The 115,343-nt window shown below is 40.7% G+C and carries 110 protein-coding genes, 1 tRNA gene and 2 pseudogenes (2 of these 113 cut by a window edge); 58 read left to right on the forward strand and 55 right to left on the reverse strand.

Going from position 1 to position 115,343, the window contains the following annotated elements; translation table 11 throughout:
• On the reverse strand, window positions 1–1,005 hold the beginning of the coding sequence (metH, locus tag P255_RS04155; RefSeq protein ID WP_004903836.1) for a methionine synthase. It extends 2,682 nt beyond the left edge of the window; only the first 1,005 of its 3,687 coding nucleotides appear in the window; it begins with the start codon at window positions 1,003–1,005; its stop codon lies beyond the left edge, outside the window.
• 427 nt (window positions 1,006–1,432) lie between these two features.
• Between metH and P255_RS04160 the strand changes: the two genes are divergently transcribed.
• Window positions 1,433–3,052, forward strand: coding sequence for an inorganic phosphate transporter (locus P255_RS04160; RefSeq protein ID WP_004903839.1), 1,620 nt, complete (start codon window positions 1,433–1,435; stop codon window positions 3,050–3,052).
• A 100-nt stretch (window positions 3,053–3,152) separates the two neighbouring features.
• Here P255_RS04160 and P255_RS04165 read toward each other — a convergent pair whose 3' ends face one another.
• Complete coding sequence (locus tag P255_RS04165; RefSeq protein ID WP_004903840.1) at window positions 3,153–4,682, reverse strand: hypothetical protein; 1,530 nt, start codon at window positions 4,680–4,682, stop codon at window positions 3,153–3,155.
• Between the two features lie 106 nt (window positions 4,683–4,788).
• Complete coding sequence (locus P255_RS04170) at window positions 4,789–5,409, reverse strand: rhomboid family intramembrane serine protease (RefSeq protein WP_004903841.1); 621 nt, start codon at window positions 5,407–5,409, stop codon at window positions 4,789–4,791.
• A gap of 139 nt (window positions 5,410–5,548) precedes the next feature.
• On the opposite strand from P255_RS04170, the gene nfuA reads away from it, so the two are divergent.
• Window positions 5,549–6,193 carry a Fe-S biogenesis protein NfuA gene (gene nfuA / locus P255_RS04175; RefSeq protein ID WP_004903842.1) on the forward strand — a complete coding sequence of 215 codons (645 nt, stop codon included), beginning with the start codon at window positions 5,549–5,551 and terminating at the stop codon, window positions 6,191–6,193.
• Between the two features lie 205 nt (window positions 6,194–6,398).
• Here the strand turns inward: nfuA and P255_RS04180 are convergent, their stop codons facing one another.
• Window positions 6,399–7,421, reverse strand: coding sequence for a hypothetical protein (locus P255_RS04180; protein WP_004903843.1), 1,023 nt, complete (start codon window positions 7,419–7,421; stop codon window positions 6,399–6,401).
• Between the two features lie 223 nt (window positions 7,422–7,644).
• Here P255_RS04180 and P255_RS04185 point away from each other — a divergent pair, with 223 nt between their 5' ends.
• Window positions 7,645–8,259: a carbonic anhydrase gene (locus P255_RS04185; RefSeq protein ID WP_004903844.1), complete on the forward strand. Its 615-nt coding sequence runs from the start codon at window positions 7,645–7,647 to the stop codon at window positions 8,257–8,259.
• A 315-nt stretch (window positions 8,260–8,574) separates the two neighbouring features.
• Here P255_RS04185 and P255_RS04190 read toward each other — a convergent pair whose 3' ends face one another.
• Window positions 8,575–9,789, reverse strand: coding sequence for an aspartate aminotransferase family protein (locus P255_RS04190; protein WP_004903845.1), 1,215 nt, complete (start codon window positions 9,787–9,789; stop codon window positions 8,575–8,577).
• Between the two features lie 160 nt (window positions 9,790–9,949).
• Between P255_RS04190 and grxD the strand changes: the two genes are divergently transcribed.
• The 3 genes from grxD to P255_RS04205 all read left to right on the forward strand — a co-directional run bounded on the left by grxD (window position 9,950) and on the right by P255_RS04205 (window position 11,939).
• A complete protein-coding gene (gene grxD / locus P255_RS04195; protein ID WP_004903846.1) occupies window positions 9,950–10,291 on the forward strand; it encodes a Grx4 family monothiol glutaredoxin in 342 nt (113 codons plus the stop codon).
• Window positions 10,292–10,358: 67 nt separating this feature from the next.
• Entirely contained in the window at window positions 10,359–11,141 is a 783-nt protein-coding gene (locus tag P255_RS04200; protein ID WP_004903847.1) for a Rossmann-like and DUF2520 domain-containing protein, read from the forward strand.
• Between the two features lie 132 nt (window positions 11,142–11,273).
• Entirely contained in the window at window positions 11,274–11,939 is a 666-nt protein-coding gene (locus tag P255_RS04205) for a class I SAM-dependent methyltransferase (RefSeq protein ID WP_004903849.1), read from the forward strand.
• A 181-nt stretch (window positions 11,940–12,120) separates the two neighbouring features.
• On the opposite strand, the gene trmB is transcribed toward P255_RS04205, so the two are convergent.
• Window positions 12,121–12,837: a tRNA (guanosine(46)-N7)-methyltransferase TrmB gene (trmB, locus tag P255_RS04210; protein WP_004903851.1), complete on the reverse strand. Its 717-nt coding sequence runs from the start codon at window positions 12,835–12,837 to the stop codon at window positions 12,121–12,123.
• A 227-nt stretch (window positions 12,838–13,064) separates the two neighbouring features.
• On the opposite strand from trmB, the gene P255_RS04215 reads away from it, so the two are divergent.
• Window positions 13,065–13,676 carry a glutathione S-transferase family protein gene (locus P255_RS04215; protein ID WP_004903853.1) on the forward strand — a complete coding sequence of 204 codons (612 nt, stop codon included), beginning with the start codon at window positions 13,065–13,067 and terminating at the stop codon, window positions 13,674–13,676.
• A 65-nt stretch (window positions 13,677–13,741) separates the two neighbouring features.
• Here the strand turns inward: P255_RS04215 and P255_RS04220 are convergent, their stop codons facing one another.
• The 3 genes and pseudogenes from P255_RS04220 to P255_RS04230 form a co-directional block, all read right to left on the reverse strand.
• Window positions 13,742–14,158, reverse strand: a complete 417-nt coding sequence (locus tag P255_RS04220) for an HIT family protein (protein WP_004903856.1) — start codon at window positions 14,156–14,158, stop codon at window positions 13,742–13,744.
• Between the two features lie 24 nt (window positions 14,159–14,182).
• Complete coding sequence (locus tag P255_RS04225; RefSeq protein ID WP_004903858.1) at window positions 14,183–14,449, reverse strand: YARHG domain-containing protein; 267 nt, start codon at window positions 14,447–14,449, stop codon at window positions 14,183–14,185.
• Between the two features lie 85 nt (window positions 14,450–14,534).
• Window positions 14,535–15,413 (reverse strand): annotated as a pseudogene (locus P255_RS04230) (NAD(P)-dependent oxidoreductase); the annotation flags it as partial.
• A gap of 328 nt (window positions 15,414–15,741) precedes the next feature.
• Here P255_RS04230 and P255_RS04235 point away from each other — a divergent pair.
• The 9 genes from P255_RS04235 to trpB all read left to right on the forward strand — a co-directional run bounded on the left by P255_RS04235 (window position 15,742) and on the right by trpB (window position 23,310).
• Window positions 15,742–16,929, forward strand: a complete 1,188-nt coding sequence (locus P255_RS04235) for an O-succinylhomoserine sulfhydrylase (RefSeq protein ID WP_004903863.1) — start codon at window positions 15,742–15,744, stop codon at window positions 16,927–16,929.
• Between the two features lie 13 nt (window positions 16,930–16,942).
• Entirely contained in the window at window positions 16,943–17,275 is a 333-nt protein-coding gene (locus tag P255_RS04240) for a YbaB/EbfC family nucleoid-associated protein (protein WP_303620873.1), read from the forward strand.
• Between the two features lie 11 nt (window positions 17,276–17,286).
• Window positions 17,287–17,883: a recombination mediator RecR gene (gene recR, locus P255_RS04245; RefSeq protein ID WP_004903866.1), complete on the forward strand. Its 597-nt coding sequence runs from the start codon at window positions 17,287–17,289 to the stop codon at window positions 17,881–17,883.
• A 255-nt stretch (window positions 17,884–18,138) separates the two neighbouring features.
• Entirely contained in the window at window positions 18,139–19,281 is a 1,143-nt protein-coding gene (locus P255_RS04250; protein WP_004903867.1) for a ribonuclease D, read from the forward strand.
• A 109-nt stretch (window positions 19,282–19,390) separates the two neighbouring features.
• Window positions 19,391–19,690 (forward strand): YcgL domain-containing protein, encoded by a 300-nt coding sequence (locus P255_RS04255; protein WP_035365270.1) that lies wholly within the window; start codon window positions 19,391–19,393, stop codon window positions 19,688–19,690.
• Window positions 19,691–19,692: 2 nt separating this feature from the next.
• Window positions 19,693–20,082 (forward strand): hypothetical protein, encoded by a 390-nt coding sequence (locus P255_RS04260; RefSeq protein ID WP_004903869.1) that lies wholly within the window; start codon window positions 19,693–19,695, stop codon window positions 20,080–20,082.
• 15 nt (window positions 20,083–20,097) lie between these two features.
• A complete protein-coding gene (locus tag P255_RS04265; RefSeq protein ID WP_004903870.1) occupies window positions 20,098–20,943 on the forward strand; it encodes an AAA family ATPase in 846 nt (281 codons plus the stop codon).
• Between the two features lie 12 nt (window positions 20,944–20,955).
• Window positions 20,956–22,083, forward strand: a complete 1,128-nt coding sequence (locus P255_RS04270; protein ID WP_004903871.1) for a vWA domain-containing protein — start codon at window positions 20,956–20,958, stop codon at window positions 22,081–22,083.
• Between the two features lie 24 nt (window positions 22,084–22,107).
• Window positions 22,108–23,310, forward strand: a complete 1,203-nt coding sequence (trpB, locus tag P255_RS04275) for a tryptophan synthase subunit beta (RefSeq protein ID WP_004903872.1) — start codon at window positions 22,108–22,110, stop codon at window positions 23,308–23,310.
• Window positions 23,311–23,460: 150 nt separating this feature from the next.
• On the opposite strand, the pseudogene P255_RS04280 reads toward trpB, so the two are convergent.
• The 3 genes and pseudogenes from P255_RS04280 to P255_RS04290 all read right to left on the reverse strand — a co-directional run.
• A pseudogene (locus P255_RS04280) lies at window positions 23,461–23,883 on the reverse strand (CBS domain-containing protein); the annotation flags it as partial.
• A 112-nt stretch (window positions 23,884–23,995) separates the two neighbouring features.
• Window positions 23,996–24,427 (reverse strand): CBS domain-containing protein, encoded by a 432-nt coding sequence (locus P255_RS04285; protein ID WP_004903874.1) that lies wholly within the window; start codon window positions 24,425–24,427, stop codon window positions 23,996–23,998.
• A 155-nt stretch (window positions 24,428–24,582) separates the two neighbouring features.
• Complete coding sequence (locus P255_RS04290; protein ID WP_004903875.1) at window positions 24,583–24,816, reverse strand: hypothetical protein; 234 nt, start codon at window positions 24,814–24,816, stop codon at window positions 24,583–24,585.
• Window positions 24,817–25,032: 216 nt separating this feature from the next.
• Between P255_RS04290 and P255_RS04295 the strand changes: the two genes are divergently transcribed.
• The 4 genes from P255_RS04295 to P255_RS04305 all read left to right on the forward strand — a co-directional run bounded on the left by P255_RS04295 (window position 25,033) and on the right by P255_RS04305 (window position 28,100).
• A complete protein-coding gene (locus P255_RS04295) occupies window positions 25,033–25,395 on the forward strand; it encodes a hypothetical protein (protein ID WP_004903876.1) in 363 nt (120 codons plus the stop codon).
• A 276-nt stretch (window positions 25,396–25,671) separates the two neighbouring features.
• Entirely contained in the window at window positions 25,672–25,914 is a 243-nt protein-coding gene (locus tag P255_RS15195) for a hypothetical protein (RefSeq protein WP_228127524.1), read from the forward strand.
• Window positions 25,915–25,991: 77 nt separating this feature from the next.
• Window positions 25,992–27,107 (forward strand): signal recognition particle-docking protein FtsY, encoded by a 1,116-nt coding sequence (gene ftsY, locus P255_RS04300; protein WP_004903878.1) that lies wholly within the window; start codon window positions 25,992–25,994, stop codon window positions 27,105–27,107.
• Window positions 27,108–27,506: 399 nt separating this feature from the next.
• Window positions 27,507–28,100: a nitroreductase family protein gene (locus tag P255_RS04305; protein WP_004903880.1), complete on the forward strand. Its 594-nt coding sequence runs from the start codon at window positions 27,507–27,509 to the stop codon at window positions 28,098–28,100.
• A gap of 61 nt (window positions 28,101–28,161) precedes the next feature.
• Here P255_RS04305 and P255_RS04310 read toward each other — a convergent pair whose 3' ends face one another.
• From P255_RS04310 to P255_RS04330, 6 genes are all read right to left on the reverse strand, one after another.
• A complete protein-coding gene (locus P255_RS04310; RefSeq protein ID WP_004903881.1) occupies window positions 28,162–28,455 on the reverse strand; it encodes a cyd operon YbgE family protein in 294 nt (97 codons plus the stop codon).
• A gap of 4 nt (window positions 28,456–28,459) precedes the next feature.
• A complete protein-coding gene (gene cydX, locus P255_RS15200) occupies window positions 28,460–28,561 on the reverse strand; it encodes a cytochrome bd-I oxidase subunit CydX (protein ID WP_004753106.1) in 102 nt (33 codons plus the stop codon).
• A gap of 14 nt (window positions 28,562–28,575) precedes the next feature.
• Window positions 28,576–29,721, reverse strand: coding sequence for a cytochrome d ubiquinol oxidase subunit II (gene cydB / locus P255_RS04315; protein ID WP_004903883.1), 1,146 nt, complete (start codon window positions 29,719–29,721; stop codon window positions 28,576–28,578).
• The gene (locus P255_RS04320; protein WP_004903885.1) at window positions 29,718–31,307 is read right to left on the reverse strand and encodes a cytochrome ubiquinol oxidase subunit I; all 1,590 of its coding nucleotides are present in this window, start codon (window positions 31,305–31,307) and stop codon (window positions 29,718–29,720) included. The genes cydB and P255_RS04320 overlap by 4 nt, the downstream gene beginning before the upstream one ends.
• Complete coding sequence (gene cydP / locus P255_RS04325; protein ID WP_004753102.1) at window positions 31,307–31,498, reverse strand: cytochrome oxidase putative small subunit CydP; 192 nt, start codon at window positions 31,496–31,498, stop codon at window positions 31,307–31,309. The genes P255_RS04320 and cydP overlap by 1 nt, the downstream gene beginning before the upstream one ends.
• Before the next feature lie 604 nt (window positions 31,499–32,102).
• On the reverse strand, window positions 32,103–32,456 hold the full coding sequence (locus P255_RS04330; protein WP_004903888.1) for a hypothetical protein: 354 nt from the start codon (window positions 32,454–32,456) through the stop codon (window positions 32,103–32,105).
• A 261-nt stretch (window positions 32,457–32,717) separates the two neighbouring features.
• Here P255_RS04330 and mnmG point away from each other — a divergent pair, with 261 nt between their 5' ends.
• The gene (gene mnmG / locus P255_RS04335; protein WP_004903889.1) at window positions 32,718–34,598 is read left to right on the forward strand and encodes a tRNA uridine-5-carboxymethylaminomethyl(34) synthesis enzyme MnmG; all 1,881 of its coding nucleotides are present in this window, start codon (window positions 32,718–32,720) and stop codon (window positions 34,596–34,598) included.
• Between the two features lie 697 nt (window positions 34,599–35,295).
• Complete coding sequence (locus tag P255_RS04340) at window positions 35,296–35,808, forward strand: hypothetical protein (protein WP_004903890.1); 513 nt, start codon at window positions 35,296–35,298, stop codon at window positions 35,806–35,808.
• On the opposite strand, the gene P255_RS04345 is transcribed toward P255_RS04340, so the two are convergent.
• On the reverse strand, window positions 35,792–36,781 hold the full coding sequence (locus P255_RS04345) for a helix-turn-helix transcriptional regulator (RefSeq protein WP_004903893.1): 990 nt from the start codon (window positions 36,779–36,781) through the stop codon (window positions 35,792–35,794). The genes P255_RS04340 and P255_RS04345 overlap by 17 nt on opposite strands.
• Before the next feature lie 225 nt (window positions 36,782–37,006).
• Here P255_RS04345 and P255_RS04350 point away from each other — a divergent pair, with 225 nt between their 5' ends.
• The 4 genes from P255_RS04350 to P255_RS04365 are packed head-to-tail and all read left to right on the forward strand — an operon-like array spanning window position 37,007 to window position 40,709.
• Window positions 37,007–38,554: a circularly permuted type 2 ATP-grasp protein gene (locus P255_RS04350; protein ID WP_004903894.1), complete on the forward strand. Its 1,548-nt coding sequence runs from the start codon at window positions 37,007–37,009 to the stop codon at window positions 38,552–38,554.
• 10 nt (window positions 38,555–38,564) lie between these two features.
• Window positions 38,565–39,167 (forward strand): alpha-E domain-containing protein, encoded by a 603-nt coding sequence (locus P255_RS04355; protein WP_004903896.1) that lies wholly within the window; start codon window positions 38,565–38,567, stop codon window positions 39,165–39,167.
• On the forward strand, window positions 39,164–39,952 hold the full coding sequence (locus tag P255_RS04360; protein WP_004903897.1) for a transglutaminase family protein: 789 nt from the start codon (window positions 39,164–39,166) through the stop codon (window positions 39,950–39,952). Before P255_RS04355 ends, P255_RS04360 begins: the two co-directional genes overlap by 4 nt.
• Window positions 39,953–39,974: 22 nt before the next feature.
• Entirely contained in the window at window positions 39,975–40,709 is a 735-nt protein-coding gene (locus P255_RS04365; protein WP_004903900.1) for a proteasome-type protease, read from the forward strand.
• 198 nt (window positions 40,710–40,907) lie between these two features.
• On the opposite strand, the gene alr is transcribed toward P255_RS04365, so the two are convergent.
• From alr to ppsA, 14 genes are all read right to left on the reverse strand, one after another.
• On the reverse strand, window positions 40,908–41,981 hold the full coding sequence (gene alr, locus P255_RS04370) for an alanine racemase (protein WP_004903902.1): 1,074 nt from the start codon (window positions 41,979–41,981) through the stop codon (window positions 40,908–40,910).
• A gap of 18 nt (window positions 41,982–41,999) precedes the next feature.
• Window positions 42,000–43,448, reverse strand: a complete 1,449-nt coding sequence (gene dnaB / locus P255_RS04375; RefSeq protein WP_004903904.1) for a replicative DNA helicase — start codon at window positions 43,446–43,448, stop codon at window positions 42,000–42,002.
• A gap of 183 nt (window positions 43,449–43,631) precedes the next feature.
• A complete protein-coding gene (gene rplI, locus P255_RS04380; RefSeq protein ID WP_004753079.1) occupies window positions 43,632–44,078 on the reverse strand; it encodes a 50S ribosomal protein L9 in 447 nt (148 codons plus the stop codon).
• An 8-nt stretch (window positions 44,079–44,086) separates the two neighbouring features.
• Window positions 44,087–44,314, reverse strand: coding sequence for a 30S ribosomal protein S18 (rpsR, locus tag P255_RS04385; RefSeq protein ID WP_000090661.1), 228 nt, complete (start codon window positions 44,312–44,314; stop codon window positions 44,087–44,089).
• Between the two features lie 11 nt (window positions 44,315–44,325).
• Entirely contained in the window at window positions 44,326–44,712 is a 387-nt protein-coding gene (gene rpsF / locus P255_RS04390; protein ID WP_004753077.1) for a 30S ribosomal protein S6, read from the reverse strand.
• A gap of 135 nt (window positions 44,713–44,847) precedes the next feature.
• Window positions 44,848–45,552 (reverse strand): DUF3142 domain-containing protein, encoded by a 705-nt coding sequence (locus tag P255_RS04395; RefSeq protein ID WP_004903905.1) that lies wholly within the window; start codon window positions 45,550–45,552, stop codon window positions 44,848–44,850.
• A 33-nt stretch (window positions 45,553–45,585) separates the two neighbouring features.
• Complete coding sequence (locus P255_RS04400) at window positions 45,586–47,709, reverse strand: PA5441 family protein (RefSeq protein WP_004903906.1); 2,124 nt, start codon at window positions 47,707–47,709, stop codon at window positions 45,586–45,588.
• A gap of 117 nt (window positions 47,710–47,826) precedes the next feature.
• Window positions 47,827–48,705: a heme o synthase gene (cyoE, locus tag P255_RS04405; RefSeq protein ID WP_004903908.1), complete on the reverse strand. Its 879-nt coding sequence runs from the start codon at window positions 48,703–48,705 to the stop codon at window positions 47,827–47,829.
• 10 nt (window positions 48,706–48,715) lie between these two features.
• Window positions 48,716–49,042 carry a cytochrome o ubiquinol oxidase subunit IV gene (gene cyoD, locus P255_RS04410; RefSeq protein WP_004903909.1) on the reverse strand — a complete coding sequence of 109 codons (327 nt, stop codon included), beginning with the start codon at window positions 49,040–49,042 and terminating at the stop codon, window positions 48,716–48,718.
• Entirely contained in the window at window positions 49,039–49,662 is a 624-nt protein-coding gene (gene cyoC / locus P255_RS04415; protein ID WP_004903910.1) for a cytochrome o ubiquinol oxidase subunit III, read from the reverse strand. The genes cyoD and cyoC overlap by 4 nt, the downstream gene beginning before the upstream one ends.
• A 4-nt stretch (window positions 49,663–49,666) precedes the next feature.
• Complete coding sequence (gene cyoB, locus P255_RS04420; RefSeq protein ID WP_004903911.1) at window positions 49,667–51,658, reverse strand: cytochrome o ubiquinol oxidase subunit I; 1,992 nt, start codon at window positions 51,656–51,658, stop codon at window positions 49,667–49,669.
• Between the two features lie 2 nt (window positions 51,659–51,660).
• Window positions 51,661–52,689, reverse strand: a complete 1,029-nt coding sequence (gene cyoA / locus P255_RS04425) for a ubiquinol oxidase subunit II (RefSeq protein WP_004903912.1) — start codon at window positions 52,687–52,689, stop codon at window positions 51,661–51,663.
• A 265-nt stretch (window positions 52,690–52,954) separates the two neighbouring features.
• Window positions 52,955–53,704, reverse strand: a complete 750-nt coding sequence (locus tag P255_RS04430; RefSeq protein WP_004903913.1) for an RDD family protein — start codon at window positions 53,702–53,704, stop codon at window positions 52,955–52,957.
• Between the two features lie 71 nt (window positions 53,705–53,775).
• Window positions 53,776–56,154 carry a phosphoenolpyruvate synthase gene (ppsA, locus tag P255_RS04435; RefSeq protein ID WP_004903914.1) on the reverse strand — a complete coding sequence of 793 codons (2,379 nt, stop codon included), beginning with the start codon at window positions 56,152–56,154 and terminating at the stop codon, window positions 53,776–53,778.
• A gap of 155 nt (window positions 56,155–56,309) precedes the next feature.
• On the opposite strand from ppsA, the gene ppsR reads away from it, so the two are divergent.
• Window positions 56,310–57,146, forward strand: a complete 837-nt coding sequence (gene ppsR / locus P255_RS04440; protein ID WP_004903915.1) for a posphoenolpyruvate synthetase regulatory kinase/phosphorylase PpsR — start codon at window positions 56,310–56,312, stop codon at window positions 57,144–57,146.
• A gap of 75 nt (window positions 57,147–57,221) precedes the next feature.
• Here ppsR and P255_RS04445 read toward each other — a convergent pair whose 3' ends face one another.
• The gene (locus P255_RS04445) at window positions 57,222–58,475 is read right to left on the reverse strand and encodes a D-amino acid dehydrogenase (RefSeq protein WP_004903916.1); all 1,254 of its coding nucleotides are present in this window, start codon (window positions 58,473–58,475) and stop codon (window positions 57,222–57,224) included.
• Between the two features lie 142 nt (window positions 58,476–58,617).
• On the opposite strand from P255_RS04445, the gene P255_RS04450 reads away from it, so the two are divergent.
• Window positions 58,618–59,082 (forward strand): Lrp/AsnC ligand binding domain-containing protein, encoded by a 465-nt coding sequence (locus P255_RS04450; protein WP_004903917.1) that lies wholly within the window; start codon window positions 58,618–58,620, stop codon window positions 59,080–59,082.
• Here the strand turns inward: P255_RS04450 and folE2 are convergent.
• Together folE2 and zigA are read right to left on the reverse strand one after the other, a co-directional pair.
• Window positions 59,068–59,976: a GTP cyclohydrolase FolE2 gene (gene folE2 / locus P255_RS04455; RefSeq protein WP_004903918.1), complete on the reverse strand. Its 909-nt coding sequence runs from the start codon at window positions 59,974–59,976 to the stop codon at window positions 59,068–59,070. The genes P255_RS04450 and folE2 overlap by 15 nt on opposite strands.
• Window positions 59,976–61,208 (reverse strand): zinc metallochaperone GTPase ZigA, encoded by a 1,233-nt coding sequence (zigA, locus tag P255_RS04460; RefSeq protein ID WP_044450224.1) that lies wholly within the window; start codon window positions 61,206–61,208, stop codon window positions 59,976–59,978. Before zigA ends, folE2 begins: the two co-directional genes overlap by 1 nt.
• A gap of 156 nt (window positions 61,209–61,364) precedes the next feature.
• On the opposite strand from zigA, the gene cybC reads away from it, so the two are divergent.
• Entirely contained in the window at window positions 61,365–61,745 is a 381-nt protein-coding gene (gene cybC / locus P255_RS04465) for a cytochrome b562 (protein ID WP_228127525.1), read from the forward strand.
• A 63-nt stretch (window positions 61,746–61,808) separates the two neighbouring features.
• Here the strand turns inward: cybC and P255_RS04470 are convergent, their stop codons facing one another.
• The 3 genes from P255_RS04470 to P255_RS04480 all read right to left on the reverse strand — a co-directional run bounded on the left by P255_RS04470 (window position 61,809) and on the right by P255_RS04480 (window position 64,193).
• Complete coding sequence (locus P255_RS04470) at window positions 61,809–62,507, reverse strand: YcbK family protein (protein WP_004903921.1); 699 nt, start codon at window positions 62,505–62,507, stop codon at window positions 61,809–61,811.
• Window positions 62,508–62,607: 100 nt separating this feature from the next.
• Entirely contained in the window at window positions 62,608–63,603 is a 996-nt protein-coding gene (locus P255_RS04475; RefSeq protein WP_004903923.1) for an LLM class flavin-dependent oxidoreductase, read from the reverse strand.
• A gap of 71 nt (window positions 63,604–63,674) precedes the next feature.
• Window positions 63,675–64,193, reverse strand: a complete 519-nt coding sequence (locus P255_RS04480; RefSeq protein WP_004903924.1) for a glycine zipper domain-containing protein — start codon at window positions 64,191–64,193, stop codon at window positions 63,675–63,677.
• Window positions 64,194–64,457: 264 nt separating this feature from the next.
• On the opposite strand from P255_RS04480, the gene prfA reads away from it, so the two are divergent.
• The 4 genes from prfA (at window position 64,458) to P255_RS04500 (ending at window position 69,014) form a co-directional block, all read left to right on the forward strand.
• Entirely contained in the window at window positions 64,458–65,546 is a 1,089-nt protein-coding gene (prfA, locus tag P255_RS04485; RefSeq protein WP_004903925.1) for a peptide chain release factor 1, read from the forward strand.
• Window positions 65,546–66,373, forward strand: coding sequence for a peptide chain release factor N(5)-glutamine methyltransferase (gene prmC, locus P255_RS04490; protein WP_004903926.1), 828 nt, complete (start codon window positions 65,546–65,548; stop codon window positions 66,371–66,373). Before prfA ends, prmC begins: the two co-directional genes overlap by 1 nt.
• Window positions 66,374–66,633: 260 nt before the next feature.
• The gene (locus P255_RS04495) at window positions 66,634–67,953 is read left to right on the forward strand and encodes an NCS2 family permease (RefSeq protein ID WP_004903927.1); all 1,320 of its coding nucleotides are present in this window, start codon (window positions 66,634–66,636) and stop codon (window positions 67,951–67,953) included.
• A gap of 62 nt (window positions 67,954–68,015) precedes the next feature.
• Window positions 68,016–69,014, forward strand: a complete 999-nt coding sequence (locus P255_RS04500) for an adenosine deaminase (RefSeq protein WP_004903928.1) — start codon at window positions 68,016–68,018, stop codon at window positions 69,012–69,014.
• Window positions 69,015–69,049: 35 nt separating this feature from the next.
• Here P255_RS04500 and P255_RS04505 read toward each other — a convergent pair whose 3' ends face one another.
• Complete coding sequence (locus P255_RS04505) at window positions 69,050–69,607, reverse strand: cytochrome b (RefSeq protein ID WP_004903929.1); 558 nt, start codon at window positions 69,605–69,607, stop codon at window positions 69,050–69,052.
• A 218-nt stretch (window positions 69,608–69,825) separates the two neighbouring features.
• Between P255_RS04505 and P255_RS04510 the strand changes: the two genes are divergently transcribed.
• A complete protein-coding gene (locus tag P255_RS04510) occupies window positions 69,826–70,209 on the forward strand; it encodes a hypothetical protein (RefSeq protein ID WP_004903930.1) in 384 nt (127 codons plus the stop codon).
• 16 nt (window positions 70,210–70,225) lie between these two features.
• Complete coding sequence (rnhB, locus tag P255_RS04515; RefSeq protein WP_004903931.1) at window positions 70,226–70,795, forward strand: ribonuclease HII; 570 nt, start codon at window positions 70,226–70,228, stop codon at window positions 70,793–70,795.
• An 83-nt stretch (window positions 70,796–70,878) separates the two neighbouring features.
• On the opposite strand, the gene csrA is transcribed toward rnhB, so the two are convergent.
• The 3 genes from csrA to alaS form a co-directional block, all read right to left on the reverse strand.
• Complete coding sequence (gene csrA / locus P255_RS04520; protein ID WP_004753025.1) at window positions 70,879–71,133, reverse strand: carbon storage regulator CsrA; 255 nt, start codon at window positions 71,131–71,133, stop codon at window positions 70,879–70,881.
• 240 nt (window positions 71,134–71,373) lie between these two features.
• Window positions 71,374–72,654 carry an aspartate kinase gene (locus P255_RS04525; RefSeq protein ID WP_004903932.1) on the reverse strand — a complete coding sequence of 427 codons (1,281 nt, stop codon included), beginning with the start codon at window positions 72,652–72,654 and terminating at the stop codon, window positions 71,374–71,376.
• Between the two features lie 60 nt (window positions 72,655–72,714).
• Window positions 72,715–75,351 (reverse strand): alanine--tRNA ligase, encoded by a 2,637-nt coding sequence (gene alaS, locus P255_RS04530; RefSeq protein ID WP_004903933.1) that lies wholly within the window; start codon window positions 75,349–75,351, stop codon window positions 72,715–72,717.
• 755 nt (window positions 75,352–76,106) lie between these two features.
• On the opposite strand from alaS, the gene P255_RS04535 reads away from it, so the two are divergent.
• Complete coding sequence (locus P255_RS04535) at window positions 76,107–77,129, forward strand: type I glyceraldehyde-3-phosphate dehydrogenase (RefSeq protein WP_004903936.1); 1,023 nt, start codon at window positions 76,107–76,109, stop codon at window positions 77,127–77,129.
• A 24-nt stretch (window positions 77,130–77,153) separates the two neighbouring features.
• Window positions 77,154–77,465 (forward strand): hypothetical protein, encoded by a 312-nt coding sequence (locus tag P255_RS04540; protein ID WP_004903937.1) that lies wholly within the window; start codon window positions 77,154–77,156, stop codon window positions 77,463–77,465.
• Window positions 77,466–77,485: 20 nt separating this feature from the next.
• Here P255_RS04540 and P255_RS04545 read toward each other — a convergent pair whose 3' ends face one another.
• Both P255_RS04545 and P255_RS04550 read right to left on the reverse strand, forming a co-directional pair.
• Window positions 77,486–77,788: an AzlD family protein gene (locus P255_RS04545; protein ID WP_004903938.1), complete on the reverse strand. Its 303-nt coding sequence runs from the start codon at window positions 77,786–77,788 to the stop codon at window positions 77,486–77,488.
• Window positions 77,785–78,528: an AzlC family ABC transporter permease gene (locus P255_RS04550; RefSeq protein ID WP_004903939.1), complete on the reverse strand. Its 744-nt coding sequence runs from the start codon at window positions 78,526–78,528 to the stop codon at window positions 77,785–77,787. The genes P255_RS04545 and P255_RS04550 overlap by 4 nt, the downstream gene beginning before the upstream one ends.
• A gap of 155 nt (window positions 78,529–78,683) precedes the next feature.
• Between P255_RS04550 and P255_RS04555 the strand changes: the two genes are divergently transcribed.
• The 5 genes from P255_RS04555 to P255_RS04575 all read left to right on the forward strand — a co-directional run bounded on the left by P255_RS04555 (window position 78,684) and on the right by P255_RS04575 (window position 83,487).
• Complete coding sequence (locus P255_RS04555; RefSeq protein WP_004753010.1) at window positions 78,684–79,139, forward strand: Lrp/AsnC family transcriptional regulator; 456 nt, start codon at window positions 78,684–78,686, stop codon at window positions 79,137–79,139.
• 428 nt (window positions 79,140–79,567) lie between these two features.
• Window positions 79,568–80,734: an ATP phosphoribosyltransferase regulatory subunit gene (locus tag P255_RS04560; protein ID WP_004903940.1), complete on the forward strand. Its 1,167-nt coding sequence runs from the start codon at window positions 79,568–79,570 to the stop codon at window positions 80,732–80,734.
• Window positions 80,735–80,804: 70 nt separating this feature from the next.
• Window positions 80,805–82,124, forward strand: a complete 1,320-nt coding sequence (locus tag P255_RS04565; RefSeq protein ID WP_004903941.1) for an adenylosuccinate synthase — start codon at window positions 80,805–80,807, stop codon at window positions 82,122–82,124.
• A gap of 146 nt (window positions 82,125–82,270) precedes the next feature.
• Window positions 82,271–82,582, forward strand: a complete 312-nt coding sequence (locus tag P255_RS04570; protein WP_004903943.1) for a hypothetical protein — start codon at window positions 82,271–82,273, stop codon at window positions 82,580–82,582.
• A gap of 125 nt (window positions 82,583–82,707) precedes the next feature.
• Window positions 82,708–83,487: a M48 family metallopeptidase gene (locus P255_RS04575; protein ID WP_004903944.1), complete on the forward strand. Its 780-nt coding sequence runs from the start codon at window positions 82,708–82,710 to the stop codon at window positions 83,485–83,487.
• Between the two features lie 48 nt (window positions 83,488–83,535).
• Here the strand turns inward: P255_RS04575 and P255_RS04580 are convergent, their stop codons facing one another.
• The gene (locus P255_RS04580; protein ID WP_004903945.1) at window positions 83,536–84,588 is read right to left on the reverse strand and encodes an NADP(H)-dependent aldo-keto reductase; all 1,053 of its coding nucleotides are present in this window, start codon (window positions 84,586–84,588) and stop codon (window positions 83,536–83,538) included.
• 75 nt (window positions 84,589–84,663) lie between these two features.
• On the reverse strand, window positions 84,664–85,359 hold the full coding sequence (crp, locus tag P255_RS04585; protein WP_004903946.1) for a cAMP-activated global transcriptional regulator CRP: 696 nt from the start codon (window positions 85,357–85,359) through the stop codon (window positions 84,664–84,666).
• Window positions 85,360–85,497: 138 nt separating this feature from the next.
• Here crp and P255_RS04590 point away from each other — a divergent pair, with 138 nt between their 5' ends.
• From P255_RS04590 to P255_RS04600, 3 genes are all read left to right on the forward strand, one after another.
• Window positions 85,498–85,920, forward strand: coding sequence for an OsmC family protein (locus P255_RS04590; RefSeq protein ID WP_004903947.1), 423 nt, complete (start codon window positions 85,498–85,500; stop codon window positions 85,918–85,920).
• A 228-nt stretch (window positions 85,921–86,148) separates the two neighbouring features.
• Window positions 86,149–88,728, forward strand: coding sequence for an ATP-dependent chaperone ClpB (clpB, locus tag P255_RS04595; RefSeq protein WP_004903948.1), 2,580 nt, complete (start codon window positions 86,149–86,151; stop codon window positions 88,726–88,728).
• A 195-nt stretch (window positions 88,729–88,923) separates the two neighbouring features.
• Window positions 88,924–90,222 (forward strand): DUF945 family protein, encoded by a 1,299-nt coding sequence (locus tag P255_RS04600; protein ID WP_004903949.1) that lies wholly within the window; start codon window positions 88,924–88,926, stop codon window positions 90,220–90,222.
• Between the two features lie 71 nt (window positions 90,223–90,293).
• Here the strand turns inward: P255_RS04600 and rlmKL are convergent, their stop codons facing one another.
• Window positions 90,294–92,495 (reverse strand): bifunctional 23S rRNA (guanine(2069)-N(7))-methyltransferase RlmK/23S rRNA (guanine(2445)-N(2))-methyltransferase RlmL, encoded by a 2,202-nt coding sequence (gene rlmKL, locus P255_RS04605; protein ID WP_004903951.1) that lies wholly within the window; start codon window positions 92,493–92,495, stop codon window positions 90,294–90,296.
• 243 nt (window positions 92,496–92,738) lie between these two features.
• Here rlmKL and P255_RS04610 point away from each other — a divergent pair, with 243 nt between their 5' ends.
• Both P255_RS04610 and P255_RS04615 read left to right on the forward strand, forming a co-directional pair.
• Window positions 92,739–93,755, forward strand: a complete 1,017-nt coding sequence (locus P255_RS04610; protein ID WP_004752983.1) for an aspartate carbamoyltransferase catalytic subunit — start codon at window positions 92,739–92,741, stop codon at window positions 93,753–93,755.
• A gap of 11 nt (window positions 93,756–93,766) precedes the next feature.
• Window positions 93,767–95,005, forward strand: a complete 1,239-nt coding sequence (locus P255_RS04615) for a dihydroorotase (RefSeq protein WP_004903952.1) — start codon at window positions 93,767–93,769, stop codon at window positions 95,003–95,005.
• A gap of 66 nt (window positions 95,006–95,071) precedes the next feature.
• On the opposite strand, the gene P255_RS04620 is transcribed toward P255_RS04615, so the two are convergent.
• Window positions 95,072–97,702, reverse strand: coding sequence for a Lon protease family protein (locus P255_RS04620; protein ID WP_004903953.1), 2,631 nt, complete (start codon window positions 97,700–97,702; stop codon window positions 95,072–95,074).
• A gap of 181 nt (window positions 97,703–97,883) precedes the next feature.
• On the opposite strand from P255_RS04620, the gene P255_RS04625 reads away from it, so the two are divergent.
• The 3 genes from P255_RS04625 to rpmE all read left to right on the forward strand — a co-directional run bounded on the left by P255_RS04625 (window position 97,884) and on the right by rpmE (window position 100,884).
• Complete coding sequence (locus P255_RS04625; protein ID WP_171063653.1) at window positions 97,884–100,046, forward strand: AmpG family muropeptide MFS transporter; 2,163 nt, start codon at window positions 97,884–97,886, stop codon at window positions 100,044–100,046.
• Between the two features lie 4 nt (window positions 100,047–100,050).
• A complete protein-coding gene (gene gloA, locus P255_RS04630; protein WP_004903955.1) occupies window positions 100,051–100,452 on the forward strand; it encodes a lactoylglutathione lyase in 402 nt (133 codons plus the stop codon).
• 204 nt (window positions 100,453–100,656) lie between these two features.
• Window positions 100,657–100,884 carry a 50S ribosomal protein L31 gene (gene rpmE, locus P255_RS04635; RefSeq protein ID WP_004903956.1) on the forward strand — a complete coding sequence of 76 codons (228 nt, stop codon included), beginning with the start codon at window positions 100,657–100,659 and terminating at the stop codon, window positions 100,882–100,884.
• Window positions 100,885–100,960: 76 nt separating this feature from the next.
• Here the strand turns inward: rpmE and P255_RS04640 are convergent, their stop codons facing one another.
• Genes P255_RS04640 through epmB form a run of 3 tightly spaced genes read right to left on the reverse strand, consistent with a single transcriptional unit; the run spans window position 100,961 to window position 105,837 of the window.
• Window positions 100,961–103,057 carry an EAL domain-containing protein gene (locus P255_RS04640; protein WP_004903957.1) on the reverse strand — a complete coding sequence of 699 codons (2,097 nt, stop codon included), beginning with the start codon at window positions 103,055–103,057 and terminating at the stop codon, window positions 100,961–100,963.
• A complete protein-coding gene (locus P255_RS04645) occupies window positions 103,054–104,811 on the reverse strand; it encodes a cyclic-di-GMP receptor FimW-related protein (RefSeq protein ID WP_004903958.1) in 1,758 nt (585 codons plus the stop codon). The genes P255_RS04640 and P255_RS04645 overlap by 4 nt, the downstream gene beginning before the upstream one ends.
• Window positions 104,812–104,820: 9 nt before the next feature.
• On the reverse strand, window positions 104,821–105,837 hold the full coding sequence (epmB, locus tag P255_RS04650; RefSeq protein WP_004903960.1) for an EF-P beta-lysylation protein EpmB: 1,017 nt from the start codon (window positions 105,835–105,837) through the stop codon (window positions 104,821–104,823).
• Between the two features lie 70 nt (window positions 105,838–105,907).
• Here epmB and efp point away from each other — a divergent pair, with 70 nt between their 5' ends.
• The 8 genes from efp to P255_RS04690 all read left to right on the forward strand — a co-directional run bounded on the left by efp (window position 105,908) and on the right by P255_RS04690 (window position 114,371).
• Window positions 105,908–106,477: an elongation factor P gene (efp, locus tag P255_RS04655; RefSeq protein WP_004903961.1), complete on the forward strand. Its 570-nt coding sequence runs from the start codon at window positions 105,908–105,910 to the stop codon at window positions 106,475–106,477.
• 159 nt (window positions 106,478–106,636) lie between these two features.
• Window positions 106,637–108,760 (forward strand): carbon starvation CstA family protein, encoded by a 2,124-nt coding sequence (locus P255_RS04660; protein WP_004903962.1) that lies wholly within the window; start codon window positions 106,637–106,639, stop codon window positions 108,758–108,760.
• Window positions 108,754–109,059: a YbdD/YjiX family protein gene (locus P255_RS04665; protein WP_171063655.1), complete on the forward strand. Its 306-nt coding sequence runs from the start codon at window positions 108,754–108,756 to the stop codon at window positions 109,057–109,059. The genes P255_RS04660 and P255_RS04665 overlap by 7 nt, the downstream gene beginning before the upstream one ends.
• Before the next feature lie 83 nt (window positions 109,060–109,142).
• Complete coding sequence (locus tag P255_RS04670) at window positions 109,143–110,096, forward strand: AAA family ATPase (protein ID WP_004903965.1); 954 nt, start codon at window positions 109,143–109,145, stop codon at window positions 110,094–110,096.
• A gap of 25 nt (window positions 110,097–110,121) precedes the next feature.
• Complete coding sequence (locus P255_RS04675) at window positions 110,122–111,030, forward strand: DUF58 domain-containing protein (protein WP_004903966.1); 909 nt, start codon at window positions 110,122–110,124, stop codon at window positions 111,028–111,030.
• Between the two features lie 3 nt (window positions 111,031–111,033).
• Window positions 111,034–113,046 carry a transglutaminase TgpA family protein gene (locus P255_RS04680; protein ID WP_004903967.1) on the forward strand — a complete coding sequence of 671 codons (2,013 nt, stop codon included), beginning with the start codon at window positions 111,034–111,036 and terminating at the stop codon, window positions 113,044–113,046.
• Window positions 113,047–113,071: 25 nt separating this feature from the next.
• Window positions 113,072–113,148, forward strand: a tRNA-Val gene (locus tag P255_RS04685).
• A gap of 203 nt (window positions 113,149–113,351) precedes the next feature.
• Window positions 113,352–114,371 (forward strand): tyrosine-type recombinase/integrase, encoded by a 1,020-nt coding sequence (locus tag P255_RS04690; protein WP_004903968.1) that lies wholly within the window; start codon window positions 113,352–113,354, stop codon window positions 114,369–114,371.
• 2 nt (window positions 114,372–114,373) lie between these two features.
• Here the strand turns inward: P255_RS04690 and P255_RS04695 are convergent, their stop codons facing one another.
• From P255_RS04695 to P255_RS04705, 3 genes are all read right to left on the reverse strand, one after another.
• Complete coding sequence (locus P255_RS04695; RefSeq protein ID WP_004903969.1) at window positions 114,374–114,664, reverse strand: helix-turn-helix domain-containing protein; 291 nt, start codon at window positions 114,662–114,664, stop codon at window positions 114,374–114,376.
• A gap of 82 nt (window positions 114,665–114,746) precedes the next feature.
• Entirely contained in the window at window positions 114,747–115,166 is a 420-nt protein-coding gene (locus P255_RS04700; RefSeq protein ID WP_004900927.1) for a hypothetical protein, read from the reverse strand.
• Window positions 115,150–115,343: the final stretch of a hypothetical protein gene (locus P255_RS04705; RefSeq protein WP_004903970.1), read on the reverse strand. It continues 205 nt past the right edge of the window; only the last 194 of its 399 coding nucleotides appear in the window; its start codon lies off the right edge, out of view — the gene reads right to left on this strand; the stop codon is at window positions 115,150–115,152. Before P255_RS04705 ends, P255_RS04700 begins: the two co-directional genes overlap by 17 nt.

The raw sequence follows: 115,343 nt of genomic DNA on the forward strand, positions 1-115,343 counted from the left end.
TGGAATTGTTTCAGGTACTTGGCGCGGTGGTAAATCTTTAATCGCTTCATAAATAGCGCGAATATGTGCAGGTGTGGTACCACAGCAACCACCTGCAATATTGATAATGCCACTTTCTGCAAACTCGCGAATAAAGGCTGCGGTTTGATCAGCAGTTTCATCATAAGAACCAAAAGCATTTGGCAAGCCAGCATTTGGATGCGCAGAAATATACACATCAGCAACATCACTAATGGTTTTGACGTGTGGACGCATGGCATCTGCACCCAGCGCACAGTTAAAACCTACCGACAAGACATTGGCGTGACGAACCGAGTTCCAGAATGCCTCAGCAGTTTGACCTGTTAAAGTACGACCAGAAGCATCGGTAATTGTACCCGAAATCATAATCGGTAAGCTGCGACCTAACTGCTGGAAAGCTTCTTCCACTGCAAAAATGGCTGCTTTACAGTTCAGCGTATCAAATACCGTTTCAATCAGGATAATGTCTGCACCACCTTCAATTAAGGCGAGTGTAGATTCAATATAGTTTTCTTTAAGCGCATCGAAAGTAATGTTACGAAATGCAGGGTTGTTCACGTCAGGCGAAATCGAACAGGTACGTGATGTTGGCCCAAGCACACCTGCTACAAAACGTGGCTTCTCTGGAGTAGAGTATTTTTCACATGCAGCTTTAGCCAGACGTGCTGCTTCACGGTTAATTTCAGGAACCAGATCTTCCATGTGATAATCTGACATGGAAACCCGTGTTCCGTTGAAACTGTTGGTTTCAATAATATCGGCGCCAGCTTCGAGATAGGCTTCATGAATACCCTGAATAATATCAGGCTGGGTCAAGACCAGTAAGTCATTGTTACCCTTTAAGTCATGTGCCCAGTCGGCAAAGCGCTCACCTCGATAATCTTGTTCCTGTAATTTATGTTGCTGGATCATGGTACCCATCGCACCATCGAGCATCATAATACGTTGAGAAAGGATTTGTTTTAAAGTGTTGAGTGTCGACATACACAGCCTTATATAGCCAAGGGCAACAGCGAGAAAATGCGCTTATTATACGCAAGATTGATGTTTTTTGAGCAAAAATAGCGATTTTAATCATATTGGTTTCTTATAAGCTTTATTGATTACACTTTTATGCTGTGCAAAAAAGCGTTAACTGGGTCGCTGTTGGCCCATTTTTTTCGAAAAAAATTCATACAAGCTAAAAATTTCATTAATTTGCAATATTTGTATGGCAATTTAGTCTGCAGTCAAGTGATGTGTTCATGCAAAGTTAAGGTGTCGTTGAATCAAAATAGATCAGATTTCTACCAACTCGTTCAAAATATGCTAAAAAATAAAAAATTCATTTTTCTGTGAAAGGGAATGTCATATAATTGTCATAATTTAAATGAAGAATAAGGGGACTTTTTGATCCTCTTTACATGACTGCATGAATTCGAATATTCCCTCTGCGCCAAAGTCAGTACAATTTGATTCAACGAAATCAAAAAATGTACATGCACCAACTCCTAAGTTTTTTGTGCCTGTATTGTTAACGGTCATTATTGCGACCTTAATTTACATCGGTTTTCAAGTCAGTGCTGATCTGGCACATGTTCCGCCATTAAATTTATATTCAGTAATTTTACTTTCAACCGCTTTGCTCATTGCATTGGGGTTTGAATTTGTCAATGGTTTCCACGATACCGCCAATGCTGTCGCGACAGTCATCTATACCAATGCATTACCTGCACCTGTTGCAGTGATGTGGTCAGGATTCTGTAACTTCCTTGGTGTGATGTTAGCAAGTGGTGCGGTTGCCTACGGTATTATTGCCTTGCTACCTGTTGAGTTGATTGTCAATGTCAACAGCGGTGCAGGTTTTGCCATGGTGTTTGCTTTGCTGATTGCTGCAATTATCTGGAACTTGGGTACGTGGTTTTTGGGGGTTCCTGCTTCAAGTTCACATTCCCTGATTGGCTCCATTCTTGGTGTGGGGTTAATGAATCATTTGTTGAATGCTTCTACAGGAAGCAGCGGCATTGACATGACACAACTTCTCAAAGTTGGGAAAGCCTTGTTATTTTCACCATTGATCGGTTTTGCATTTGCAGCGATTGTTTTTGTCTTGGTGAAATTTGTTTTTAAACGTCAGCTAAGTTTGTTTGATGCACCAAATGGTCATACACCACCTCCACCGATTGTTCGTGCTTTATTGATTTTCACCTGTACCGGTGTAAGTTTTGCGCATGGCTCGAACGATGGTCAAAAAGGTATGGGCTTGATTATGCTGATTTTGGTTGGATTAGTGCCATTAGCATATTCACTCAACAAAAATTTGGATAATAATCAGGTTACTCAGTTTATTACGTTATCTCAGCAAACAGCGCCTGCGATTTCGACAGATTATGCACATATTGAGGATGATAAAGCCCGCGTTATTTTGACCCAGTACATTCAAAATAAAAAGGTGACACCTGATGTACTACCAGCTTTGGCAAGTACAACACATCATTTAGGGCAAGAGTTGTCACAATACAAATCATTAAAAGATATTCCTGAGCAGCAAATCAGCCAAATTCGCAATGAAATGTATTTAAGTACCAGTGCTTTGAAAACTTTGGATAAAGCTGAAGCCTTGCCAAAGTGGGATGCAGCACAGCAAAAAACCGTGAAAGCTTATCAAAAGAGTCTGGATGGTTTCTTACAATACATTCCAACATGGGTGAAAGTGGCTGTTGCTCTAGCATTGGGCTTGGGGACTATGGTTGGCTGGAAACGTATTGTGGTTACAGTGGGCGAGCGTATTGGTAAAAACCATATGACTTATGCTCAAGGTATGTCGGCTGAACTGGTTGCGATGAGTACGATTGCTGCGGCAGACAGTTTTGGTTTACCTGTATCAACTACACATGTTTTAAATAGTGCGGTTGCAGGAACGATGGTTGCCAATAAATCTGGCTTACAGTGGATCACCATCCGTAATATTATTTCGGCTTGGGTACTGACCTTACCTGCAACCATCTGTTTATCTGGTGGCTTATACTGGTTGTTTTTACGCTTTGTTTAATTAACTTCCAAAACAGATTCATAAAAAAAGCTTTGCCTCGGCAAAGCTTTTTTTATCTCTGGTTCTTTAATGATTTTGTTGAACAGTCAAAGATAACGGCTTATTTTTTATTTAATGGGAATTTATCGGCTACTAATCCATAAATTGCCGCGAATGGTAATGCACTTCGAACCAGATAAGCTGCATTCCACATACCGCCATGATTGGCACCATTCATGAGCAACTCCAGTGGATGATCCAACTGATTGTTTGGATTGGCAAGGGCTTTAGGATTGCGTAGGTCATGAATCCACATTGCTGCCATGAGTGCATTGGTGGTTTCTGGTTGGAAAGCTTCTACATTAAACAAATGTGCACCATTAAATGCAGCTCTAAGTAATGGGTTTTTAGTCACAGAGTGGGTGGTGGTCGATGGGGCGATATTGATACAGACATGCTGACCTTGTTCTCGTGCCATAATAGCTCGCCACTGCTGAATTCGTTTAGCAAGAGCATAGTTAGGGCCTTGTTCAATCACCAGACAATCGGAAATCGCATAATCTTTACCATTGTTAGAATGATAGAGTTCACGCGAATGCGGTTTTAGGAAATGACGAATACTCAGCTGTGAAACACCTTTGGCAAGCAATTTCTCAATCGTAGAGCGCTCTCTGGATTTTTGTTTGCAATTCTCAACGATATGTTTAGGAACCGCATAGATGTCAGTAGGGGTACACATAAACATCAGGCTGGAGTCAGGTTTTTGCTCACTGACATATTGCATGATTGCATCCATTGCCATCGCAACGCGGACATGCTTTTCACCATCCAAATAAGCGATTGCGGCCATATGTAGGCGCTGAGGCATTTGAGCTAGCCAACCTGCAATTTCAGGTGTCTGGGTGAGCAAATTCGCCCCCAGTTTATGGCTTAACTCACTGATCGAAGAATCATGTGCAAGAGGTTCCTGACTGGGTGCAATCAGTGTGGCATTGCCTTGTTCTATTGTATTTAAAATACGTGACCAAACTTTTTCATTAGGTAGATCAATCGCCACAATATTGGCTTTCCATTTGCAAAGCCAAGTCAGAGGGCCTGCTTCTGAACCTGCTCCAAACAGTACCATGTGGTAGTCTGACAAATCGAGCCATTCTGGATGTGCCTGAACCTCACGTAAGGCATCCGCATGACTAGGTTCAATAATACCTTGCTCTTCCCAAGCTTTAATCTGATTAAGTAAGGCTTGACCTCTAAGCTCCTGACCATGGTAGGGAATATACCACTCTGGCGCGCGCTGACCTTTTCCTTTGATTGTAATACTGTGCAAATTCTGAATATGGGGTACCCGCATAAAATCTTTAAGCGAGTGGTGTTGATTGTCGCGGTAAAATTCAAATAATTGATGTGCCTTATGCAAGCCCTGACTGGCAATCTTGAAAGGGTTATCCTGATATAAAATACCTTGATACACCATTGCCTTAAAATAATGTGGATAACGCTTGCGCCAGTTTTTTTCCTTGAGCACTTGCTGGGACAATTTGTTGTCAACTAAAGCCAGTGCTTCAGAAATAATCTGTTTGCCTGTGTGCGAGGTACTGGCACGATGGGTTTCTGGGTCAATTGGAAATTGTAATCCTTCAGGAGCAGACATTGATCTTCCTTATTTTCATTTACTGCGATCATGATTCATTATGTATCCCAATCCAGCAAAAGGCATAACATAAATGATCAAATTTGCTAAAAAATGTAGCTTTTTATTAGAAGAATGGCACATGCTGAATTTGATTAAAGAAGTAACCAATAACTGCAGGGTTAACGACAATCGTGACCACAACGCCATAGAGTGCTCCCCAGAGATGCGCGCTGTGATTAATGTGACTACCTTGGCGTTTACTTGACCAAATGCTGTAGCCTACATATAAAATTGCAAAAACAATCGCGGGCATGGGAATGAAAAAGACCAGAATTAGACTCCAGGGTTTAAACAAAATATAAGAAAACAGCACAGCAGAAACGGCACCTGAAGCCCCTAAGCTTGCCCACTGATAATCATTTTTATGTTTTAGATAACTTGGCAAAATACTAAAAATTAATGCACCAAAATAAAACAGCACGAAACCCATATTGTCTAAGTATTGGCGATAGAACTGTTCAATGACACTACCAAAGAAAAACAGGGTAATCATGTTAAACAGCAAATGAGTACCATCGGCGTGAACAAAGCCATGTGCAAAGAAACGATCATATTGACCTTGTTGAACGGCGGGTGGCCAAAAAATGAGTCGGTTCATGACTTGCTGCTTGGAAAATGCCAGCAATGAGATTGCAACAGTGATAATAATTAAGGTAATGGTGTGGTTAAAAGGTAAATGTAACATAAGATTTTCGCTTAGTTCCGATCAGGTTTCATAGAGGCGATATGAGGGCAATAAAAGAATTCCGACAATTTTAGTTGATTTTTCTCAATTCCCCCATATCTTCAGTTAAAATACAATCTTCATATTGAGGAAAAACGTTATGTCGACTGAGAACATCAGCACTAAAGTGACAGACGCAGAGGAAATTCCAAATTTATTGATTACTCCCTCTGCACAAGAGTATTTAAGTGATTTATTGGAAAAACAAAATACTCCAGGCATTGGTGTTCGTGTTTTTGTAGAAAATGCAGGAACCCCACGTGCTGAATGCTGCATGGCCTATAGTGCGCCAGATGAAGTAATTCCAACAGACTATAAACAAGATTACCCAGATTTTCCTGCTTTTGTTGATCGTCCATCGATTCCATATTTGCGTGATGCTGTAATCGACTATAACAAAGATCGCTTTGGTGGTCAGCTGACTTTCCGTGCACCAAACTCGAAAGTGCCGCGTGTTGGTCCAGATGCTTCGATTGAAGAGCGTATCATCTATGTGTTGCAAGCTGAAATTAACCCAGGTCTTGCAGGGCATGGCGGTAGCTGTTCGTTAGTTGAAGTACAAGATGATGCCGAGAATGGTTTAACCGCAGTGCTAAAATTTGGTGGTGGTTGTCAGGGTTGTTCAGCAATCGATGTGACCTTGAAACAAGGTGTCGAAACGACTTTGCGCGAACATATTCCTGAGCTGCAACGTGTAGTTGACCAAACTGACCACAGTCAGGCTGAAGGCGCTTATTTTAAATAATAACGAAAGCGTTTGCTGTAAAGCCAAAACCTCCATAAATAATGGAGGTTTTTTTATGATCTGAAAAATCTAGCTTATACACTACAGTCAAAATGCTGCATAAAGTTTTGACTTTATTTATTTGCATGAAGGGCTGCTGCTACAGCCCGATCTATCGTTGATCAATCTGAACTTAAACGAAATAAAACCTAGCTGTAATCAGACCCTATTCTGGGTTGTTGTCGAAGGCCAAAATTTGCCGTGTTGTTTCAGCATAATAAAAACGTTCTAGAAAACCACGTGCGCGTTGTCTTAAATAGCCTGAGCGAATTGCCTGTTGCATAACAGCTGCAAATAATGGCTGTAACTGCTGCATGAGTAAGCCTTCATCTATATTTAAATCACGTAGTAATTGTCGGAAGTTACGTTCCTGATTGCGTACATACCACGTATATAAACCGTCATGTAGCTGCTGTTTTAAATAGTCCGTTTGACGCAGATGATTCCAAACCTCATGTGCAAGCCCAACGGTATGTGGCAAGTCTTCTAGGACGATATAATTTTTAAACACGCTGAGTGGTGAGGCTTTGATTTTATGCCAAAGATTCGCCTGAAAATAATAGAGCTTGTCATTGTCAAAATGCTGATTCAGCACTTGTTCGCTCAGTTGACTCAATTTTACGATATTTTTTTGTAGATAATGTGCCACTGTCTGTTCAAAGCGCGAGTCTGTAACACTCTCAAACACCGATTTGCCCATTTTCATAAAACGCCCAACGGTCGGGACGCGTTTGCCCATGCTATGTTCGAAATAATCTTCTAAAGCTTGCTGAATCAGTTGGGAAATCATGGCAGAAAAAGCAGGATGATTCACAACCCGATGAATTAATTTGTGACGATGTTCAGTTTTGCTCGCAACATATTGAGCAATTTTGTCAATGGTCATGACATCGAAGATATCTGCAATTTTTGTATGGTCATTGAGGTCATGTACCAAGGCAAAACGAATATGCTCAACACATTGTTCAACAAAAAATGCGCTTAACTGGTTTTTTAAGACTTGTTGTTCCAGCAAATTAAACAGACTTTGAAAGTCCCACAAATCCTGCAAGTTTTGTTCTGTAAACCAATGAAAAAACGCCTGAACTTCATCATGCAGATTTTTAGGTTGCGAGAATTCCTGCTCTAAAAAATCGAGATGAGCATCAATCAATTGCTCTATACGAGGATGTGCAGCAGTGGCAGTCATAGACGATCAAAATCAACATGGAAAGCTTTCAGTATACCTTGTCTAAAAAAATAGATGCTAGAGATAGATTTTATACAGGTTAAAAAACTTGGAAGAAAAGCGCTTTGAATTGTGAAATTCAGACGAATAAGTTCGATAAAGAGGATGTTTTAGTCAGTGACAAGTGTGCTATGCAGTTTTAGAATGTTGTTGATTTTTCAATTTAAAGCGAATGGGAAATAACATGTTAACGGCACAAGAAGCCCTAGAGCGTTTAAAACAAGGTAACGAGCGTTTTGTAAATGGGAAATCCTCAATTCCTGACCTCGTTTCACAAGAACACCGTGAACTACTCACGACAGATCAAAATCCGTTTGCAATTATTTTAGGTTGTTCGGATTCTCGAGTTCCTGCTGAAATCGTATTTGATCAGGGCTTGGGTGATTTATTTGTAATTCGTGTTGCAGGTAATATTGTTGCACCTTCTCAAGTGGGAAGTGTGGAATTTGCGGCAGAACGCTATGATTGTGCTGTTGTGGTTGTTTTAGGTCATAGTCACTGTGGCGCGATTCAGGCAACCATCGATACTTTGATGAATCCTGACAGCCCACCATCAAGCAACTTGATGTCAATTGTCAATCGTGTGCGTCCATCGGTTGAGATTTTGATGCAGACTGAACTCAAACACGATCTTTGCAAACTTTCAGAACATGCAGTACGTTCAAACGTCTTTGCATCAGTCAATCAGTTACGTCATGGCTCAGCAGTATTAGAAAGTTTGATTGCTAAAGGTAAAATGATTGTTGTGGGTGCTGAATACTCACTCCAAACGGGTAAAGTTGACTTTTTTGATTTCTAAGCATTTAAAAAACAGTTTTATTCTGAAATAGAATGATATTTTGTTTTGAACAAACGCCTGATGAATTTTCATTGGGCGTTTTTATTTTTAAAGATAAATGTCGTTAGTGCTGGAACTGTACTGCCTGATTGTTGAAAATCTCACTGTTACTGACTATATGTGAGCGTAAATCTGCTTACACCTAACCCGACATATAAAAAACCGAGCTAATGACTTAACTCGGTTTTGAATCAAATACTGGGCTTCTTTCCCTAATTCGTCGGATTTTTCCCTATGCAATAAATGCAGCAAGAGGGTAAACCATGACGATACAGATTAGTTGTGCAAGAAGTCTTTAATCAGTGGTACAAGACGTTGAATCAGGTCATCTGCCTGTTCTTGCGTCATGTTCAGCGCAGGTAATAAACGTACAACATTGCCCGCAGTCACATTAATGATTAATTGCTTTTGTTCACGAGCGATGTTGACCAATGCACCACAGGCTTTCGGCAATTCGATCCCGATCATCATACCAAAACCACGCACAGTCACATTTAACCCGCTAAGTTGGCTACGTAACTGATCAACAATGTATTGACCAATTTTTCCAGCATTCTCAACAATATTTTCTTTTTGAAGTATATCAAGCACGGTATATACCACACGCGAACCCAAAGCTGTACCGCCATAAGTTGAACCATGGTTACCTGCTTGTAACACGCCTACAGCACGACCTTGAGTCATTACAGCACCAATCGGGAAGCCATTTCCTAAGCCTTTCGCCGTAGTTAATACATCAGGAACAATGTTGGTGTGCTGGTAAGCAAAGAATTTACCCGTACGACCATTACCTGTTTGTACTTCATCAAGCATCATCAACCATTGGTGCTGGTTGCAGATCTGACGAATTTCTTCTAAATAACTAAATCCTTGAGGTGCAGTATTGACACCACCTTCACCTTGAATTGGCTCGACCAGTATTGCCACAATATCAGGATGTGCTAAAGCAAGCTCTTGGATGGCTTCAATATCGCCAAATGGAACGCGTAGAAAACCTTCTACTAAAGGTGCAAAACCTTCTTGAACCTTCGTGTTGCCTGTTGCCGAAAGTGTTGCCAAAGTACGCCCGTGGAACGAATGTTCAGCGACAATAATTTTTGGCAATTGAATGCCTTGCTGATGGCCATATTTACGTGCAATTTTGATTGCACCTTCATTGGATTCTGCGCCACTGTTAGAAAAGAAGATTTCTTCCATACCAGACACTTCTGCCAGTTTTTGTGCCGCAGCAGTTTGCCAAGGAATCTCAAACAGATTGCTGGTATGAACAAGAGTTTGAGCCTGTTCAGCAATGGCTTGTGCGATGACAGGATGTGCATGTCCCAAACCACAAACAGCGATCCCTGTTAGTGCATCGAGGTAAGCTGTGCCATCTTCAGTATATAAATACGAACCTTGTCCTCGCACAAAACTGATCGGTTGGCGACCGTAAGTTGCCATTAAATGAGAAGGCTGATCAGTTTGTACCGGAGCAAGGGTAATATTACTCATGATAATCTCGTATTGGTTTTAGATTAAAAAAGGTTTATATAAACAAAATCTGCCACAGATGGAAAGTCATAATAAGAGAAAAACAGAAAAATTCTCGACATACCCACCTTATTCTTAAGTTTTAGGTATAATACCGCCTAGAATAGTTGAGGATTTATCTATGACTGAACAAGCTCGCGATACTGAAGCGTTAATTCGTGATCAAATTGCTAAACATGCTGTACTTCTATATATGAAAGGCACACCACAATTCCCACAATGTGGTTTTTCTGCACGTGCAGTAGAAGCACTCAGTCAGATTGGTCGTCCGTTTGCTTATGTTAATATCTTGGAAAATCCAGATATTCGTGCAACTTTACCAAAAATTGCAAACTGGCCAACATTTCCACAGCTTTGGATTAATGGCGAGCTAATTGGTGGTAGCGACATCATGTTAGACATGTTCCAAAAAGGTGAATTACAGCCTTTAGTTGAACAATACAGCCCAGCACCAGAAGCATAATCTGTTGCCGATCTGAAAAGCGCCATATCTGGCGCTTTTTTATTGTGGCGAGTTCGAGAAAATCATCATGAAAATTAGTTTTATTGGTTCTGGGCGTGTAGCTACCCATTTGGCAATCGCCTTACAACAATCTGGACATCAGATTCAGCAGATCTACAGTCCGAATTTGACTCATGCTCAGCAGCTTGCGATACAGGTTCATGCTGGTGCGGTAGATCAGTTACAGCAATTAGATCATCAGATTGATCTGATAATTATCGCTGTCAAAGATCAGGCAATTGCACAAGTTGCTCAGCAGCTACCCAAACATTTATCAAATACATTGGTGTTGCATACTTCAGGTAGTACAGACCTTCAAGTGTTACAACAGCATCATCTACGCTGTGGGGTGTTGTATCCATTACAAACTTTTAGTTTTGAAAAATCAGTGGATTGGCAGCAAGTGCCACTACTACTGGAAACCAGTCAACCACAAGATTTGACCTTATTACAAGATTTAGCACAGCAGTTAAGCTCGCGGGTGTATGTCTATTCATCCGCACAGCGTTTGAGTTTGCATTTGGCTGCGGTGTTTGCCTGTAACTTTAGCAATTATTGTTACGATATTGCAAAACAGGTAGTAGATGGTGCCGCAGTTGATTTTAGCTTGCTCTATCCTTTAATTTTAGAAACTGCGCAAAAAGCCACAGAGTTTAATCCGAAAGATGTGCAAACAGGCCCCGCGGTACGTCAAGATCAACAGATTTTGAAGATGCATCAAGATATCTTGCAGCAACAACAACGAACTGATTTGGCTGAGATTTATCAACAATTGAGTCATGCAATCCAGCGCAGACATACAGCAACATAAAATAACTCACAGACCTTGATGTTTTCCTGATGATGAACTTCCAGGTCAATAAACTAGAGTAATATTCTAGATTCCTTTATATTGATGCCCATGATTTAGGATGATGAAAAATAACAAAATCAAGAGGATAAAATGGCAAAAAATTTTCATAGCCCGCAAGTGGTTGCCAGTTATGATCAACACATCGTCAAGCTCATACCGGGTTATGAGCTGATCCATCAGCAGATCGCGGCAATTTTACAGCACTATTTACCAGAGTCTGCACGAGTTTTGGTGGTGGGCTGTGGCACAGGTTATGAGCTGGCTTATTTGAGTCAACAGCATCCTGACTGGCAATTGACAGGATTAGACTTGTCTGCCGCCATGCTGGAAACAGCGCAGCAGCGTTTGGCAGGAGTGACCCAAATTGAGTGGGTTGAAGGGGATTTAGACTGCTTGGATTCGACTGCGCAGTACGATGCCGTTTTAAGCATACTGGTTGCTCATTTTATTGAGCCCTCCAAAAAACAGGATTTTTTCCAGTCCATTTATCGGCATTTAAAGCCAGAAGGTATATTGCTTAATGTTGATTTGACTCAAGCTGAGCAGGAGAGTGATCTTGCCATTTTGCAACAGGTGTGTGAGCAAACAGGTTTAACACTTGAGCAAAGTCAGAAAATGCGTCAGCGATTACAACAAGATTTTCATTTATTGAGTCCTGAACAGAATATTCAGTTATTGCACCATGCGGGGTTCGCTCGCGTCACAGGTTTTTGGCAAATGCTGCAATATCGCGGTGTGATGGCATTTCCTGTTTAAACAGACCTGTGATGAACAGACTTGGAATTCTGTATATGAAAATAAATTATTCTGGTGTGAGACTGCCTAATAATATGATTTTGATTAATTTTCGGTGTATATAATTGATTTAATTTTTAATTGCTTGTTTTCTTGGAGAAAGCATAATGCCAAACGACGTTAGCATTATGCTAAAAATCAATTATTTAATTTTTTTAAAAATAAAGTCATTAATCTTGTGACCTGATTCTAAACCACGGCGTTCAAACTTAGTGAGCGGACGCCATTCTGGGCGAGGGTAGCTGTTGCCTTTACCTGCAAGGTTTTCTAAATTTTCTCGGTTATCTAGCACGTCAAGCATCCATTCTGCATATGGTTCCCAGTCTGTTGCTGCATGGAAAGTTCCGCCAAGTTCCAGTTTTTGTTCAACGAGAGCCATACGTTCATCGACCACAAAGCGGCGTTTGAAATGGCGTTTTTTCTGCCATGGATCTGGGAAATACAATTGTACACAGTTAATACTGGCATCTGGCATTTCACGCAAAACCTGAATCGCATCGGCATCTAGCACTTTGAGATTGTCTAAACCTGCTTGGCCTGCTTCATAAACACATTGGGCAATACCAGGAATATGTACTTCAATCCCGACATAGTTTCGTTCAGGGTTGGCTTGTGCCATGAGTACGAGTGAACGCCCCATTCCAAAACCAATTTCAACAGTCAATGGACGTTCAGGATGTGAAAAATGCTGACGTAAATCACCGACTGGATATTCCAAAATAAAGTCACGATGTTGTTCCAGCGCAGTACGTTGTGAAGTATTTAGCGGGGACGAGCGACGCATAAATGTCACAATTTCACGGTGCTCGTGCAAATTGTCTAACTCAACAATTTGTGGTTCAAGTTGCTCGTTACTCATAAGAATGGAATTCAATGGATTAAAAAACCGATATTTTAAGTCGCGATTTAAGCAAGTCAAATAAAAAATCTCTCATCCACACGATGGTGCTATAGCTTTAGACAACAGAAAATAAGTTTTATGGTTTTTTTGCAATTTTCGTGATTCAGCACTTGCAAGTTGTATCGTGGCGTTTTAAAACATCTAAGTCAGAGTAAAAAACATAGAAAAAGGACGAGAGACAAGCTATGAAGCTGTATTATTCGCCAGGGGCTTGCTCACTTGCAGCCCATATTATATTAAATGAAATTAATGTTGATTTTGACTTGGAAAAAGTCAACTTAAAAACCCATACCACAGAAAAAGGGAGTGATTATTATCAAATTAACCCAAAAGGCTATGTGCCTGCTTTAGAAATTAACCCAGGCTTGATTTTAACCGAAATGGTTGCGATTTTACCGTTTTTGGCACAGCATGACCCGCATCAGGACTTGATTCCACCCTCAGGTTTGGGGCGTGCTAAAGTGCTGGAATGGCTAGGTTACTTAAATTCGGAATTGCATGATGCGTATGCTGTATTTTTTGGTAAACCACTGACAGATGAAGAAAAATCTAGAGCCTATCAGGAGATTGACCGGTTACTGAATTATATTGATCAGGCGATTGCCAACTCGGATACTGAATACTTGGTTGGTGATAATTTTGGTCCGGCTGATGCTTATTTGTTTGTGCTGACTAACTGGTCACCGCTCATTAAGCATGAGCTTAACCCATATAAGCATATTATTGAGTTGCGTAACAAAGTAGCTGTGCGCCAGTCTGTACAGATCGCAATGCGTGATGAAGGTTTAATTAGTTAATTACTGTTTTTTTATCAAACTATTTTTAAAGTTAAATAAGAAAAAAGGAGCAATAGCTCCTTTTTTTATGCAAGTGCAGCTTTAATTTTTTCTGCAAAGCCTTTGATTTTCTCTTGATCACCCATTTCTGTCGCATGTCGTCCGAGTTTATGTACTGAACTTGGAATCAGATGAAAATGCACATGGGGTACAGTTTGTCCTGCAGCTTCGCCTGAAAGTTGCATTAGCACAATGCCTTTTGAACTCAGTGCAGTTTCAATGGCACGTGCTACTTTTTGCACAATTTGAATGGTGTAGGCTGCATCTTCTGCAGGCAAGTCCAGTAAAGTCTCTGCTTGAGCTTTTGGAATCACCAAAGTATGACCATCGGCTTGCGGCATAATGTCCATAAATGCAAGTACGCGGTCATCTTCATAGACTTTAATTGCTGGAATTTCGCCACGTAAAATTTTTGCAAAAATATTTTGGTCATTATATGCCATAACGTATTTCCTTAAATTGCTGAATTATTTACAGCTTAATTCTTTCTGACGAGCCTTGATTTGGTCAAGCTTTTGTTGCTCTTTATCAGAAAATTTAGGTTTGGTGGTATGGCAGTTGTCGTTACCATATTTTGCTTTAGCTTCAGGGTCGCTAAAACAATAACCTTTTGATGCATAAATCAGATTATAGTCGTCTTTGAGTTTTTGACATTCCTGCTCAGAGGCTGCAAGCGCATTAATGCTGAACAATCCTGTCAACATTGCAATAAGCGCAACTGAAAACTTCTTCATGAGCTGTTCCTTCATTTGTAACGATATGTGTTTATACACAAGGTTTAATATGGATACAGTTGCACCAAATTGCAATGTTTAAAGATTACTCAATTGTAATCTTGCTCCATGATTCGTACATTTTTGCCACAGTAGAGAAGTCACTGTTTTCTTCAGCTAAAGCATTGGCAGCTTGAATCAGGCTTTGTGACAAACCAATCACAGGTGCAGCAAGCTTGGCTTCACGTACCAGATCAACCGCAATGCCTGTATCTTTTGCCAGAAGTGGCAAAGCAAAAGTCAGTGGGAAACTACGGTTAAAGATACGGTTGGGTACAATATTACTGGTCACGGTGCTTTGCCCACTTGACGCATTAATACATTCAAAGGCTTCTGTCAGGTTTACGCCGTGTGCTTTTAGTGTGGTTGCACCTTCGCAAGCTGCACATAAATGCACTGCCATGAGCATATTATTGACCGCTTTGACTGCAAAACCTGCACCAGACTCCCCAACATGTTTGATCAGTTTTCCAACCGCCTGCATGGCAGGTAAAGCGCGTTCAAAGGCTGCTGTATCTCCACCAACCATAACAGTTAATGTCGCATTTTCAGCGCCAACAGTTTGTCCGCTCACAGGTGCATCCAAATAGTCAACACCTTGCTGTTTCAGTTGCGCTGCGAGTTGCTGTGCACTCGCAGGGACACCACTGGTACAGTCGACCCAGATTGCGCCTGATTTGATTTTGACACTGTTAATCAGGTTTTCAACATCTTGGCTGGTCGGTAAGCAAGAAAAAATGATATCGGCTTGTACAGCTTGTTCTAAAGAAACTGCTTGTGTTGCATACGTTTGAGCATGTTGTTTGGCTTTTTCTTCTGTGCGATTCCAAACGAAAACTTGCTCAAAGTGTTTAGGTAAATGTGCTGCCATACGGTAGCCCATAGCACCTAAACCGAGGAATGCAACAGATGAGATGGTCATGGTAAGTCCTTGATAATATGGATTGGGAGCTTTAAAGCAATCACTATGCCAAAATCACTACATACTGAAATGGCAATCTTCAGCTATTGATATAACCAATTTTGATAAGATCGGCAATGTAAAATGGCGTTATTAATTTAAACGCTTGTTGAAAATCGATGCAAATCGCAAATTTGTGAACTGAAACTTGGCTGTGAAAACTATAATTGCTCAAAAAATGCATAGCGACAGCATAATCATGAAATATTTTACCTTGACCGATTGGCTATAAGGCGCTCAAAATGTTGGCAGTTTTGATTCTATGCATAGCGTTATATAAAGAGTAGAGCTCATGAGCCAGCACGACGATTCCCAATATCAACTAGATACTTTAGCCATCCGTACAGGGCACACTCGCAGTTTTGAGGGTGAACATAGTGAACCGATTTTCCTGACTTCGTCTTTTGTCTATGCCAACGCTGCTGAAGCTGCAGCAAAATTCTCAGGCAAAGAGCCAGGAAACATCTATTCACGTTTCACCAATCCAACAGTTGCCATGTTTGAAAAACGTCTTGCAGCCTTAGATGGTGCAGAACGTGCAGTGGCAACAGGCTCAGGTATGGGTGCGATTTTGGCAATTGCGATGGCATACTTAAAAGCTGGCGATCATGTGATTTGTTCGCGCGCTGTGTTTGGTTCTACTGTTAGTCTGTTTGAAAAATATATTGGTAAATTTGGCGTTGCAGTTGATTTTGTAGATTTAACCAACTTGCAAGCTTGGCAAGATGCGATTCGTCCAGAAACCAAACTATTCTTTGTTGAATCTCCATCAAACCCGTTGGCTGAAATTGCGGATATTCAGGCACTTTCTGATCTGGCACATGCGCATGGTGCGTTGTTGGCAATCGATAACAGCTTCTGTACGCCTGCTTTACAGCAGCCCGTCAAGTTCGGTGCTGACCTTGTAATTTACTCAGCAACTAAATATATCGATGGGCAAGGTCGTGCTTTAGGTGGTGCTGTGGTCGGTAAACATCAATTACTTGAAGAAGTTTTTGGTGTGGTGCGTACACTTGGCCCATCTATGAGTCCATTCAACGCTTGGGTCTTCTTAAAAGGCTTAGAAACTTTGCGCTTGCGTATGAATGCACATTGTGAAGGTGCACAAAAACTGGCGGAGTGGCTCAATCAGCACGATAAAGTTGAGAAAGTTTACTATGCGGGCTTACCTGAACATGTCGGACACGAATTGGCAGCAAAACAGCAATCTGGCTTTGGCGGGATTGTATCCTTTGAAGTGAAAGGTGGCCGTGAAGCAGCTTGGAAAGTGATTGATAATACCCAGTTTATTTCAATTACAGGTAACTTGGGTGATGTAAAATCGACCATTACTCACCCAGCGACCACGACACATGGTAAATTATCTGATGCGGCTAAAGCTGCAGCAGGAATTCGTGAAGGTCTTATTCGTGTATCGGTTGGTTTGGAAGATATTCATGATATTATTGCCGACCTTTCTCGTGGTCTCGATCTGATTTAATTTTGGAGTCAATCTGATGAATATTAATATGCTGATGCAGCAAGCCCAGCGCATGCAAAAAGACATGGAAAGCAATATTAAAAAAGCCAAAGAAGAGTTGGCACAAACTGAAGTACATGCTGAAGCGGGTGGTGGTCTTGTAAAAGTCACTATGACTTGCCGTCATGTGGTAAAACGTATTGAAATTAACCCAGAGTTGCTACAAGACGAAGCAGACATGATTGAAGACTTGATCGCAGCGGCAATGAACGATGCAGCACGTCAGGCAGAAGCAATTTCAGAAGAAAAAATGAAAGCTGCAAATGCTGGCACAGGTTTACCTCCTGGTTTATCTGGTTTGTTCTAAGGGATTATTTGGTGTTTAGTCCCCGTTTTGAACAGCTTGTTCAAGCATTACGCACCTTGCCAAGCGTTGGGCCGAAGTCGGCCCAGCGTATGGCACTGCATCTAGTGATGAAAAACCGTGAAGGTGCTTTTCAACTTGCCCATGCTTTGCATGAAGCGGCAACCTATATTCAGAGCTGTCATGTTTGTCATTCACTGAGTGAAGATGAAATTTGCGAAATCTGTGCATCACCACGTCGAGATGACACCGTACTGTGTGTCGTTGAATCGCCTGCCGATGTTATGGCAATTGAGCAAAGTGCTGGATTTAATGGAAAATATTATGTATTGGGTGGGCATTTGTCACCCTTAGATGGTATTGGGCCTGAAGAAATTGGTATTCCCGCATTGATTCAACGCTTAAAACAGGGGCAGGTTCAGGAAGTGATTCTGGCAACCAATGCGACGATTGAAGGTCAGGCAACAGCGCATTACATTTTGGAAGCGTGTAAGACTCTGCCTGTCAGCATGACGCGAATTGCTCAAGGTGTGCCACAAGGTGGGGAGCTTGAGTATGTCGATAGTCATACGTTAAGCCAAGCCTTGCATCATCGTATGCAGTTAAAATAACCCAGTTCGCCATTCAAACATCCATCATTTGAGTGGTTTTTTAGTTTTAAATTAAAATTGTTTAAAATATAAAGTCTATAACAACAATAAAATGGCTTTTATTGCTTGGTCAAAAATATAACAATAGGCGTGATTTTTTTAAATTGTTGACAATTATCGCAATCGACAGGTTTCTGATTCATCGGTTAATATGTAAAAAGGTTTAGCGTTATTTTTCTCACCTCTGAGGTAATGCATCACGCATTTTGCAAGAACATGTATCATTTTATTCAGCATCAACCCGAACTCGAGATGGTCTTAGCTGCCATGGACCAAAGTGCCGTTTACGCACTCGATAGTGAATTTATCAAGGTTGATACGCTGTGGCCAAAATTAGGTGTATTCCAGATCAATGTTTCTGAGCAAACTTATTTGCTAGACGGTGTAAATTTAGATTTGACTGAGTTCTGGAAAAAATTGGCAACAGCTCGGCAAAATATTTTCCATGCCTGTGGTGAAGACATTGATTTAATTTATCATTATGCTCAAGTTCGCCAGTTAAATAATGTATTTGATACACAGGTTGCCATGTCATTTTTAGGGCATGGTTTACAGGTCAGTTATCAAAATGCGTTGAAGCAGATGATTGACATTGATATTGAAAAAGATCAGACGCGTTCAGACTGGCTGGCTCGCCCATTGTCAGATAAACAGCTCTGTTATGCGGCCAACGATGTTATTTATCTGAATCATTTGGCACAGCGATTAAAGTCACAACTCCAAGATAAAGGTTTGCTTGAATTTGTGTTGGAAGATTGTCAACACTTGACTCAAGAAATTGCACAGCAAACGCCAATAGAGTTGTTATATACCGATATTGGAAATTATCGCCACTCACGCCGCCAACTGATGCAATTACAGCAGTTGAGTATCTGGCGAGAACAATTTGCAAAAAGCTTAAATATCCCACGGAGTTTTTTGTTGAAAAATTCAACCATGATTGATTTGGTTGAAAAAAATCCGCGTAACCATTTTCAGCTCTCGCATATTAAGCATATTCGTCCAAATGTGATCCGTGAGTACGGTAAGCTTATTCTGGACTTATTGAAATATTTACCAGAGAAAGAGCTTTGGCCTGCCAGCATTCCACGACCAGTCAAGCATATTTCCAAGCCAGTAGCAGAGCAGATCGATCGTATGATTGCAGGGGTGGTTGAGCAGACCAGTATTCCACATGCGGTACTTATGCGGAAGAAGTGGCTCAATGAGCTCTATCAATATATTGTTATGCCGCAAGCAACACAAAAATTGTCCAGTTACCTCACAGGTTGGCGTTATGAATTACTCACCCAGCCATTGCTTGAAATCTTGCAGCAAGATCAGGAAAATCTGGCAGAGCAGATGAAAGTTCGCCAATAACTCAAAAAATCCTATAGAATATTGCTGACTCTAGCGTCAATAATGATGCTAGATTCAGTTATTTTGTATATTGTTATTTCTGTATTATAAGAGTGCCGTGGTTATGGTTGTGCATTGTGATATTTATCGCTCTAGCAAAAAAGATGAAATGTATTTGTATGTTGCACGTCAAAATGCAGAGCAGGCGCATGAAGATCCATTTGCGAATGTTCCAGAAATGTTAAGCGTTGCTTTTGGGCGAGCAACATTTGTCATGCATCTTGAGTTAACCGAAACACGCAAGCTGGCGCGTGTCAATGTGTTGCATGTGATGGACTCTTTGCAAACCAAGGGTTTCTTTATTCAGGTTCCACCAGAAGGCCTCATCAATGCAAATGCAGTCGAACCTGAAGGATTGCGAGGCGCTTAACGATGAATACAAGCATCGTGCATCAAACGATGGCATCTCTCACCGTGATTCCTGAAAATATTATTGCAGTGAGTGTGTATGTTGCAGGTGCAATTCTTGTGTTGCTGCTGTGGTATTTGATGACTAGGCCGTATCCAAAATTTTGTGCAATGTCGACGTGGATTGTGTTTGCATTTATGGTGACGCCGAGCATTTCAGACGGGAGTAATGCTGCAATTGCTCCTGCTGTATTTGGACTCATGTTTGGTATTGTTACTCATGATCATAATTTGATGTGGGTAAATCTGGCTACAATTTTATTTGTGATCGGTTTAGGCAGTGTGGTGGGTTTCTTTTGGTTAAAATTTTTACAATATAAATCTCAACAAACCAAGAATACTGCTCCACTTTAGCAAAAGGAAGGCTTTATGGTTGCCAAAGCGACAGCGCAGTTTCAAGGGACATCGCAGTATATTGCGTCAGATGGACTCAAACTTGCAGTTAATGCTGCCTGTACTTTGGAAAAACCATTATTGGTTAAAGGTGAGCCAGGAACAGGGAAAACCTTACTTGCAGAGCAAGTCGCTGCCAGTTTGGGTTTGAAGCTGATTACATGGCATATCAAGTCGACCACTAAAGCTCAACAAGGGCTGTATGAGTATGATGCAGTGTCGCGCTTACGCGATAGTCAACTTGGTGACAGCCGCGTTTATGATATCCAGCATTATATTAAGCCTGGCAAATTATGGGAGGCTTTTACCAGCACTGAACGCTGTGTATTGTTGATTGATGAAATTGATAAAGCAGACATTGAGTTTCCAAATGATCTGCTGCATGAATTAGACAAAATGTCATTTTATGTTTATGAAACCAATCAGACCATTCATGCCAAACAACGCCCTATCGTGATTATTACTTCAAATAATGAAAAAGAATTACCGACTGCTTTCTTGCGCCGCTGCTTTTTTCATTATATTGAATTTCCAGATGAAGCCATGATGCGGAAAATTGTTGCGGTACATTTTCCGCAGATCTCACAGAATTTGCTCAGTCAGGCATTGCAGGTCTTTTATAAACTTCGAGATATTCCAAACTTAAAAAAAGCACCATCAACCTCTGAACTCATTGACTGGTTAGCGCTTATTTTAGCGGATGATTTGCCTGAGCAGGTGCTACAACAACAATCAGCTTTGCCGCCGATGTATGGCGCACTGATAAAAAACGAGCAAGATTTGCAGTTGCTCGAACGCCTTGCCCAGATGTCACGGCGCTAACGGGCAGCACTTATGTTTATACGTCTATTTTATACTTTAAGAAAATACGGCGTTCCTGTTACAACCCAAGAATTACTCGATTTAAATCAGGCAATTGAAAAGAATTTGGTATTTGCTGATCTTGAGCAATTTTATTGGCTTGTGCGTATGCTCATGGTAAAAGACGAGCGCTATTTCGATAAATTTGATCGTGCCTTTAAAGCCTATATGGACGGGGTTGAACATCTGACCCAAGAAGAAATTTTAAATCAATTGCAACACTTACCTAAAGCATGGTTTGATCTAGAACTTATTGAAAAAAAACTGACTGAACAGCGATTGCATGAGCAGCAGAAGAAGCATCAGGGTGGTAATAAAATGATTGGCACAGGCGGAACATCACCGTTTGGTGCTTATGGCGATCACCCTGAAGGGATTAGAATTGGTGGGCCGAGCCGCAAACGTTCGGCCGTCAAGGTCTGGGAGCAACGTCAATATAAAAATCTAGATGATGAACAAGTGCTGAGTTCACGCCAGATGCAACTGGCACTGCGTTATTTACGCCGTTTCGCTCGTCAGGGCGTGGCTCAAGAACTCGATATTCATGCCACGATTCAGGCAACAGCCAAACAGGGCATTTTAGATGTGCAGCTTGTCCCAGAACGCCGTAATGGTGTCAAAGTCCTCATGCTGTTTGATGTCGGCGGGTCTATGGATGGCTATGTCCAGCAGTGTGAAGCCTTGTTCAGTGCTGCAAAAAATGAGTTTAAGCATCTGGATTATTTTTATTTTCATAACTGTCTGTATGACTATGTCTGGAAAGACAATACTCGCCGTAATACAACACGCTTGTCGACTTGGGATTTGCTCCATACATATAGCTCAGACTATCGGGTAATTTTCGTTGGTGATGCCAGTATGGCACCCTATGAGTTACAGAGTGTCGGTGGTTCAGTTGAATACATGAACGATGAGTCAGGGCAAATCTGGTTACAACGCATCCGACAGCATTTTCAGAAAACGGCATGGTTGAACCCAGAAGACCAGCGTTATTGGACATATACCAAAACCATTGGCCTGATTCAGCAGATTTTTGAACAGCAGATGTACCCAATGACCTTAAAAGGCATTGAGGAAATGACGAAGTATTTATCACGTTAACAATAAATGAAGTGGGATAATATAATGCAGCAATTACAAGGTTTTGCTTTACCAACTCAAGATGGTTTTTTTGGGGAATATGGCGGTCAGTTTATTCCGCCGCACTTAAAAGCGGCGATGGATGAAATCAATACTGCATATGAACAGATTCGCCATACAGCAGAATTTCAGCAAGAACTGAGTGATTTATTTCAGCATTATGTTGGTCGCCCAAGTCCATTGTTTTATGCGAAGCGTTTATCCGAACAGCTCGGCGGTGCACAAATTTATTTAAAACGCGAAGATTTAAACCACACTGGTGCGCACAAGATCAATCACTGTTTGGGTGAAGCCTTGCTCGCTAAATACATGGGCAAAACTAAAGTGATTGCAGAAACAGGAGCAGGGCAACATGGTGTTGCACTTGCAACAGCCTGCGCTTTGGTGGGCATTCCGTGTGAAATTCATATGGGGCAGGTGGATATTGAAAAAGAACACCCTAATGTCGTCAAAATGAAAATTTTAGGGGCAACATTAATTTCTGTGACCCGTGGGACAGCAACTTTAAAAGATGCGGTTGACAATGCCTTTAAAGAATATTTGAAAGATCCTGAAAACTATATCTATGCGATTGGTTCGGTTGTTGGACCTCATCCATTTCCAAAAATGGTGCGTGATTTTCAGGCCATTATTGGCGATGAGATTAAGCAACAAAGTCAGGCACAATTCCAGCAACTCCCAGATTATGTAGTTGCTTGTGTCGGTGGAGGGTCCAACGCAATCGGTGCGTTTACCGCATTTTTAAATGAAGATAGTGTCAAGTTGGTGGGGGTTGAACCTGCGGGTTATGGTCTGGATACGACACAACATTCTGCAACTCTAACATTGGGCAAACCAAGTCAAATTCATGGTATGGCATGTTATGTGCTGGAAGATGAACAGGGGCAGCCACTGCCTGTACACTCTATTGCATCAGGCTTGGATTATCCTGGGGTGGGACCACAGCACAGCTTCTTAAAAGATTTGGGTCGGGTGGAATATACCACAGCAACTGATCAGGAGTGTCTGGATGCATTTATGACCTTATCTCGCGTGGAAGGTATTGTTCCTGCGCTAGAAAGCTCACACGCGGTTGCATGGGCACTGCGTGAAGCACCACATTTGCCAAAAGAAACAAAAATTGTCGTGAACCTGTCTGGTCGTGGCGATAAAGATGCTGATTATGTTGCTCAAAAGCTAGGTTTATAAGTTCTATATAGAATAAAAGAGCTACCTTTGGGTAGCTCTTTTGATTAAAGATGAACAGTGCTGAAGTTATTGCCGATCATAGGATTGTAATTGCTGAATTAAATTTTGCTGATCCTTGATGGTTGCATCAGCTAGATCCCCAAAATTTTCAATATAATTCTCCAATTGTTGAATCAGGTCATGTTGATCTTCAATAATGGCTTTCACCAAATCTCCGACTGCAACCATTCCTACAAGCTGTTCTTGCTCTAGAACTGGTAAATGCCGTAAATGATGATCGGTCATTAATTTCAGACTGTCCTTCACAGTATGCTCTAGCTGAATGGTAATCACTTCGGCAGTCATTAACTCACGAACTTGAGTTTCTTCGGTGAGAAACTGGTGTTTGAGCATTTTACGCGCACAATCCCGCTCTGATAAAATTCCAACTACACGCTGTTCTTGAGTGACAATCAAAGCCCCTATATCTTTGTTTGTCATTAAAGAAATTGCTTCATGAATAGAAGCATCTGGTGAAATTGTATGAACAGAAGGATCAATTTTATTTTGTATCACATATTTAATATTAGTCATGATTTTCCTAGATTTTTCGTTGTTCTAGTCTGACTAAAATGAAACAAATCGATCATTTTATCAACAATTAATCCCATATAAAATGTAAGGAATAATTACATCTAAAATTTATTTAGTGCGAAATATAGTGCTGTAGCTGTTGAATCAAATCATGTTGATCTTCAATGGTTGCCTTGACTAAATCACCAATTGCCACAAGACCAACCAGTAAGTCATTTTCCAAGACGGGTAAGTGCCGTAAATGTCGATCAGTCATTAATTTTAAGCATTCTTCAACGGTATTATTTAAACGTACACTAATGACTGCTGAGGTCATGAGTTCAGAAACTTGTGTACTATCTGCGGATAAATCACGCATGATAATTTTTCGGGCACAGTCGCGCTCCGACAAAATACCAACGACTTGATTACCTTCGGTAACAACTAGCGCACCAATATCTTTGTTTGCCATCAGCGTGACTGCTTCGGTAATTGATGCATCTGGAGCAATGGTATAAATCGATGAATTCTGTTTTTTTTGAATTACGTGGGCTACATTTGTCATATTATGCTTATCCTTCGCGGTTTTTTTAGTTGTAACTTAAGATGGAATAAATGATGAAATTTTGCAAGAGTGCAAAAATGAATAAATGTATATAAAAATTTATGTATAAGTTACAAATAGCAGGCATAAAAAAACGCCACCTAAGTGACGTTTTTTTATGCTTTCATCGTTGCCAGTTTTTGCCAGTATAAAGCTTTCAGGCTATCGCGTTCTACGCGGAATCCTTGGGTGTAAAGTTCTGCCAAGAATAATGCAGCTTTGCCATGACCTGCGTGTGCAACTTTTTCTAGATCTGTAACAGCATCACAAAAATTCATTTGTGATTGGATTGTGTTAACTGCATTTGCGTACACATGCTCTAGGTCTTGTTGAGAGAGTTGTTTAATCATATATAGCTCCTTATTTTAATTATGATTACATCGACTTATTTACTGAAGTCTAATTTAAATTAACATATCTACATTTAACTAATATTACAGTTCATATATTAAGTCAATCTAGTTATGAGGGCAATTCCTATTCTTTCAAGGTTACATGATTAAACATTAAACAGAAATATTTTTTATTAATATAGAAATATAAAAGTATAACAAGGAGAGTAAATAATGACCCTAACAATAATAGATGGTTTAGAATTTGACGTGCCTTTAGACCAGACGAAAATTAAAGCACTTGCTTTACTACATCACGATCAGCTAGGTGAGGCCATTTATCACGAAGATCAGCATATTGGTGAGTTAGGAATTGCGCATCGTGTCAAAATAGCGGACTTTACTCGTCAATTGCCTGCTGAACAACGTCTCGAATTTTATAGAATATATAATCATGAATTGCGTCGTTTGGCGGTTGATGATCCATTGCATCCTCCACATGCTGAAGAGGGCGTCAATGTATTTTTATTAATTGTGATTATGTTGATGATTGCAGTGATTTTATATTTTGCTTTTGTGCGCCATGTAACAGGTTAATACATAGTTCATTCAATGTTTAATATAAAATAAACCTCAATGATAAGACTTCTTTCATGATGATTTATATCATTTTATATTTTTTCCATAGAGGAAAGGAAAATGGATTAATGAAAGAAGTCTATTGTACTCTAAGGATGATCAACTTAAACTAATAATTCATAGAGGTTGGTCATGCTTAAATCTATAGATACTATTGCAATATTATTTAGAAGCAGAGTTAAAATATCTGTTCAATATTTTTCGCATTTTTTACTCAGTTGCATCGTACTGTCGGTGATTGTTTTTGTATATTTTATTTCAATTTGCCCAATTCAGAGTCATCAATATGATGTAGTTGAAAACTTGGCTCGTTCAGCGCAGTATCCCAAAACTCAGCATTTTGCGATTCAGTTGCTACAACAACCCAATTTGACTCAATGGCAGTACTTTCAAGTGATGCGTGCTTATCAATACGAGAAAACCATAACAATGCGTTATCCTGCACTCAATACAAATGATACTCTGCCGAGATTTTAAGCGGGCTCAAGCGGTAGAATAGCAGTAACTTATGTTAAACTTATTCTTTTTAATGCAATGTTTTTCAAGGGATCAGCATGCAAGAACAAACACATGGGCAAAACAAATTTTTGATTGATGCAGAGATTGGTGATGATGATGTCACTTTGCCAAGTTTACCTGCTGTTGAAGTTCCAATTGTAGAAAAAAAAGCTGAGCAAGTTGTAAATTTAACTCAAAGTTCAGCACCCGAAGTGACTGAAACTGACGTACAAGAAAAGCCTAAAACAGGTGGTTTCTTTAGTCGTATGAAAGAAGGCTTAACCAAAACTCGGAAAAATTTTACCGATGGTATGGTGAATATTCTGATTGGCGGTAAAGAAATTGATGATGAACTTTTAGAAGAAGTTGAAGAGCAATTATTGATTGCGGATATTGGTGTTGAAGCAACTAAAACCATTATTGCAAATTTAACTGAACGTACTGCACGTGGTGACCTCATTTATTCTCACGCTTTATATAAGGCGCTTCAGGAAGAGCTGGTTGCACTTTTAGCACCGCGTGTAAAACCGTTGCATATCGATACCAATAAGCGCCCGTTTGTCATTCTAATGGTTGGGGTAAATGGTGTAGGAAAAACCACCACCATTGGAAAATTAGCCAAGCGGTTACAAGGCGAAGGTAAAAAAGTCATGTTGGCTGCAGGTGATACATTCCGTGCGGCTGCAACTGAACAATTGCAAATTTGGGGTGAGCGTAACAATATTTCTGTGGTTGCTCAGGGGCATGGTGCAGATAGTGCATCGGTTATTTTTGATGCTTTTGAAAGTGCGCGTGCTAAAGGGATTGATGTATTGATTGCTGATACGGCAGGGCGTTTACACAATAAAAGCAACTTGATGGAAGAGCTGAAAAAAGTTAAACGTGTCATGCAAAAAATTGACGCGACTGCACCACATGAAATTATGCTGGTTGTTGATGCAGGTACTGGACAAAATGCCATTAATCAGGTGCAAGAATTTGATCAGGCAGTTGGGTTAACAGGAATTACCATTACAAAACTTGATGGTACAGCCAAAGGCGGGGTGCTATTTAATATTGCAAGCCGTACTCATGTGCCAATTCGATTTATTGGTGTTGGTGAAAAAATTGATGATTTACGCCCATTTTCGGCTAAATCATTTGTTGCTGCACTCTTTGAAACAGAAAAATAAAAGCTATACGGAGCGACTCTGTTTGACGCTTTATTTATGATTTGCGTTATCAGCGAAGTGACTTCAGCACAGTAGAAATCAGGCAATGACAACCGCATTGCCTGATTTTAATGAATTTAAGCCATCATCTTTTTCAATTCGGTTATTTTGAATATTTTCCCGTTCATAACGATGAACGAAAATCACTAAATTTTATCTTCTTGTCTTGAAATACTTAAACATGGTTCATGTTGCAGGAATCCACAACGTATAAAAAAATCTCTAATAGCTTGAGATATTCTTCATTTTATTCTAAAAATAGGACACAGTGTTTAGATAAGCCTGCTTTTCCCGCAGATATAAAACATTAAAATTACAGTCATTGCATTTTATAAAATTCTGAGAATCAGGAGTTACAGCATGTCTTTTATCGATCAAATTGAAAAACGCCGTACAATTTATGCAATTGGTAATCAGGTTGCTTTATCAAATACCGAACTTGAAGCATTAATTAAAAAAGCAATTTGTCTTAGCCCATCTGCATTTAATTCACAAACATCTCGTGCAGTGATTTTGTTTGATGCGTCACATGTTAAATTCTGGGAAATTGTGCGTGAAACTCTACGTAAAATTGTGCCAGAAGCAGCATTTGAAGCAACAAATAATAAAATCAGCAGCTTTGCAGCAGGCAAAGGTACGGTTTTGTTTTATGAAGATCAAGATGTGGTGAAAGGTCTACAAGAACAGTTTGCTGCTTATGCAGACAATTTCCCTGTTTGGTCTGAACATTCTTCTGGTATTGCTCAATTTGCTGTATGGACTGCATTGGCTGAACAAGGTGTTGGTGCATCGCTACAGCACTACAACCCAATTATTGATGCTGAAACAGCAGAAACTTTTGCTGTACCTGCGAACTGGAAACTTCGTGCTCAGTTAGTATTTGGTTCAATTGAAGCACCTGCCGGTGACAAAACTTTTATGGATGACGCAGCACGTTTTAAAGCTTTTAACTAAGTTTTAATCTGCGCCAATAAAAAAACCAGCAAATGCTGGTTTTTTTATTTGGCGCAGATTTTTAACCAAGCCAGAGGTAATAACCAATGGCCATCAGTGGCCATGCGACTACAGGGCTAAATAACCATTTCCATAACCACCAACGTGGTATAAAACCCACACCATAAATGAATCCACCTGAAATGCCTAACATGACGAGCATGAGCACACTGTGATTATAGTGTCCATTTGCATCAAGCATTAAAGAAGGGTAGACCAATAAGATTCCAGCCAAAGGCAATGCCAGCGTAAAAGAAACAATCATCATGAAAATCTCTGCTGCACTTTTCTTTGGTGTTGTCATTGCTTCAGCCATTGTCTTATTCCTCGTCTAGATTTTGATGATGTTCAGTGTATAGCGCACTAAGTACACTTGCGAAACATGCCATTAAAATTCCGAGAATCCACGCAAAATACCACATATTCTATTCTCCTATTAGTACAGACTATGTGAGTGAGTTTCAATGTGTTTATTGGTAATCACGCCCCACATTTTGTAATAACACCATGTGGTATATATTAGGATGATTGGAACGAAAATACACGCTGCAACAGTCATTACACCTAGTGTTTTATGACTTGAAACTGCATCCCACATGGTTAAGCTTGAAGTTGGATCAATACTAGATGGAAGCAAGAATGGGAACAAGGCAAAACCTGCAGTTAAAATTGCACCGACAATGCTTAAACTTGTACCTGTAAAGCTTAGACCTGCTTTATTTGAACCACCACCAACAATCGTTAATAGGCCGCCCAAAATTGCAATAACAGGTGCAACCATAGTGATTGGATAAGTTGAATAGTTATTCATCCAGCCAGGGTTTGTATTGGTTACAACATGTTTGGTTAGAGGGTTAATTGCAGCATTGGTGTTCAGTGGAGTTGCTAAGCTATACCCAGGCATGTGACCGAAATACAACCAAGCACCTGCTGCCAAGAAGCATACCAAGAATACGATGCCCATGATTTGAGTTGCTTTTGCAGAGCGTTGACGTAATACGCCATCGGTACGAAGCATTAACCATGCACCGCCATGCGCTGAAAGCATTGACAAGCTGACAATACCGCACACTAAAGCAAATGGGTTGAGCAAGGCAAAGAAGCTACCTGTGTATTCAGAACGAAGCGTGTCATCGAAGTGAAATGGTACGCCTTGGAATAAGTTACCAAATGCAACGCCAAACACTAATGCTGGAACCGCACCACCCACACATAAACCCCAGTCCCATGAAGTACGCCATTTGGTATTTTCTAGCTTAGAGCGGTAGTCAAATCCAACAGGGCGAAGGAAGAGGGCGAATAGAACTAACAATAGCGCCCAGTACATTCCAGAGAAGGCAACGGCATACACCATTGGCCATGCAGCAAATAGAGCACCACCTGCAGTGATAAACCAAACTTGGTTACCGTCCCAGTGCGGTGCAATCGTATTAATTGCAGCACGGCGTTCGTTATCGGTTTTACCAACAAAAGGCATGATTGCCATGGAACCCATGTCAAAACCGTCGGTTAAAGCAAAGCCAATTAATAAGACACCAACAAGAACCCACCAAATGATTTTGAGTAATTCATATTCAATCATGATTGAGCCTCCCCAACAGCAGATTGGTGATGTGTGTCTGATTTTTCAAAATGATATTTGCCAGTATGCAACGAGCTTGGACCAAGGCGAGCAAATTTGATCATCAGGTACATTTCTATAATTAATAGAACAGTATAGAAAGCAACCAGTGCAAAGATAGAACCAGCTAGATCTCCTGTACTTAAACTAGAAGCAGACAAGTGAGTTGGTAATACTTCACCAATTGTCCATGGTTGACGACCACCTTCTGCAACATACCAGCCAGTTTGAGTCGCAATCCAAGGTAATGGCAATGAATATAGCGCGAATTTAAGTAACCATGGTTTTTGCTCAAAGTTACGTTGTGCTACAGACCATGCTGAAAGAAGGAATAACAGTAGCATTAATGCACCTGATGCAACCATCGCACGGAAAGTAAAGAATAAAGCTTTTACATTTGGAATACTGTCTTTTACTGCAGACTTGATTTGGTCATCAGTCGCATTAGTAACATTTGGTGTATATTTTTTAAGAAGTAGGCCATAACCTAAATCTTTTTGGCTGTCTTTAAATGCGCTAAGTAACGCAGGTGTACGATCACCAGCACGAAGTTTTTCAAGCTGACCGTATGCGACCATACCATTACGAATACGAGCTTCATGTTCAGTCATGAGATCTTTAATCCCTGTGACTTGTCCTGTCGTAGAACGTGTTGCAATCAGACCCAATACATATGGGATTTTGATGGCATAGTCAGTACGCATTTCTTGCTGATTTGGAATACCAAACAGAGTAAAGCTTGCTGGAGCAGGTTCTGTGTTCCATTCAGCTTCGATAGCAGCGAGTTTGGTTTTTTGAACGTCACCAATTTCATAGCCTGATTCATCACCAAGTAAGATAACGCAGAATGTTGACGCTAAACCAAAGATTGCAGCGATTGCGAAAGAACGACGAGCAAATGCTAAATCACGTTTTTTTAGTAAGTAATAGCTTGAAATGGCTAATACAAAGATAGAACCTGTGACATAACCAGAAGAAACGGTATGAACAAATTTCACTTGGGCAACAGGGTTAAACAGTAATGCACCAAAATCAGTCAATTCCATACGCATGGTTTCAAAATTGAATGCTGCACCAACAGGGTTTTGCATCCAGCCATTCGCAATCAGAATCCAAAGCGCAGATAAGTTAGAGCCAAGAGCAACTAACCAAGTTACACTCAAGTGTTGAACACGAGAAAGACGTTCCCATCCAAAGAAGAATAAACCAATAAATGTTGATTCGAGGAAGAATGCCATTAAGCCTTCGATCGCCAGTGGTGCACCAAAAATGTCACCTACATAGTGCGAATAATATGCCCAGTTTGTACCAAACTGGAACTCCATGGTTAGACCTGTAGTGACGCCTAACGCAAAGTTAATACCGAAGAGCTTGCCCCAAAACTTGGTCATATCTTTATAGATTTCTTTGCCAGAAACAACATAAGCTGTTTCCATAATGGCAAGAAGAAAAGACATACCTAAAGTTAATGGAACAAATAAAAAGTGATATAACGCGGTCATTGCAAATTGCAACCGCGAAAGATCGACCACGCTTTCAGAAATCATCAACGTGTCTCCTTAATTGGGGGTGGACTGCCAGCAATACGCTCGGCAACTTGATTGTCAAAGTTTTTGGGAAAAGTCGGGGAATCAAACCAAATATTTTTGATTAGCATCAGAAGAGCAAATTTAATCACCAAAATAATGATGATTTCTTTTACTAGCCGTTTATCGAATTTATTCGTTTCTAAGCTCATGTTAATAAGCCTATTAAAATCTCTATATTGATTATTATTGAATAAAAAAAATAAAAAATAAACAATAAAAAACAAATATTGATTTGTTTTTATTTAATTGATTAAAATCAATAACTTAAAATGTTGTTTTGGTATAAATTAGTTTATTTTTTAAACTAATAAAATCTGACTAAATTGCTCGTAATTTTACAATTTAAATGTGAGTAAAATAGTCGGGAATAGCAAATGAATCTGATTGTTTTAATTGGAATTAAGTTTTTTTAAATTAATTTTTGTATTTTTACATGCATAAAACTTGCCAAATTTATTCATTTTAAGATAATTCGATATTAATCTAACTTAATAATATTCTAATTATTTATTGGCATAAAAAATTTACTACACTACATTGTAGTGGCTATTTTAAAGTTTTATTTAAATAATAGGCTTCTTTCATCAGTTTATTGTATTTCTTTTAGGTTACATTGAAATTACTTCAATGCTGAATTTCTCTGTATATATGAGAAATTCAACAAAGATATAAATAATCATAAAAAAGAAGCCTAACCTGAATCGCGATAAATTTTTCTAAACCGTGTGGTATCTATAACCTCAAAAAATTGAATTACTGTTTTGGTCGAGGTGGGGTGAAAGCGAGGGCACATTTTCCTTTCACTTCGTGGTCATTGATTGTCACCATTTTGGTATGTGGATCACTTTGGCAAGCATCATACAGCTCATTTTCATTGCCCTGAATCATCTTGCTGTGCATTGGAATAAATTGGGTTTCGCAAGTCCCATTCCATAAAATTCCTCTTGCTGCAAATGAAACAGCATCACCTGCATGTTTGCCTTTACAGACGTGTTGTATGGTTTGTGTGTTATAGATTTTTTGAACTTTGTCATTGGCTTGAGCGAGAGACATATAGCCCAATGACAAGCCTAAACACACTGCGGTTGCGAAGACATTTTTATTCATATGTTGATCTTCCTTCGATAATTGATATTGTTTTAAAGCCGATTATTAGTATAAAAAATAATCAATTTTTGTCTTTGTTTATTTCGTAACAAGATGCATAAGTTTGTGAACATTTCTGATAAATGTACAAGCATTACAACCCTTGTGTATGCCTATTGCTATATAGCATTGTGATCGTGGGTAAAAGCATAAGTTTTTGGTATTTTTTTCCTGTTTTTTGCTATAATGTTCTGTCTTTTTTTTAGTTCTGACACAAAGATTATGCATTATCCTAAAGTTTACGATGTCATCGTTATTGGTGGTGGTCATGCTGGTACAGAGGCAGCGCTTGCTGCTGCACGTATGGGGAGACAGACATTACTATTAACTCATAATATTGAGACTTTAGGGCAGATGAGCTGTAATCCTGCAATTGGTGGGATCGGTAAGTCGCATTTAGTGCGCGAAATTGATGCACTTGGTGGTGCAATGGCACTGGCTGCCGATAAGGGTGGTATTCAATTTCGTATCCTGAATTCACGTAAAGGGGCTGCTGTTCGTGCTACCCGTGCGCAAGCTGACCGTGTTCGCTATAAAGCTGCGATTCGTGAAACGTTGGAAAATCAAGCCAATTTGGATATTTTTCAGCAAGCTGCTGATGACCTGATTGTCGATGGCGATACCGTCAAAGGCGTTGTGACCCAAATGGGCATTCGTTTTGATGCAAAAACCGTTGTATTAACCACAGGTACATTCTTGGGTGGTGTGATCCACGTTGGATTAGAAAAATCGAGTGGTGGTCGTGCAGGTGATCCACCATCTATTGCACTGGCACATCGTTTACGTGAATTAAAATTACCCGTTGGACGTTTAAAAACAGGCACACCGCCTCGTATTGATGCACGCAGTGTCGATTTTTCTGTGATGACGCCACAGCCAGGTGATTTTCCATCGCCAGTGATGTCATTTATGGGTGATGCCTCCATGCACCCAGAGCAAGTGAATTGTTATATTACGCATACCAATGAAAAAACCCATGACATTATTCGGGGTGGTCTAGACCGTTCACCTATGTATACAGGTGTGATTGAAGGCGTAGGTCCACGTTATTGTCCATCGATTGAAGATAAGATTCATCGCTTTGCCGATAAAGATTCGCATCAGGTCTTTTTAGAGCCTGAAGGCTTGGATACCCATGAGCTCTATCCAAACGGAATTTCGACTTCTCTACCATTTGATGTGCAGTTTGCGTTAGTACGTTCTATTCGTGGTATGGAAAATGCGCACATTTTGCGCCCTGGTTATGCGATTGAATATGATTACTTCAATCCGCAAGGTTTGAAATTTACCCTTGAAACGAAAGCGATTAATGGTCTGTATTTCGCAGGTCAAATCAATGGTACGACAGGTTATGAGGAAGCGGGTGCTCAAGGTTTACTTGCAGGCTTAAATGCTGCTCGTCGTGCATGGGAACAAGAAGAGTGGACACCAAAACGTGATCAAGCATATATGGGCGTATTGGTTGACGATTTAATTACGTTAGGAACCAAAGAACCCTACCGCATGTTTACCTCTCGTGCCGAATATCGCTTGATGTTACGTGAAGACAATGCCGACCAGCGTTTAACTGCTATTGGTCGTGAGCTTGGCTTGGTGGATGACACACGTTGGGCTGCTTACTGTGAAAAAATGGAAGCAGTTGAGCAAGAAACCTCACGCTTACAACATTTGTGGGCTGCACCAAATAACCTGATGGGTAAAAAATTCGTTGAAATGACAGGTGCAGATCTAAGTAAAGAATGTAGCGCGATTGATCTGTTGAAACGTCCGAATATCAGCTTTGAGCAAATTGCAGAATTAACGGGTTCTGAAGTATCGCAACAAGTTGGTGAGCAAATTGAAATTGCAGTGAAATATGAAGGTTATATCAACCGTCAGCACGAAGATGTCGCTCAGCTAAAACGTTTGGAAGAAACCAAAATTCCAGTCGATTTCGACTATGATGTGGTGTCTGGTTTGTCGCGTGAAATTACCCAGAAGCTAAAAACTGTTCGCCCAGATACTTTGGCACAAGCAAGTCGTATTCCAGGTGTCACACCTGCTGCGGTTCAGCTAGTGATGATTACTATCCGTAAAAATAATGCGATGCGTAAATCAGCTTAATTGAACAAAAATCTAAAGCCCAATAGTTGTCCAAAGCTATTGGGCTTTTTTATGTCCAATAAAAAACTTAGCGTAAAAAGAATTAAGCATTTTCTCTTAGAAGCTCATGCAATCTATTTATTTCTCATGCTGAATAAATCTTCGTATAGTAAGTACATGGAGTTAACAATGAGAAAAAGCCATGACCTTCAAACATATCCGATACAACCGTGGTGAATTAGCGTGCTTAAATTTATGTAGTGAGTATTGTCCTTCCTAGATAAAAATAAAGAAAAATAACAATAAGATATATACCAGATCAGACGAGCCTATTCTTAGAAATGAGAAATAGGCTTATTTTTTTAAATTTATTTTAAATAACCCATTTATTTTTTATGGTATTGAGCATTTTTTAGAGCCAGCACCAATATTGGATGCTTATTTTGATTTTGCAAACAGCTATGTTTAGATGTAGCAAGATTCCAATTGTTATCTGCCCCCGATATTGTGTAGCATATTAGACTTCTGTCATCAGTTCATTTGACTTCTTTAAGGCTGCATTGATTTGCTCAGTGAGAAAAATAAAGCGGGTGTATACGATGATGAAATGAGCCTATTTTATTGATAATTCAATTATTATTAGTGGACAAAATAGTGATCTTTTCAAAAATAAAGTATGCTTACGATATTAATTTATAAAAATTTTTAAGGTGATTTTATGGGAATGAATATTGCGGGATGCATTGTCAAAAAAGTCATTACCTCTCAAGATGATTTAGAAGAATTATTTGGAGCCGAGCTAGAATTTCAGGGCGATATTAGTTTTGCTGAAGCCTGTGATTTAGAACGTGATGAAAATACGATTGATGTCTATTGTAATGCTGTGGGTTGCCTGATTATTTATCATGCAGGTCAGTCTTATGATGTATCGGATGTGAAAGAGGATATTATTCAGTTTGTTTTATTTTCTTTGGCGAATAGCTATTTTTTTGAGCAATATCATCAAGGTAAATTACAGCGCCGTTATATGATTGTAAATGGTGAAGTACATGAAGACGAAGGCACAGGCGTCTTGCAAGAAGGTGATGATGTTGAAGTCATTGTGAAACAGCTACTGGATGATTTTTTAGAAGCGCCCATTTCTAAACAGTTAGATAAATTAGAACTGCAACGTTACGCCTTTATAGAACAAGATGATGAAGCTGATGTATCAACTAAATTACCTCATTAACATAAGCTGAAACTTCAGCGGGTTCAATATGCCGAATTTTTTTCCCAAAGCTGCGTAACCACCAGATGAGTTGTGAAGTTAATGGAACAGTTGCCTGAATCAAGACCAGTTGATGATCTAAATGCTGAATTTTCTGATCTTTACTGAGTTGTGATTCATAAAATGTTTTTGCATCTGTTTCATGCATGGTGAGTTCTAATTGCACTAATTCGGTAGGTTTGTTCAGATCTATTCGGAATCCCAAAGCGCCAGACTCAATATATTGATCAATATTGAAATCGACAGGATGCATCGCACGGTGATTGGATAAGCTGGCTGACTTAAAACGGTGCAAAGCAAAAGTCTGAATATCCTGCCGATCGTGTCGAGTACAAATCAGGTAAATAATCGCACCTTTTTGTACCAGACCTAATGGATTGAGCAAATAGCTTTTTTCTTCGCGTTCGCGCCCTTGATACACACATTCGATTTGTTTGTCTTGCAATAAGCCTTCATAAATAATCTGTTGGGCTTGTTGATCAATCAAAGGTGGAATGAGTGGCTGGCTTGCAGGCACAATTCGCACCCGATTAATCCACTGTCGGACATTGTTTTGAGTTGATAGGCTGCGCCGTGCCAGATCAAACCATGGCATCATTTCATTGATTAAACTGGGTGGAAGCAGGTGCTTTAAGTGCTCTTCAACCATCATAAATGTCACAGCTTGTGAACTGGTCATATGTGGCAGACTTTGAATAGGGGCATCGGAACGCCAGCGCCAGCCTTGTGGCACTTCTTTATTACTTTCAATAGGAAAGCGTTGGGCTAACTGGTTGAGATCACGTTGAATGGTACGTAAGCTAATATCAATCCCTTCACGCTGCAAAATTTCTTGTAATTGACGTGTACCTGTCCATTTCCCTGTGGTCAGACACGATAAAATTTGCCATTGTCGATGCAGGCTATTTGAGGTTTCTTTTTCTTGTGCAGACATGGGTGAGTTAAAGTACTGAATGATTAAATGAATGAGATGGTTTTAAGTTGTAAATAATTTAAAAAACAACTCGAAACGAAAACTTACTATACACTAGCTTTTTGTTGGTGAGATATCAATAATAAATCTTAAACGATACAAAAAATTGAACTAAAAAGCTGTTATGTTGACATGGCACCAATTTTGCTAGTCTAAATATAAGCCTTATAAAGATGAGAGGTTGATATGCTAAAAGATAATAAAGAGCCTTTAAATATGATAGAAAACGTTGTTACAGGAGTAGGCTATAGTCACTTAGAACCACAGCATGTTCAGCCGAGAAACCAGCAAGATAAAAATTTGTTTCAGCAGCTTCATTCGAAGTTCTTTAATGAAATGCTTGATGATCGTCACATGTCAGCAGAAGCTTGTCAGAATATTGAAAAATGGTTATTTGAACGTAGTCTTACGGATTTGAAAATTTTAAATCAGGAAGCAAAAGAATTTTTTCTTTATCATGGGATTACTTTTACCGTATATGGCGATGCAGAAGGGACAGAGCGTACAATCCCCTACGATTTGATTCCAAGAGTGATTGCAAAAAAACAATGGGATAAAATTTCTACAGGCTGTTTGCAGCGTGTTAATGCTTTAAATCATTTTCTTGATGATATTTATAATCGTCAGGAAATTTTAAAGGCGGGCATTATTCCTGAAGCTCAAATCTTGAGTCATGAAGCATTTCAGCCACAAATGATGAATTTTAAACTTAAAGGGAAGATCTATTCACAAATTAGCGGGATCGATATTATTCGGGATCATTCGGGCGAATTTTTTGTTTTAGAAGATAATTTACGTACACCATCGGGTGTGTCTTACATGCTGGAAAGTCGCAAAATCAGTAAAGAGCTTATGCCTGATTTGTGCCAGAAAAGTAAATTGTATGAAATTGAGCAATACCCACAACTTTTGCGCGCTATTTTAGAAGAAAATGCTTTAGTTGATCGACCAACCGTCGTGGTTCTTACTCCAGGGCGTTTTAATAGTGCTTATTATGAGCATGCATTTTTAGCTCGTGAAATGGATGTACCTTTGGTCACTGGGCAAGATTTATTTGTTGAAAATGATATGGTCTATGCCAAAACCATTCGTGGGAAGCAGCGAGTAGATGTGATTTATCGCCGTCTGGATGATGCCTTTTTAGATCCATTGAGTTTCCGCCCAGACAGTTGTCTTGGTGTCCCGGGGTTAATGTCGGCCTATTTAAAACAAAACGTGATTATTGCCAATGCGCCAGGCACAGGTGTTGCTGATGACAAATCAGTTTATCCGTATGTTGATAAAATGATTGAATATTATTTAAATGAACAACCTATTTTAAAAAATGTACCAACTTATCAATGTCGGGATCGTCATGATTTGAACTATGTGATTGAAAATATGCATAACCTTGTTGTGAAAGAAGCGCAAGGCTCAGGTGGTTATGGCATGTTGATTGGTCCACAGGCAACAGAAAAGCAAATTGCTGAGTTTAAACAAAAAGTGATTGCATATCCGCATTTATATATTGCTCAACCGACTCTAGATTTATCAGTTGCGCCAACATTAACCGACAGTGGCATTGCGGAGCGCCATATTGACTTGCGTCCGTTCATTTTGAGTTCACCACAGCGTACCGAAATTGTGCCAGGAGGCTTAACCCGTGTTGCTATGAAAGAGGGCTCACTGGTGGTGAATTCTTCACAAGGTGGTGGTATTAAAGATACTTGGGTTATTGAAACATTGCATGCATAAGGAGAATGATATGTTGTTGCTGACTTCAAATGCATACAATATTTTTTGGCTAGGTCGTTATCTGACGCGGATTCATTTTCTGTGTCAGCATTTGCCTTTACAAGATGATGAACACGCCAAACAGTTAATTTCTGCTTTGTACTTACCAGCCTATGATGCTGCATCATTAACAGCATTGTTATTTGATTCTGAACAGAGTTATTCATTTAGCCAGCAGTTCAGTATTGCCTATGACAATGTGCAGGCACTGAGAGGTATTTTATCCGTACAAAGCTACGCTGAACTTAATGCGATGTTTAAATCTGCTAAAAGCAATGCGGTTGCGATTTGTCAGGTGATCAGTGATGTTGAGGCAGTTTTGGAAGCTGAGTCGCAAGATATTTTCTTGTTTTTTAGCCTAGGCAAATATATTGAGAAACTCGATCAGGCGTTGCGTACACAGCAGGAGTGTCATGACAGCCTTGAAAAGTTGGATATTCTTGCAAATGCCTTGAGTGATTATGGTTGGGAGGATTATGTTCAAGTCTGGCAGAAATTTAAAGTTCAGCCTGATTTGAGTACATTTAACCGATTAAATGCTCACTTACAGCAGATGTTTGGAGTTGTCACATGAGATTAATGGTGAATCATCAAACGCATTATCAGTATTCAGAGGCAGCATGTAATAGCATTCAATATATTAAAATGATGCCACAAAGCGGAGGGCATCAACAGGTACATTCATGGGATTTAAGCATTCCTGGGCAATATAGCACTCAAAAGGATGCTTTTAGTAATCTGTGGGTGACCAGTACTCAGCGTTATGATTACCAGCAGCTCACCATTATGGCGCAGGGGATCGTAGAAATTGACCCAAAATGTGAAGTTGCATTACAAGGTTGTGCTATTCATCCGAGTATTTTTTTGCAGTCAACCAGTATGACCGAATGCAATCGTGAGATGTTGGCATTTGCTCATGAATATGTCACATATAAAACTCGTAAGGAATTGCAGTTGTTGGCAGCTGCAATTTTGCAGTACATTCCATACTGCTCGCAGGTCACAGAAGTTCATACCCCTGCAACAGAAGTTTTTAACGCGCATCAGCAAGGTGGTGTTTGTCAGGATCATAGCCATGTATTTATTGCTATGTGTCGTGCTTTAGGTATCCCTGCACGTTATGTTTCGGGTTATTTATATGCGCCAGATATGCTGCACTTGGCAAGTCATGCTTGGGCTGAGGTGTATGTAGATCAAACATGGTATTGTTTTGATATTAGTAATCAAATCTTTACCCCACATTCGCATATTTATGTTGCAATTGGTCGAGATTATTATGATGTTGCTCCTATACGGGGGGTGCGTGAGCGTGGCGGCGTAGAAACAATGCGTTCAATCGTACAAGTTTTGCCATGCTAGTTTAAAACGAAGGGAAGTGTTGATGACCTATTGTTGTGCTTTACGTTTAAAGGATGGGCTGGTATTTATTAGCGATACTCGTACCAATGCTGGTGTTGATCAGATTTCGGTGTTCCGTAAGTTATATACATTTGGCGTGCATCAGGAGCGTTTTATTGCAATCCAAACTGCGGGTAATCTTGCGACTACTCAGGCAGTCATTGGCTATTTACGCAACCAGATTGCCTTAAAACAAGAACCCAATTTATATACCGTTAACACCATGTTTGAAGTCGCACAGTTGGTTGGGCGCACCTTGCGTAAAGTGATTCAGGATGTGACTGAAGATACACAAGAGCAAAGTAATTATTATTGTAGTTTACTGGTGGGTGGTCAAATTGAGGATGCTGAACTACAACTTTATAATATTTACCCCCAAGGCAATTTTATTTGTGCCACCAAAGACACGCCATTTTTTCAAATTGGTGAAAGCAAATATGGTAAGCCGATTTTAGATCGAGCGTTGACTTATGATATGCCACTGGATGAAGCAATACGTTGCAGCCTAATTTCTTTTGATTCAACCTTACGTTCCAATGTTTCGGTTGGCATGCCACTCGATTTATTGGTCTATCGGGTGGATAGTCTTAAAATCCCACAGGGTAAACGCATTACAAGCGAAGATGCTTATTTTCATCAAATTAGCACACAATGGTCGGAAACCTTGCGTCGCGGCTTGCATGAGATACCAAAACCAAGTGATGATTATTTGCTTTAAGATTTATTTGAGTAATCAGCTGGTTTTTTAGTGAGATCTGATATCACAGCAATTAGTTCTGTGTTGGACATGCTGAAGAATTTAAGTGATGGCTGAATAGTAATGATGTGCCAGTAATTTAAATAGACTCAGTATGATTGATACTAAAATCAATACGAATAAAAGAAAGCCAAGTTGAACTTGGCTTTCTTTTATTGATTAAATCACTTGACGTGTAGGACGTTTACTTAAGCGGCAAAGTAATTCATAACCAATAGTTCCATTTGCTTTGGCAACATCATCGACTAGGCGCTGTGTCCCCCAAAGTTCAACTGGAGTATCAATTGTGACATTTAAACCAGTCACATCAATTGCCATCATGTCCATGCTGACACGACCAACTAAAGGAACTGTCTGACCATTTACAACAACATAGTTCTGCTCAATGTATGCACGTGGATAACCATCACCATAACCAATTGATACAATGGCAATTTCCATATCTTTTTGTGCAACGAAAGTTGAGCCGTATCCCACTTTTTCGCCTGTATGAATTTTATTTAAAGCCATAATGCCTGCGCTAAAAGTCATGACTGGCTGAAGTCCAAGTTCCGCGACAGGGCGGTGATCAAATGGAGTTGCACCGTATAACATGATGCCTGGGCGGACATAATCAAAGTGTAGCTCTGGCCATTTCATGATCGCAGCTGAGTTACAGCAAGAACTTAAGACAGGCGCACAGGCTTCGCGTACTTGTAGGAATTGTTGTTTTTGCTGTTCATTCATTGGGTGGTCATCGGCATCGGCATTAGCGAAATGCATTGCCAAAACACATTCAAAACCTTCAGCTTTCAATGTATTGATGATGTCAATAATTTCAGGAACTTTAAAGCCTAAACGGTTCATACCACTATTGAGTTTGACCCAGACTTTTAAGCCTTTTGCCTGATATTGGTTTTTATATTTACGAACCCAGTCGAGTTGTTGCTGATGGTGCAGCATGCATTCGAATTTATTATCGATGGCAATTTGCATTTCATCTTCGCTAAAAACACCTTCAATTAAGGTAACTAACTGGTTAAAACCCAATTGACGAATTTCAATGGCTTCATCTAAGCAAGCAACCCCAAAAGCATCTGATTGCGTCAGTGCAGATAAGCAGTTTTCTAATCCGTGACCATAGGCATTTGCCTTTACCATGCTGACAATCTTTGAATCTGGCGCGAGTTGTTTGACGCGATTCAAGTTATGTTGTAGAGCTTCGCGACTGATGGTAACGGTAGCTTGACGCACTTTGGACTCCTTAAGACGTTATTCGTCGTCATCAAATTGGTTGTAGTACTCAGGAGAGAGATTACTAAAACGCGTGTATTGTCCTTCAAAAGCCAGTCGTACTGTTCCAATTGGGCCATTACGTTGCTTGCCGATAATAATTTCGGCAGTTCCAGCTTCCTTGGATTCTTTGTTGTAAACTTCATCGCGGTAAATAAACATGATTAAATCCGCATCTTGCTCAATCGCACCCGATTCACGCAAGTCTGACATTACTGGGCGTTTGTTTGGTCGGTTTTCCAAACTTCGGTTGAGCTGTGATAGTGCAATAACAGGGCAGTTCATTTCCTTTGCTAAAGCTTTTAGGCTTCGGGAAATCTCACCAATCTCACCCACACGGTTATCACCCATACCTGGTACTTTCATCAATTGTAAATAGTCGACCATGATACAACCGAGTTTGCCTCCATGTTGCTTGGCAACACGACGAGCACGGGCGCGTAATTCTGTAGGTGGAAGTGCAGAGGAATCATCAATATAAAGATGTTTTTCTTGAAGTTGTAGAATTGTGCCTGTAACTTTGGACCATTCATCACTATCAAGTTTGCCTGAACGCAAATGCCCTTGATGGACTTTACCAAACGATGAGATTAAACGCATGGCAATCGAATCTGCAGGCATTTCCATTGAAAAAACCAGTGCTGGCAGATCACAGTTAAACAGCACACTTTCAACCAGATTCATGGCAAAAGTGGTTTTCCCCATGGATGGACGTGCTGCAACAATAATCATGTCACCACCTTGCATCCCTGAGGTCTTGTTGTCTAGCTCAACAAATCCTGTCGTCAAACCTGTGATATTACCTTCAAGTTGTGATAATTCACTGAGTTTATTGAATACATCAGAGACCACTGCCGTAATCGGTTGAGGGCCTGAATTTTTCTTATTATTGTTGTGCTGTTCAGCAATCGAAAAAATATTGGTTTCAGCTAAATCAAGAATTTCAGAAACGCTACGTCCGTTGGTGTTGTACGCATTCAGCAAAATTTCATTGCTGGCTTTAATCATACTGCGCAGGGTAGCAAACTCACGAATCTTAATGGCATAGGTTTCTAAGTTATAGAAACTTGCAGGTGAGTCTGACATGAGTTGCATGAGGTAGTCTTCACCACCAATTGCATCAATCAGATTTTGTTTCAATAACCAGTCATTGACTAACACGGCATCGTAAGGTGAATTTTCCTGTGCTAGTTTTTCAATGGCACGAAAAATATACTTATGCCGAGTTGCATAAAAGTCATTTTCATTGAGTACATCGCTGACTTGTTCAAAAGATTCGGCAACAGTCATTAATGCGGCTAAAACAGCCTGTTCAATTGCCAAGTTATGTGGAGGTGTACGAAATTCTTTGAGTTGACCTGACGACTCCGTATTTTTATTTTCAGAAGAAACAGAGTGTTGTGCAACTGTGGCATTCGCCTGAGACATAGATAACCTTAAATTGAATAAAGCAGGGGAAAAACAAAAAGATTAGCGAATCTATCTTAAAACAAAAGTGACAAACTACATAATCTTAATAACAATATAAATGAACAGATGAATCAGAAAAAACTATGATGAAAAAAAAGAGCATGCAGAAGCATGCTCTTTTTTTTGGGAATGGTACTGAAATTACTCAGAAACGATAGTAACAAGTACTTCAGCAGCAACATCATGATGCAATTGGATTGCGATGTTGAATTCACCAGTATGACGAAGCGCACCATTTGGTAAGCGAACTTCAGCACGATCCACTACAAGACCAGCATTTGTTAATGCGTCTGCAATGTCACGAGTACCAATTGAACCGAATAGTTTACCTTCATCGCCTGCTTTCGCAGTGATAACGATATTTACTTCGTTCAATTGATCAGCACGTGCTTGAGCTGCGCCCAATACTTCAGCTTCTTGTTTTTCAAGCTCAGCGCGGCGAGCTTCAAAAGCAGTTGTGTTTGCTTCAGTCGCAGCAACTGCTTTACCTTGGGGGATAAGGAAGTTACGGCCGTAACCAGCTTTCACAGAAACTTTATCGCCTAATTTACCAAGGTTTTTAATGCGTTGTAATAAGATAACGTCCACAGATCACCTCACTTATGGTTGTCAGTGTACGGAATCAAAGACAAATAGCGAGCTTGTTTGATTGCAAGCGCTAACTGACGTTGATAACGAGCTTTAGTACCAGTGATACGGCTAGGAACAATCTTGCCGTTTTCAGTGATGTACTGTTTCAAAGTGTCGATATCTTTGTAATCGATGTACGCAACATTCTCAGCTGTAAAGCGGCAGAACTTGCGACGACGGTAAAAACGTGCCATTGATGTTCTCCTTATTCAGCAGCTTCTTGAGAAACTTGCTGTGCTTCTTCACGTTGAGCTTTACGCGCACGTTTTTCTTCAGCACTTTTAGCAAGCAAAGACTCTTCAGTAATTGCGTGTTCACGACGAATGATCAAGTTACGAATGATTGCATCGTTATAACGGAACAATTCTTCTAATTCATCAAGAGTCGTTTGACCACATTCAACATTCATTAAAATGTAGTGTGCTTTATGAATTTTGTTAATTGGGTAAGCCAATTGGCGACGGCCCCAATCTTCTAAGCGGTGAATTTGACCTTCAGCATCTTTGATGTGAGAGATATAGCGTTCTACCATACCAACCACTTGATCGCTTTGATCAGGGTGTACTAAAAGTACGATTTCGTAATGACGCATTGTCAGCTCCTTACGGTTTAGACAGCCCCTAAATAAATTTTTAGAAGCAAGGAGTCTCAACTTTAAAAGTTGAGTCGCAAATTGCGAAGGCTGAATTTTATAAGATCAGCCCGTTTAACTCAAGAAAAAATGCCATTATTTACCAAACTTTTTCGGTAAAAGAAAAACCACATAGCCTAAGAAATTAGGATTTGACTCTAAACCCGAAGGTGGCTGCCATGTACCATGTTCCACCAGCCCGAGCTTAAAAGGAATAGATAGAATTTTTAGACGTTGAATATATTGAGCATAATTTTCAATGGTATGTCGACCCTGATAGCTTTGAAGCACGATTTCATCGACACTTTGCTGTAGCTTAGTTAAGGTTAGTGGATCTTGATGATTGGTCCAGTCCAATAAGCCTGTGATACTTAACCGATAGGATTTGGGTAATTGCTGACGAAGTTGAACCAGAAAGTTTGCGTATTGTCCGAGGTTACGTGTACCACTGTCGAAATCAATTTGTAGACCAATTATCTGATTTCCTGCATTTTTCCATTGTTGTAAACGCTGAATAACCTGTTGGGTCGTATCTGTTTGCCAATTTAAGCTAGTTGTACGAAATACGAGCCAGACTTTTTGCTGATGGGGGAAAGAGCGTAAGCCAATGCCTTGCGGAATGAGTTGGCTATGTTGCTCAGATCGGAGGAATTTAACTTCACCCTGTAAAATATACAGTTCAGTTGCATTGGATAAATAGGTGCGAGTTTGAATATTGCCCCACAACCAAAATTGTCGATAATGCTGTGCTTCTACATGACCGTTCGCCAGTGAACAACTGGCGAAACTGAGTAAAATCATCCAAGCAGTTTTAAAAAAGCCTTGCACTGTGCATCACCAATAATATTTTAAAGACTTTGCCCAAGTACTATTCGGATACTCAGTTTTGAGCTTTTGAAACCACTGTTTACGAGTCTCTTTATTGACTGCTTTGTCGCCACATTCATTGGTGCCAGTTGGTGCATAACATTGAATGGCACGATACAGTGCATAGGCTTGTAGTTCGCTCGGCTGAGGTTCTTTAATAATGTTCTGGTAAGTTGCACCGCGGTAAAAAATTTTACCTTTTAGTGGTTTTTTAACCTGACCCAGAATATCAGGATGATTTTCAGTTGTGAACGTATCTAGAAAATGACCTGTTTCACGAATTGCTTCGCCTAAACAAACACTCGCTAATCGGTCATTTGGGTTTTTGGATAGCTGTGTAACTGTATTCAGTAAAGAATTACACTGAATTTGAGTACTAATCTTTTTACCTTGCCACACAAAAACCGAAAGTGGCGGCTGAGCTTTATAGGCTTCATTGGTGCTAGAACTGCTTTGATATGCCGCTGCATTTTTAGGTACATATTTGAAATTTTGAATAAAGGTGTTGTAGTCCTGCTGCACAATCGCTTCTTCAAGGAGGGTATTGAGTGCAATATTACGCTCATCAGGATTGGTCTCTTTCGATGCAAGCATTTGCTCTAAACTAGCTTGATCAGCAATCTTTTCAATAAAGATCTTGCGTAAATTTCTCTGCTTAATTTTACTATCCTTTGCTAAAAAACCTGCATAGTTTTTATTTTTCTGCAAGTTAATCGCTAAAGCCACTTCTAGAGTTGCATATTGATAACTGTTGCTAGTGCGCTCTAGCATGGTGTTCCAATATGTGTAAGCGACTTTAGGTGTTTGACTTTCTAAAATACGCCCTTTTAAAACAACCTGACTGAGCTGGAAGTAATTGTTGATCTTGCTTGGATCATTTTTAGGTAAATAGTTCAGTGCCTGAGCAGGTTGTTTTTGAATAAAAAATAAATGTAATGCTTGTAAATACTGGAACAGTTCAGGCTGCTGCTTAAAATAACTTTGTTGCTGCTGTAATTGCGCCCATGAAATTGGATGCTGATTTTCTCCAGTTGGCTCACGCATTTGCATGAGATCATAAATCGTTAAAAAGAAAGGATCTTTTAAGTTGTTTGGATTGAGTTTTTCATTTGAAAAAACTTGGTTGTCTAATTCATTCGGTAAAATCAAAATATCAAGATTGTAATTTGGATCTTTAGGGTGGTGCAGTTGCCAAGCCAGTTCTTGTATAAGCTTGTCATTTTGTCCTGAGAACCAATAGCCACGACGTAGTAAACCCTGCGCGCTGGCACGATATAAGCCATGAGGGTAAGCTTTTAAGTAGTCGTTTACGCGTTTAGTAATCGCTTTGCTGAATACAGGATTGATTTTATTGATGTCAAAGTCACCATAAGTATCCGTTCCGCTTTGATAAGCCTGATTAATCGCGACACGAATCAGCATATATTGTGATGTTTCTTTAATCCAGGGTTCATCAATTTGACTAAGCACAGTGTAGATTTTTCCTGCGGTCTTATAGTCACTATTGTAAAAGGCAATTGAAGCATTGAGATAAGAAGCAAACTGTTGTGCTAGTTGTGACCATTTGGGATCCATCACAACGAATGCTAAGACAGCTTCAGGATTGGCTTGAATAGCTTGACGGGCTGCGGTTAGTTGTTGTTTTTCTGTGGCTGAAAGTTGTTTAGATGTTTGAACTTGTTGAATAAATTGTGTTTCACCTAAAGCCATTGAATGTTGTTTTTCATCATAAATGGTTTTGTCTTGCTTTGGTGTTGTTTGTCTCTGATTAGAAATTTTGCTACTGATCTGTTCTGTAAAAGTTTCAACATCGAAAGGCACCGTACCATATTCACTATCCCATATCTTTTCTTTATTGAGAATCGGCTTTATTTGTGCAAACCCCATATCACTCAACATTAAATACATATTGGTTTTATTGTCGTTGGCAGGGTCTAAAATAGGTAGATTCCTACATGAATCATAAGAATTTGAATTGATTTGAATACTTGGAGAAAAACAACCTTCATCGAAACTGGCATATGCTGAAATGCTAAAAGTTGCTGTTAAACTCAATAAAGTCAGTGGGAAAAAATGTTTAGACAAACCCATATTATAATCCGTATTTCATTCATTATTAGAATGCTGGGTATTGTATAAGAAACTTCTGGGAAAGCAATTTATTGAGATCGATAAAAGATAGAGTGGAAAAAACCACTCTAACTGATATCAAAATATTGGCAAATGTGGGGCAGGAGATTGATAGCTAAAACTAAAGCTAATGCTGAGTGCAGTAATTAAGATTACTGAATACAGGAAATAACGTTTTGCCCAAACTTGATCATTTTCGGCTTTGAATCCAATAATCGATAAATATAACCAGTAAGCACATAAGGCATTAAAGGTAATTAGAAAAAAGACATTGGTATAGCCAAAACAATATAAGCCATTCAGTACCGCTGCAAATAAAACCACATAAATCAAAGATTCAACTTTGGTTCGAAAAATTGAGCGGGCAACAGGCAAAATTGGAATTCCTGCGCGTTTATAGTCATCAAAGCGATAAATTGCAATTCCCCAAGAATGAGGCATTTGCCAAATTGCATACGCTAAGAATACCAGTAAAGCAGCAACATCAAACTCATGTGCAACGGCTGTATAGCCAATCACGGGAGGACAGGCACCCGAAATACTACCAATCACAGTTTGGTGAATGGAAGTTCGTTTTGACCATAAACTGTATAAACACACATAAACAATAAAGCCAAGAACTGCAAAGCCCGTTGCATACGCATTGACAAAAAACCATAAAAGGCTCAAACCTGAAATACCTAAAATTGTTGCAAAAATTAGGGCAGCTTGTGGTTCGATAGTTTTTTTCACGAGAGCACGGTTTTGTGTGCGCTCCATTTTGTCATCGATGTCTTGGTCAATGAAGTTATTGACAACACAACCTGAGGCAACAACTAGCGTCGTACCTAAAAGCGTGAGGAGAAGTAATAGGATATCTACAGAGCCTTGGGCGGCTAAGAAGAAGCCGCCCAAGGTAGTAACGAAGTTACCGAAGAGTATCCCTGGCTTGGTCAGGAATATATATTTTTTCAGCATGACAACCAGTTTAGATCATCATGTTGAAATGTAGATAGTTCATTACCCAAACAGAACCGATCAACAAGATTGCGATGGTTAGAATGGTATAAATAAAAGCAATCACGTTCCAGCGTTGTTCTTCAGATGAGTTCATGTGTAAGAAGAAAATCAACTGCACAAGAACCTGAACAATCGCAGTAATGCCAACAACTGCAAGCAACAAGCCACGACCAAAGCCACCAGTCATCACCATCCCGAACGGGATGATGGTGAGAATGATAGACAAAATAAAGCCAATGGTATATTGCTTCATGTTGCCATGAGACGCATCGGATGAATGATGATCATGACTCATGAGATAACTCCCATCAAGTAAACAACACTAAATACACAGATCCAGACGATGTCAAGGAAGTGCCAGAACAAGCTTAGGCAAGCAAGGCGACGTGTATTCGGTAAAGTTAAACCATTCTTTTTGATTTGGAACATCAAAACGATCATCCAAACCAGACCAGAAGTCACGTGGATACCATGTGTACCAACCAAAGTAAAGAATGCAGATAAGAATGCACTGTGACTTGGACCGTGACCTTCAACTACAAGGTGATGGAATTCATTGATTTCCATACCGATGAAGGTTGCACCAAATAACCATGTGATAATTAACCAGGTAATTACCCCATTCGCGTTATTTTTGTAACGTGCAAGTACAGCAAAACCAAAAGTTACTGAAGAAATCAAAAGCGCAAATGTTTCAATTAAAACGTAACCTAGTGATTCACTGAATAACTCTTTTGGACTTGGTGTGCCAGCAGGAACATGAGTATGTAAAACTACATAGGCAATGAAGAGTGTCCCGAACAGGATCAAGTCACTCATCAAATAAGTCCAGAAACCAAAGGTAGTCAGATCAGTGTCATCGTGGTGATGATGATCGTCATGCCCGTGGCTATCGTGATGAAGTACGTCAGCCATTGTCTTAGTCCTTCTTCAAGTGTTTTTCAAGGATTGCAAAGCGTTCGTTTTCAATACGTTCAACTTCAGCTGCTGGTACGTAGTAGTCTACTTTTTCAGTATTCGAGCTTCTGATGAATGTAATGATAATTGAAACAAACGAAACAATAACCAACCACCAGATATGCCAGATTAAGGCAAATGACATGACTGTGAGCAGGATTGCTAAAGCAAAACCAGCAACACGGTCTGTTGGCATATGAATGTCTTCATATTTCGTTGGCTTAACGTACGCAACACCATTTTCTTTATCTAACCAGAAACGGTCAATGTGCTCACCTTGTGGCAAGTAAGCAAAGTTGTAGAACGGAGCAGGTGAAGAAGTTGCCCATTCAAATGTACGGCCATCCCATACGTCGCCTGTATAATCGACAGTTTTATTGCGTTGTAGGAAACCAACAACAACTTGCATAACGAAACAGAAAATACCAATCGCAACCAAGATTGCACCGATCATAGCGACCGATAGGTAAGGTGTCCATTCTGGGTTGTCATATGTATTCAAACGACGAGTCATGCCCATGAAACCAAGAACATAAAGCGGCATGAATGCGAAATAGAAACCGATGAACCAGAACCAGAAAGATGCTTTACCCCATGCTTCATTTAACTGCCAGCCAAACATTTTTGGCCACCAGAAAGTAATACCAGCAAACATCGCAAATACAACACCACCAATAATAACGTTATGGAAGTGGGCGATCAGGAATAAAGAGTTGTGTACAAGGAAGTCCGCAGGTGGAACCGCCATAAGTACACCAGTCAAACCACCAATACCAAAAGTCACAAGGAAACCTAGTGTCCAAAGCATTGGAGATGTGTATGTAATACGACCCTTATACATGGTGAATAACCAAGAGAAGATTTTCACACCAGTTGGGATCGCAATAATCATGGTCATAATACCAAAGAACGCGTTAACGTTCGCTCCCGCACCCATGGTGAAGAAGTGGTGTAACCAAACGATAAGAGAAAGAACGGCAATTGCACCAGTTGCGTATACCATAGTTTTGTAACCAAATAGTGCTTTACGAGAAAACACTGGTACAACTTCTGAGTACACACCAAATGCAGGCAATACCAAAATATAAACTTCTGGGTGACCCCAAGTCCAAATCAAGTTCACGTAAAGCATTGGGCTACCGCCAAGCTCATTGGTGAAGAAGTGGAAATCGAAGTAACGGTCAAGTGTCAACATTGCAACAGTTGCAGTTAACACAGGGAAGGTTGCAACAATTAGAACGCAAGTGAACAATGCAGTCCAGGTGAAAATTGGCATATCCATCAATTTCATGCCAGGTGCACGCATTTTAATGATGGTAACAAAGAAGTTAACACCTGTTAAAAGCGTACCTAGACCAGAAAGCTGTAATGCCCAAATCCAGTAGTCAACACCAACACCTGGTGAGTATTGAATGCCTGAAAGAGGAGGGTATGCTAACCAACCTGTTGCAGCGAATTCACCAAGAACCAGTGAAGCCATAACTAGACCAGCAGCACCAGCAAATGCCCAGAAACTGAACTGGTTAAGTAAAGGGAATGCAACGTCACGCGCACCAATTTGTAGAGGCACAACGATATTGAACAAACCAACAACAAGACCCATTGCAACGAAGAAGATCATAATCACGCCGTGGGCAGTGAAGATCTGGTCATAGTGGTCGGGATGCAAATAACCTTCGCCACCACCACTTGCAAGGAACAGTTGAAGACGCATCATGAATGCATCTGCGAAACCACGTACTAACATGACCACAGATACCAAGATATACATGATACCGATTTTCTTATGGTCTACAGACATCGCCCATTCTTTCCAGAGGTAGCCCCACTTTTTAAAGTAAGTGATACCTGCTAGAAGTGCGATTGCACCAAGTGCCATAATGATCGAAGTCACAATAACAATTGGTTCTTTCGGGATGGCACCCCATCCAAGTTTACCTAATAGCATATCCATGTTTATTCCCCTGCAGTAGCGTGAGAAGCGTCAGCATGAGCTTGTTCTGCACCATGGTAATTGCTCATATATTTCGCAATAACTTTCTTGAAGAGTTGAGGTTCAACTGAAGCATAGTAAGTTACTGGATGAGGATGGTGCGGATAAGCTCCTTGCTTTTCAGCAGCTTCAGCAGCAGCTTTCTGTTCAGGTGTTTTAGCATCTGCTAGCATACCTTCAATTTGGTGCTGAGAACGTTCACCATCACGTACTGCTTGTAAGCCTGCAAAGTCCAAAGTTTGTTTTTGAACTGCCGCATATTGGCTACCATTACCTGCTTTAACGTCAGCAACCCATTTGTCAAAGTCCGCTTGGCTTACGCTGTGCGCTTTGAAATGCATTTGGGAGAAACCATAACCGCTATAGTTTGAAGAGAAACCGCGATATACGCCTGTTTCATTTGCTAAAACATGTAGATGGGTTTGCATGCCTGCCATCGCATAAATTTGACCTGCTAACTGCGGCATGAAGAATGAGTTCATGGTGAAGTCAGAGGTAATATGGAAATGTACAGGTGTTTGCTCAGGGAAGCGCAGTTCATTGATTGTTGCAATTTGCTGTTCTGGGTACACAAATACCCATTTATATGGCTCAGCAATAACTTGAATATCAACTGGTTTCTTAGTTGATTCTGCATCAAGTGGGCGATATGGATCGTATTGGTGAGAACCCCACCAAGCGATATATGCTAAAATTGCAATAATAATGATAGGGATGCCCCAAACTGCGATTTCAATTGCAGTTGAATGCGCCCATGTAGGTTTATAGTCTGCATCTTTATTCGACGCGCGATATTTCCAACCAAACCACAATGCCATAATGATAGACGGAATTACTACCAAGAGCATAAGATAGATCGCAGTCATCATGAGTCCGCTAAGACCATGAGCGACAGGACCTTTTGAGTTTAGAAGTACTAAATCACCACCACACCCAGTCAAGAGTGCAGAAATCGTAGATAAAGACAATACAGCTAATATCGTTTGTCTCATTTTACAACCTCGGTGAAGAGTCCCATTTACATACTTGGAATATGGGATAGCGATTATAGTGTCGGATGTTTTAGAAAGATTTTTCTCTCAAAAACATAGGGCACCGCTACTTTGTAGGGCATTATGCCCTATATTGATTAACTAAGCTATATTTACAATCAGCAAAAATAAGTTATTTAAATCTAACAAATTAAGTTGGATTTAATAAATAAAAATAAGAAAAATACCTAAAATCATAAAGTTAATAACATGAAATTATTTTCAGTTATTCCACTTTATTTGTGATTTTTATTCTATTTATAACTTTAGTTTTAGCAATACGATCATGCAAAGTCTGCTTTTTTTCGCTAAAAATGAAAGCAAAATCTAGTATAGTGATAAAAGGCATGAAAAGTAAATTCAAAATGATGAAGGCCATACTACGTAATAAAAATACGCGTGTTAAACCTACAGCTTCTTCATTTTCTGCATCAACGATTTGAATCTTGGTAATATACTTACCGATACTTTGCCCTGATTTGGCAAGCAAAAATGCTTGAATTGCTAGCATAATTATGATGTAAATCAACATGCTATGCCATGCATCGGTAGGAATAAGACTAAAGATCTCGGCTTGAGAGTTAGCGTTGATTCCTTGATCTTGCAACTTGATCATTTGCGCTTTTGTCGCATCATCCATATAGAATGATGGAAGTGCAAATGCGGGTAACCAAAGCAACAGATCGATCAGTTTTGCTAATACCCGTTTTTCAATTGATGCAAGGCTGACTGCGGGCTGCTGTGCTTTTTTAGATAAATTAATCGATGAAAACTGGGGTTGTGGTTGCTCTGAATAATTTTGAGGACGATATAAAAGTTGACCATGGGTGAGTTCACCTAATGGTTTCCATTCGGTCATACCTTGATGCCAAGCAAGATCAGTGAGTAAGACCTGTTGGTTGGCAAGCATTTGATTAAGTTGTTCTAAGGTATAAGGTCCTGCTTGTTGATTATTTCGCGCTAAATATATTTGCATAAAACCATTATCTCAATATTCAATAAAAAAGACCCATTAACGGGTCTTTTTTATCATGTTTTTACGATGACTTAAAGTTGTTTAATTTTTTCTTCGGCTAGGAAGAACCATGTATCAAGTACTGAGTCTGGGTTTAATGATACAGATTCAATGCCTTGCTCCATGAGCCATTTTGCAAGGTCAGGATGGTCAGAAGGACCTTGGCCACAAATGCCGACATATTTGCCTGCTTTACGGCATGCATGGATTGCCATAGAAAGAAGCGCTTTCACAGCTGGGTCACGTTCATCAAACAAATGCGATACGATACCAGAGTCACGGTCTAAACCAAGTGTTAACTGGGTCAAGTCATTTGAACCGATTGAGAAGCCGTCAAAGTGCTCTAGGAATTGTTCAGCCAATAATGCATTGGTTGGTAATTCGCACATCATGATGACTTTAAGACCATTTTCACCACGTTTTAAGCCATTTTGTGCAAGTAGTTCAATGACACGTTTCGCTTCAGCAACGGTACGTACGAATGGGATCATGATTTGGATGTTGGTTAGACCCATTTCATCACGTGCTTTTTTCAATGCACGACATTCGAGTTCAAAGCAGTCACGGAAATTTTCAGATACGTAACGGCTTGCACCACGGAAGCCCAGCATTGGGTTTTCTTCTTCAGGTTCGTATAGTTTACCGCCAATCAAGTTTGCGTATTCGTTTGATTTGAAGTCAGACATACGTACAATCACTGGTTTATCTGCAAATGCAGCAGCAAGTGTGGTAATACCTTCAACAAGTTTCTCAACATAGAATTCAACAGGAGATGCATAACCTGCGGTGCGAGTCATGACTGCTGCGCGTGTTTCACGTGGTAAGCTGTCAATATTTAACAAAGCTTTTGGATGCACACCGATCATACGGTTAATGATGAACTCAAGGCGTGCTAAGCCAATGCCTTCATTTGGAATTTGGGCAAAGTCGAATGCGCGATCAGGGTTGCCCACGTTCATCATGATTTTGAACGGAAGTTTTGGCATAGACTCGATAGAGTTACGTTGTACTTCAAAGTCTAAAGCACCTTCGTAAATGAAACCTGTGTCACCTTCAGCACAAGAAACAGTAACATCTTGTCCATCAGTTAATACTTCAGTTGCATTACCACAACCAACGATTGCAGGAACACCGAGTTCACGAGCAATAATTGCTGCATGGCAAGTACGACCGCCACGGTTTGTGATAATTGCAGCAGCACGCTTCATTACTGGTTCCCAGTCTGGGTCAGTCATGTCTGAAACAAGCACATCACCATCTTGAACTTTGTCCATTTCTTTGATTGAAGAAACGATACGTACTTTACCAGAACCGATACGTTGACCAATTGAACGACCTTCAGCGAGCACAGTGCCTTTTTGCTTGAGTAGATAGCGTTCCATTGTGCCGACATTTTGGCGGCTTTTCACAGTTTCAGGGCGTGCTTGAACAATGTAGATCTGTTCGTCATCACCATCTTTTGCCCATTCGATGTCCATTGGAGCACCGTAATGTTGTTCGATGATAAGCGCTTGTTTAGCAAGCTCATGCAATTCATGGTCATTGAGCGCAAATTGTTGGCGATCTTGTTTTTCAACATCAACAACAACGACAGATTTACCAGCAGCACCTTCTTCACCGTAAATCATTTTTTGGTGTTTAGCACCAAGGTTACGGCGAATTACAGCATGTTTACCGTTATTTAATAATGGTTTAGACAAGTAAAATTCATCAGGGTTTACAGCACCTTGTACGACCATTTCACCTAAGCCATAAGATGCAGTAATAAACACAACATCACGGAAGCCAGACTCGGTGTCAAGCGTGAACATAACGCCCGCAGCACCAGTTTCTGAACGAACCATACGTTGGATGCCAGCAGAAAGTGCAACTAATTTGTGATCGAAGCCTTGGTGTACGCGGTAAGCAATTGCACGGTCATTAAATAAAGAAGCAAACACTTCTTTAATTGCGATAAGGACATTGTCAATGCCGCGAATGTTTAAGAATGTTTCTTGTTGGCCTGCAAAAGATGCATCAGGAAGATCTTCTGCTGTTGCAGAAGAACGAACGGCAACCGCGATATCTGGGTTGCCGTTTGAAAGTGCTGTGAATGCTTCACGCACTTCTTTTTCTAATTCTTTGGTGAGTGGAGTTTCAACAATCCATTGACGAATTTTTGCGCCTGTGACTGCCAAAGCATTTACATCATCAACATTGAGTTGTTCAAGTTCAGCTTGAATTTTTGCATTAAGACCACTTTGCTCAAGAAATTCACGATAAGCGGCGGCTGTTGTTGCAAAACCACCAGGAACGGAGACTCCTGCATTAGAAAGATGGCTGATCATTTCCCCTAGAGATGAGTTTTTCCCACCAACAAGTTCAACGTCATGTTTCCCTAATTTTTCTAGACCTATTACGCGCGCTTCCAAAGTAGTTTCTCCACTTTTGCAAAATGTGATTTATTCGATCATGTCAAAAACACAAACACTTAGCTTTTTTTGATGTTAACTAAGCGACAGTTCTGTAAGATGGGTTTACTATAAAGAATATACGCCACTAAGACAAATATTTGAGGAGATTTTTAATGCCTGAAGGTAAACAAATTAAAAGAACGGTATTTTTCATTTCTGATGGAACAGCAATTACCGCTGAAACCTTGGGGCATTCTTTACTGGCGCAGTTTCCGAACGTCAATTTTGATATTCATATCATCCCGTATATCACGACAGAAGAAGCAGCCATGAAGGTGGTTGAAGAAATCAATAATTGCCAGCATGAAGAGGGTAAATTACCTCTAGTGTTTGATACTTTAGTTGATCGAAATGTGCGTGATATTATTAATACTGCCAATGCGGTCAATTTAGACGTGTTTGAAGGTTTGATTAGCAAGCTGGAGCAGGAGTTGGGGACACCACCAACCACATTAATTGGTCAAACTCATGCGGTTACGGATACTGAATACTATAAAGCGCGTATTGATGCAGTACATTTTGCATTGGACAATGACGACGGCGCACGTACCCGTCATTATGATAAAGCAGACATTATTCTGATTGGTGTTTCTCGTTCAGGAAAAACGCCAACATCAATTTATCTCTCTTTACAATTTGGTATTCGGGTAGCGAACTACCCATTGACTGAAGAAGATCTGGATGACAACCGTTTACCAGCAGTACTGAAGCATCACAAAAATAAACTGTTTGGGTTGATGATTGATGCTGAACGCCTTGTTGCGATTCGTACAGAACGTAAGGCAGGCAGTCGCTACGCCAGCTTTAATCAATGTCAGATGGAACTACGTGCTGTCGAAGGTATTTATATTTCTGAAGGGATTCCATATTTAGATGTTTCAGAAATGTCGATTGAAGAAATCTCAACTCGTATTTTGCAAATGACAGGTCTTAAACGCCGTATTGGATAAAATTTTTGAATTAAAAAAAAGAGCTGACCGAGGTCAGCTCTTTTAGTTGGGAGAGAGTGGGAGAGAGCAGGAAACTTAATGTCCGTAACGGCTAATTGCCAAACCTTCTGTACTAATTTCTGTCTTATTATTAAAAATAATGTCGCTGAGTAATTTTCCTGAACCACAAGACATGGTCCAGCCTAACGTACCGTGACCTGTATTCAAGAATAGGTTTTTATATTTGGTTGCTCCAATGATTGGCGTACTGTCTGGTGTCATCGGGCGCAAGCCTGTCCAGAAAGTTGCTTGAGAGACATCACCACCTGGGAACAAGTCATTGACCACCATTTCCAAAGTCGCACGACGATTTGGATTCAGGCGTAAATCGAAGCCTCCAAGTTCTGCCATACCACCAACACGGATGCGGTTGTCAAAACGAGTCACAGCAATCTTATAAGTTTCATCAAGAACGGTTGATTGTGGTGCCAGAGATTCATTTACAATCGGTACAGTGATTGAATAACCTTTTACAGGGTAAACAGGAACGTCTAAGCCAAGTGGCGCAATAAAATCACGGCTATAGCTACCAAATGCCAAGACGAATTGATCCGCTTTAAGCACTTCATTACCAACTTTAACGCCTGTAATTTTATCGCCTTCCCAAACTAGGGATTCCACATTTTGGTTAAAGCGGAATTCGACACCTAAATCTTCAGCAATTTTGGCAAGACGATTGGTAAACAAGTAACAATCACCTGTTTCATCATTCGGTAAGCGTAAACCGCCAGTCAAATGGTCTTTAGCATGTGCCAAAGCAGGTTCAACACTTGATAATTGGTCAGGTGTAAGCAATTCATGTGGAACACCACATTCTTCAAGGACTTTAATGTCACGTTGTACAGCTTCGATTTGAGCTTGGTTACGGAATAGCTGTAATGTTCCGCCTGAACGGTTTTCATAGCTAATGCCAGTATCTTTACGTAGCTCACGTAAACAGTCACGGCTATATTCAGCAACACGAGTCATGCGTTCTTTGTTGATGGCATAACGCTCAGCATTACAGTTTGCGAGCATTTGTGACATCCATTTAAGTTGCCACAAAGTACCATCAAGGCGAATTGCCAATGGTGCATGACGCTGGAACATCCATTTAATCGCTTTTAATGGAATACCAGGAGCTGCCCAAGGAGTTGAATACCCAGGAGAAATCTGTCCCGCGTTGCCGAAACTTGTTTCTTCAGCAGGGTTTGGCTGGCGGTCAAGCACAGTCACTTTTGCCCCTTGTTTTGCGAGATAATAAGCACTGGTTACTCCAATTACGCCACTGCCTAGGATGATGACATGCATCACAAACCCTCTGTGTAAATCCTTAGTTGATTTTGCTAGTATAGAGTTAGATAATCAGTTTTTTTCACTATTTTTAAATCTAAAATATAGTGAATTCTATGGGTTTTCGCTGAAAAATGACTGCTAGGGAAGGAAAAAATCTATGCGACCATTAGACCGTACAGATCGCCTCATTTTGGATATTTTGCAAAGAGATGGGCGTATTGCCATTAGTGAGCTTGCAACACGGGTAAATTTATCAACAACACCTTGTTCTGAGCGAGTCAAACGTCTCGAACGTGATGGCATCATTACAGGATATTATGCTCGCGTTAATCCTGCACTAGTCGACAAAAACTTGCTGGTTTTTCTTGAGATTAAGCTTTCGGCAAAATCTGGAGATGTATTTGATCGGGTTGCACATGACTTGGCGCAGATTCCAGAGGTATTGGAATGTCATCTCATTTCAGGTGAGTTTGATTATCTGGTGAAAGCTCGCCTGAAAGAGATGAGTGCATACCGTCGTTTGCTTGGAGACTTACTAAAAAAATTACCTGCTTCAGCATCATCACATAGCTATGTAGTGATGGAAGAAGTCAAAGAAACTTTATATCTAGATGTCAGTTAACCAGTGTTCTGAATGTTGATAAGCGACAGCATTATGTGGATGTAAACTCTCCTGATGGTCAACCTTGAGAGACCAATCTATATAAGGCTGTGCTAAAGCATAACTTAAACGCCGCGCTGCATCTTCCACAAACATCAGGTTTTCACCGTTGCGCTTGGCAAATGTTTGTTCATCAATTCGCTTTACCGCAGTTTGCGTTGCTGTTTGTAAGGTTTCCTCAATCAAGTCAATTAATTCAATAATTTTTAAGTCTTGAGTTATTGAGTGCTGACGAATCGTAACTTGAGCCAAGCTGCGTTGACTATGCGGTGTGGCTAAAGAAGCATTTTGAAGCAACCATTTTGCAATTTGATGTGTCTTTAGCTCGGTATCATTTTGAAAGTCATCAACAAATGTATCATGAATGACCTGTCGGGAGAGCGCCGCTGAGCATGGACAGGTGGATGAATAACTGACTTCAACACCGAATTCAAACCTAAATTTGCCATTTTCCAACTTTGTATGAAGTTTGACAGGATACGCTTTCCATCCACATAGCTCAGGGCTTGAAAGTGCATGACGTTGTAAGAGTAGCTCAAACTGACAGTCAAACTGAGCCGCTGAAGAACCACAATCTTGATGACTCGTGATCATCTTTTGCAAAAGCTGATAGATTTCTAAAATATTGAGTTGCTGTAGTTGATTGCAGTGCTGATATAAACGCGACATGTGAATGCCTTTAATATCTGCACGAGGCAAATTCACTGTGGCATTGACTTTACAAAGAATAGGGTAAATTCCTGTGCTTTGTTCAAGTTGTAAGGGCAGATCAATTCCTTGCATACCGACCCAAGCTAAAGGACTTGAGTAATTTGGCTGTTGAGTTTGTGAAATGTCAGGCAAGATTTGATTCATTAAACGTCCCAGCCCTGAAATGGATTATTAAAGTTTTGCCAAGTTTGTGGGCCAAGTGCCATTTCATCATCACGGAGTAGGCAAGCATCAAATTCAGCAGTCAATTGCTGTTGATTCATATCCATCCCAATCAGGACAATTTCCTGACGTGCATCTCCAACTTGTTTGTCCCAGTATTTTTGGATTTCAGCCAATGATTCAGCATCTTGTGGCCACTCTGATGGTGGAATGCTTGCCCACCAATAGCCAGCCATGCCATGATGTGCCATCGCACCTGCCTGTGACCAAGATGCGGCGACAGTCGGAGAGCTTGCAAGCCAAAAAAAGCCTTTAGAACGAATCACACTTTGCCATTGATTTTGGGTGAATTGATAAAAGCGTTCAGGGTGAAATGGACGACGTGCACGATAGACAAAGCTGTGAATACCATATTCTTCAGTTTCAGGTGTGTGTTCGCCACGTAATTCTTTTAACCAGCCAGGCGCCTGAGCAGCTTGTTCAAAATCAAACAATTGAGTATTTAAAATGCTGTCTAGTGGAACCTTAGAAAACTCAGCAATTTGAATTTTGGCGCGTGGATTTAGACGATGCAGGATCGCCAAAAGTTGTTGCTGTTGTTCCGTGTCAATTAAGTCTATCTTGTTAATAATGAGCACATCACAAAATTCAATCTGGTCGATGAGTAGATCAACCACGCAACGTTCATCCTCTTCACCGAGAGACTCACCGCGTTGATGCAGCATATCCATAGATGCATAATCCTTCAGAAAATTAAATGCATCAATGACGGTCACCATAGTATCAAGCTGTGCAAACTGATTTAGAGAAACGCCTTGTTCATCTTCAAAAGTAAAAGTCTCAGCAACAGGTAAAGGCTCGGAAATACCTGTGGATTCAATCACGATTTGGTCAAATTTGTTTTCAAGTGCTAAGCGTTTCACTTCCAGCAATAAATCTTCACGCAAAGTACAGCAAATACAACCATTGTTCATCTCGACCAATTGTTCATCTGTACGGGAAAGTTCAGCACCACCTTGTTTGACCAATGCTGCATCATCGATATTCACCTCTGACATATCGTTGACAATCACCGCAATTCGACGGTCTTCACGGTTATTCAAAATATGATTGAGTAAAGTAGTTTTGCCTGCACCTAAAAAACCTGAGAGAACAGTCACAGGGAGTTTTCTTGGGGTCAGCATAGAGCAGTGTCCTAAGTACAATGAAAACATTAATGTTATGTTATAATATAACGTTAATGCAAGCGCTTAACATTAATTTACTTAAATTCAATGTGATAATAGAGCTTTATCTTCTATTTTGTTGTGTGGTTATGGCATGATTGCTAAATCAATAAAACTTACCCAATATCTTATAGGGATGTGATGATGAAAAAATTTGTAGTCGCTGGTGTTTTAGCAGTTTCGAGTATGTTGGCAAGCCAGTGGGGAATGGCAGCAACCTTAGAAGATGATATGCGTACTCTGGCAATTGGTTATAAAACATTTGCGGGTAGTGATAATGCTCAACAAGCAACAGCTGCTTTAACTAAAATGCGTGTTGCTGCGCTTGATTCAAAAAAACAGGCGCCTGCCAAAGTACAAAAAGATCCACAGCAGTTAAAAGCTTATTATGCAGGGGTTGATCAGTTGATTGGCGAAATTGATAAAACCAATGCACTGGTAAAAACTGGAAAGTTGGCACAGGCAAAACAAGAAGGCAAAAAATTACTGGATATTCGTGATACCAACCATAAGAAATTCCGTTAATTCAGCATCTAGCTAGAAATAAAAATATCCGTCAATGTGGCGGATATTTTTATTTCTGGGTGGTTAAAGAATGATTTCGCCGCATAAAGAACTATGCCATGTATGATCAGGGCCCCAAGTTCTAAAACCTTGTGTATCGATGTGAATCTGTCCTGTATTGTAAATACCGAGTCCCATACGCCAACTTTGACCTTGTTGCTGCCAAAATTTACAAAGCTTTAGTTTATCTGCCTGAATCTCAAGTTGCTCTTGTCCCGATGGTTGTGGAGAGCCAATTCGAAAATCAATTGCTGAATTCAGCAAATGACTCGATGTTTTGGCTCCGCCAGCGCACAAGTTTAAGTATGGAGAACGATAGCTTGAAGTTACTTCAATATTATTCACGATTCCTTGATCATGCAGATATTTAAGCAGACGTAAAGTTGCTACAGCATTTCCCCAAACGGAAGGGTCTGGTACATCGTATTCATCATAATGACATTGTTGCCAGTCGCGGGCAGAACGAAACATTTCAAAGTCTGGTACAACAAATTCAACACGTTGCTGTGCGAGAAAGTTTTTATATGCTTGCACTTTAAATTGATGGCCGCTTTGCAAAAGCCAGGCTTGATAAGAGGCAGGAGGTAGAAGACTACTTTGAGGCGAGAATGTCGTGGGTTGAATAGGATGTGAAGATATTGCTTTTGAAATTGGAGGTGTCTGGGTGCAGCCAATAAAACCACAAGAAATTGTTAGAAGTACACTAATCCGTTTCAACAACATGAACAACAACTCAAAAGAATTAATTTGTTATAGTATAACATTATAATAAGGTCACGATGTATTGTGACTGAACAAAAACATGGTGACCTGCCAAGTTGGTTTATTTCATTTGCATAAGGTACTGAAAATTATCGAGGCGTTTTTGCATATCGTAAATGTCACAGGTGAAAATGAATTCGTCTACAGCCAGTCGTTCAGCTAACTGCTGTAGCCCGTGTTGTACGGTTTTCACTGAGCCAATTTGGGCAAGAGCATAGAAGTTTTTTACAGCTTCTAATTCACTCGCAGACCATAAATTTTGCATGGATGATACAGGTAGCTTGAGTTTTAAGCTTTGCCCGCGCAAGAGCGCCAGAATACGTTGATAGGCAGTTGTAGCTAGAAATTGTGCTTCTTCATCAGTTTCTGCCACGACTGTAGGAACGCCAATCGAGATATAAGGCTGATCTAGATATTCTGAAGGTTGAAAATTTTCCCGATAAATCTTGATGGCTTCTTCTAAAAAGCGCGGCGCAAAATGTGAGGCAAAAGCGTAAGGTAAACCGAGCTGAGCTGCCAGCTGCGCACTAAATAAACTTGAGCCTAATAGTAAAACAGGTACATGGGTATTTTGCCCAGGCGTCGCAATAATCTGTTGATTAGGACGTGGTTGTTTAAAATATTGCAGAATTTCTAAAACATCTTGTGGAAACTGATCTTCAGATGCTTGATTGCCGCGGCGTAACGCCCGCATGGTGATTGGATCTGTACCGGGTGCGCGCCCTAAGCCTAACACGACGCGTTCAGGAAACAGTGTAGCTAGAGTCCCAAACTGTTCTGCAACCACTAAAGGAGCATGGTTGGGTAACATCACGCCACCTGAACCTAAAATCAGGTGTTTGGTGTTGGCAAGTAAATAGGTCAGTAAAACTGAAGTTGCAGAACTGGCAATCCCACTCATATTGTGATGCTCTGCTAACAGCATACGATGATAGCCAAGTTGCTCGGCATGTTGTGCCAGTTGCAGAGTATGCGCTAAGGTCGCTTGGATGCTTTGACCTTCACGTATTGAAGCCAGTTCTAGAATCGAAAAGTGAATATCTTTGAGATTTGCCATAGTTAAAATGGAGTTATTATAATGGTCAAAGCCTAATATACTCCATTTTAGAATGATTAATAAAATATCAATTAACGATAGTAGTCATGATGATGGCGTTTGTGGTGATGGCGCTGTTGGCTATAGTAATAGTTGCGATCGGCACGTCTTTCTTTGGCAATATTGTTACCCACGACTGAACCACCTGCTGCACCAAGACCTGCACCAACCAGACCACCTCTAGAACCACCGATATTTTTACCCACGGAGTAACCCGCAGCACCACCGACTGCACCACCGATGGCAGCGGAAGTACGATTATGACGGTTACTTGAAACCGCAGCACCTGCACCACCACCAATCGCTGAACCCACTAAAGCACCGCCGTTACCACCAACATGACGACCAACTGAAGTACCAACGACACTACCAAGGGCACTGGTAATTGCGACGTTTGCTGTGTCGCCTGCATGTGCAATACCTGACATTGCGGATGTTGCCAACGTGGCACTCATTAAGATCATTGCAAATTTTTTCATTGTTTCATTGCTCCATGTCATCAGACATTCTTGATTGCTGATAAAGGTAACAAGAGACTTCAGAGTAATCATGAAGAATTTCTCCAACCTTGCAATGCTTTAGTTAATGTTTGTATGCTTTATATTAAAATAATTCATTAAATGATCAATTATTCGGTTTGAATATCGTTTAGGTCGTTTTATTGGAATGTTGTGTGATTGCTGAATATTTTTGCGGAGACATGATCGAATTTCTGCATTAAAACGCTGAGGTTTATTTCTGAGAAGAATACGTTAAACTATGCGCAGTTCAAATTCTGCTAGTTTTAGCACTGTTATTATTGAGATATTTTTACAATGAAAGAATCGTTGCGTTTACGATTAGACCAGCTCTCTGACCGCCATGAAGAGTTAACCGCATTATTGGCGGATGCAGAAGTGATTTCTGATAATAAGCGATTTCGCAAATTATCCCGTGAACACAGTGATTTGACAGAACTTACCGAGGTCTGGCAAAAGTATCGTCAGGCTGAAGAAGATATTGAAACTGCGGAAGCCATGCTCAGTGATCCTGATTTTAAGGATATGGCACAAGAAGAAATTAAAGACAATAAAGCTTTAATCGAACAGCTTGAAGCTGATTTGAATATTTTAATGATTCCCAAAGACCCGAACGATGCCAACTCCGCGTATTTGGAAATTCGTGCTGGAACGGGTGGTGATGAGGCTGCGATTTTTTCAGGCGACCTGTTCCGTATGTATAGCAAATATGCAGAAACGCAAGGTTGGCGTATTGAAATCCTATCCGAGAATGAAGGCGAACACGGTGGCTATAAAGAAGTCATTTGTTTGGTCAATGGTGATGGCGTATATGGCCGCCTAAAATTTGAAAGTGGCGCACATCGTGTGCAACGTGTACCCGCAACCGAATCACAAGGTCGTGTACATACCTCTGCATGTACCGTTGCGATTTTACCTGAGGTTGATGTTGACACCACCGTTGAAATTAACTCTGCCGATTTACGGATTGATACCTATCGTGCATCTGGTGCAGGTGGTCAGCATATTAACAAAACAGACTCGGCGGTGCGGATTACCCACATTCCAACAGGCGTCGTGGTGGAATGTCAGGACGAGCGTTCACAACATAAAAACAAAGCCAAAGCGATGGCGCTGTTGGTTTCTCGTCTGGAAAATGCCAAACGTGCAGCTCAAGAGTCGGCAACTTCTGAAATGCGCCGTGACTTGGTAGGTTCAGGCGATCGTTCAGAGCGTATCCGTACCTATAACTATCCGCAAGGACGTATGACCGATCACCGCATTAACCTGACTTTATATAAGTTAGATGCGATTATGGAAGGTGATTTGACCGAGTTGCTTGATAGCTTGCACCGTGAATATCAGGCAGATCAGTTGGCATCACTTGCACAGGAAAATGGCGGCTAATGAAAATTGCCGAAGCCCTGAATTTGCGAGGAGATCCTGATAGCTACGAGCGTCAGGAAGCCATGTGGCTGCTTGAACATATTGTGCAAGTTGGAGCGCTAGAGCTCAAATTTCGGTTAGAACAAAGTTTGACTGAAGCACAAACCCAGCAATATCTGGCAGGGCTGCAACGTCTAGAACAGGGAGAACCTTTGGCTTATGTCACAGGTTCACAACCTTTTTGGACGCTAGATCTGAAAGCCACTTCCGATACACTTGTGCCGCGCCCTGACACAGAAATTCTGGTGGACACTGTACTGAATCTGGAATTACCTGAGCAATGCTCGATGGTGGACTTGGGTACAGGGACGGGTGCAATTGCTTTGGCACTTGCGAGCGAACGTCCGCGTTGGCAAGTATTGGCAACAGATATCTATTTCCCAACGTTACAGGTGGCACAAGAAAATGCCGAGCGCCATCACTTGCAACAAGTACGGTTTGCATGTGGCGCATGGTTTGATGCGATTCCAGCTCAAAAATTTGACCTGATTGTGTCAAATCCGCCGTATATTGACCCAGAAGATGTACATTTACAACAACTTGGGGCCGAACCACAGCGCGCTTTGATTGCTCAGCAGAAAGGTCTGGCAGACTTGAAAATTATTATTGAACAGGCCGTGAACTGGTTAAACCCAAAAGGTTGGGTGGTGCTTGAACATGGTTATGATCAGGGCGTTGCGGTTCGAGAAATATTTTCGCAGGCAGGTTTTAGTCAGATTCGAACAGTACAGGATTATGGAAAAAATGATCGCGTCACCTTGGCGCAATGGAAAAATAAAAAGAACTGACAATACGTCACAAAATATAACATTTTGCTGACTTATGTTATACTAAAGCATGATTTTTTGGCTGAACATTGACTGATTGCCAAAAATTAAAATGAGCTGCATCGAGAAATGCGGCTTTTTTAATTTTATTTCGCAATGGTTAAAGTGACTTACATGTATATGGGTTGCCTTGGCATACACTCAATATATGTTGTTTTACGCATTTTCGTGAATGCTGATGCGCAGTTGCGTGCAATCGGCATTTTTTTCAAGGGCTGTATATGGCGACTCCTCAATCTTCATCAGGTGTACTTGAGCGTTTATTCAAGTTAAGTGAAAACAAAACAACGCTTAGAACCGAAGTGCTTGCGGGTGTAACTACATTTATTACCATGTGTTACATCATTATTGTCAACCCGATGATTCTTTCCACGACAGGAATGGATCATGGCGCTGTATTTGTAGCAACCTGTTTGGCTGCGGCAATTGGCTGTTTGGTGATGGGGCTGATTGCCAATTACCCAATTGCACTTGCACCAGGCATGGGACTAAATGCGTATTTTACTTATTCTGTATGTTTGGGGATGCATGTGCATTGGCAAACTGCACTGGCTGCGGTGTTTATTTCAGGCTGTGTATTTGTTCTGATTAGCTTTTTGAAAGTCCGTGAGGCAATTGTCAATGCTATTCCAATGTCACTCAAATTTGCAATCGGTGGCGGGATTGGTCTGTTTCTGGCGCTGATCGCCTTAAAAAACGCAGGTATTATTGTTCATAATGACGCCACTTTAGTGGGCTTGGGTGATATTAAGCAGCCGACAGTTTTGTTGACGTTACTTGGCTTTTTGATGATTGTCGTATTGCATCACTTCCGTGTACGCGGTGCAATTATTATTAGTATTTTGGCAATTACAGCGATCTCGACTGTAATGGGCTTAAACAAGTTCCAAGGCGTTGTGGGCGAAGTACCATCACTAGCGCCAACATTCTTGCAAATGGACTTTAAAGGTTTGTTTACTGCGAGTATGGTCGGAGTGATTTTTGTATTTTTCCTAGTCGATTTGTTTGACTCAACGGGTACATTGGTTGGGGTTGCGCATCGTGCAGGGCTATTGAAAGAAGGCAAATTACCGCGCCTGAAAAAAGCCCTGTTTGCTGACTCAAGCGCAATTATTGCAGGTGCTGCACTTGGGACATCTTCAACGACGCCTTATATTGAATCTGCATCGGGTGTTGCCGCAGGTGGGCGTACAGGTTTAACAGCCGTTGTGGTTGCCATCCTGTTTTTGGGATGCTTGTTCTTTGCACCACTAGCTCAATCAGTTCCTGGTTTTGCAACTGCACCAGCCTTACTTTTTATTGGCGTATTGATGATTCAGGGTATTACTCATATCGAATGGGATGATATTACTGAAGCCGTTCCTGCATTCCTAACCTTGGTATTTATGCCATTCGCTTATTCAATTGCCGATGGTATTGCTATGGGCTTTATTAGCTATGCCTTGATTAAACTGTTTACAGGCAAAGCGAGCAGCGTACCTTATATGGTGTGGATTGTGGCAGTGCTTTGGGTGATTAAGTTTATTGCCTTTGGTGGTTAGTTTTTTATTGAAAGTCGGGGTGTAAACTCAGTTTGCACCCTTTTTTGTTTTTAGGAGATAACATGAGTCAACTTGATCTCATTCGTGCTTTGCCAAAAGCAGAGCTGCATGTACATATTGAAGGTACATTTGAGCCTGAGCTCATGTTTGCGATTGCAAAACGCAACCAAGTTGTTATTCCTTATGAAACGATTGAGGACGTTAAGCAAGCCTATAATTTCCACAATCTGCAATCTTTTTTAGATATTTACTATGCAGGTGCCAATGTTCTGATTCATGAGCAAGATTTTTATGATCTGGCTTGGGCGTATTTTGAAAAATGCCAACAGGACAATGTGGTTCATACAGAAATGTTCTTTGACCCACAAACGCATACAGTACGTGGTATTGCCTTTGAAACAGTATTGAATGGTTTAGTTCACGCTTGTGAAGATGCCAAGGCTAAACTCGGCATTAGCTCAGAACTGATTATGTGCTTCTTGCGCCATTTGAGTGAAGCGGATGCAATGGAAACGCTTGAGCAAGCCTTGCCATTTAAAGACAAAATTATTGCTGTTGGTTTGGATTCGAGTGAAGTTGGGCATCCACCAGAAAAATTTGAACGTGTATTTGCCAAAGCTCGTGAAGCAGGTTTCCTGATCGTAGCGCATGCAGGTGAAGAAGGGCCCGCAGACTACGTGTGGCAGGCGCTAGATTTACTTAAAGTCAATCGTATTGATCACGGTGTCCGCTCAGAGGAAGATCCAGCACTCATGCAGCGTTTGGCACAAGAACGCATGCCATTGACCGTTTGCCCATTAAGTAATTTAAAGCTCTGTGTTGTAAAAGATATGCGTGAGCACAACATTCAGCGCTTACTTGAGCAAGGTTTATGTGTGACCGTGAATTCAGATGACCCAGCTTATTTTGGCGGTTATATGAATGACAACTTTATTGCAGTTGCAGACGCTTTGGATTTGAGTGAAGGCGAATTGAAAAAACTGGCAATCAACTCATTTGAAGCATCTTTTTTGGAAGATGCTGAAAAAGAGAAATGGATTAACCAGATTCATGCACTATAAGTAAAATGAAAAGGAACGCAATTGCGTTCCTTTTTTTATGGTTTAGGTTGGCGTGTCATGCTAAGCAAGACTGTATCTTTATCAACAAAATGATGTTTGAGTGCTGCCAGAATATGACCCGCTAACAATAAGCCCACTGCCCAAGATAGATAAATATGGATGGGTTTTACAATGGCCATAATTTCAGGATTGGTATCGAGTAATCGTGGGATATTAAACAAATACAGTACAGGTGCAGGATGCCCAGCAGCCCAGCTGAATAAACAGCCTGTGATTGGTAGTGCCAGTAACATAAAATATAGCGCCAAATGTCCGAAGTGAGCCAATGTCTTCATGCCTGCTGACATGCTCTCAGGAAGCTGTGGAGCAGGGTGGGTATAGCGCCAGAAAATGCGAATCACCACTAAAAATAAAATCGTGGTTGCAATGTTTTTATGCAGGGTAATGACATCACCTTTAAATGCACCATCGGTTTCATAGCTGAGGAAGTTGCCACTATAAAAACCGATGATCCATGCACTAATAAAAATAAGCGCCATCAGCCAGTGTAAAAACTGAGCAGTACGCGTGTAATAAGCAGATTTTGTATTCATAAAGCGTTTTGATCAGAAGCAGTTTAATGATTTTGTATTATAAAAATCGAGCGTCTTGGCTTAAAATGCAATCTGCGTGACAGTGTTGTGTGAAATATAGAACAATCCTGCAATTGTGCTGTAATTTTATACACATAGCCGATAGGCATTAGAAAAAATCACGGTGCTCTGGTTATTTGGGCAAAATATTTTGATTAACTGTAAGGTGTAAGTAGTAAATGAAAAAAACGTTTGGAGCACTCTGTGCAATCGCAATCTTATCTAGTGGATGTGCAACAGATGGAACCCTAGCAACAGGTACAAATCAAGCAACAGCACAACAGCTCGGTATGACTGCCATCAAAATTGCGATTAATGCTAAATGTACAACAGAGCTCGATAACCAGCCAGCATGGAAAATGATGAGCCGTGCCATGACCACAGAGCAGCAACAAACTGTACAAACCAATATTTGTGGTTGTGTCAGTGACAAAGCTCCTGAAAATATTACAGCAGTTGATTTGGCGACCGCTGCTATTGATCCAGCCGCGCGCGCGACCATTGTGAATAATGCGGTTACACGTACCTTGAATCAGTGTGTTGCTGAAGCCTTAAAACCTTAAATCAGGGTAGCAGCACATGAAAATAGCAGGCGTAGATGAGGCAGGTCGTGGACCTTTAGTGGGTTCAGTCGTGGCTGCTGCAGTGATCTTGGATCCAAACAACCCAATTGAAGGGTTAAATGACTCCAAGAAGCTGACAGAAAAGAAACGTGAAAAACTGTTTGTGGAAATTCAGGAAAAAGCTTTGGCATGGTCAATTGCTGAAGCAACGCATGAAGAAATTGATCAGTTAAATATTTTGCAAGCGACTTTTTTGGCAATGCGCCGAGCAGTTGCAGGGTTATCTATACAACCTGATAAAGTTTTGGTTGATGGTAACCAGATTCCGAAAGGTTTAACTATAGATTGCGAAGCAATAGTTGGGGGCGATGCAACTCACGCTGAAATTAGTGCTGCCAGTATTTTGGCAAAGGTAACACGTGATCGGCAAATGTTACTGCTTGATCAGGAATACCCACAATATGCATTTGCCAAGCATAAAGGGTATCCAACGAAAGCGCATTTTGATGCAATCGCTGAATTTGGCGTTATTGAGCAGCATCGTCGCAGCTATAAGCCTGTGAAAAAGGCTTTGGGCTTAGAATAAGTATACTTAAAATATCAAAAGCGATCTCTTTGATCGCTTTTAATATTTTTTACAGAGCCTATAACGATATATATCATCTGTAATTATCGGTTAAATTTATTTTGATTAAATTCATCATCGTAAAATGACGGTTGATAATCTTGATCAATGTTTTGAAGGTGCTCGTGCATAGCGCGTTCATGTTGAATGCGTTGATAAATTTCTTCACGATGCACTGATACTTCTTTGGGAGCATTTACACCAATGCGAACTTGGTTGCCTTTAACACCAAGTACCGTCACACTGACTTGATCCCCAATCATTAAAGTTTCTCCGACACGACGAGTCAGAATCAGCATGTTTGTCTCCTTGCTAATCGCTAAACCTGCATTGCTGTTATGCAAAAATTAAACCACAACCTCAGAAAAAATATTTTAACAGCATGCGGTAACTACTAATAAGAAGCAGTATGATACCGTGATTGTTAAATATTTTCTAAATATTCTTTGCTAATATAACAGAGCCGCTCTAGTTTCCATAGAGCGGCTCTACTTTTTTCTCACTCATCTTCCTAAAAAACTGAAGATAGTGAATAAGCTTTAAGCACGTGCGCTGCTTTCGCCGTGTTCACGGTCTAAACCAAACGCGGTGTGCAGGCTGCGAACAGCAAGCTCTAAATAGTTTTCTTCAATTAATACTGAAATTTTGATTTCTGAAGTTGAAATCATCAAAATATTGATGTTTTCTTCTGCAAGTGCAGTAAACATTTTACTAGCAACACCTGCATGAGAGCGCATACCAACACCCACGATAGAGACTTTCACAATATCATCACGTGCAGTGACTTCACGTGCTTTAATTTCTTTTGCGATGTTGTCCAAAATTGCTTTGGCTTTAGCAAAGTCAGTGCGGTTCACAGTGAATGTAAAGTCGGTTGTGCCATCTTCTTCAATATTTTGTACGATCATATCAACTTCGATGTTGGCAGCACCGATTGGAGATAGGATTTTTGAAGCGATACCTGGTTCATCAGGCACACCTAAAATAGTCAATTTAGCTTCATCGCGGTTGAATGCGATACCAGAGATAATAGGCTGTTCCATAGTGTCTTCCGCTTCAGTTGTAATAAGTGTACCTACGTTTTGTTTGAATTCATCATCAAATACGCCGTCATTATCATTGTCAAAACTTGACAATACACGCAGTGGCACTTGATATTTTCCTGCGAATTCAACTGAACGAATTTGTAAAACTTTTGAGCCTAAAGATGCCATTTCCAGCATTTCTTCAAAAGAGATACGATCAATTTTCTTGGCTTTTGGCGCAACGCGTGGATCAGTTGTATATACACCATCGACATCTGTATAGATTTGGCATTCATCTGCACGTAGTGCAGCAGCAAGTGCAACACCTGTCGTATCTGAACCACCACGACCAAGTGTTGTTGTATTGCCAAGCGCATCCACACCTTGGAAGCCAGCAACCACAATGACACGACCAGCATCTAAATCGGCAGTCATCACGTCAGTGTCAATTGCCTCAATACGGGCTTTGGTAAAGGCGCTGTCGGTCTTAATACCCACTTGACGACCTGTGTAAGATTTAGCTTCGACACCAATAGAATTGAGTGCCATCGCTAACATGGAAATAGTAACCTGTTCACCCGTAGATACCATTTGGTCAAGTTCACGAGGATCAGGTGTCTCGGTAATGGCTTTCGCGAGAGACAACAAGCGGTTGGTTTCACCACTCATTGCAGACACCACCACAACCACTTTGTGACCATGATCATGCCAGCGCTTCACGCGACGAGCTACATTTAAAATGCGCTCGGGTGTTCCCATTGAGGTACCACCATATTTTTGTACGATTAATGCCATAATTTTTCCATACAAGCCACGACCCTGTTTGAAACAGGGTCAGTTACACAAAAAGTGAGATTATTTTTGCTCAAGCCAAGCAGGGAGTGCTGCCATAACCTGATCAAACTTGTCATTGAGTGGTGCCCCGCCTTGTGCTAGATCTGGTTTCCCACCGCCTTTGCCACCAAGCTCTTGGCTTAAGTGCTTGATGATATCGCCCGCTTTCAAGGTTGCTGTGAATTCCTGTGCAACTGATGCAAGCAAGCTCACTTTATCAGCTTCTACACCAGCCAGCACAATCACGGCATCATTGAATTTAGATTTGATACTATCGTGTAAATGACGCAATGCTTTTGCGTCAACATTTTGAACGGTACTGATCAAAGTTTTTCGACCAGCAATCGTTTGCATTTGGTTGATCAATTCACTTGCTTGGAAATTTGCAAGTTTTTGATTCAACTGTTCAATCTGTTTTTGCAAACTTGATGCATGCTCAACAGTTGCCTGAACTTTTTCTAGAGTTTGGTCTTTTTGCGCTTTCAATAAACCATTGATCTGTTGAATAGTTGCATCCACTTTTTGCACTGCTTCAAGTGCTTTGGTGCCTGTAACTGCTTCAATACGGCGAACACCTGCTGCAACACCACCTTCAGAAGTGATTTTAAACAGACCAATATCGCCAGTGCGCTTAACGTGAATACCGCCACAAAGCTCGATTGAGAAGTTTTTCTCATCAATGATTGAACCCATTGATAATACGCGAACTTCATCGCCATATTTTTCACCAAATAGCATCATTGCGCCTTTGGCTTTGGCAGATTCGATATCCAGTACTTCAGTTGTTACCGCAGTGTTGGCAATAACTTCACGATTGACCAAGCGCTCAACTTGCTGTAATTGCTCGAAGCTGACAGGTTGGTCATTGGCAAAGTCGAAACGTAAAATATCAGAAGCAACCAAAGAGCCTTTTTGCTGAACGTGAGAGCCTAAAACTTGGCGTAGGGCAGCGTGAAGTAAATGCGTTGCAGAGTGGTTGCGTGCAGTTGCTTCACGTAGATCCGCTTTGACAGTTGCTTCGACATTTTGAGCAGCTTTTAAGCTACCCATGGTCACGATACCTTGATGAACAAATGCTGCACCTGATTTTTTGGTGTCTTGGACTTCAAAAATACCTGTTTCGTTTTTGAAGATACCTGTATCACCAACCTGACCACCGCTTTCTGCATAGAAAGGTGTTTGGTTCAGTACGATGAGGGCTTCATCACCTTCAACGACTTCGTCAACCTGTTCGCCATCTTTATAGATCGCAACGATTTGACCTTGACCTTGAGTTGCTGTGTAACCTTCAAATTGAGTTTCGCTGTCCACTTTGACAATGCTGTTATAGTCAACATTGAATTTGCCTGCATCACGCGCGCGTTGACGTTGAGCAGCCATTTCAGTTTCAAAACCAGCTTCATCAATTGTCAGTTCGCGTTCACGTGCAATGTCAGCAGTTAAGTCAGCAGGGAAGCCGTAAGTGTCATATAGTTTGAACACGACTTCACCTGGAATGACATTGCCTTTTAACTGGCTCAACTCGCCTTCAAGAACTTTCAAACCTTGTTCAAGGGTTTTGGCAAATTGTTCTTCTTCTTTGATGAGAGCCGCTTCAATACGTTCGCGGTTTTCGATCAATTGTGGATAAGCTTCGCCCATCACATCAATTAAAGGTTGCAACATTTTGTAGAAGAATGTGCCAGTTGCGCCAAGTTTGTTACCGTGACGAATCGCACGGCGTATAATGCGGCGTAACACATAACCACGACCTTCATTCGATGGGTTAACACCATCTGCAATCAGGAAGCAGCAAGAACGTGCATGGTCAGCAACCACGCGTAAAGAAGGCTGTCCTTGATCTTCTGTTCCAATAATTTCAGCCGCCGCTTTAATCAGGTGTTGGAACAAGTCGATGTCGTAGTTCGAGTTCACATGTTGTAAAACGGCAGAAATACGCTCTAGCCCCATACCTGTATCAACAGAAGGGGCAGGTAATGCATGTAACACGCCATCGGCAGTACGGTTGAACTGCATGAAGACGTTGTTCCAGATTTCGATATAACGGTCGCCATCTTCTTCGGCAGAGCCTGGTAAACCACCCCAGATATGATCGCCGTGATCATAGAAAATTTCAGAACAAGGACCACAAGGGCCTGTGTCACCCATTGCCCAGAAGTTGTCAGATGCGTATTTTTCGCCTTTATTGTCACCAATACGGATAATACGTTCTGGTGCTAGACCAACTTCTTTGTTCCAGATGTCATAAGCTTCATCGTCAGTATGATAAACAGTGACATAAAGATTATCTTTGTTTAAACCGAGCCATTGCTCTGAGGTTAAGAATTCCCATGCATAAGTAATGGCATCGCGTTTGAAGTAATCACCAAAAGAGAAGTTGCCCAACATTTCAAAAAAGGTATGGTGACGTGCGGTATAACCGACATTATCAAGGTCGTTATGCTTACCACCAGCACGTACACATTTTTGTGAAGTTGTCGCACGGACATAATCACGTTTTTCTAAACCTAGGAAGCAGTCCTTGAACTGGTTCATACCCGCATTGGTAAAAAGTAAAGTCGGGTCATTCGCGGGAACGAGAGAACTCGATGCAACACGTGTATGACCTTTAGTTTCAAAGAAATGTAAAAAGGCTTCACGAATTTCAGCGGACGTCATAAAACGTGTACTCACAACAAGTCACTCCATCTAATCATTTTGGCTAAACGCATTAAATCAAATCTTTTAAAATAGTAAAACCGATTAATACGAGGCTGATAATTTAAAAACGCCAAATTATAACGAAAAATCAGGGTATGACCAATGATTTTAGGCGTAAATCACGACAAATCTATGAAATAAGTCTATGTTTGATATATGCTTTCGGGAGATGAAATCTGTGGGTTTCCTTTAAATTTCAGCCATATAGCCGGCAACCTTGAAAACTGGTATAAGAAAGACGAAGACCTGAACTTATTTTTTAATTAAGATTTTGATTTTAAAAATATTTAATAAATTGACCATTGTGGTATAAAAATATAAAAATGCATTGTTTAGATGATTTTTTTGAATTGTAGGATGTTGAACAGAAAATTGGCTGATTTGTTATTGTAATGTTGATTAAATTTCAAATTTGCATATAGATTTCTTTGCTCAAAATATTGTTTAAAATTGAGCATCATTGGTTTAAAAATGTGTTGTAGTTATGATGATGACATTGAAATAATGCATCTATTGGGAATAGCTCGATTGGCGATCATTTAAGTGGAGCATATTCTTGATCAAAACAAAAAAATATTCTTGATTATATTTTAATGAACATGCAGATAATTGTTTTTAAATTATATTTGAAATATGAACAATTGAACTATCATCACTATCTTGAATGTTTTAAGATAACTCACTCAATTTTTCGTTATTAGGAAATGATGATCATGCAGCGAATCGCAATTAATGGGTTTGGGCGGATTGGACGCAATGTAATTCGTGCATGGTTTGAGAATCCAAAACAGTTTCACTTCGATATCGTGGCTATTAATGATATTGCTGATGTTGAAACTTTGTTACACCTATTTAAGTATGATTCTACGCATGGCCGTTTTAAAGGTCAGGCACAGATTGTCACTGAGCAGGGCGATACATTTTTATCGGTACAAAGCGCAGGACAATCCCTGAAAATTCAGATATTCCGTGGTTCGCAGCCAGAACAGTTACCGTGGGATCAACTCAATATTGATGTGGTACTCGAATGTACAGGGCTGTTTCGTTCGCGTGAGGCGGCAACACGGCATTTAACTGCAGGGGCAAAGCGTGTGATTATTGGCGCGGCACCGTTTGACAGTGTCGATATTGCAGTGGTGTATGGGGTTAACCATTTAGAGGTTAAAGCCAGCGATCAAATTATTTCCAGTGTATCGTGTACTACACAAGCTTTAGTGCCATTGGTCAAAATTCTGGATGACCATTTTGGTATTGAAACCGCATTAATGACCGAAATTCATGCGGTGACTGCTGATCAGTCAGTGCTTGATCATGCACATCGTGACTTACGCCGTGCACGTGCAGCAGGGCACAATATTATTCCAACGACATCAAGCGCTTTAGGGGCATTAAAACGGGTCATGCCAAAAATGGCAGATCGGATTGATGGGTATTCGATTCGTGTGCCAACCATTAATGTTGCTGCGATTGATTTAAGTTTTGTTGCACAAAAAGCGTTGACTATAGAGACATTACATACAGTCTTAAAACAAGCAGCAGATACTTATTATGCCGAAATTATGTCGGTGACGGATGAGGTGTTGGTGTCAAGTGATTTTAACCATTCACCTGAGTCTTTAATTGTTGATTTTACTCAAACTATGTTGGTGGGGCGTCAGGCAAAAGTATTTGCATGGTATGATAACGAATGGGGCTATGCAAATCGCTTGCTGGATTTGTGCGAATCTTTTACTTAAAAATGAATAAAATAGGGTAACTAAATGATGCTGATTTGGCTTTGGGGATTAACCAGTCTACTCATTGTAGTCGTTATGGTTGTGGTATGGATGCAGGTTAAAAATCAGCGTCAAGATTTAAGTGATCTGTCTGAAAATCATCAACTAAAACAACAAGTAACACATTTGGAAGATCATCTTAAAAAGACTTTAGAAATTATGCAGGATCTTGCCAAAAAAATGCACATACAACAAGAAGTATTGGACAGGACATCGGGTAAATTACAGCAGCTTGAAAAACAACAGATTGAAATGCTGCATGTGCTGGCTCAACTGGTACAGTCCAAAGACAAATAATGTATTGTCTTCGGCTGTAGTTAGTGTAGCCAGATTAAACGTAAGGCAGCGGCAGAAAGCATACTCAGTATAACTGTTGGCAATAAAGAAAAACGCGATGCTGCCAGTAAAGTAATTGCCATCGCAATAAAGTCTGCTGGATTGTCCCGTACAAAATACGGGGCGATGACAGAGATCAGCACACAACCTGGCACAACTTCAAGAATACATTTTTGTCGTACAGACAGAGTTCTATTTTTGAGTAAAAGATAGCCTAATACCCGCGTAGCATAGGTCGTCAGTGCAACACAAATAATGGCAATCAAAGTCATTGAATGAATCATGCTTCATCTCCAGTTAAAAAGAATGCTGAAGCAATGCCGCAAATTGCCCCCACAGGTACATACCAGCCCTGAGGCAAATATAGGTATGCCAATACCGCAGAAACTAAACTGACCAGCCAAGGGCGCGCTGCGGAAAAACCTTGCCACATGCCACGTAATAACACTAGAAACACCGCAGGAAATGCCATATCAAAGCCCCAGCGAGTCACATCACCTAGTACGGGACCAATTGCACCACCGAGTGCGGTAAATACGACCCACATGCTGTATAAGGCAAAACATACACCTGAATAAAAAGCCATATTGAACTGCTGGCTCAATTTGTAATGTGAGTTCTGTTGTGCATTGGCAAGTCCCATTGCCCAGCTTTCGTCACACATAAAGAACAGTGCGGGCAGGACTTTTTTATTGGGTAAATGCTTGAGGTAGGGAACAAGGCTTGCACCCATGAGCAAATGCCGACTATTGACTAGAAAAGTAATAAACATCAGGACAAAAATGTGTGGCGGATTTGTCCAGACTTCTAAAATGGCAAATTCTGAACCGCCTGCAAAATTGAAACCTGTCAATAATGGAATTTCGAGCAGGCTAAAGCCTTTTTGAGTGGCTTGAGTACCTAAAACCAGCGCAAAAGGAATAATCCCCAGTAGCATTGGTATAGACATTTTTAATCCACGTTTGAACTCAACAAAATCACTTGAATCATTCAGGCTTTGCGCCGTATTTTTAAGCGTCAACATGTCTATAAACCTAACTGAAGTATTACCAAAACAGAAAAATAGTTTATGGCAATCACTAAAGCATTTGGCGCTAAAGTTAGCTTTGAATTTACTTATTTTGATATGTTATGCTAATAAAATAATAAATATTGGTATTTTAATGCTTATGGTGGATTATGGATCAGATCGATAGACGTATTTTGCAAGCGTTACAGCATGATGGAAAATTGCAAAACAATGAGTTGGCACAACGGGTTGGGTTGTCTGCTTCTCCGTGTTTGCGTCGGGTGAAACAGCTTGAAGATGAAGGCGTGATTGAAAAGTATGTTGCGTTGGTTGACCCTGCCAAAGTCAATTTGGGATTGACCGTTTTTGCTCGAATCTGGTTGAAAGAGCAAGATGCCAAAACGGTGAATCAGTTTGTTGAGGCGATTACTGATTTACCAGAAGTAGTTGAATGTCAACTCATGGCAGGGGATTGTGATTTTTTCTTAAGAATAGTGGTGTCTGATCTGGAGGCTTATCGACAATTTCAAATTCAGCGGCTGAATAAAATTTCAGGGATTCAAAATGTCAAAACTGAGATTCCACTGCAAAAAATCAAGCAGACTACAGAATTGCCACTGTATTAGTTTGTTCTTGTATAAGGTGAACCACACTGCTAGGTGGATATTTGTGCTTAGCCTTAAAGCTGTTTATATCGCATAGCTTCAAATGGCAGGTTGCAGCTTGGACATGGATTCAAGATGCACAAACGGTATGTGTGTGCTTTCAATTTTTGCAAAAATTGAAAGCACAGAGAATTACCTGAATGATGCTATATGATGAATAAATTTCTTTGATTATCCCATTTTATTTTTCTTGTGCTTCATTGAAATAGATTTCAATTTTACTCAGGAAAAACAATGAGGAAGATATAAATTCTCATGAAAGAGGTCTAATAAAATATAAAAATCTCAGTGCATGTCCTAATCTTACGTGCTAGACTATGAGAAATCGGGTGTGTTCCCGATTTTTTTATGCGGATTACTTCCGCGCAGGCAAAATTTAGGTTTACAACATGCCCATTTCAGAGACATGGTTATTACCTGATGGTGTAGCTGATGTATTACCGGAACAAGCGCAAGTCGTAGAAGCATTGCGTCGTAAAGCATTAGATTTCCTCGCATCGCGTGGTTATCAGCTGGTGTACACGCCATTTATCGAATACATCGAATCTTTATCTTCTCTTTCCGAATCGAATCAAGATTTAGACCTAGCCACGTTTAAAGTGATTGACCAGCTTTCAGGTCGATTACTCGGTGTTCGTGCCGATATGACACCGCAAGTGGCACGTATCGATGCGCATGTACGTCCCGTTCAAGGCATAGCACGTTATTGTTATGCGGGTACGGTATTACATACGAAACCACAAGGGTTTAATACCTCGCGTGCACCATTACAGATTGGTGCGGAATTATTTGGACATGACAGTATCGATGCCGATGTAGAAATGGTCGATGTCATGTTGAATCTATTGGCAACAGCAGATCTGATTGACGGTGTCCATCTAGATTTAGGGCATGTCGGATTATTCCGTAGTTTAGTCAAGTTAGCAGGTTTGAATAAAGAAACAGAACACCAGCTTTCTGATCTTTATCAGCGCAAAGCCTTGCCTGAACTAGCTGAGTTTACTCAGTCAATCAACTTCGGTTCAGATTTTTATGCACTTGGACGCTATTCAAGTGATTTAGATGCTCTGCAAGCCAATCTAAGTCCCGCGGTCTTGACGGATGCTGCATTTAGACAAGCTTTAGAAGCTGTCATTACCACACATGCACAAATTCGTGCACGTTGGGAAAATCTGGATATTGGTATAGATGTCGTTGAGTTACGTTCTTATCATTATCATACAGGTTTGATGTATGCAGTTTATGCGCCAAATCGTGCAGCACCACTGGCACAAGGTGGTCGTTATGACGGTATTGGCGAACATTTTGGACGCGCCCGTCCTGCAACAGGCTTTAGCTGTGACTTATATGCACTATGTGCGGGTCAGTTCAAACAAGTCAGCACTGTGGTTGCACCTAAAGGGATTTATGCAGATCTGATGAAAGCAATTGAACAGGCTCGAGCGCAAGGCTTAAGTGTAATTCAATTGTTGGGTAATGATGATTTAAACTCCGTGCCATACGCAACGCACCAATTGGTGCAAGTTGCAGGCGAGTGGACAATCGAGAAAATTTAAGCGCTGAATCAGGTGTTCATGTCACTTGATTAAGTTTTCAATTTTAACAGCATGATGTAATGAGGCTATTATGGGCAAGAATGTTGTGGTACTCGGTACCCAATGGGGCGACGAAGGTAAAGGTAAAATCGTTGACCTGCTCACAGATCAAGCGGCTGCGGTCGTTCGTTATCAAGGCGGACACAATGCAGGGCATACACTTGTCGTTGGTGGTAAAAAAACAGTATTGCACCTCATTCCATCAGGTATTTTACGTGACAACGTACTGTGCTTAATTGGCAATGGTGTAGTACTTTCTCCTGCTGCACTGATTGAAGAAATGAGCATTTTGGAAAAAGAAGGCGTGCCTGTAAAAGAGCGTCTACGTATTTCTCCAAACTGTCCATTGATTCTTCCAAACCATATTGCATTAGACCAAGCACGTGAGAAAAAACGTGGTAATGCAAAAATCGGTACAACAGGTCGTGGTATTGGCCCAGCATACGAAGATAAAGTTGCTCGTCGTGCCGTACGTGTTGCTGACTTGGTTCGTGGTGGTAAACATCTTACTGCGCAATTAACTGAATTACTTGAATACCATAACTTCCAGTTAACTCAATTCTACGGCGTAGAAGCAGTTAAACTTGAAGATGTACTTGCACTTTGTGATCAATGGCGTGAAGTGGTTGCTCCATTAGTGATAGATGTAACAACTGAGTTGCATAACTACCGTAAAAATGGTCAAAACATCATGTTTGAAGGTGCTCAAGGCTCACTTCTTGATGTTGACCACGGTACATATCCGTATGTAACGTCTTCAAACACGACTGCTGGTGGCGTAAGCTCTGGTTCAGGTCTTGGTCCATTACATCTTGACTATGTGCTTGGTATTACCAAAGCGTATACAACACGCGTCGGTGCAGGTCCATTCCCAACTGAGTTGGTTTATGATGCAGCAACTGATTCAGGTGATGCAATCGGTAAACACTTGGGTACTGTAGGTCATGAGTTTGGTGCTTCAACTGGTCGTCAGCGTCGTTGTGGCTGGTTCGATGCAGAAATTCTGCGCCGTTCAGTCGATGTAAACTCACTTTCTGGTATTTGCTTAACCAAGCTTGATGTTCTAGATGGCTTGAAAGAAGTGAAAATCTGTGTGGGTTATGAAGCAGCAGATTCTGGTTGTGTTGGTTCTTCTGATGCGCTTGCGTATGAAACCTTGAAACCAATTTATGAAACACTTCCAGGTTGGTCTGAGTCAACTGTTGGTGCAACCAGCATGGAACAACTTCCTGACAATGCGATTGCTTATATCAAACGTATTGAACAGTTGATTGAATGTCCAATTGACATCATTTCTACTGGTCCAGACCGTGCAGAAACTATTGTATTACGTCATCCGTTTTCTGCGTAATACGATATTATAAATTGAAAAAACCGCGATCTTTGTGTCGCGGTTTTTTATGCAGTGAAACTTTGACCCGACCAAAGTTCACTTTATTTTTTGAGCCTTTATGATTAAAACTCCAATAAAATGCTATCAATTGGATAGGGACGCCAATGCAGTTACAACCTAATATTTCAAAAACAATTTTTTATTCTTTTCTCTTTGCTTTAGGTGGTGCGCCAACGCTTGCAATGCTGATCGCATCTCAACAAACCCGAGATCCACATATATTGATGTCTGCTTTTGTGGGATTGAGTGTTGTGCTGGTCTGTATTTTTGTTCCTATTGTTCTGATTCAAAATACATTTTTGTTGGTTAAGCGGGATAGCTTACAGCTTGAAGAAAAAGTTAAACCTGTGTCAAATGTTTATTTTGCTTTAAATGTGGGGTGTTTGCTTTTTTGGATATTGTTCATGTTTAAATAACAGCGGTATTACATAAATATAATATTTTAGTCTTTGGCTCAGGAGTTCTGTTCTAATTTTATATTTTATAATACAAAAATATTCAATAATTTGAATGTGAATTTAAATTTGGAGCTTCTGAAATAATGAACAATAAACTCATTTTGAGCTTAGGGTTGGCTACTGTTGTTAGTATGACAGGATGTACAACAATTGCAGATATGGCTGGTGCGGACTCTGCAACTTTAAATGCCAGCGCAGCAACCAGCTTTACAAAGATGAAGCAAGATGCACAGCAAAAAGGACAGCTTGATACAACATCGAGTACGTACAGACGTATTAATGCCGTACTATCACGGATGCAGCCTTATGCGGATCAGGCAAACCAGACTGGGCAAGCATTCCAATGGCAACTTGCAGTCTTAAAGTCAGATGAAGTCAATGCTTATGTGGCTCCAGGTGGCAAAGTGGTGTTTTATACAGGAATCGTCAACAAGCTCAATTTAACTGATGCTGAAATCGCTGCGGTGATGGGGCATGAAATGACGCATGCCTTGGAAGAACATTCAAAAAACAAATTAGGCGCACAAGCCTTGACCAATTTGGCGGTTAGTGTAGGCAAGTCTTATGTTGGTGATGCAGCGGGTGGCTTGGGTTCAGCGGCTTTAGACTTGGGTAGTCAGGTTGGTGTAGGGTTGCCATATTCCCGTAGTCTGGAAAGTCGTGCTGACTATGGTGGTTTAATGTTAATGGCAAAAGCAGGCTATAATCCACAAGCGGCACTTACCCTGTGGGAAAAAATGAATAAACTTGAAGGAGCAGGTGGCCCAGCATTTTTGTCAACGCACCCTTCAAATTCACAGCGTATTGATGCAATGCGTAGAAACTTGCCAGCAGCAATGGCAATATATAATAGCCGTCGATAAACCTCAGTCATGAGATTAAAAAAAGGATGCTGTCGCATCCTTTTTTGTTTATGGAGCTGGGTTGGGTTGCTGTTTATGTATGGCTTCAATTTCTTGTAAAATTTCTTCATTCAATTCAATATCAAAAGCAGTAATATTTTCTTTGAGCTGTGCCATTGAAGTTGCGCCAATAATGGTGCTGGTGACAAAAAACTGCTGTTTAATAAATGCAAGCGCCAGTTGAGTCAGTGTTAAACCATGTTTTTCAGCAATCTGTGCATACTGTTCAGTTGCCCATTCACACTCAGGGTTAGTGTAACGACTAAACCGTGAAAATAAGGTAATTCGCCCGTTGGCAGGTTTTGCGCCATGACGGTACTTACCTGTCAACATGCCAAATGCAAGAGGCGAATACGCCAGTAAACCGACACCTTCGTATTTGGCAATTTCAGACATACCAACTTCATAACTACGGTTCAACAAACTATATGGGTTTTGCACCGTTATAAATTTGCTCAGGTTCATTTTTTCAGTCAGATGCAGAAATTTCATGGTGCCCCAAGGTGTTTCATTGGATAGGCCAATAAAACGAATTCGACCTTTCTGAATTTCCTGATGCAATGCATCCAGAGTTTCTTCCATGGCGGTGAGATCGTGTTCGTGTTTGGCTGCAAGCTGATTGCCAAAACCTAAATGCCCAAAGAAATTGGTATGGCGTTCTGGCCAGTGGAGTTGATATAAATCAATATAATCGGTTTGCAGGCGTTGAAGTGAACCATCCAGTGCTTGTTGAATATGCTGACGATTAAAGCGAGTTAGGCCTTGGCGGATTGCACCACCTCCAAAACCAGGCCCAGCAATTTTGGATGCAAGAAATAATCGATCACGCTGCCCATGTTGTTGGATCCAGTTGCCAATAATTTGCTCGGTTGCACCCTGTGTTTCTGCTTTGGGCGGTACTGGGTACATTTCTGCTGTGTCCCAAAAATACAAACCCTGATCCAGTGCATAGTTAAGCTGGTCAAAAGCTTCAGCTTGTGTATTTTGCTCACCAAAGGTCATGGTGCCTAAACAAATTTCAGGCAGTTGAATACCTGTATGTGCAAGCGGATTGAATTTCATGAAAGCACCTCTAGTTGTGATTATTCGGCTCAATAAAAAAGCAAATCCGAAGATTTGCTTTGACTAATCAATTCTTTATACAGAATGGTTAGAATCTTCAGAATTTTCTAGTGCACTATCGTAAATGAGGATTGCCTTGCCTTCTGTTTCAATCATACCTTGATCTTCAAGTGATTTAAGGACACGTCCAACCATTTCACGTGAGCAACCGACAATACGCCCGATTTCCTGACGGGTAATACGAATCTGACGACCATTCGGTAATAGCATCGCTTCTGGCTGATTGGCCAGTTCGATCAAACAGCGTGCAATACGACCTGTCACATCAATAAATGCGAGATCGGTCATTTTGCGGGTGGTATTTTTGAGACGACGTGCCAACTGGGCAAAAACAGTATAGCTTAAGTCAGGATATTGCTTGCTCAGCTCAATAAAGTTCTCATAAGAGATTTCTGCAATTTCACAGACTTCGCGAGTACGGACTTCAGCTGTGCGTAGCGGTTCAGCTTCAAATAACCCCATTTCACCAAAAAAATCGCCTGCGTTTAAATAAGCTACGACAATTTCTCGATCATCGTCTTCTTTGAGTAAAATAGAAACAGAACCTTTGAGTATTAAATATAGAGATTTTGATTCGCTACCCACCTCGATGATGCTCGTGCGCTTAGGATACCGATTAATATATGCGCGTTTTAATAAAGCCTTGACCGATTCTGGTAAATGGTTAGGAGATAATGCATCGCTCGCGAATGGAAAGAGATTAGCCGACATGTTTTCTTGTTCCACAAAATAAGAAGTAAAAAGATAGCTTTTGGTTTCTGTTAATATCTACGGTTAAATTCCTTCTCTAAATAAATTGTGTTAGTGTATTGGCACACAGTAATCTATATTTTTTTTTAGGTAGTTGCAATGCGATCAACGGTTCAATGGCTCGAGAATGTTGCATTTGAAGCAAAGTCTGAGAGTGGTCATAGTGTGGTAATGGATGGATCACCTGCATATGGCGGTGAAAACCGTGGTCCACGTCCTATGGAATTGATTCTAATGGGACTCGGTGGCTGCGCATCGTTTGATATTGTAACCATTTTAAAAAAAGCTCGTCAGGAAATTAGTAACGTTGAATGTCAGTTACAGGCAGAGCGTGCTGATGAAGTTCCCGCAGTCTTTACCAAGATTCATTTACACTTTGTCGTCTTAGGAAAGGCATTGAAAGAAAAGCAGGTCGCAAAAGCGGTTGAATTATCAGCAGAAAAATATTGTTCAGCAAGCAAGATGCTTTCAAGTGGTGGTGTGGAAATTACCCATGACTTTGAAATTGTCGAAGTAGCATAAAATATGCCGTGTAAAAGAAGCCAGTTTATATAACTGGCTTTTTTTGTTTTTGTGCAGAAATTTTGGTTTTTTGACTTGAAAAAAATTAAAATGAGCCACATATTATTACTGAATTATAAATAATGATTTTTTATAAATATTTGAAAAATCATAGAAAAATATTTGAAATTTGAATAAGTGTTCCCATGTATTAGTTAAGTAGCAAATTGATGATGAGGTATAACAATAATGCAATTTGAAAAATTCACCAATCGATTGCAACAGACTTTATCCGATGCACAGTCTTTAGCAATGGGAAAAGATCACACTGCAATCGATAACATTCATATTCTGGCTGCGCTGTTAAAAGAAGCTTCGAATCTTAGCTTGTTGCAGCAGGCAGGAGCACGAATACCAGAATTAAAACAAAAGCTGGATCAAGCATTAAATGATGCGGCGACTTTAGCCAACCCAACAGGAGAGATTAACCTAAATCCCGATGCGGTCAAAATGCTGAACTTGGCGGATCGCTATGCACAAAAAGCAGGGGATGAGTTTTTATCAACCGATTGGGTGTTGTTGGCGTTAGCAGAAGTTGGCGCAACAAAAAACATATTAAATAATACGGGCGTAACCGTTGAAGGATTGCGCAAAGTAATCGAATCAATTCGAGGCAACGAAAAAGTCATGAGCAATACTCACGAAGATCAGCGTGACTCTTTAAATAAATATACCATTGACCTGACAGAGCGTGCCGCATCAGGCAAGCTAGACCCTGTGATTGGGCGTGATGATGAGATTCGTCGTACTATTCAGGTGTTGTCACGCCGTACTAAAAATAACCCAGTGCTGATTGGTGAACCAGGTGTAGGTAAAACTGCGATTGTTGAAGGTTTGGCACAGCGAATTATTAATGGTGAAGTTCCTGAAAGCCTTAAAGATAAACGCGTTTTATCTCTAGATTTAGGTTCATTACTTGCAGGAGCCAAATATCGTGGCGAATTTGAGGAGCGCCTCAAAGCTGTTCTGAATGATTTGGCAAAACAAGAAGGTCGGGTCATCTTATTTATTGATGAATTACATACCTTGGTGGGTGCAGGTAAAACTGATGGTGCCATGGATGCGGGTAACATGCTTAAACCTGCATTGGCCCGTGGTGAACTACGCTGTGTCGGTGCAACCACCCTTGATGAATACCGTCAATATATTGAAAAAGATGCTGCTTTAGAGCGCCGTTTCCAAAAAGTTTTGGTCGATGAGCCAAGTGTGGAAGATACGATCGCCATTTTACGTGGTTTGAAAGAGCGTTATGAAGTGCATCATGGTGTGAAAATTCTCGATTCAGCAATTATTGCGGCAGCGAAAATGTCACATCGTTATATTACAGATCGCATGTTGCCAGATAAAGCCATTGATCTGATTGATGAAGCGGCATCTCGCATAAAAATGGAACTCGATTCGAAGCCTGAAGCATTAGATAAACTGGAACGTCGTCTGATCCAGTTGAAAATGCAGCTTGAAGCCGTGAAAAAAGATCAAGATGTGGGCAGTAAAGCCGAAGTTGCGCATTTAGAGAAACAGATTATTGAAGTTCAGCAAGAATACAATGATTTGGAAGAAGTCTGGAAAGCTGAAAAAACTTTGGCAGAAGGCGATAAAAAAGCACAGGTTGAGTTAGATAAAGCTCGCGTTGCTTTGGAAAAAGCCATTCGTGATGGTGATCTGGCTGAAGCTAGCCGCTTGCAATATGGTGTAATTCCAGAGTTGCAAAAACAGTTGGCACAGGATGAAGTGGTTGAAGAAGCTGAAGAGCCAAAACTGCTGCGTAACAAAGTCACTGACAATGAAATTGCAGAAGTTGTCAGCGCTGCAACAGGAATTCCTGTGTCTAAAATGCTGCAAGGTGAACGTGAAAAATTACTTCATATGGAAGAGTTTTTACATAACCGTGTAGTTGGTCAAGATGAAGCTGTTGTTGCTGTCTCTAATGCTGTACGTCGTTCTCGTGCGGGCTTGTCTGATCCAAATCGCCCAAGTGGTTCGTTCTTGTTTTTGGGGCCAACAGGTGTAGGTAAAACAGAGCTTACCAAAGCCTTGGCGAATTTCTTGTTTGACAGTGATGACGCCATGATTCGAATTGATATGAGTGAATTCATGGAGAAACATTCGGTGAGCCGTTTGGTCGGTGCGCCTCCAGGTTATGTCGGTTATGAAGAAGGTGGTGTGTTAACCGAAGCAGTTCGCCGCAAACCTTATAGTGTGGTTCTGTTTGATGAAGTTGAAAAAGCCCATCCTGATGTCTTTAACATTCTGTTGCAGGTCTTGGACGATGGTCGCTTAACGGATTCACAAGGTCGAGTGGTTGATTTTAAAAACACCGTCATTGTCATGACATCTAACTTGGGTTCACAAGATGTCCGTGAACTGGGTGAACATGCCCATGATGATGAAATTCGTACTGTAGTGATGAATGCGGTAAGTCAGCACTTCCGCCCAGAGTTTATCAACCGTATTGATGAACTGGTGATTTTCCATTCACTCAAAAAAGTGCAAATTCGTGGTATTGCCGATATTCAGTTGAGTCGCTTGCGTAGTCGCTTGACAGAGAAAGACATGAGTTTGACTGTTGAAGACAGTGCTTTTGATTCTTTGATTGATGCGGGCTTTGATCCTGTTTATGGTGCTCGTCCTTTGAAACGTGCAATCCAACAACAGGTGGAAAATAGTTTGGCACAAAAAATTCTATCTGGAGAATTTTTGCCAGGCGATAACATTGTGATTAGTGCTGAAAATGGGCAATTGCAGTTTTCTAAAATGAAACTCAGTTAAGATTTACATCTATTGACCCGATATAAAATCACCTCATACTCAAAACTTGGGTATGAGGTTTTTTATGGCTCTTTCATATAATATGAATAAAATAAGTATTTTAATGATAAAAATTGTATTTTTAAAAAAATATCGTATGCTGTGCAAACAAACATAATCAAATAAAACTTAAACTCATTTTAGAGAAATTATTTTATGCAAAAGAAAATTATTGCTGTCGCTATCGGCGGTATTTTTGCGAGTAGTGTTGTCGGTGCGAATTTTTATGCGGATCATCGTTTAAATGACTACTATAACCAGAAACAGGCTGTAGAGCATCCGCTTATTCAAAAGCAGGATTCCCAAGTAAAAATGGGTTTATGGTCGGGTGATGCGAACTGGTCTTATAAAATTGTTCCAGATCCATGTAAGCCTCAAGACTTTGTCGTGATTAAAGGCGTGGACCATATTAAGCGCTCTTGGAATGGCTACCATATTCAGTCGGATGTCAACTTTGACTTAAAAGGAGAAGATGCTGCTGCATATCAGTGGTTACTTAAAAATCAATCTTTTATGAAGTTAGATTCTCAACTGAATTGGTTTGGTACAGTCAATGTGAAAGTGACGAGTCCATCAGTTGATCAGCAAAAAGATGATTTCCAGATTGTTTGGAATGGTATCAATGGAACATTGAAGCTCAAAAAAGAAGATGGAAAATATCGTCTAACGCAAGCTGATTTAAAAATGCCTGGCTTTACTATGCGAAACGGCAATAATTATATGAGTTTGCAAAGCATGCAATTCAAGGCGGATCAAGGTTTTCTGGGGCAGAAATTGGATTCTGGAAAAACTGAATTTTCCATCCAGAAAATGATTTTATTGGATCAGACCTCACGACTTAAAAAGAATGTCGAATTGGACAAATTGCAATTGACCACAGAGGCAGATGTTCAAGAAAAAGAAACCTCAGTTAAAGCGAATTGGTCAATTGAGCAGATGCAAATAGATGATAAAAAACTGAAGAATATTAAACTGAATTTTAATCTCGTAGGGCTTGATACGCTGGCATTACAGGAATTTATTCGGTTAGCTAACAGCAACAATAAAGCCTGTAGTTTTGAAGCACGCCAAGCTCAACAGCAACAGTTAAATCAGCAGATGCTCAAAATTGCTGCACATGGTTTTAGTTATGAGTCCAAAGCTAACCAAATTGAGTTGGGTCAGTCAAAACTCACGGCGGATTTACAAGGTAAACTGATAGCCAACCAGTATGCAGATATGCAAGAGTTTCGTACGAAAGCACCTTTCTCTACACAGTTCCAAGCCAATGCCAGTATGGATAAACAATTCTTACGTAATATGATGAACTTGTCAGGGAAAATGCCTTCAGGAGTGTCAGATCAAGATTATGATCGTGCTTTACCGCAAATTGTACAAATGGGGCATGGCAAGATGAATGGTGACAAAATTGATTTTGCTGTGAAATATGAAAATGGTCAGCTCAGTTACCCTTAACTTAAACGCCTCTAAATGTCAATAAAAAATGCCAAGCAATTGCTTGGCATTTTTGATGCAGTCACATTCAATTAGGTTGGAATATGCTGAATTTTCCAGGCACGGTGAATTTTCTGATTGCGCTTAAAGTCAGGACCAATAGTTTCCTGCGTAATTTCTTCTACATTAAACATGGCTTCGATTTCTTCATCAAATTCAAAACCACGATAGTTGTTCGAGAAGTATAAAGTTCCTTCCGTACTTAAGCGGTTCATGGCACGTTTGATTAAAGACACATGGTCACGTTGTACATCAAATGTGCCATAAAACTTTTTCGAGTTAGAGAAGGTTGGCGGATCAATGAAAATCAGGTCATATTGCTCATGACCTTCTTTGAGCCACTCGAAACAGTCGCTGGTGTAGAACATATGTTGTTCATCTGCATGGTCAACCGTTAAACCATTAAGCACAAAGTTTTCTTTTGACCAGTTAATGTATGTATTGGACAAATCGACACTGGTGGTGCTGGCTGCACCGCCAAGTGCTGCATGTAAGCTGGCTGTTGATGTATAGCTGTACAGATTCAAGAAGTGTTTACCTTTGGCTTCTCGGGCAATACGTAAACGCATTTGACGGTGATCAAGGAACAAGCCTGTATCCAGATAATCCGTCAGGTTGACCAAAATTTTGGCTTTACCTTCTTGTACGATAAAGCGTTTCGAAGCTGTACTTTGCTTGGTGTACTGGTTTTTACCTTCCTGACGCGCGCGAGTTTTAATGAAAATCGCATCACGGCCTAAACCTGTGACTGCACGAATTGCAGCAAGGGCAAGATTAAAACGTTTTTTGGCTTTTTCAGGATCAATTTTTTTCGGTGGAGCATATTCCTGAACATGCAAGCGATCACCGTAAACATCAATCGCCACGTTAAAATCAGGCAAGTCTGCATCGTAAAGGCGTAAGCAATAGATATTCTCGCTGGTTGCCCATTTTTTCAATGCTTGCATATTTTTTTGCAAACGATTGGCAAAGTCTTGAGCACCTTCAATTTCTTCAAACTGCTGCGGTTGCCATGTTGCTAGGAAGGGTTGAGTCTGTACTTGCGGCTTAATTTGTCCCAAACGAATGTAAATTGGTAATTTACCATTCATTAAACGCAACGTTTCAGGTTCATTTAGCGCCAATACATCGGCTTGCTCGATTTGAGAGGCGATAATGGCAGCGAATTGGTTTGGAAAATTTTCCTGTAATTTCGCTGATAAACCTAGATATAAAGCACGGTTAGATGCTTTTTCACCCAAACGTTCACCGTATGGAGGGTTTGTGACAATCATGGCTGATTTGCTGCGGTCAAACTCTGGCCAGTCCGCAAGGGTACGTTCTTCAATTTGAATGGCATCAAGTAGCTTTTCAAAACCTGCTGCCATAATGTTTTGACGTGTGGCTTTTACAGCTTCCCAGTCGGCATCATAGGCATAGAACTGTGGTAAAGGTTGTTCTAGTGCAGTTTCATGGCGCTGTGCTGCTTCAGCTTTAATGCCCATCCATAATTCATTGTCATGTCCATGCCATCCGTTGAAGCCAAAACGACGAACTAAACCAGGGGCGCGGTCGGTTAGAATCATCAGTGCCTCGATAATAAACGTACCTGAGCCGCACATTGGATCAAGGAAAATTTCAGGTCGGCGCTGCGCTAACTTTGCTTTATTTAAAATTGCTGCTGCCAGATTTTCTTTAATTGGGGCGTCAGTCATATAGCGACGGTAGCCACGTTTGTGCAGCGAATCACCTGATAAGTCGAGGCAGTAAGTATGCTCGGTTTTACCCGCCAAAATATAAAGTGTAATTTCAGGTTGTTTCGTATCAATACTTGGGCGGCGACCAACAGCTTCCATAAAGCTGTCAACAACGCCATCTTTGGCGCGCAACGTGGCAAACTGAGTATTGACCTTAATTTCACGTTCAGCATGCAAACGAATGGCAAAGGTACTTTGTGGTGCAAAAACCAGTGACCAGTCAAAGCTGATGGCACCTTCATAGAGTTCTTCGGCAACATCACGCGCATCGTGACTGTGTTCAAGCTCATAAGTATGAATCGGCATGAGTACACGTGAAGCCAGGCGTGACCACATGCAAATACGGTAGGCGTGTTCCAGTGTGCCTTTGAAAATCAAGCGTCCAGCCAGACGCTCAATGTGCTGAACCCCTAACTCTTGTAATTCTTCTTGGAGTAAGGTTTCAAGTCCATCTGCACAGGTAACCCAATATGTAGAAAGACGAGGTGTCGAAGTCATGTAAATTTCCAAAAGCAGCAAAGCAAACGGCTATTTTAGCGTATTTTTTACAGGAAAACTTGTGGATTAAAATGCAAGCTCAGATTTTTTAAAATGCGTTGCTTAAATGGGCTATATGGCGTGATTTATTTATTCCAGACGCATTTTTTCTGGTAGATAAAATCCCAATTGTTGAAAACTTCAACTGCGAGATTAATAAAATTATCTGTATAATGCGTTAACTTAATGTACAAGGAATCTCTCATGCATTTGGCTGCATTGCATACTCCGAGTCAGATTCAACTCAATGAACATGGCAATCTTAAGCATTTCTTGACCATCGAAGGTCTTTCCAAACAGACCCTCACTAAAATTCTTGATACAGCTCAGACCTTTATCAATGAAAATAATCAATTGATCACCTCGCCACTGCTTGAAGGGCGCACGGTGATGAATCTTTTCTTTGAGAACTCGACTCGTACTCGTACCACTTTTGAAGCGGCGGCAAAACGCCTTTCTGCCAATGTACTGAATATTGATATTGCACGTTCAAGTACTTCAAAAGGTGAAACGCTGCGTGACACGCTGTGGAATCTTGAAGCAATGGCAGCCGATATTTTTGTGGTGCGTCATTCTTCTTCAGGTGCAGCGCATTTTATTGCTAAAGATGTTTGCCCAAATGTCGCCATTATTAATGCCGGTGATGGTCGTCATGCGCATCCGACACAAGCGATGCTGGATATGTTGACCATTCGCCGTGAAACTAAAAAGCCTTTTGAAGCCTTAAGCGTGGCGATTATTGGCGATATTAAACATTCACGTGTAGCACGTTCCGATGTCGCGGCTTTACAGACATTGGGTTGTAAAGATATTCGTGTGATTGGGCCAAATACCTTATTACCAATTGGTTTTGAAGAATACGGCAGTGAAGTTCGTTTGTTTAACAACATGGATGAAGGTGTCAAAGACTGTGATGTAATTATTACTTTGCGTATTCAGAATGAACGAATTGATTCACCTGCATTGGCATCGCAATCTGAATTTCACAAAATGTACGGCCTGAATGAAACACGTCTGGCGTTAGCCAAACCTGATTGCATCGTGATGCACCCAGGACCAATGAACCGTGGTGTTGAAATTGCATCAAGCATTGCCGATGGTTCACAGTCGGTGATTTTGCATCAGGTGACCAACGGAATTGCCGTGCGTATGGCGGTGTTGGCACTGGCAATGCAAGGTCAGTTGCAAGATAAAGGTTTAATTGAAGCAATTTCGGCATAAGGGCGAGACACATGAGTCGTGTAAAAATTGAAAATGTACGTGTGTTAGATCCAGTTCAACAAACAGACCACGTCGAAACCATTTATTTAGATCAGGGCAAACGTGTTGCAGAGCTGACAGAAGTTGATCAAGTGATTAACGGTCAGGGCAAATGGCTCATGCCAAGTATGGTGGATTTGTGTGCACGCGTCCGTGAACCAGGTCAGCAACAACATGGCACTCTGAAGTCTGAAGGTAAAGCAGCCCGTGAAAACGGTATTCTGCATGTGATTACTCCACCAGATTCAAAACCAATTGTGCAGGACAATGGCGCATTGATTCAGGGTTTGGTCGAGAAAGCTTGGCAAGATGGCAAAATCCATTTGCATATTATTGGCGCACAAACACAAGGTTTAAATGGCAAACAACCTGCCAATATGGCTGGCTTGAAAAAGGGTGGTTGTAGTGCTGTCACCAATGCCAATGCTGCATTTCAAGATGATGATGTGGTGATTCGCACTTTAGAATACGCCGCAGGTTTGGGCTTAACTGTGGTGTTTTACCCAGAAGAGCATCAGTTGGCGAAAGACGGCTGTGTGCATGAAGGTTTCGTGGCATCGCGTCAAGGCTTGCCAATGATTCCAAGCATTGCAGAAACGGTTGCGATTGCTAAATATTTATTAATGATTGAAGTCACTGGTGTTCGTGCTCACTTTAGCTTACTTTCAAGTGGCGCTTCAGTTGAGTTGATTGCTGCTGCAAAAGCCAAAGGTTTACCTGTCACAGCTGACGTTGCGATGCATCAGCTTCATTTAACCGATGCGTTGATTGATGGCTTTAACTCGCTTGCACATGTCCGTCCACCACTTCGTGCAGAACAAGACAAAGCACAGCTTCGTGAAGCGGTAAAATCTGGCGTGATTGATGCGATCTGTACGCATCATGAACCTTTGAGTAGCTCTGCAAAAATGTTACCTTTTGCCGAAACTGAGCCAGGTATCAGCGCATTTGATACCTATGTGGCTTTGGGAACTCAACTGGTTCGTGAAGGTTTGTTCACTCCGCTTGAATGGGTGGAAAAAGTGACGCTTGCACCTGCTCGTGTTGCAAAAATACTTGAATGCTGGCAGAAAGAAGCGGGTTGGGTGCTGGTTGACCCTGAACTAGAGTGGCAAGTGTCTAAAGACAGTATTATTTCTCAAGGTAAAAACACTCCGCTTATTGGACAGACTTTACAGGGCAAAGTGATTGAAACTTTCTATGTGAAGTAATCCCATAGGATCTGAAAAATATAAAGCCAGTCATTTGACTGGCTTTATTTGTAGTTGCGGTAAAGACTATTTGTTTTTTAAAACCATTTCGACTTCCTGAGTTTCCTCAACGGCAGTTTCGACATCATCCGATTTGACCTTTTTTTCGTCTTTCTTCGGTTTCTTTTTTTTCTTTTTCTTGGCTTTTTCTTCCTCTTCTTCAATCGTACCATCTTCGATGGCTTGCCAGTACTCAAGCTGTTCCATTACTGCTGCATAAATCGAATGCTTGCTGTAATTGCCTTTTTTATCCAATTTGCCCACTGGACGTGCCATGAGAATTTCTAAGGCTTGATCAATGGTGTCAATTGCATGAATATGGAATTGACCTTCACTTACAGCATCAATCACGTCTTGACGTAGCATTAAATGCTGCATGTTTTGACGTGGAATAATCACGCCTTGTTTACCAGTCAAACCTTGCAATTTACAAGCATCATAGAAGCCTTCAATTTTGGCATTTACACCGCCAATTGGCTGTACTTGACCTAACTGGTTCATAGAACCCGTAATTGCCCAAGACTGGTCGATCGGTAACTGGCTAATCGCAGAAATAAGGGCAGACAGCTCTGCAACCGTAGCACTGTCACCATCAACCTGCCCATAACTTTGTTCAAATGCCAGCGCAGCTGAGAAATGCAGAATCTGTTCACGACCAAAGTGTGCTTTTAAGAAACTCGACATCAACAGCACGCCTTTAGCATGCAAAGAACCACCGAGTTCGACACTGCGTTCAATATCGAGAATGTCACCACCACCTTGATAAACTGAAGCAGTCAAGCGAGAAGGTAAGCCAAATTCAACATCGGCATAATGAATCACCGAAAGTGCATTAATTTGTCCTAAGCGATAACTCTGGGTTTCAATCAGTTGTGTACCACGAGAAAGATCTTGCCAATATAATTCTCTTAAATAGCCTAAGCGATACTGGCGATGTTGCAACGCTGTATTGATGTGCTTATCTGTCACCATTTTATCACCCGCTTGGAACGCATGATGGTGAGACTCGCGAATCAAATCTCCCAAAGTCGAAGCATGCAAAGACAATGAGCTTTGATCTTCAGCTTGGCGACTTGAATCTGTCAAAAGTGCTGCAAGCGCACTACGGTCAAACGGTAACAGTTTATCTGCCTGAACATAGTCTGCAATCAGGTGCATATAGGCTTGTTCATTACTTTCGTTGCGCTGTAGTGTGTCGGTAAAGTCGGCACGAATCTTGAACACACTTCCGAGCTCTGGCTCAAGTTCTAAAATTTCATAATAAATTTCAGGTTCAGCCAGTAAGACGACTTTCAGCTGTAGTGGAATAGATGCAGGTTCAATCGAAATGCTACCTGTTAAAGTCAGCATGTGCTCCAAAGATGACAGTTTAAGTTGCCCCGATTTCAAGGCGCGTTTCAGACCTTGCCATGCATAGGGTTGCTCAAGTAGCTGCTCGGCTTCAAGCATTAAAAAGCCACCATTGGCACGGTGTAAAGCACCTGCACGAATTAAAGTAAAATCGGTGGTAATCGTACCATTTTGGGTGAGTTGTTCTACATGACCCAACAGGTTGTAATGGGTTGGGAAATCTTCAAAAATAACAGGCGCACCACTGTTAGGTGTGTTGCTGACAATCACATTAGCCTGATAACGTGCAGGAATACGACTAAACAGAGCAGGAGAGAAGTCTTCTTCATCCTGATCCAGAATCATTTCCACATTCTCAATAATATCGTTGGCATATGATTTAAGGAACTGTTCTAAACCTTGAATATTTTGAAATTTATTCAGGATGAGCTCAATGCGGGGCATGACCACCTGTTTGGCAATATCACGGTTTAGGTCAGATACCTGATCACGAGCATCATCTTCCAGATCGCCCAAGTGTAATCCTAAGCGTTCCAGTTTTTTGTTCATGTAGCGCATGTGGTTTGCAATTTCAGCGCGCTCTTTGCTACTTAATGCATCAAGATCATCTTGTGACATTTCTTGCAACACATCGTCTTTTAGATAGACGGGAACAAAAGTGTGCTGTTCGTTGCGAGAAATCAGTTTTAGGTCGAAATCTTCAGCTTCTTTAGTCAATTCGACTAGTGCAAGTTGCTGTTCTTGTCCAGTTTCCTGACGAATCTGTTCAATACGGTTGTGGTAGGTTTCTGCACTAAAACGCCGTTCCAGTTGCTTTAAAATGGTTTGCCATGCTTGATGCAACGCATTTTGAAATTTAGTGCCTTGTCCGGCAGGGAAACATAAGGCTAGCGGCTGACGTGGGGTTTGAAAGTTATTGACATAGACCCAGTCATTTGGTGTTGGCATGGTTTTGGCGTGTTGCTTGAGCAAACGCTTGATCATGGTGCGTTTACCTAAACCCGCTGTACCTACCGCGAAAATATTATAACCCGCGTAAGGTAAAGCAATTCCTGCTTCAACAGAAGCCCGCGCACGGTCTTGCCCTAAAAAGTTATTTAGCGGTTTGATGCGTTTGGTCGATGCTGGAATTTTTTCCCAGTCGGGAATATGGGTTAGTTGTTCTGGTTTTAACTCAGTTTGTTCTAGTGTTTGTTGTATTTCAGGTTGATCAAACGCAGAGATGGGAGAGTCCTTGTGGAGTTGTTTACTTCTATTGAGTTGATTTGCAGAAAGTACAGAATTCATTTGATCGAGTCTTTGGGTCACGGTTTTTAAATCCACAACAAATGTTGATTGGCAATTTAAAGGTATACAGGTTTGCCTATAAAGATCAAGCGGCATGGATAAATTAACATGAAAAAAGCAATATTCTGATGCTTTCAGGTTGCAACATTTGACCGAAAGGTTTCAAATAGCAGCTTTAAATCTTATGGAAAACCGCAGCGCAATGACCTCACAAAGCCAAGACTGGACACACGCCTTTCGTGCTTTTTTAGATCGCCGTGCCTTGATTATGCTGTTTCTGGGATTTTCTGCGGGGATTCCGATTTTACTGATTTTTTCTAGCTTATCTCTATGGTTGGGTGAGGCTGGTATTGATAAAAGTGCCGTGACATTTTTTAGCTGGGCAGCGTTAGGCTACTCCTTTAAATTTGTTTGGGCACCGCTCATTGATGAGTTACCTGTGCCTGTACTAACCAAAGCCTTGGGTCATCGCCGAGGATGGTTGTTTGTTGCTCAATGCCTCATTATCTGTGCGATTAGCATTATGGCATTTTCTGATCCATCACTGGGTCAAAGTTATTTAATTCAGATGGCAGTTGGAGCGGTTCTTCTCGGCTTTTCTGCTGCAACACAAGACATTGTCATTGATGCATATCGAATTGAACTGGCCGACACAGAAATGCAAACCGTTTTGGCTGCAACTTACAATGCAGGTTATCGCATTGGAATGATTGTGGCGGGGGCTGGAGCGCTATTTTTAGCAGCATCGTTGGGTACGTCAAAAGGTAATTATATTTATGCTGCATGGAAATATACTTATTTGGCCATGGCTGCCGTCATGTTGGTCGGTATTATCACGACATTGATGATTCGTGAGCCGAAAGTAAATCGAGTCTCCAAAAATTATCAGCGTCAGGATTATTTTCGTCTGGTTTGCGTTTTCTTTTTGGCGGTGATCAGTTTTGTTGTGAGCTATATTTTTTCAAATAATCTGATTATGGCACTTGAGAAAAACTTGGGAATTCAGGACAGCTTTTTGCTATTTTGCTTTGAAGCAGTTCGCTTTTTAGGCTCAGGTGTTGTGGCTTTGTTGGTGGGTACGGTTCTTGTCAAAGCAGGGGTGGTCAACCGTCAGATGGCAATGGACACCTGGGTGAGTCCAATTCAGGATTTTTTCCAACGCTATGGGGTGAAATTAGCCTTGTTTTTATTGCTGCTGATTGGTTTTTACCGTATTTCAGACATCATTGCAGGCGTAATTTCCAATGTGTTCTATCAAGATCTGAACTTTAGTAAGCAGCAAATTGCAGAAGCTGTAAAAGTTTACGGCGTAATTTTCTCTTTGTTTGGCGGTTTCTGCGGTGGTTTGTTGGCACAGCGCATGAATATTATGAAACTGATGTTTGTGGGTGCTATATTTGCAAGTTCAACCAATCTTATTTTTATTGGCTTGGTCAAATCTGGACACCCAATTGGGCCGGTTGAACTCACTGTCGGGCAGCAGCATTATCGTGTTCAGCCTGATGATGTCGGGTACTGGTCGGTTAAAGTGCCAAATCAGGTTCTGATGCAGGCTCAGCATATTCAGGTGCAAGCGCAATATGCCGATCAGGCAAATTCTAAAGCTGAATTTAGCCTGCCTTATTTAAAAGCAAAGGCACAGCCACAAATCCAGTTTTTACCTGTGACCAGTGACAATCAAATTTCTACGCAAGAACAACAGCAAAGTATTGCAATCAAAGGGCAACTTGCTGGTGTGAAAAAAGACCAATTACAAGCTGATGCACCTGTCATGATCCAGTTGGATGGACAGAGCTATCCTGCCAAACTCGATGATACGGGTGTATTTAGTGCAGCGATTGATGGCGCTGTGCTGGCAAAATCAACCTCTAAACAATTGACTGCACAGCTGAATTTTATTCATGCTCCAGCACAAACTGTACAGGTACAGCAGCGTTATACACTGGGTGGTTCTATCGCACAACAACTGGATGTTGACTTGCAACCGTTGAATGCAGTGCAGCAAGATCAAACAGTGACAGAAATTAAAGGTAAGGTGATTAAACCTTATAGTCAATTATGGTTATATTTCGCAATTGTGGTCGATAACTTGGCTTCAGGTTTGGCTGGAGCTGCGTTTATTGCATTTTTATCGAGTTTGACCAGTGTATCTTTTACTGCTGTACAGTATGCGATTTTCAGTTCACTCATGACCTTAACACCTAAAATTATGGGTGGATATTCGGGTACTATTGTGACTCATATTGGTTATCCGAAATTTTTCCTCATGACCACCTTAATTGGTATTCCAATTTTATTCTTGGTGGTTTGGGTCGCAAAATTATTAAAAGATCATCAATCCGTAAAAACTTCACAAGAGGACTAATTTTATGCGCATGTTACATACCATGTTACGTGTAGGTAATTTAGAACGCTCATTGGCATTCTATACAGAAGTGCTCGGTATGACTCTGTTGCGTCGCCGTGATTATGAAGAAGGCCGTTTTACATTGGCTTTCGTTGGCTATGGTGATGAAGAGCATAATACCGTATTGGAGCTGACGCATAACTGGGATACTGAAAGTTACGAGTTAGGCAATGCTTATGGGCATATTGCGATTGCAGTTGATGATGCGTATCAGGCATGTGAAGAAATCAAAGCTCGTGGCGGTAAAGTCGTACGTGAAGCTGGGCCAATGAAGGGCGGTGTTACTGTAATTGCATTTGTTGAAGATCCAGATGGCTATAAAATCGAGTTGATTCAGCAAGATCAAAACGCACGCAATAATTAACCAATATGAATAAAGCATTCGTATCTGTAGGTTTTTTCCTGTATAATACGCCGACTTGTTGAGCTTAGCCCTAACCTAGAGTTTCGGTGAGCCAAAAGAATGGTCTGTGATGGTGTTGACCTGCTTTTTGCATTCCTCATAATCGCTATGAGAGTGGTCAATTGCGATGACAGCATAACCTTTCTTAACTTAGGAGAATCGACCATGCGCGCCGATATTCACCCAAAATACGAAAAATTAGTTGCAACTTGCTCTTGCGGTAACGTAATCGAAACACGTTCAGCTGTTGGTAAAGAAACTCTTTATCTTGACGTATGTTCAGCTTGCCACCCATTCTACACTGGTAAACAAAAGAATGTAGATACTGGTGGTCGTATCGACAAATTCAAACAACGTTTTGCTGGTATGTCTCGTTCTATCAAACGCGGCTAATCCATCAGGATGTAAAAAACGGGCAATTTGCCCGTTTTTTTATGCTTGCTTCTTGATGAAATAAAGAGGCAAGACCTTATTGGTCTTGCCCATCGATCAAGTGGTCAAGCTTCTTCTGGAAGTAATCACCTTGCAAATAACGTGCATCAATATTCCATGCATTTGCAAAACTATTCATATTGTTGAGCATAGGCAAAATCATATCAACTTCAGCAATTTCTTTGTATTTTTGCACCTGCAATTGCAACTCTGTCAGTTCTTTATCGTCATCTAAACTATTGGTTAGTTTCGAATCTAAACGATATAGATCAATGTCATCGCGTGACAGTAAGCTCATGCATTGATCATCGACACCAAAGTGGCGCACAGAAATTAATGCACCTTGAATACGAAGCTGTTGCAATACAGGTGTGACTCGTTCTGCATGCTGGATGATGTCTGGCGCTGAAAATTGTAGGATTAATGGGTGATTTCGTGTATTACGAATAATCGAGAACAATTTTTCAACCAAATTAACAATTTGTTTATCATGCAACAATACGTGAATGTTCAAATTGATAATGAGTTTAGTATTTGGGTATTGTGTAATAAAATTATAGAGTTGTTTAGATGCTTCAACCAAAATCCAGCGATCTAGTTTGACTGCAAGTTCTACATCGCTATTTAATTCAGTTAAATCTTCAAGAGCTAACCATTGTTTGTCAAAAATCACACCACTGGTGACTTCATAAATATAAGGTTCAGTATCTTGTTTATCATAAAGCTGCTGATATTTCAGATGTATGGTATTTTGCTCAATTGCGCGGTGTAATTCAGTCAGCAACATATGCTCACGGTCCAACTGAGCGCCTAACATCAACGTAGCTGGTGCTTCGTCACTGTCAAAACCAGAGAACTTAATTTCATTAGCTTTGGCTTTTTCATGCTGTAATGGGTGTGATAAGCCTTGAGTAATCAGAAAATCAAATTGCTCCTGACCTTGTATTGCACCTTCAATCTCACTATAACCAATCGTAAACTGTACCGAATAATTTTCTGAATTGAATTCGAGCAATTGCGGTTTTAAAAGTGGAGTTAAACCTTGAAGTTTTGAGTGAAGCAGATCTTCGTTAGCCGCCTGACATAAGCCGATAAAGAGAGCAGGGGTCACTTTAATGACAGTATTATGTGCATGCTCCTGAATAAACCCTTGTACTGCTTTAAGATATTCGCTTGTTTGTACTTGGTTCAGCTTCGCAATTTGCTCATGGAAGTCTGTCAATAAAAATATAACAACTGCATTTTTATTGGCAGGTTCATTCAGCATTTTTCGGTTGAACTGCTCATAAAGGCGAACAGGGTTACTACCAGTTTCAACACCTGTTTTACCAGAATTTGCTTGAGGGTTATCTGTTTCAATGGAAATTTGCACAGCATCCTGTGCATTATCTGGTAAAAACTCAACTCGAAGTAGATTGCCTTTCGATTGTGCATTCGGATTGAGCGATTTAACCTCAAAACGTGCTTGATCGAAATTGCGCTGCGTAATACGTTTAAAACGTTGTTTAAAATCTTGGAGTTGTTCGGGTTGTAGCACATCAAGCAGCGGTAATCCGAAAATTTCCTCTTCTTTTTTAAAGCCGAACAGTGCCAGATATTCAGGATTGGCCTTAATGTGAATGCCTTCCTGAATCACAGCGACAGCTTTATGTGTGTCGTGAGCGTGTGTTTGAATATGAGTTTCGGCAATTTCTAGTTCTTTGAGTAAGTGTTGCTGTGCCTGTAAAGAGCGGCTATATGACAAAGTACGAACAAGACCAATATAAAAACGATCTGGATAATCAAGGTTAAATAAATCGTATACGCCTTTATTAATATAGTTTAAGTATTGTGATGGCTGATAATCCTCAGGGTTTAACAGCAATAATGGAAGCTGTGGCTGATTAGAAGCGTGAATCAGGGCCAAAGCCTGTTCAAACTTTAAGTCATAAGCACGTCCAAACAAGACAACATCCCAATGCGTGTGTAACTGCTTCTCAAAACTTTTAATATCATCGAGTAAAAAAGCATCGACCTGATGACCTTTAGAGGTCAAGAGATCAACAATCTGGTTATAACGGATTTGGTTATCATCGATAATGAGTAAACGAGTCTTAATTTGTTTAAGCTTGTTGGATAAAAAAGCATTTCTCATTTTAGACTTTCCCACACGTCTTGTTTTTTAATGGTATCAGCATGCTGCTGTATATGTTGTTCAAGTATAACCTGTTCATTGTCATTTAATAACTCAAAATCAAATTGCGAGAAGCTTTGGCTAATCAATTTTATCTCATTGAGATAAATTTTAAGCTGTTTATTGCCTAATCGGAGGTTAATTCCTTGTTGCGATTTAAAGGTTTGATGCCCAGGTACAACAAGTGATAGATGAGTTTTGTTGAGTACTTGATTACTGAGCAAAATGGCGGGGTGGTAAAGTACAGTGTTACGGTCAGCACTCAGTTGTACTGCACAGGGAGTTAAGTCTTGAGACAGAATCTCTATACCAAATTCGAGGTGTTTAGGAGATGCCTGTTTTAACCAGCGAATGACTCCACCACGCCAAGGAGTTTGAGCATTTTCCTGTACCAGAATAAATTCGCCTGCGCGGAGTTGTTTTGGAACATCGCCTGTCCAACGAATGCGGTATCCATTGATACTGATGTCCATAATAGTACAGGTATGGATTTGCTTCGCTTCAGGATCAAGTACTGAATACAAGGATTTGTTGTTCGATGTTACAGGTTCATCATTCCAGCCAGATAAGAATTTAGAATTGTTTTGCTGTAGATGAACTTTACTGACTAACTGTAAAGTTTCCTCAAAATGGGTGGCATGCGACAAATAATAATGAGCACTTTGTAAACCAAAAGCCAGTTGAATGGTTGCAACGTAGTCATAACGTTCATAACGACGTTCAGGGATATTATTCAGGACATTTTGAACGTGGAAGATCAAAGATGCGCTTAAATAATGCTTTTCTGTCGGGGAAATATGTTTATTTTGCGGCAAGTTGGCAAGATTAATATGTTCGAGTAATGCTTGTGTCTCAATAAAATAGCAGTCTTCGCTCTTTTTTAACTGTGTATTGTTCAATACAGGAGGGAAGTCTTTATTTGGATCAATAATATAGCGAGACGTTGGGGACTCTTTATCTGTAATTTGAATCAGTTGTACCCACTGATACGAACATTGAAATAAGGCTTGAATTTCTATTGGGCGAATCTGATGGGTATTTAAAATATCCAGTAAATTGATCTGGTTATAGAGTTGATAGATATTACTGAGTTGATGAATAGAACCATGCAGGTAATTAATATCTTCAAGATGAAAATCATGATATTCAGCCAGTATAAAAAGCTGATGCCCGATTCGCCATTGACCAACCAAACTACTTTTATAAAGAACTTGTTGTTGAAATTTGAGTAGGCTTAATTGTTGTAAAGCATAATAGGTGCTCAGACTACGAACATCTTGTAATTGTTTTTTTTGCCGAAAGGCAAATAAAGAAAACTGTTTGGAAGTGAGTTCAGTGTGAGATTGAAAGGCAATATGAATATAAGTACGCGCAATATAACAGCGAAATTGTTGAGCAAGCTCTACGATCGATTCATTGTGATTCATGACCGATGAAACATCGCTGAGAAAATATTTCTCTAATGTTCCAAGGACTTGCTCTAAAGATAAATGTAGACTTTGAATTAAATCAAAACGCAAAGACTCATCACATTTAAGCTCTAAAATTTCAATGACAGCATTCAACAGAGATTTGGATGAATCACCTAAATGCACGGATGGCAAATGTAAAAGCCATTCTTGAATGCCTTTTACACTCGCTGCACAAAAACTTAATTCAGTCCGATATTGTTCAATCGGGGCTGTAAAAAAGTCACTTTGATTGATTGTTGTCATACGTCACCACTAAAAAATAGGCGTTCCATATAAAGGCGTTTTATTGTTTTCTCCCGCAATTTCCCTGACCAATTTGGGGACTAAATATCCTGGTAGTCTCGCGAGTAATTCTGTATAAATTTGACTGATTGAGTCAGTTGCCAAATCAAAATGATGCGCCCCTTTTACTTTATCTAAAACATGTAAGTAATAAGGCGTAACTCGTGCATCTAATAGGCGATAGCTTAATGCTGCAAGTTGTTCGGCAGAATCATTAACTCCTTTTAATAATACCGCTTGATTGAGAACCGTGACCTGTTTTTCAGTTAATCTATGTAACTGTCGGACAGTATAATCATCAATCTCTGACTCATGATTAGAGTGTATCACCAGTATAGTATGCAGCCTACTGTTTTTTAATAAGGAAACGAGCTCTTCATCTATTCGACTTGGAATGACGATCGGCACTCGGGAGTGAATTCGTAGGATTTTTAATTGAGGTAAGCTTTCGAGACGCTCTACCCATAATGCCAGTTTTTGATTGGTCAGTGTGAGCGGATCTCCGCCACTGAGAATGACTTCATTAATGTCTGGATGGTCAAGCAGATATTGACGAATATTGATCCAGTCTTCATTTTTAGGCAAGTTTTCCTGATAAGGAAAATGGCGGCGGAAACAGTAGCGGCAGTGAACTGCACAAGCACCTGTCAAAGTCAGTAAGAATCGCGACTGGTACTTATGTAAAACACCAGGAAGTTGATTGGCTTGCTCTTCTCCAAGTGGGTCGGTAACAAAGCCTGCATGTTCTTCTAATTCGAGGTGATGAGGTAAAACTTGCAGTAAAAGTGGGTCAAATGGGTCGGCAACGTTCATTTTTTCAACGAACGCACGAGGGACACGCAATTTAAACTGTTCAGAAGCGAGGATTGCCCCTGATAATAATTGATCTGTTGAGAGCTGAAGTTGCTGAAGTAACTCTTTTGGGTCAGTAATTAGATCACTGAGTTGAGTTTTCCAGTTTTGCTCTTGGTACAAATAGTTTATCATGCCACACGTTAAAAATAATGCTAGTCTAGCATTAATTGATTTAAGTTAGTAAGTTTGGAGTGAGCCAGTCATGGCCAATTATTCTACAAATGAGTTTAAGCAAGGCTTAAAAGTCATGCTTGATGGTAATCCATGTTCGATCATGGAAAATGAATACGTAAAACCAGGTAAGGGCCAAGCCTTTAACCGTGTGAAATTACGTAACCTTAGAACAGGTAAAGTATTAGAAAAAACCTTTAAATCAGGTGACTCTCTAGAAGCGGCTGATATTGTAGAAGTAGAAATGGACTACCTTTACAACGATGGCGAACTTTGGAACTTTATGGATCCTGTAACATTTGAGCAAATCGCTGCAGATAAAACTGCAATGGGCGATGCTGCAAAATGGTTAAAAGACGATTCAAACGAAAAATGTACGATCATGTTATTTAATGGCGTACCATTAAACGTAAGTGCACCAAACTTCGTGGTTTTGAAAATCGTTGAAACTGATCCAGGTGTTCGTGGTGATACTTCTGGTGGTGGCGGTAAACCTGCAAAACTTGAGACTGGCGCAGTTGTTCGTGTACCACTGTTTGTTCAGCAAGAAGAAAGCGTTCGTGTAGACACCCGTACAGGTGAATATTTAGAACGTGCATAATGGCGAATAAATCCGCTATTATTGAAGGGGTGAGGAGATTCACCCCTTTTTTTATGCCAAAGTATTAGATCAAAATAATAATGTGGGGTGTACATTCACAAGGAATTGTAACAATTTACAATAAAGACAAGCACTGTTTTTAAGCAGGCGAGGAAAAGCATGGACAGTTATCAACATCAAAGTAAAAGTTCTTTTACTTCAAAAATCATGTGGATACTGGTGGCGATCATCGGCGCTGTATCTTTTGGAATGTTAGCTCTTCACCGTGGTGAACATATCAATGCTGTATGGCTGGTTTTGGCAGCCCTGTGTGTGTATAGCATAGCTTATCGTTTTTATAGTCTTTATATCGCAAAGAATATTTTTGAACTCGATCCAAAGCGGCTAACGCCTGCTTATCGTCTTTCCGATGGTCTTGATTATGTCCCTACCAATAAATACGTATTGTATGGGCATCATTTTGCGGCTATTGCTGGTGCAGGTCCTTTGGTCGGGCCAATTCTCGCTGCGCAAATGGGCTATTTGCCAGGCACAATCTGGTTGTTGGCTGGTGTTGTGTTTGCAGGTGCTGTTCAGGATTTTCTGGTGTTGTTTATTTCGGTGCGCCGTAATGGTAACTCACTGGGTGAAATGGCAAAACAAGAGCTTGGCTCATTTGCTGGCATTGTCGTGATGCTCGGTACATTGGGTGTCATGATTATTATTTTGGCAGTTCTTGCATTGGTTGTTGTGAAAGCATTGACCAATAGCCCGTGGGGACTGTTCAGTATTGCCATGACCATCCCAATTGCCTTGTTCATGGGCATTTATATGCGTTTTATACGTCCTGGGAAAATTGCGGAAGTATCTGTCATCGGTTTTGTTTTGATGATGATGGCAATTGTCTATGGTGGTGACGTTGCTCAGCATCCATATTGGGGACCAGTTTTTACCTTGACAGGAACACAACTGACTTGGTGTTTGATCACGTATGGTTTTATTGCTTCAGTTTTACCTGTTTGGTTGTTGCTCGCGCCACGTGATTATCTGTCAACATTTTTGAAAATTGGTGTGATTGCAGGTTTGGCTATAGGTATCGTGATTGCGATGCCGAGCTTAAAGATGCCAGCAATTACTCATTTTATTGATGGGACGGGGCCAGTCTTTGCAGGCAGTTTATTTCCTTTTCTGTTTATTACTATTGCCTGTGGTGCAATTTCAGGTTTCCATGCCTTGGTTGCAAGCGGTACAACCCCGAAACTCATTGAAAATGAAAGCCATATTCGTATGATCGGTTATGGCGGCATGTTGACTGAGTCTTTTGTTGGGATCATGGCGCTGATTTGTGCAACTGTACTTGATCCTGGTGTGTATTTTGCAATTAACTCACCTGCGGCTTTACTTGGTGTCGATGTACAAAGTGCTTCAGAAGCTGTTCGCCATTTAGGGTTTGTGGTTACGCCAGACGCGTTGACATTACTGGCTCAGGAAGTGGGTGAGAAATCAATTCTTTCTCGTGCAGGTGGTGCGCCAACATTTGCGATTGGTATGGCACATATCCTGTCTGAGATTTTTAATAACCGCTCAATGATGGCGTTCTGGTATCACTTTGCCATTTTATTTGAAGCCTTGTTTATTTTAACTGCGGTTGATGCTGGAACGCGTGCTTGTCGCTTCATGGTTCAAGATACTGTTGGGATTGTGATTCCATCGGTAAAAGCGTCACGTTCCTTTGCAGGGAATATGATTGGAACATTTGTCGCAGTTGCAGGTTGGGGATACTTTGTTTATCAAGGTGTAGTCGACCCTTTAGGCGGAGTTAATTCACTCTGGCCATTGTTTGGGATTGGTAACCAAATGCTCGCAGCAATGGCATTAACCCTCGGTACTGTCATTCTCTTTAAAATGAAAAAAGAGAAATATGTCTGGGTGACTATTTTACCGACAGTTTTCTTGGTCATAACGTCAATGGTCGCAGGCTGGCAAAAGATTTTCCACACCAATCCAAAAATCGGCTTTTTGGCACAGGCAAATAAATTTTCTGATGCCATTGCGCGGGGTGAGGTGTTAAAGCCTGCAAAATCCTTAGCTGAAATGCAGACTATTGTGTTGTCCAATCAAATCAATGCAGCATTATGTGCGTTCTTTATGGTGGTGCTTGTGGTGATGATTTTTGCTTCAATTGGTGCTGTTCGCCGTGCGTTAGCAAGCAATAAACCAACGGTTAATGAAGCGCCTGCCGAGTATGCCGATGTTGTTTCAGAAACAGTTGTTACTGCACGAGTTTCAGGAGAATCATCATGAATTTGAAATTTGCTAAACAGGGAACAACAGTTGTGGCAAAAATCATCAAGATGACGATTTTGTCGCAAAAACATCTGCTACTGTCACCTAAAAACTGGTCGAAAATAGCAGTACTTTGGCAGCGATTGCAGCAAAGCTTTCGCTTAATGGTCGGTGTGCCAGATTATGCAACTTATTTGGAGCATATGCGCCAGCATCATCCAGACCTGACGCCAATGGATGCAAAAACGTTTTATCGACATTGTGTCGATGTGCGTTATCCTTCTGCAAAATCAGGGATCAAAAAATGCCCATGTTAATTGGCTAAGCTTAATTCTTTGAATGACTGGTCAAACGGTGTATGTTACAACATGCACCGTTTTCTATTTTTTAGGCATAATTTATGTGGGAAGTTCATAAAAAACAACAAACTGTAAATGAAACAGATTTCGAAGGTCAGCTCGCAGTATTTTTTCCAAAAATTAAACAGTTTTTATTCGAAATTAATCAAATTATTTTAGATAAGCCACAACAAACTGAATTGGCATTAGCTGCTTTGCTGGCGGGTGGCCATGTTTTATTTGAGGATTTGCCCGGTTTGGGAAAAACAACCTTGTCGCATGCCTTGGCAAAATTGACAGGTTTAAGCTTTAACCGCATTCAGTTTACCAATGATATGTTGGCGAGCGATGTGATCGGGATCAATTTATTTAATCAAAAAATCCAGCAATTTGAATTTAAGCAAGGACCGATTTTTACCCAGATTTTATTGGCGGATGAAATTAACCGTAGTAGCCCGAAAACACAGAGCGCCTTGCTTGAAGCGATGGAAGAGGGCAGCGTAACTTTGGATGCGGTACATTATCGCTTGCCTCAGCCATTTTGGGTGGTAGCGACTCAAAACCCGTTATTTCAAAGTGGAACGTATGCGTTGCCTGAATCCCAGTTAGACCGATTCTTAATGCGTTTGTCACTGGGTTATCCATCACGGTCTGCCGAACGCGCATTATTGACTGATCCAAGTCGGCAGAGTTTATTGTCAGAATTACCCGAAATTTTTTCTGCACAGGATTTGCTGGCATTGCAGCAGTTACGTCAGCAGATTGAAGTTAGTGATGCAGTTCTGGATTATATTCTCGATTTGGCTGAAAAAACCCGTACAGGTTTACAGGGACTATCCACTCGAGGCGTAATTGCCCTGAAAAATGCAACACAAGCCTATGCGATGATACAGCAGAGAGCGTTTGCAACCACAGATGATGTACAGGCAGTTTTTGCTGCTGTAGTCGCACATCGGATTGGTTTGAGTGAACTAGAAACACAACAATTGATGCAGCGAGTACCTGTGAGTTATTAATTTTGAATTAGAATGAGAATAGCGCATGCGTCAGAAAATTTTAGCGTGGATGAGTCGGCGCTTTCAAATGCAGGCAGAAAAACAAATTAAGCAGCGTGATATTTTGGTGTTCTTGCATCGGGATGGCATTTTATATGGTGTGTTGATTGTTTTAACTTTTATTGCAGGCATTAACTACGCCAATAATCTGGTGCTGAGTTTATGTTTTTTGGTCAGTGCACTTTTAGCCATGAGTTTTTATCTGGCATTTAAACAGTTACATGGACTGAAAATTGAGCTGCTCAGTGATGATGATGTCGGGCAGGTCAATCAACCGTTTATTTTAAGATTGCGTTTACATCAGCCAAAAGCCAGCCCACGATTTTTACGCATTGAAATTGCAGAACAGACTTTATATATCATGATGAAAGACGTCACGCAGGATATTCAGATCAGTTTGCATCCTGAAGCACGTGGGCGCTATATTTTGCCGCGCTGCCGCATTATGGCAACTTATCCTTTTGGTCTGGTTCGGGCATGGACGTATTTGTATTTTCAACATCAGGTTTGGGTTGCCCCGCAAGCTGTGCAGATGCAGCGTGAGAGTAAACTGAGCCACCGCCATCAGCAGCAAAATTTGGAAGAATTTCATGATCTGCGTAATTATGTCGATGGTGATAGTTTGCAGCGCGTGTCATGGAAGCATGTGGCGCGTGATCAAGGCTGGTTTGTCAAACGCTTTGAACAAGAACCGAATCTACAGATCCAGATTATTGAATATTCCAAAATGCCCAGTGCCATGCATGAAGTTCGCCTTTCGATGATGATGGCACTGGTTGAACAGTGTGAACAGGAAAAACGTGCTTATGGCATGTTATTACCTAAAGCCGAGCTGGTCGTGGGTTCAGGTATTCGCCAGTATCAGCAAGCCAAGAAATTTTTAGCGCAGGCATAAATCATGAATAAACAAATCCAGTTTTTGCTATTGGGTGTGCTGTTACTGATTCTGCTTGCCCAGATTGCTTTTGCTCCTGTCAGTTTGCTGGTTGCATATGCCGTTGTGTGGCTCGGTACATTACGCATATTTGGACGTAAGAAATCTTTGGTACTGCCTGCAGTATTTCGTGGTGGCTTTATTGTTGTTGGGTTGGCGTGTATTTATTTGCAATATCGGACATTTTTTGGCGTTGAAGCTGGCGTTGCATTCTTGAGTTTGTGTTTGTATGGCAAGGCGCTAGAAAGTAAAGATAAACGTGATGCTTTGGTCAGTTTCAACTTTGCACTTTTTGTATTTGCCAGTTTGTTTTTATATACCCAAGCCTTTTATATGGCAATTCTGGTTTTTTTGGGTGTGGTTGTGTCATTGCTGGGGCTGTATGCCATACAGAAAGCCGACTTCACCGAACATGCTTTGCCCAGTAAAAAAGAGCTATGGACAGACACACTGCATATTTTTAAGGCAATTTTATTTGCGGTTCCGTTTTTTATCATTTTATTTTTGTTTTTTCCACGTCTGCCACCGCTCTGGTACATTCCATTACCTGATCAGAATAAAGCAGTCACAGGCGTCAGTGATACTTTGTCGCTTGGCGATATTGCTGAACTTTCTCAATCGAATGCCTTGGCATTTCGTATAGTCTTGCCTGTTACAAGTTTACCACCACGTTCTGAACTGTATTGGCGGGCAATGGTGCTTGATCGTTTTGATGGGCAGAAATGGAACAGTAGCGAAATCAATCAACAATGGCAAACAGAAAAACAGCCAGAATTGGCTCAGGCAAAACATCTGAATTATAGCTATTTACCAGCCGACTCTGAACAGCGCTGGGTGATGGGGCTAGAACATTCCGTGCCAGCCAGTCAACGCTATGTTCTACGTCAAGATGGCAGTATTGTCTCACGTCGAGCTGTGCAATCCACTCAGCCAATTGTATTGACATGGGTATCTGCCTCGTCAATCGATAGGCAATTGCCCGAATATGTACGCTACATAAATCTGCAACTGCCTGAAACAGATCCTCGCAGTAAGGCATTGGCAGCCCAGTTGTATCAAGAAAGCGGGCAACAACCTGAACGCTATATTCAGCATGTGTTGAACTGGTATCGTCAAAATAAATTTAGCTATAGCCTCAGTCCAGGAATATTGCAGGGCGATCGCGTCGATCAATTTTTATTTCAGACACGAGTCGGTTTTTGTGAACATTTTGCATCGAGTTTTGTAGTGCTTATGCGCGCCGCAGGCATTCCTGCACGCGTGGTGGTGGGTTATCAGGGTGGGCAGCCTGCACCCGATAATCAAAGTTGGGAAGTCCGTCAGCTTGATGCCCATGCATGGGCAGAAGTGTGGGTAAATCAGCATTGGCAACGTGTTGACCCTACTGCGTTGATTGCACCACAGCGTATTGATAATGGCATGCAAAATTATCTAAGCGAAACACGTCAGCAAAATAGCTCAACACTGTTTAGCCCCCAACGTATGTCCTTGATAAATCAGTTACGTGTATGGAGTGACTATGCCAGCTATCAATGGCAAAGCAAAGTTGTGGGCTATGATGTCGAGCAGCAGCGCAGTTGGCTGCGGTCATGGGGAATTAATTCACAGACGAAATCATTGTGGGTGCTGATTACAACCATCTTAAGTATTTTATTGTTGTATATCGCAGTGATTGTATGGCGGAATCGTCCCCAGCGTACTCAATATGAGAAGTTAATTCACCAGTTTAATCAAAGGCTGGATCAAGATTTGCAGAAAATGCCAGAGGAAACCTTTCAGAAATGGATGTTGCGGTTGAGTTTGCTGACTTTACCTGAGCAACAGCCTATTTTTAAGCGGTTGATTGATTTGCAACATTGCTTGGTTTTTCAGAAAAAACAGCAACATAAAGCTGAAATTTGGAAAGAATTTGCTCTTTTGCTTAAAGAGTGTTCAATTGTTTTGAGCAAGCGCAGAAAAATCTTGTCAAGCCAATGAAATCTGAATATGATACAGGCACTTTAGGCGTATAGCTCAGTTGGTTAGAGCGCTACGTTGACATCGTAGAGGTCTCCAGTTCGAGTCTGGATATGCCTACCAAGATAAAACAAGGGTTTACAAGTAATTTCAATAGCTTGTAAGCCCTTTTTTAATGCCTGCCTATGTTGCGCCTGTTGTGCTTGTTGTAGTTTTCGCAACAAATAAACCCTGTTTTGTGTCATGATTGTGTCAGCTTTTGTGTCAGGAATAGTCCTGAGAACACTTGCTTGAAACCGTAGCGCTCAAAATCGGGGAAAATTTACATGAAATTACCAAAACCAAGAAAAAGAGGTAATAGTTGGTCAGTTTCTATCATGATCAACGGAAAACGAGAGTACTGCACGCGAGACACAGAACAAGAATGTAAAACATGGGCAATGCTTCGTCTTGTAGATGCCAGCTCAACTCCGAAAGAAGAAGTAGAAGCGAAAAAGAATGTAATGACCTTTTGGGATCTGTTCCAGATGTACTACAAAGAACATGGTCGAGATACAAAGTCTAAAAAGTATATTCGTGAGCAGCTAGATTCATTTGAGAAAAAATTCGGGCAACTAGCTTACAAGAACATTTCTGATATTACAGCACAAGATTTGACGTTTTGGAGAAACAAGAGACAGAACGAGGTTTCAGACGGCACAGTATTAAAAGAAATATCTTTATATAGCGCTGTGTTTAGTTTTGCTCAAAAAGACCTGTTCATGATTAAGTCCAATCCGTTCTTTGGTGTGAAGAAACCGAAAAAGCCAAAGGCACGAAATAGGCGTATTACTGACGATGAAATTGAGCAGATCCTAAAGGCACTGGATTATGAGCGCGGTACAATCCCTAAAAAGAGCAGCCACTATGTTGCATGGGCATTTTTATTTGCATTAGAGACAGCAATGCGCCGTGGTGAAATTCTTGGCGTTAAAAAAACAGATATTTATTCAGATCATATTCATTTGCCTGAGACCAAGAATGGTGAAGCACGTGACGTTGCATTAACCAGACCAGCGCGTGAGCTCTTAACTTTGGTAACAGGTAATAGTCATGAAAAATTAATTCCAATGACTGAAAATGCTTTTAGACTTCAATTTGAGCGCACCAAAGCAAAAATTGGTTTGGATGATCTACATTTCCACGATACACGACATGAAGCCATTACAAGGCTGGTGAATTTAAGACGTGTACCAGTAGAAGTACTAGCCAAGATAACAGGGCATAAGACGATCAAGGTTTTGGTGAATACCTATTACAACCCAAACGTAAAAGATATTGTGAAGATGTTAGATGATGAGGGCTGACGCTAATTTTTGCGTCTAGCCCCACGAGTTTTGGTTTTTGTTGGATTTAATATGCTATCCGCAACCAATGGGTTATAGAGGTATTTCCCGTCACTTCCCTGATTATGCTCAGCTAGTTTTCGGCGTACTGTTTGAGTGCTAATACCATAAATTTTGGCAAGCTGAGACGATGAAAGTAACTCATCGTCTTTACGCTTCAGCTCTACAATTTCAGCACCACCAACACGATCACCAATGTAAACCTGTGGAGGTTGTTCACTAACAACGGTGATTGTATATGTTGACGCTACCATGATTTACCTCACTTCATTCCATAATATTGACAATAGCCATCAATCCGAACGGTAAAACCCTGACAAGTTACACAGAAGTCAGTCATTGGGTTGCTCCTTTAAAGTGACTTTCGTTCAATTCTTTTCTTAAACTTAAATCAATGAATCGATCACCACTTTTGATGCGCTGGTAAATGTCTCTATAAGAAATAAAATCACTTTCACTGATTATCGGGTCAAACTTACTTTTCCCACCAATAGCGCCAGTGTTGAGTGCCGCACCATAGACCACGCCTTTATGGGGTTTTCCAATTTCCATGCACTTACAGCCAAAACGATGCATGTATTCAATCTTTCCGCACTCAAGGCATTTGGTATTGCCACTTGAAACAACATAACAACCTGAGCGTTTTACCCATTTTTTCAAGCGACGACGGAATTTAAATAAGCGCTTTTGGCTTCCGTACATCTGCTTTTTTGTCACTTTGGGGAACTTGGAAATAAAATCATTCAATGTTGTCATGACCTTCTCCCTGTGCTGCTTCGATCATGGCTTTGTAATTTACAATTAAATTATTAACATGCTCTTTGCTCTCATATCCAGCGGATATCATTTTTCCAGTCGGCTCTTTCGGCACCAAAACAAAACCTTCATGCACTTGAGCTGCTTCCAGCTTCGCCTTCAGATCGTTGATTTCAC

The sequence above is a fragment of the Acinetobacter brisouii CIP 110357 genome (assembly GCF_000488275.1).
GTDB lineage: Bacteria > Pseudomonadota > Gammaproteobacteria > Pseudomonadales > Moraxellaceae > Acinetobacter > Acinetobacter brisouii.

What these genes read in the sequence shown, in the direction of transcription:
- P255_RS04480 (WP_004903924.1), bottom strand. Translation starts at nt 64,193, where the DNA reads ATGATTACTCTGAAGTCTCTTGTTACCTTTATCAGCAATCAAGAATGT.
- rpmE (WP_004903956.1), top strand. Translation starts at nt 100,657, where the DNA reads ATGCGCGCCGATATTCACCCAAAATACGAAAAATTAGTTGCAACTTGC.
- P255_RS04525 (WP_004903932.1), bottom strand. Translation starts at nt 72,654, where the DNA reads ATGGCATTAATCGTACAAAAATATGGTGGTACCTCAATGGGAACACCC.
- cyoC (WP_004903910.1), bottom strand. Translation starts at nt 49,662, where the DNA reads ATGGCTGACGTACTTCATCACGATAGCCACGGGCATGACGATCATCAT.
- P255_RS04200 (WP_004903847.1), top strand. Translation starts at nt 10,359, where the DNA reads ATGAAAATTAGTTTTATTGGTTCTGGGCGTGTAGCTACCCATTTGGCA.
- clpB (WP_004903948.1), top strand. Translation starts at nt 86,149, where the DNA reads ATGCAATTTGAAAAATTCACCAATCGATTGCAACAGACTTTATCCGAT.
- P255_RS04690 (WP_004903968.1), top strand. Translation starts at nt 113,352, where the DNA reads ATGAAATTACCAAAACCAAGAAAAAGAGGTAATAGTTGGTCAGTTTCT.
- P255_RS04355 (WP_004903896.1), top strand. Translation starts at nt 38,565, where the DNA reads ATGTTGTTGCTGACTTCAAATGCATACAATATTTTTTGGCTAGGTCGT.
- P255_RS04235 (WP_004903863.1), top strand. Translation starts at nt 15,742, where the DNA reads ATGAGCCAGCACGACGATTCCCAATATCAACTAGATACTTTAGCCATC.
- P255_RS04640 (WP_004903957.1), bottom strand. Translation starts at nt 103,057, where the DNA reads ATGAGAAATGCTTTTTTATCCAACAAGCTTAAACAAATTAAGACTCGT.
- cyoB (WP_004903911.1), bottom strand. Translation starts at nt 51,658, where the DNA reads ATGGATATGCTATTAGGTAAACTTGGATGGGGTGCCATCCCGAAAGAA.
- trmB (WP_004903851.1), bottom strand. Translation starts at nt 12,837, where the DNA reads ATGAGTAACGAGCAACTTGAACCACAAATTGTTGAGTTAGACAATTTG.
- P255_RS04475 (WP_004903923.1), bottom strand. Translation starts at nt 63,603, where the DNA reads ATGGCAAATCTCAAAGATATTCACTTTTCGATTCTAGAACTGGCTTCA.
- P255_RS04285 (WP_004903874.1), bottom strand. Translation starts at nt 24,427, where the DNA reads ATGACAAATGTAGCCCACGTAATTCAAAAAAAACAGAATTCATCGATT.
- P255_RS04205 (WP_004903849.1), top strand. Translation starts at nt 11,274, where the DNA reads ATGGCAAAAAATTTTCATAGCCCGCAAGTGGTTGCCAGTTATGATCAA.
- P255_RS04450 (WP_004903917.1), top strand. Translation starts at nt 58,618, where the DNA reads ATGCGACCATTAGACCGTACAGATCGCCTCATTTTGGATATTTTGCAA.
- P255_RS04625 (WP_171063653.1), top strand. Translation starts at nt 97,884, where the DNA reads ATGACCTCACAAAGCCAAGACTGGACACACGCCTTTCGTGCTTTTTTA.
- P255_RS04340 (WP_004903890.1), top strand. Translation starts at nt 35,296, where the DNA reads ATGGGAATGAATATTGCGGGATGCATTGTCAAAAAAGTCATTACCTCT.
- P255_RS04600 (WP_004903949.1), top strand. Translation starts at nt 88,924, where the DNA reads ATGCAAAAGAAAATTATTGCTGTCGCTATCGGCGGTATTTTTGCGAGT.
- rlmKL (WP_004903951.1), bottom strand. Translation starts at nt 92,495, where the DNA reads ATGACTTCGACACCTCGTCTTTCTACATATTGGGTTACCTGTGCAGAT.
- epmB (WP_004903960.1), bottom strand. Translation starts at nt 105,837, where the DNA reads ATGATAAACTATTTGTACCAAGAGCAAAACTGGAAAACTCAACTCAGT.
- folE2 (WP_004903918.1), bottom strand. Translation starts at nt 59,976, where the DNA reads ATGAATCAAATCTTGCCTGACATTTCACAAACTCAACAGCCAAATTAC.
- P255_RS04360 (WP_004903897.1), top strand. Translation starts at nt 39,164, where the DNA reads ATGAGATTAATGGTGAATCATCAAACGCATTATCAGTATTCAGAGGCA.
- rpsF (WP_004753077.1), bottom strand. Translation starts at nt 44,712, where the DNA reads ATGCGTCATTACGAAATCGTACTTTTAGTACACCCTGATCAAAGCGAT.
- P255_RS04470 (WP_004903921.1), bottom strand. Translation starts at nt 62,507, where the DNA reads ATGTTGTTGAAACGGATTAGTGTACTTCTAACAATTTCTTGTGGTTTT.
- cyoE (WP_004903908.1), bottom strand. Translation starts at nt 48,705, where the DNA reads ATGCTGAAAAAATATATATTCCTGACCAAGCCAGGGATACTCTTCGGT.
- P255_RS04250 (WP_004903867.1), top strand. Translation starts at nt 18,139, where the DNA reads ATGTATCATTTTATTCAGCATCAACCCGAACTCGAGATGGTCTTAGCT.
- cydP (WP_004753102.1), bottom strand. Translation starts at nt 31,498, where the DNA reads ATGAGCTTAGAAACGAATAAATTCGATAAACGGCTAGTAAAAGAAATC.
- P255_RS04400 (WP_004903906.1), bottom strand. Translation starts at nt 47,709, where the DNA reads ATGGGTTTGTCTAAACATTTTTTCCCACTGACTTTATTGAGTTTAACA.
- P255_RS04260 (WP_004903869.1), top strand. Translation starts at nt 19,693, where the DNA reads ATGAATACAAGCATCGTGCATCAAACGATGGCATCTCTCACCGTGATT.
- P255_RS04350 (WP_004903894.1), top strand. Translation starts at nt 37,007, where the DNA reads ATGCTAAAAGATAATAAAGAGCCTTTAAATATGATAGAAAACGTTGTT.
- P255_RS04345 (WP_004903893.1), bottom strand. Translation starts at nt 36,781, where the DNA reads ATGTCTGCACAAGAAAAAGAAACCTCAAATAGCCTGCATCGACAATGG.
- grxD (WP_004903846.1), top strand. Translation starts at nt 9,950, where the DNA reads ATGACTGAACAAGCTCGCGATACTGAAGCGTTAATTCGTGATCAAATT.
- P255_RS04570 (WP_004903943.1), top strand. Translation starts at nt 82,271, where the DNA reads ATGCAGTTACAACCTAATATTTCAAAAACAATTTTTTATTCTTTTCTC.
- alaS (WP_004903933.1), bottom strand. Translation starts at nt 75,351, where the DNA reads ATGACGTCCGCTGAAATTCGTGAAGCCTTTTTACATTTCTTTGAAACT.
- P255_RS04535 (WP_004903936.1), top strand. Translation starts at nt 76,107, where the DNA reads ATGCAGCGAATCGCAATTAATGGGTTTGGGCGGATTGGACGCAATGTA.
- cyoD (WP_004903909.1), bottom strand. Translation starts at nt 49,042, where the DNA reads ATGAGTCATGATCATCATTCATCCGATGCGTCTCATGGCAACATGAAG.
- P255_RS04305 (WP_004903880.1), top strand. Translation starts at nt 27,507, where the DNA reads ATGTCTTTTATCGATCAAATTGAAAAACGCCGTACAATTTATGCAATT.
- P255_RS04540 (WP_004903937.1), top strand. Translation starts at nt 77,154, where the DNA reads ATGATGCTGATTTGGCTTTGGGGATTAACCAGTCTACTCATTGTAGTC.
- nfuA (WP_004903842.1), top strand. Translation starts at nt 5,549, where the DNA reads ATGTCGACTGAGAACATCAGCACTAAAGTGACAGACGCAGAGGAAATT.
- P255_RS04430 (WP_004903913.1), bottom strand. Translation starts at nt 53,704, where the DNA reads ATGCAAATATATTTAGCGCGAAATAATCAACAAGCAGGACCTTATACC.
- P255_RS04610 (WP_004752983.1), top strand. Translation starts at nt 92,739, where the DNA reads ATGCATTTGGCTGCATTGCATACTCCGAGTCAGATTCAACTCAATGAA.
- cyoA (WP_004903912.1), bottom strand. Translation starts at nt 52,689, where the DNA reads ATGAGACAAACGATATTAGCTGTATTGTCTTTATCTACGATTTCTGCA.
- P255_RS04310 (WP_004903881.1), bottom strand. Translation starts at nt 28,455, where the DNA reads ATGGCTGAAGCAATGACAACACCAAAGAAAAGTGCAGCAGAGATTTTC.
- P255_RS04160 (WP_004903839.1), top strand. Translation starts at nt 1,433, where the DNA reads ATGAATTCGAATATTCCCTCTGCGCCAAAGTCAGTACAATTTGATTCA.
- zigA (WP_044450224.1), bottom strand. Translation starts at nt 61,208, where the DNA reads ATGTTTTCATTGTACTTAGGACACTGCTCTATGCTGACCCCAAGAAAA.
- P255_RS04170 (WP_004903841.1), bottom strand. Translation starts at nt 5,409, where the DNA reads ATGTTACATTTACCTTTTAACCACACCATTACCTTAATTATTATCACT.
- P255_RS04165 (WP_004903840.1), bottom strand. Translation starts at nt 4,682, where the DNA reads ATGTCTGCTCCTGAAGGATTACAATTTCCAATTGACCCAGAAACCCAT.
- P255_RS04580 (WP_004903945.1), bottom strand. Translation starts at nt 84,588, where the DNA reads ATGAAATTCAATCCGCTTGCACATACAGGTATTCAACTGCCTGAAATT.
- P255_RS04445 (WP_004903916.1), bottom strand. Translation starts at nt 58,475, where the DNA reads ATGCATGTCATCATCCTAGGCAGTGGCGTAATTGGAGTAACCAGTGCT.
- P255_RS04590 (WP_004903947.1), top strand. Translation starts at nt 85,498, where the DNA reads ATGCGATCAACGGTTCAATGGCTCGAGAATGTTGCATTTGAAGCAAAG.
- P255_RS04330 (WP_004903888.1), bottom strand. Translation starts at nt 32,456, where the DNA reads ATGAATAAAAATGTCTTCGCAACCGCAGTGTGTTTAGGCTTGTCATTG.
- rnhB (WP_004903931.1), top strand. Translation starts at nt 70,226, where the DNA reads ATGAAAATAGCAGGCGTAGATGAGGCAGGTCGTGGACCTTTAGTGGGT.
- P255_RS04320 (WP_004903885.1), bottom strand. Translation starts at nt 31,307, where the DNA reads ATGATTTCTGAAAGCGTGGTCGATCTTTCGCGGTTGCAATTTGCAATG.
- ftsY (WP_004903878.1), top strand. Translation starts at nt 25,992, where the DNA reads ATGCAAGAACAAACACATGGGCAAAACAAATTTTTGATTGATGCAGAG.
- P255_RS04700 (WP_004900927.1), bottom strand. Translation starts at nt 115,166, where the DNA reads ATGACAACATTGAATGATTTTATTTCCAAGTTCCCCAAAGTGACAAAA.
- P255_RS04575 (WP_004903944.1), top strand. Translation starts at nt 82,708, where the DNA reads ATGAACAATAAACTCATTTTGAGCTTAGGGTTGGCTACTGTTGTTAGT.
- crp (WP_004903946.1), bottom strand. Translation starts at nt 85,359, where the DNA reads ATGTCGGCTAATCTCTTTCCATTCGCGAGCGATGCATTATCTCCTAAC.
- P255_RS04660 (WP_004903962.1), top strand. Translation starts at nt 106,637, where the DNA reads ATGGACAGTTATCAACATCAAAGTAAAAGTTCTTTTACTTCAAAAATC.
- P255_RS04500 (WP_004903928.1), top strand. Translation starts at nt 68,016, where the DNA reads ATGAGTCAACTTGATCTCATTCGTGCTTTGCCAAAAGCAGAGCTGCAT.
- P255_RS04270 (WP_004903871.1), top strand. Translation starts at nt 20,956, where the DNA reads ATGTTTATACGTCTATTTTATACTTTAAGAAAATACGGCGTTCCTGTT.
- P255_RS04645 (WP_004903958.1), bottom strand. Translation starts at nt 104,811, where the DNA reads ATGACAACAATCAATCAAAGTGACTTTTTTACAGCCCCGATTGAACAA.
- P255_RS04555 (WP_004753010.1), top strand. Translation starts at nt 78,684, where the DNA reads ATGGATCAGATCGATAGACGTATTTTGCAAGCGTTACAGCATGATGGA.
- P255_RS04295 (WP_004903876.1), top strand. Translation starts at nt 25,033, where the DNA reads ATGACCCTAACAATAATAGATGGTTTAGAATTTGACGTGCCTTTAGAC.
- P255_RS04290 (WP_004903875.1), bottom strand. Translation starts at nt 24,816, where the DNA reads ATGATTAAACAACTCTCTCAACAAGACCTAGAGCATGTGTACGCAAAT.
- P255_RS04220 (WP_004903856.1), bottom strand. Translation starts at nt 14,158, where the DNA reads ATGGCATATAATGACCAAAATATTTTTGCAAAAATTTTACGTGGCGAA.
- P255_RS04695 (WP_004903969.1), bottom strand. Translation starts at nt 114,664, where the DNA reads ATGGTAGCGTCAACATATACAATCACCGTTGTTAGTGAACAACCTCCA.
- P255_RS04180 (WP_004903843.1), bottom strand. Translation starts at nt 7,421, where the DNA reads ATGACTGCCACTGCTGCACATCCTCGTATAGAGCAATTGATTGATGCT.
- P255_RS04265 (WP_004903870.1), top strand. Translation starts at nt 20,098, where the DNA reads ATGGTTGCCAAAGCGACAGCGCAGTTTCAAGGGACATCGCAGTATATT.
- cybC (WP_228127525.1), top strand. Translation starts at nt 61,365, where the DNA reads ATGAAAAAATTTGTAGTCGCTGGTGTTTTAGCAGTTTCGAGTATGTTG.
- efp (WP_004903961.1), top strand. Translation starts at nt 105,908, where the DNA reads ATGGCCAATTATTCTACAAATGAGTTTAAGCAAGGCTTAAAAGTCATG.
- gloA (WP_004903955.1), top strand. Translation starts at nt 100,051, where the DNA reads ATGCGCATGTTACATACCATGTTACGTGTAGGTAATTTAGAACGCTCA.
- P255_RS04395 (WP_004903905.1), bottom strand. Translation starts at nt 45,552, where the DNA reads ATGATTTTACTCAGTTTCGCCAGTTGTTCACTGGCGAACGGTCATGTA.
- prfA (WP_004903925.1), top strand. Translation starts at nt 64,458, where the DNA reads ATGAAAGAATCGTTGCGTTTACGATTAGACCAGCTCTCTGACCGCCAT.
- prmC (WP_004903926.1), top strand. Translation starts at nt 65,546, where the DNA reads ATGAAAATTGCCGAAGCCCTGAATTTGCGAGGAGATCCTGATAGCTAC.
- P255_RS04615 (WP_004903952.1), top strand. Translation starts at nt 93,767, where the DNA reads ATGAGTCGTGTAAAAATTGAAAATGTACGTGTGTTAGATCCAGTTCAA.
- cydB (WP_004903883.1), bottom strand. Translation starts at nt 29,721, where the DNA reads ATGATTGAATATGAATTACTCAAAATCATTTGGTGGGTTCTTGTTGGT.
- dnaB (WP_004903904.1), bottom strand. Translation starts at nt 43,448, where the DNA reads ATGTCTCAGGCGAATGCCACAGTTGCACAACACTCTGTTTCTTCTGAA.
- P255_RS04225 (WP_004903858.1), bottom strand. Translation starts at nt 14,449, where the DNA reads ATGAAGAAGTTTTCAGTTGCGCTTATTGCAATGTTGACAGGATTGTTC.
- trpB (WP_004903872.1), top strand. Translation starts at nt 22,108, where the DNA reads ATGCAGCAATTACAAGGTTTTGCTTTACCAACTCAAGATGGTTTTTTT.
- P255_RS04495 (WP_004903927.1), top strand. Translation starts at nt 66,634, where the DNA reads ATGGCGACTCCTCAATCTTCATCAGGTGTACTTGAGCGTTTATTCAAG.
- P255_RS04365 (WP_004903900.1), top strand. Translation starts at nt 39,975, where the DNA reads ATGACCTATTGTTGTGCTTTACGTTTAAAGGATGGGCTGGTATTTATT.
- P255_RS04510 (WP_004903930.1), top strand. Translation starts at nt 69,826, where the DNA reads ATGAAAAAAACGTTTGGAGCACTCTGTGCAATCGCAATCTTATCTAGT.
- P255_RS04215 (WP_004903853.1), top strand. Translation starts at nt 13,065, where the DNA reads ATGAAGCTGTATTATTCGCCAGGGGCTTGCTCACTTGCAGCCCATATT.
- ppsR (WP_004903915.1), top strand. Translation starts at nt 56,310, where the DNA reads ATGCCTGAAGGTAAACAAATTAAAAGAACGGTATTTTTCATTTCTGAT.
- P255_RS04565 (WP_004903941.1), top strand. Translation starts at nt 80,805, where the DNA reads ATGGGCAAGAATGTTGTGGTACTCGGTACCCAATGGGGCGACGAAGGT.
- P255_RS04505 (WP_004903929.1), bottom strand. Translation starts at nt 69,607, where the DNA reads ATGAATACAAAATCTGCTTATTACACGCGTACTGCTCAGTTTTTACAC.
- P255_RS04560 (WP_004903940.1), top strand. Translation starts at nt 79,568, where the DNA reads ATGCCCATTTCAGAGACATGGTTATTACCTGATGGTGTAGCTGATGTA.
- P255_RS04550 (WP_004903939.1), bottom strand. Translation starts at nt 78,528, where the DNA reads ATGTTGACGCTTAAAAATACGGCGCAAAGCCTGAATGATTCAAGTGAT.
- mnmG (WP_004903889.1), top strand. Translation starts at nt 32,718, where the DNA reads ATGCATTATCCTAAAGTTTACGATGTCATCGTTATTGGTGGTGGTCAT.
- P255_RS04670 (WP_004903965.1), top strand. Translation starts at nt 109,143, where the DNA reads ATGTGGGAAGTTCATAAAAAACAACAAACTGTAAATGAAACAGATTTC.
- rpsR (WP_000090661.1), bottom strand. Translation starts at nt 44,314, where the DNA reads ATGGCACGTTTTTACCGTCGTCGCAAGTTCTGCCGCTTTACAGCTGAG.
- P255_RS04680 (WP_004903967.1), top strand. Translation starts at nt 111,034, where the DNA reads ATGAATAAACAAATCCAGTTTTTGCTATTGGGTGTGCTGTTACTGATT.
- P255_RS04185 (WP_004903844.1), top strand. Translation starts at nt 7,645, where the DNA reads ATGTTAACGGCACAAGAAGCCCTAGAGCGTTTAAAACAAGGTAACGAG.
- cydX (WP_004753106.1), bottom strand. Translation starts at nt 28,561, where the DNA reads ATGTGGTATTTTGCGTGGATTCTCGGAATTTTAATGGCATGTTTCGCA.
- csrA (WP_004753025.1), bottom strand. Translation starts at nt 71,133, where the DNA reads ATGCTGATTCTGACTCGTCGTGTCGGAGAAACTTTAATGATTGGGGAT.
- P255_RS04190 (WP_004903845.1), bottom strand. Translation starts at nt 9,789, where the DNA reads ATGAGTAATATTACCCTTGCTCCGGTACAAACTGATCAGCCTTCTCAT.
- P255_RS04545 (WP_004903938.1), bottom strand. Translation starts at nt 77,788, where the DNA reads ATGATTCATTCAATGACTTTGATTGCCATTATTTGTGTTGCACTGACG.
- P255_RS04675 (WP_004903966.1), top strand. Translation starts at nt 110,122, where the DNA reads ATGCGTCAGAAAATTTTAGCGTGGATGAGTCGGCGCTTTCAAATGCAG.